The sequence below is a fragment of the Natrialba aegyptia DSM 13077 genome (genome assembly GCF_000337535.1).
Classification (GTDB): Archaea; Halobacteriota; Halobacteria; order Halobacteriales; family Natrialbaceae; genus Natrialba; species Natrialba aegyptia.
In genome coordinates this window covers 28,497-143,839 of the sequence record NZ_AOIP01000065.1, presented here as the reverse complement: position 1 = coordinate 143,839, position 115,343 = coordinate 28,497, and the positions used below count along the sequence as shown (strand labels likewise).

General features: G+C 61.7%; 93 protein-coding genes and 7 pseudogenes (2 of these 100 cut by a window edge). 50 read left to right on the top strand and 50 right to left on the bottom strand.

Annotated elements, in window-relative coordinates:
* Positions 1-414, bottom strand: the beginning of a protein-coding gene (locus C480_RS21850; protein ID WP_006667841.1) for a dihydrodipicolinate synthase family protein. It extends 525 nt beyond the left edge of the window; only the first 414 of its 939 coding nucleotides appear in the window; the start codon lies at positions 412-414; its stop codon lies beyond the left edge, outside the window.
* 120 nt (positions 415-534) lie between these two features.
* On the opposite strand from C480_RS21850, the gene C480_RS23390 reads away from it, so the two are divergent.
* Positions 535-696, top strand: coding sequence for a UxaA family hydrolase (locus tag C480_RS23390; RefSeq protein WP_006667840.1), 162 nt, complete (start codon positions 535-537; stop codon positions 694-696).
* A 162-nt stretch (positions 697-858) separates the two neighbouring features.
* On the opposite strand, the gene C480_RS21845 is transcribed toward C480_RS23390, so the two are convergent.
* The 6 genes and pseudogenes from C480_RS21845 to C480_RS21820 form a co-directional block, all read right to left on the bottom strand.
* On the bottom strand, positions 859-3,162 hold the full coding sequence (locus tag C480_RS21845) for an ABC transporter ATP-binding protein (protein WP_006667839.1): 2,304 nt from the start codon (positions 3,160-3,162) through the stop codon (positions 859-861).
* 1 nt (position 3,163) lies between these two features.
* Positions 3,164-4,306, bottom strand: coding sequence for an ABC transporter permease (locus tag C480_RS21840; protein ID WP_006667838.1), 1,143 nt, complete (start codon positions 4,304-4,306; stop codon positions 3,164-3,166).
* Positions 4,303-5,205, bottom strand: coding sequence for an ABC transporter permease (locus C480_RS21835; protein ID WP_006667837.1), 903 nt, complete (start codon positions 5,203-5,205; stop codon positions 4,303-4,305). Before C480_RS21835 ends, C480_RS21840 begins: the two co-directional genes overlap by 4 nt.
* Positions 5,206-5,423: 218 nt before the next feature.
* Complete coding sequence (locus C480_RS21830; protein WP_006107114.1) at positions 5,424-5,618, bottom strand: hypothetical protein; 195 nt, start codon at positions 5,616-5,618, stop codon at positions 5,424-5,426.
* Between the two features lie 88 nt (positions 5,619-5,706).
* Positions 5,707-7,607, bottom strand: a pseudogene (locus C480_RS21825) (ABC transporter substrate-binding protein).
* A 151-nt stretch (positions 7,608-7,758) separates the two neighbouring features.
* Positions 7,759-9,658, bottom strand: a pseudogene (locus C480_RS21820) (ABC transporter substrate-binding protein).
* Positions 9,659-9,780: 122 nt separating this feature from the next.
* On the opposite strand from C480_RS21820, the pseudogene C480_RS21815 reads away from it, so the two are divergent.
* A pseudogene (locus tag C480_RS21815) lies at positions 9,781-10,554 on the top strand (SDR family NAD(P)-dependent oxidoreductase).
* Between the two features lie 36 nt (positions 10,555-10,590).
* Here the strand turns inward: C480_RS21815 and C480_RS21810 are convergent.
* Positions 10,591-11,577, bottom strand: a complete 987-nt coding sequence (locus tag C480_RS21810) for an LLM class flavin-dependent oxidoreductase (protein WP_006107120.1) — start codon at positions 11,575-11,577, stop codon at positions 10,591-10,593.
* Positions 11,578-11,700: 123 nt separating this feature from the next.
* A complete protein-coding gene (locus tag C480_RS21805) occupies positions 11,701-13,047 on the bottom strand; it encodes a glycerate kinase type-2 family protein (protein ID WP_006667834.1) in 1,347 nt (448 codons plus the stop codon).
* A 165-nt stretch (positions 13,048-13,212) separates the two neighbouring features.
* Here C480_RS21805 and dgoD point away from each other — a divergent pair, with 165 nt between their 5' ends.
* Positions 13,213-14,388, top strand: coding sequence for a galactonate dehydratase (dgoD, locus tag C480_RS21800; protein WP_049904190.1), 1,176 nt, complete (start codon positions 13,213-13,215; stop codon positions 14,386-14,388).
* 111 nt (positions 14,389-14,499) lie between these two features.
* Here dgoD and C480_RS21795 read toward each other — a convergent pair whose 3' ends face one another.
* From C480_RS21795 to C480_RS21780, 4 genes are all read right to left on the bottom strand, one after another.
* On the bottom strand, positions 14,500-16,149 hold the full coding sequence (locus C480_RS21795) for an RICIN domain-containing protein (protein ID WP_006667832.1): 1,650 nt from the start codon (positions 16,147-16,149) through the stop codon (positions 14,500-14,502).
* Positions 16,150-16,366: 217 nt separating this feature from the next.
* Complete coding sequence (locus tag C480_RS21790; protein ID WP_006667831.1) at positions 16,367-17,089, bottom strand: ThuA domain-containing protein; 723 nt, start codon at positions 17,087-17,089, stop codon at positions 16,367-16,369.
* A 51-nt stretch (positions 17,090-17,140) separates the two neighbouring features.
* Positions 17,141-18,259, bottom strand: a complete 1,119-nt coding sequence (locus C480_RS21785) for a pectinesterase family protein (RefSeq protein ID WP_006667830.1) — start codon at positions 18,257-18,259, stop codon at positions 17,141-17,143.
* A 216-nt stretch (positions 18,260-18,475) separates the two neighbouring features.
* Positions 18,476-19,411, bottom strand: a complete 936-nt coding sequence (locus C480_RS21780) for a dihydrodipicolinate synthase family protein (protein WP_006667829.1) — start codon at positions 19,409-19,411, stop codon at positions 18,476-18,478.
* 615 nt (positions 19,412-20,026) lie between these two features.
* Here C480_RS21780 and C480_RS21775 point away from each other — a divergent pair.
* From C480_RS21775 to C480_RS21760, 4 genes are all read left to right on the top strand, one after another.
* Complete coding sequence (locus C480_RS21775; protein ID WP_006667828.1) at positions 20,027-21,277, top strand: mandelate racemase/muconate lactonizing enzyme family protein; 1,251 nt, start codon at positions 20,027-20,029, stop codon at positions 21,275-21,277.
* An 84-nt stretch (positions 21,278-21,361) separates the two neighbouring features.
* Positions 21,362-22,495 (top strand): mandelate racemase/muconate lactonizing enzyme family protein, encoded by a 1,134-nt coding sequence (locus C480_RS21770; RefSeq protein WP_006667827.1) that lies wholly within the window; start codon positions 21,362-21,364, stop codon positions 22,493-22,495.
* A 222-nt stretch (positions 22,496-22,717) separates the two neighbouring features.
* Positions 22,718-23,188, top strand: coding sequence for a universal stress protein (locus C480_RS21765; RefSeq protein ID WP_006667826.1), 471 nt, complete (start codon positions 22,718-22,720; stop codon positions 23,186-23,188).
* A gap of 83 nt (positions 23,189-23,271) precedes the next feature.
* A complete protein-coding gene (locus tag C480_RS21760; protein WP_006667825.1) occupies positions 23,272-24,132 on the top strand; it encodes an NAD-dependent epimerase/dehydratase family protein in 861 nt (286 codons plus the stop codon).
* Here the strand turns inward: C480_RS21760 and xacF (C480_RS21755) are convergent.
* Complete coding sequence (xacF, locus tag C480_RS21755) at positions 24,126-25,577, bottom strand: 2,5-dioxovalerate dehydrogenase (RefSeq protein ID WP_006667824.1); 1,452 nt, start codon at positions 25,575-25,577, stop codon at positions 24,126-24,128. The two genes, C480_RS21760 and xacF (C480_RS21755), sit on opposite strands and share 7 nt — an antisense overlap.
* A gap of 188 nt (positions 25,578-25,765) precedes the next feature.
* Between xacF (C480_RS21755) and C480_RS21750 the strand changes: the two genes are divergently transcribed.
* Positions 25,766-26,002, top strand: coding sequence for a hypothetical protein (locus C480_RS21750; protein WP_006107136.1), 237 nt, complete (start codon positions 25,766-25,768; stop codon positions 26,000-26,002).
* Positions 26,003-26,041: 39 nt separating this feature from the next.
* Here the strand turns inward: C480_RS21750 and C480_RS21745 are convergent, their stop codons facing one another.
* From C480_RS21745 to C480_RS21725, 5 genes are all read right to left on the bottom strand, one after another.
* Positions 26,042-26,476: a PPC domain-containing DNA-binding protein gene (locus C480_RS21745; RefSeq protein WP_006667823.1), complete on the bottom strand. Its 435-nt coding sequence runs from the start codon at positions 26,474-26,476 to the stop codon at positions 26,042-26,044.
* 122 nt (positions 26,477-26,598) lie between these two features.
* Positions 26,599-27,666, bottom strand: a complete 1,068-nt coding sequence (locus tag C480_RS21740) for a lactonase family protein (RefSeq protein WP_006667822.1) — start codon at positions 27,664-27,666, stop codon at positions 26,599-26,601.
* A gap of 11 nt (positions 27,667-27,677) precedes the next feature.
* Complete coding sequence (locus C480_RS21735; protein ID WP_006667821.1) at positions 27,678-28,745, bottom strand: Gfo/Idh/MocA family protein; 1,068 nt, start codon at positions 28,743-28,745, stop codon at positions 27,678-27,680.
* A gap of 144 nt (positions 28,746-28,889) precedes the next feature.
* Positions 28,890-30,458: a glycoside hydrolase family 28 protein gene (locus tag C480_RS21730; RefSeq protein ID WP_049904199.1), complete on the bottom strand. Its 1,569-nt coding sequence runs from the start codon at positions 30,456-30,458 to the stop codon at positions 28,890-28,892.
* A gap of 74 nt (positions 30,459-30,532) precedes the next feature.
* Positions 30,533-31,972, bottom strand: a complete 1,440-nt coding sequence (locus C480_RS21725) for a family 4 glycosyl hydrolase (protein WP_006667819.1) — start codon at positions 31,970-31,972, stop codon at positions 30,533-30,535.
* 847 nt (positions 31,973-32,819) lie between these two features.
* On the opposite strand from C480_RS21725, the gene C480_RS21715 reads away from it, so the two are divergent.
* The 4 genes from C480_RS21715 (at position 32,820) to C480_RS21700 (ending at position 38,414) form a co-directional block, all read left to right on the top strand.
* Entirely contained in the window at positions 32,820-33,593 is a 774-nt protein-coding gene (locus C480_RS21715; protein WP_006667817.1) for an IclR family transcriptional regulator, read from the top strand.
* A 134-nt stretch (positions 33,594-33,727) separates the two neighbouring features.
* Positions 33,728-35,926, top strand: coding sequence for a pectate lyase family protein (locus tag C480_RS21710; RefSeq protein ID WP_006667816.1), 2,199 nt, complete (start codon positions 33,728-33,730; stop codon positions 35,924-35,926).
* A 111-nt stretch (positions 35,927-36,037) separates the two neighbouring features.
* Positions 36,038-36,400, top strand: coding sequence for a hypothetical protein (locus C480_RS21705; protein WP_006667815.1), 363 nt, complete (start codon positions 36,038-36,040; stop codon positions 36,398-36,400).
* Positions 36,401-36,485: 85 nt separating this feature from the next.
* Positions 36,486-38,414 carry a hypothetical protein gene (locus C480_RS21700; protein ID WP_006667814.1) on the top strand — a complete coding sequence of 643 codons (1,929 nt, stop codon included), beginning with the start codon at positions 36,486-36,488 and terminating at the stop codon, positions 38,412-38,414.
* A 277-nt stretch (positions 38,415-38,691) separates the two neighbouring features.
* On the opposite strand, the gene C480_RS21695 is transcribed toward C480_RS21700, so the two are convergent.
* Complete coding sequence (locus C480_RS21695; RefSeq protein ID WP_006667813.1) at positions 38,692-40,188, bottom strand: MATE family efflux transporter; 1,497 nt, start codon at positions 40,186-40,188, stop codon at positions 38,692-38,694.
* Entirely contained in the window at positions 40,188-40,784 is a 597-nt protein-coding gene (locus C480_RS21690) for a TetR/AcrR family transcriptional regulator (protein ID WP_006667812.1), read from the bottom strand. Before C480_RS21690 ends, C480_RS21695 begins: the two co-directional genes overlap by 1 nt.
* Before the next feature lie 235 nt (positions 40,785-41,019).
* Between C480_RS21690 and C480_RS21685 the strand changes: the two genes are divergently transcribed.
* From C480_RS21685 to C480_RS21655, 7 genes and pseudogenes are all read left to right on the top strand, one after another.
* On the top strand, positions 41,020-43,455 hold the full coding sequence (locus C480_RS21685) for a heavy metal translocating P-type ATPase (RefSeq protein WP_006667811.1): 2,436 nt from the start codon (positions 41,020-41,022) through the stop codon (positions 43,453-43,455).
* Positions 43,456-43,566: 111 nt separating this feature from the next.
* Positions 43,567-44,720 (top strand): annotated as a pseudogene (locus tag C480_RS21680) (MBL fold metallo-hydrolase).
* Between the two features lie 59 nt (positions 44,721-44,779).
* A complete protein-coding gene (locus C480_RS21675) occupies positions 44,780-45,649 on the top strand; it encodes a universal stress protein (protein ID WP_006667810.1) in 870 nt (289 codons plus the stop codon).
* 303 nt (positions 45,650-45,952) lie between these two features.
* Complete coding sequence (locus C480_RS21670) at positions 45,953-46,966, top strand: thiamine pyrophosphate-dependent dehydrogenase E1 component subunit alpha (protein WP_006667809.1); 1,014 nt, start codon at positions 45,953-45,955, stop codon at positions 46,964-46,966.
* The gene (locus C480_RS21665) at positions 46,966-48,000 is read left to right on the top strand and encodes an alpha-ketoacid dehydrogenase subunit beta (RefSeq protein ID WP_006667808.1); all 1,035 of its coding nucleotides are present in this window, start codon (positions 46,966-46,968) and stop codon (positions 47,998-48,000) included. The genes C480_RS21670 and C480_RS21665 overlap by 1 nt, the downstream gene beginning before the upstream one ends.
* A complete protein-coding gene (locus C480_RS21660; RefSeq protein WP_006667807.1) occupies positions 47,997-48,260 on the top strand; it encodes a lipoyl domain-containing protein in 264 nt (87 codons plus the stop codon). Before C480_RS21665 ends, C480_RS21660 begins: the two co-directional genes overlap by 4 nt.
* 35 nt (positions 48,261-48,295) lie before the next feature.
* Complete coding sequence (locus C480_RS21655; protein WP_006667806.1) at positions 48,296-49,096, top strand: 2-oxo acid dehydrogenase subunit E2; 801 nt, start codon at positions 48,296-48,298, stop codon at positions 49,094-49,096.
* Between the two features lie 61 nt (positions 49,097-49,157).
* Here the strand turns inward: C480_RS21655 and C480_RS21650 are convergent, their stop codons facing one another.
* Both C480_RS21650 and C480_RS21645 read right to left on the bottom strand, forming a co-directional pair.
* A complete protein-coding gene (locus C480_RS21650) occupies positions 49,158-49,619 on the bottom strand; it encodes a YqaA family protein (protein ID WP_006667805.1) in 462 nt (153 codons plus the stop codon).
* Between the two features lie 278 nt (positions 49,620-49,897).
* Entirely contained in the window at positions 49,898-50,236 is a 339-nt protein-coding gene (locus C480_RS21645; protein WP_006667804.1) for a hypothetical protein, read from the bottom strand.
* A gap of 418 nt (positions 50,237-50,654) precedes the next feature.
* Here C480_RS21645 and C480_RS21640 point away from each other — a divergent pair, with 418 nt between their 5' ends.
* From C480_RS21640 to C480_RS21625, 4 genes are all read left to right on the top strand, one after another.
* A complete protein-coding gene (locus tag C480_RS21640; RefSeq protein ID WP_006667803.1) occupies positions 50,655-51,755 on the top strand; it encodes an MFS transporter in 1,101 nt (366 codons plus the stop codon).
* A gap of 103 nt (positions 51,756-51,858) precedes the next feature.
* Complete coding sequence (locus C480_RS21635; RefSeq protein ID WP_006667802.1) at positions 51,859-53,337, top strand: amidohydrolase family protein; 1,479 nt, start codon at positions 51,859-51,861, stop codon at positions 53,335-53,337.
* Between the two features lie 146 nt (positions 53,338-53,483).
* Positions 53,484-53,876 (top strand): hypothetical protein, encoded by a 393-nt coding sequence (locus C480_RS21630; protein ID WP_006667801.1) that lies wholly within the window; start codon positions 53,484-53,486, stop codon positions 53,874-53,876.
* A gap of 147 nt (positions 53,877-54,023) precedes the next feature.
* Positions 54,024-54,986: a winged helix-turn-helix domain-containing protein gene (locus C480_RS21625; protein ID WP_006667800.1), complete on the top strand. Its 963-nt coding sequence runs from the start codon at positions 54,024-54,026 to the stop codon at positions 54,984-54,986.
* A gap of 94 nt (positions 54,987-55,080) precedes the next feature.
* Here the strand turns inward: C480_RS21625 and sod are convergent, their stop codons facing one another.
* The 4 genes and pseudogenes from sod to C480_RS22815 form a co-directional block, all read right to left on the bottom strand.
* On the bottom strand, positions 55,081-55,683 hold the full coding sequence (gene sod, locus C480_RS21620) for a superoxide dismutase (protein WP_006667799.1): 603 nt from the start codon (positions 55,681-55,683) through the stop codon (positions 55,081-55,083).
* A 359-nt stretch (positions 55,684-56,042) separates the two neighbouring features.
* Positions 56,043-56,743 (bottom strand): annotated as a pseudogene (locus C480_RS24900) (DUF2270 domain-containing protein).
* A gap of 23 nt (positions 56,744-56,766) precedes the next feature.
* Positions 56,767-57,027 (bottom strand): annotated as a pseudogene (locus C480_RS24055) (DsrE/DsrF/DrsH-like family protein); the annotation flags it as partial.
* Positions 57,028-57,694: pseudogene (locus C480_RS22815) on the bottom strand (IS630 family transposase); the annotation flags it as partial.
* A 215-nt stretch (positions 57,695-57,909) separates the two neighbouring features.
* Between C480_RS22815 and C480_RS21595 the strand changes: the two are divergent.
* Complete coding sequence (locus C480_RS21595; protein ID WP_006667797.1) at positions 57,910-58,359, top strand: universal stress protein; 450 nt, start codon at positions 57,910-57,912, stop codon at positions 58,357-58,359.
* Positions 58,360-58,819: 460 nt separating this feature from the next.
* Positions 58,820-60,424 (top strand): acetolactate synthase large subunit, encoded by a 1,605-nt coding sequence (locus C480_RS21590; RefSeq protein WP_006667796.1) that lies wholly within the window; start codon positions 58,820-58,822, stop codon positions 60,422-60,424.
* 96 nt (positions 60,425-60,520) lie between these two features.
* On the opposite strand, the gene C480_RS24895 is transcribed toward C480_RS21590, so the two are convergent.
* Positions 60,521-60,637: an integrase core domain-containing protein gene (locus C480_RS24895; RefSeq protein WP_161607043.1), complete on the bottom strand. Its 117-nt coding sequence runs from the start codon at positions 60,635-60,637 to the stop codon at positions 60,521-60,523.
* Positions 60,638-61,349: 712 nt separating this feature from the next.
* Positions 61,350-61,595 carry a hypothetical protein gene (locus C480_RS21585; protein WP_006667795.1) on the bottom strand — a complete coding sequence of 82 codons (246 nt, stop codon included), beginning with the start codon at positions 61,593-61,595 and terminating at the stop codon, positions 61,350-61,352.
* Positions 61,596-61,894: 299 nt separating this feature from the next.
* Here C480_RS21585 and C480_RS21580 point away from each other — a divergent pair, with 299 nt between their 5' ends.
* The 5 genes from C480_RS21580 (at position 61,895) to C480_RS21560 (ending at position 66,385) form a co-directional block, all read left to right on the top strand.
* Positions 61,895-62,149 (top strand): glutathione S-transferase N-terminal domain-containing protein, encoded by a 255-nt coding sequence (locus tag C480_RS21580; protein WP_006667794.1) that lies wholly within the window; start codon positions 61,895-61,897, stop codon positions 62,147-62,149.
* A gap of 133 nt (positions 62,150-62,282) precedes the next feature.
* The gene (locus C480_RS21575) at positions 62,283-63,425 is read left to right on the top strand and encodes an extracellular solute-binding protein (RefSeq protein WP_006667793.1); all 1,143 of its coding nucleotides are present in this window, start codon (positions 62,283-62,285) and stop codon (positions 63,423-63,425) included.
* Between the two features lie 9 nt (positions 63,426-63,434).
* On the top strand, positions 63,435-64,358 hold the full coding sequence (locus C480_RS21570) for an ABC transporter permease (RefSeq protein ID WP_006667792.1): 924 nt from the start codon (positions 63,435-63,437) through the stop codon (positions 64,356-64,358).
* A gap of 1 nt (position 64,359) precedes the next feature.
* Positions 64,360-65,289, top strand: coding sequence for an ABC transporter permease (locus C480_RS21565; protein ID WP_006667791.1), 930 nt, complete (start codon positions 64,360-64,362; stop codon positions 65,287-65,289).
* A gap of 79 nt (positions 65,290-65,368) precedes the next feature.
* The gene (locus C480_RS21560; protein ID WP_006667790.1) at positions 65,369-66,385 is read left to right on the top strand and encodes an ABC transporter ATP-binding protein; all 1,017 of its coding nucleotides are present in this window, start codon (positions 65,369-65,371) and stop codon (positions 66,383-66,385) included.
* A 26-nt stretch (positions 66,386-66,411) separates the two neighbouring features.
* Here C480_RS21560 and C480_RS21555 read toward each other — a convergent pair whose 3' ends face one another.
* A complete protein-coding gene (locus C480_RS21555; protein WP_006667789.1) occupies positions 66,412-67,077 on the bottom strand; it encodes an HD domain-containing protein in 666 nt (221 codons plus the stop codon).
* Between the two features lie 136 nt (positions 67,078-67,213).
* A complete protein-coding gene (locus C480_RS21550; RefSeq protein WP_006667788.1) occupies positions 67,214-67,681 on the bottom strand; it encodes a universal stress protein in 468 nt (155 codons plus the stop codon).
* A 207-nt stretch (positions 67,682-67,888) separates the two neighbouring features.
* On the opposite strand from C480_RS21550, the gene C480_RS21545 reads away from it, so the two are divergent.
* Positions 67,889-68,710 (top strand): undecaprenyl-diphosphate phosphatase, encoded by an 822-nt coding sequence (locus C480_RS21545; RefSeq protein WP_006667787.1) that lies wholly within the window; start codon positions 67,889-67,891, stop codon positions 68,708-68,710.
* A gap of 943 nt (positions 68,711-69,653) precedes the next feature.
* Here C480_RS21545 and C480_RS21535 read toward each other — a convergent pair.
* Both C480_RS21535 and C480_RS21530 read right to left on the bottom strand, forming a co-directional pair.
* On the bottom strand, positions 69,654-71,225 hold the full coding sequence (locus tag C480_RS21535) for a family 43 glycosylhydrolase (protein ID WP_006667786.1): 1,572 nt from the start codon (positions 71,223-71,225) through the stop codon (positions 69,654-69,656).
* 57 nt (positions 71,226-71,282) lie between these two features.
* Positions 71,283-72,833, bottom strand: a complete 1,551-nt coding sequence (locus tag C480_RS21530) for a family 43 glycosylhydrolase (RefSeq protein WP_006667785.1) — start codon at positions 72,831-72,833, stop codon at positions 71,283-71,285.
* A gap of 697 nt (positions 72,834-73,530) precedes the next feature.
* On the opposite strand from C480_RS21530, the gene C480_RS21525 reads away from it, so the two are divergent.
* The 7 genes from C480_RS21525 to C480_RS21495 all read left to right on the top strand — a co-directional run bounded on the left by C480_RS21525 (position 73,531) and on the right by C480_RS21495 (position 81,918).
* Entirely contained in the window at positions 73,531-74,574 is a 1,044-nt protein-coding gene (locus tag C480_RS21525) for a zinc-dependent alcohol dehydrogenase (RefSeq protein WP_006667784.1), read from the top strand.
* Positions 74,575-74,707: 133 nt separating this feature from the next.
* The gene (locus C480_RS21520) at positions 74,708-75,937 is read left to right on the top strand and encodes a mandelate racemase/muconate lactonizing enzyme family protein (RefSeq protein WP_006667783.1); all 1,230 of its coding nucleotides are present in this window, start codon (positions 74,708-74,710) and stop codon (positions 75,935-75,937) included.
* Between the two features lie 372 nt (positions 75,938-76,309).
* Positions 76,310-77,593, top strand: coding sequence for an ABC transporter substrate-binding protein (locus tag C480_RS21515; RefSeq protein WP_006667782.1), 1,284 nt, complete (start codon positions 76,310-76,312; stop codon positions 77,591-77,593).
* Positions 77,594-77,692: 99 nt separating this feature from the next.
* Entirely contained in the window at positions 77,693-78,655 is a 963-nt protein-coding gene (locus C480_RS21510) for a carbohydrate ABC transporter permease (protein ID WP_006667781.1), read from the top strand.
* A 1-nt stretch (position 78,656) separates the two neighbouring features.
* Positions 78,657-79,589, top strand: a complete 933-nt coding sequence (locus C480_RS21505; protein ID WP_006667780.1) for a carbohydrate ABC transporter permease — start codon at positions 78,657-78,659, stop codon at positions 79,587-79,589.
* A 3-nt stretch (positions 79,590-79,592) separates the two neighbouring features.
* On the top strand, positions 79,593-80,753 hold the full coding sequence (locus C480_RS21500) for an ABC transporter ATP-binding protein (RefSeq protein WP_006667779.1): 1,161 nt from the start codon (positions 79,593-79,595) through the stop codon (positions 80,751-80,753).
* 7 nt (positions 80,754-80,760) lie between these two features.
* Positions 80,761-81,918 carry an ABC transporter ATP-binding protein gene (locus tag C480_RS21495; protein ID WP_006667778.1) on the top strand — a complete coding sequence of 386 codons (1,158 nt, stop codon included), beginning with the start codon at positions 80,761-80,763 and terminating at the stop codon, positions 81,916-81,918.
* 471 nt (positions 81,919-82,389) lie between these two features.
* Here the strand turns inward: C480_RS21495 and C480_RS21490 are convergent, their stop codons facing one another.
* Positions 82,390-83,256, bottom strand: coding sequence for a fumarylacetoacetate hydrolase family protein (locus tag C480_RS21490; protein ID WP_006667777.1), 867 nt, complete (start codon positions 83,254-83,256; stop codon positions 82,390-82,392).
* 112 nt (positions 83,257-83,368) lie between these two features.
* On the opposite strand from C480_RS21490, the gene xacF (C480_RS21485) reads away from it, so the two are divergent.
* The 3 genes from xacF (C480_RS21485) to C480_RS21475 all read left to right on the top strand — a co-directional run bounded on the left by xacF (C480_RS21485) (position 83,369) and on the right by C480_RS21475 (position 88,331).
* Positions 83,369-84,808 (top strand): 2,5-dioxovalerate dehydrogenase, encoded by a 1,440-nt coding sequence (gene xacF, locus C480_RS21485; protein WP_006667776.1) that lies wholly within the window; start codon positions 83,369-83,371, stop codon positions 84,806-84,808.
* 116 nt (positions 84,809-84,924) lie between these two features.
* Entirely contained in the window at positions 84,925-87,270 is a 2,346-nt protein-coding gene (locus tag C480_RS21480; RefSeq protein ID WP_006667775.1) for a glycoside hydrolase family 3 N-terminal domain-containing protein, read from the top strand.
* Between the two features lie 146 nt (positions 87,271-87,416).
* Positions 87,417-88,331, top strand: a complete 915-nt coding sequence (locus C480_RS21475) for a HEAT repeat domain-containing protein (RefSeq protein ID WP_006667774.1) — start codon at positions 87,417-87,419, stop codon at positions 88,329-88,331.
* 36 nt (positions 88,332-88,367) lie between these two features.
* Here C480_RS21475 and C480_RS21470 read toward each other — a convergent pair whose 3' ends face one another.
* Together C480_RS21470 and C480_RS21465 are read right to left on the bottom strand one after the other, a co-directional pair.
* The gene (locus C480_RS21470) at positions 88,368-88,601 is read right to left on the bottom strand and encodes a hypothetical protein (protein ID WP_006667773.1); all 234 of its coding nucleotides are present in this window, start codon (positions 88,599-88,601) and stop codon (positions 88,368-88,370) included.
* A gap of 125 nt (positions 88,602-88,726) precedes the next feature.
* Positions 88,727-90,796, bottom strand: coding sequence for an alpha-glucuronidase family glycosyl hydrolase (locus C480_RS21465; protein WP_006667772.1), 2,070 nt, complete (start codon positions 90,794-90,796; stop codon positions 88,727-88,729).
* A gap of 226 nt (positions 90,797-91,022) precedes the next feature.
* Here C480_RS21465 and C480_RS21460 point away from each other — a divergent pair, with 226 nt between their 5' ends.
* The 9 genes from C480_RS21460 to C480_RS21420 all read left to right on the top strand — a co-directional run bounded on the left by C480_RS21460 (position 91,023) and on the right by C480_RS21420 (position 103,060).
* Positions 91,023-92,696 (top strand): ABC transporter substrate-binding protein, encoded by a 1,674-nt coding sequence (locus tag C480_RS21460; RefSeq protein WP_049904186.1) that lies wholly within the window; start codon positions 91,023-91,025, stop codon positions 92,694-92,696.
* A gap of 43 nt (positions 92,697-92,739) precedes the next feature.
* Positions 92,740-93,738: an ABC transporter permease gene (locus C480_RS21455; protein ID WP_006667770.1), complete on the top strand. Its 999-nt coding sequence runs from the start codon at positions 92,740-92,742 to the stop codon at positions 93,736-93,738.
* Entirely contained in the window at positions 93,728-94,744 is a 1,017-nt protein-coding gene (locus tag C480_RS21450; RefSeq protein WP_241433909.1) for an ABC transporter permease, read from the top strand. Before C480_RS21455 ends, C480_RS21450 begins: the two co-directional genes overlap by 11 nt.
* A 1-nt stretch (position 94,745) precedes the next feature.
* Positions 94,746-96,968 carry an ABC transporter ATP-binding protein gene (locus tag C480_RS21445; RefSeq protein WP_006667768.1) on the top strand — a complete coding sequence of 741 codons (2,223 nt, stop codon included), beginning with the start codon at positions 94,746-94,748 and terminating at the stop codon, positions 96,966-96,968.
* Positions 96,969-97,342: 374 nt separating this feature from the next.
* Positions 97,343-98,761, top strand: coding sequence for a GntP family permease (locus tag C480_RS21440; protein ID WP_006667767.1), 1,419 nt, complete (start codon positions 97,343-97,345; stop codon positions 98,759-98,761).
* Positions 98,762-98,836: 75 nt separating this feature from the next.
* Positions 98,837-99,337 carry an adenine nucleotide alpha hydrolase family protein gene (locus C480_RS21435; RefSeq protein WP_006667766.1) on the top strand — a complete coding sequence of 167 codons (501 nt, stop codon included), beginning with the start codon at positions 98,837-98,839 and terminating at the stop codon, positions 99,335-99,337.
* A 63-nt stretch (positions 99,338-99,400) separates the two neighbouring features.
* On the top strand, positions 99,401-100,483 hold the full coding sequence (gene gfo6, locus C480_RS21430; RefSeq protein ID WP_006667765.1) for a D-xylose 1-dehydrogenase Gfo6: 1,083 nt from the start codon (positions 99,401-99,403) through the stop codon (positions 100,481-100,483).
* A gap of 844 nt (positions 100,484-101,327) precedes the next feature.
* Entirely contained in the window at positions 101,328-102,089 is a 762-nt protein-coding gene (locus C480_RS21425) for an IclR family transcriptional regulator (RefSeq protein ID WP_006667764.1), read from the top strand.
* 191 nt (positions 102,090-102,280) lie between these two features.
* Entirely contained in the window at positions 102,281-103,060 is a 780-nt protein-coding gene (locus C480_RS21420) for an SDR family NAD(P)-dependent oxidoreductase (RefSeq protein ID WP_193787821.1), read from the top strand.
* Positions 103,061-103,137: 77 nt separating this feature from the next.
* Here C480_RS21420 and C480_RS21415 read toward each other — a convergent pair whose 3' ends face one another.
* From C480_RS21415 to C480_RS21350, 14 genes are all read right to left on the bottom strand, one after another.
* A complete protein-coding gene (locus C480_RS21415; RefSeq protein ID WP_006667761.1) occupies positions 103,138-104,007 on the bottom strand; it encodes an SMP-30/gluconolactonase/LRE family protein in 870 nt (289 codons plus the stop codon).
* Positions 104,008-104,213: 206 nt separating this feature from the next.
* Positions 104,214-105,029 (bottom strand): alpha/beta fold hydrolase, encoded by an 816-nt coding sequence (locus C480_RS21410; protein ID WP_049904185.1) that lies wholly within the window; start codon positions 105,027-105,029, stop codon positions 104,214-104,216.
* Positions 105,030-105,210: 181 nt separating this feature from the next.
* Positions 105,211-105,660, bottom strand: a complete 450-nt coding sequence (locus C480_RS21405; protein WP_006667759.1) for a MaoC/PaaZ C-terminal domain-containing protein — start codon at positions 105,658-105,660, stop codon at positions 105,211-105,213.
* Positions 105,661-105,839: 179 nt separating this feature from the next.
* A complete protein-coding gene (locus C480_RS21400) occupies positions 105,840-106,709 on the bottom strand; it encodes a class 1 fructose-bisphosphatase (RefSeq protein WP_006667758.1) in 870 nt (289 codons plus the stop codon).
* A gap of 76 nt (positions 106,710-106,785) precedes the next feature.
* A complete protein-coding gene (locus tag C480_RS21395) occupies positions 106,786-107,253 on the bottom strand; it encodes a PTS fructose transporter subunit IIB (RefSeq protein ID WP_049904184.1) in 468 nt (155 codons plus the stop codon).
* 35 nt (positions 107,254-107,288) lie between these two features.
* Positions 107,289-108,974 (bottom strand): phosphoenolpyruvate--protein phosphotransferase, encoded by a 1,686-nt coding sequence (gene ptsP, locus C480_RS21390; RefSeq protein WP_006667756.1) that lies wholly within the window; start codon positions 108,972-108,974, stop codon positions 107,289-107,291.
* Between the two features lie 4 nt (positions 108,975-108,978).
* The gene (locus C480_RS21385) at positions 108,979-109,326 is read right to left on the bottom strand and encodes an HPr family phosphocarrier protein (RefSeq protein WP_006667755.1); all 348 of its coding nucleotides are present in this window, start codon (positions 109,324-109,326) and stop codon (positions 108,979-108,981) included.
* Entirely contained in the window at positions 109,323-109,799 is a 477-nt protein-coding gene (locus C480_RS21380) for a PTS sugar transporter subunit IIA (protein WP_006667754.1), read from the bottom strand. Before C480_RS21380 ends, C480_RS21385 begins: the two co-directional genes overlap by 4 nt.
* A 44-nt stretch (positions 109,800-109,843) precedes the next feature.
* A complete protein-coding gene (locus tag C480_RS21375; protein ID WP_006667752.1) occupies positions 109,844-111,022 on the bottom strand; it encodes a PTS fructose transporter subunit IIC in 1,179 nt (392 codons plus the stop codon).
* 238 nt (positions 111,023-111,260) lie between these two features.
* Positions 111,261-112,184 (bottom strand): 1-phosphofructokinase, encoded by a 924-nt coding sequence (gene pfkB, locus C480_RS21370; RefSeq protein WP_006667751.1) that lies wholly within the window; start codon positions 112,182-112,184, stop codon positions 111,261-111,263.
* Entirely contained in the window at positions 112,181-112,948 is a 768-nt protein-coding gene (gene glpR / locus C480_RS21365) for an HTH-type transcriptional regulator GlpR (protein WP_049904183.1), read from the bottom strand. The genes pfkB and glpR overlap by 4 nt, the downstream gene beginning before the upstream one ends.
* 162 nt (positions 112,949-113,110) lie before the next feature.
* The gene (locus C480_RS21360) at positions 113,111-113,899 is read right to left on the bottom strand and encodes a class I fructose-bisphosphate aldolase (protein ID WP_006667747.1); all 789 of its coding nucleotides are present in this window, start codon (positions 113,897-113,899) and stop codon (positions 113,111-113,113) included.
* A 295-nt stretch (positions 113,900-114,194) separates the two neighbouring features.
* On the bottom strand, positions 114,195-115,217 hold the full coding sequence (locus C480_RS21355; RefSeq protein ID WP_006667746.1) for an asparaginase: 1,023 nt from the start codon (positions 115,215-115,217) through the stop codon (positions 114,195-114,197).
* 38 nt (positions 115,218-115,255) lie between these two features.
* Positions 115,256-115,343, bottom strand: partial view of a Na+/H+ antiporter NhaC family protein gene (locus C480_RS21350; RefSeq protein ID WP_006667745.1) — the final stretch only. Its footprint extends 1,703 nt past the window's final position; 88 of the gene's 1,791 nt are visible here — the last part of the coding sequence; the start codon falls outside the window, past its right edge; the stop codon is at positions 115,256-115,258.

The window sequence follows — 115,343 nt, the reverse complement described above, 5'->3', positions numbered from 1 at the left end:
CGGCGTTTCCGTGACCGACGCGAGGTCGCGGTAGTACTCGAGCAGCCCCTGTTCGTGAAGATACGTGTGATCCGGCGGCATAACCATCAACGCGTCGACATCGACCGCGTCGTAGGCCCGGATCAGGTCCTGTGCCGCCGCCGTGCTGCCGCCGACGCCGGCGAGCACACAGGCATCGGACGGGAGCGCGTCGACGCTCGTCTCGGCGACCGAGACGCGTTCGCTCTCCGAGAGCGAATGGTACTCGCTGATGTTCGCAACTGAGAGAAACGTCCGAATCCCCTTCTGATAGAGATCTTGGGCGTTCTCCGCGAGCTTTTCGTGTTCAATTTCGAGATCGTCGTCGAACGGCGTCAGGAGTCCAACGGCAACGCCACGGAGGTGGCTCCGCACCTGCTGCGCTGACAATGACATAGCGTGTCGATGTATCGCGGATAGTATAAATCCATCGCCCGGCCGCCACGAGACGGTCGTTTCGATTATGTGTTCCGGCAAACCGGAACGGTGATTCCACGCCCTGTTGTACGACCGCCTATGCAGACGTTTGCCGGATACGGGCGTGACGATAGACAAATCGGCGTCCGCAATTGTATCGTCGTCCTGCCGACATCAGTCGCAACGAGTGCGGTCGCGGACGACATCGCAGCTGGCGAGACACCGGTCGAGACGCTGTCGGACAATATCATCTCTCGCTGAAGAGGACGACACTGGAAGCACTGCTGGCGACGCTCAGGACGCTCTCAACGGGGAGCAAACGTGCGCTGAAAACAGCGGTGTGACGACCTTCGCGATCACGCGCGTTGGATCGTCGATCCGGTAGCATCTCTTCTCCGGATTCGGTCGCCTACCGATCAGCCGTCACTCGTCCTGCGTAAGCGGCTTAGACGCGCCATCGTTCGTGTCGCCACCGCCGTCCGTCGCTGCCGGTTCTTCGGCCGTCGCTTTCGCGTCGCTTTCGTCGTCGGTGATCGACGCACTGGACCAGTATTCGTGGTCGTCCGTAACCCGGAAACACGCGGCGTTGTGGACCTCTTCGTCCGGGACGCTGAACGACTCCGGTTGCTGTGTTTTACAGACTTCGCGGGCGTTTGCACACCGGGTGTGATAGCGGCAGCCGCTCGGTGGATCGGTGGGATCCGGAATGTCGATCTTTCGAATCGGCGAGTCGGCCGCATCCGTGTCGACGCCGAGTTCGGGTGTGGCCCAGCAAAGGGCTTGCGTGTAGGGGTGTTGTGGGTTGTGGATAATCTGTTCCGGCGGGCCGATTTCGACGAGTTCACCGAGGTAGACGACGCCGATTCGGCCGCCGGTTTTCTCGGCGATGTACCGGGCGTTCGAGAGGTCGTGCGAGACGAACAGGTACGACGTGTCGAACGTTTGCTGGAGCTGGATCATGAGGTCCATCATTTCGACGCGCAGCGAGACGTCGAGTGCGCTGACCGGTTCGTCGGCCATGATGAGGTCGGGATTCATCAGCATCGCTCGAATGAGCGCGACGCGCTGTTGTTCGCCGCCGCTGAGTTGGTGGGGATAGCGCTCGATGTAGTCCTCGGGGGGCGTCATGCCCACGTGTTCGAGTAGGCTCAGAATCCGCTGTTTGCGGTCGTTGCCGTCGAGGTCGTCGTTCCACCGTTTGAGGGGGGCTTCGAGGCTCGCCTTGACGCGTCGGTGGGGGTTCAACGCGCTGCCGGGATCCTGATGGACGATCTGGAGCGATTGGCGGATTTCGCCCCAGGAGATGCCGTTCCCGTTGCCTGCCTTGACATCCCAGATGTCGTGGCCCCGGTACGTGATTGTTCCGCCGGTAGGCTCTTGCAGGCCGACCGTCGTTTTGCCGAGCGTCGTTTTGCCACAGCCCGACTCGCCGACGAGGACGACGACATCCTGTTCGTAGATATCCAGCGAGACGCCATCGACGGCCTCGACCACGTCGGGTTCGGAGAAAATGTCGAGAAAGCCCTGCTCTTTCTCGAAGTGAACTTCGACGTTGTCGAGCGAGACGACCGGTTCAGCCGCCGTTGATGCGGGAGTACCGGTCGACGGTGACGTTGTTGAGGCAGTCCGGGCGATCGTCTCGGGCGTCCCCGTCGCTGTTTGCTCATCGTCGAGTTCTGCGTCGTCGATCTCGTAACTCATCGGGATGTCTTCCCGCGCGTCTTCCCAGTGGTGACAGTGGACGTGATGGCTCGAATGGACCTCGTACGCCACGGGGTCCTCGGCGCGGCAGTGCTGATCGGCGAGCGGACAGCGGGTGTGGAACGAGCAGCCGGTGGGGACGTTTACCGGGTCCGGCGCGCTGCCTTCGACCGGTTGCATCGTCTCGATCGGCGCGTTGAGATTCGGTGTCGATTTCAAGAGCAACCGCGTGTACGGATGGGCCGCGTCTTCGAGGATTTCGTCGGTCGGCCCGAGTTCGACGAACTCGAAGGCGTACAACACGCCGATACGGTCCGCGATGTCGGCGACAAGCGGCAGGTCGTGGGTGATGAAGACGATCGTCAGATCGTACTCCGTCTTGATCTCCTGGATGAGCGAGATGATCGAGCGCTGCATCAGCAAGTCGAGCGCGGCGGTGGGTTCGTCCATCACCAGGACCTCCGGTTCGAGGACCAGACTGAGCGCGATCAGCGCGCGTTGTTTCATGCCGCCGGAGAGTTCGTGTGGATAGGAATCGAGGACGCGCTCGGGGTCGAGATAGAGGTCTTCGAGAATCGTCCACGTTCGGTCCATGCCTTCGTCGATGTCGTAGTCGTGGGCGTCGAGCGTCTCGACGAAGTGGGTGCGAAGCTTGCGGACGGGGTTGAACGAGCTCATTGCGCCCTGGAACACCATCGAAATCTCCTCCCAGCGGAGTTCCTTGAGTCCCTGTTTATCGAGGTCGAGGATGTTGATCGGGCCCCCGTCGGCGGGGTAGTACGTGATGTCTCCGTAGAGGACGCCGGGATCGACGATGGCGTCGAGGAGCGCGGAGGCGAGCATCGATTTGCCGCTGCCGCTCTCGCCGACGACGCCGAGGATTTCGTTTCGCTGGATGTCCAGGTCGACGTCGTCGAGGACGCGGGATTCTCCGCGGTCCATGTCGAAGGTGACTGACGCGTTCCGGATCTCCAGGATCGAATCGGTTTGGTCCAGGTCGTGGTGTGCAGTTTCTGAGACGGTCATGTTAGATACCTCCCATCATGTCGTTCGCGTTCGTTGTGTCGTCGGGTTCGCCCTCGGGGTCGGCCGGGGAAGTCGTCTTTTCGTGGCGGGCTCGAACGCGGGGGTTGAACACGCGGTCGAGTGACTGCCCGAGGAGGGTCAGCCCGACCGAAATGAAGACGATTGCGACCATGGGAACGAGGAACCAGTGCAGTGCGCCGGGCCGTGCGTGGGCGTTTTCTTGATAGGCGAGGTTCAGGGTGCTCCCCCAGTTCAGGTTCTCGAACGGCAGGATGCCCAGGTAGTACAGGGCGACGGCCTCGAAGATAACCCGTCGACCGGCGTTGGTGAGGTTGATCACGACGTAGGGCATCAGGTGGGGGATAATCTCCTTGAAGACGATCGTGTGGGTGCGCATTCCCATCGCCTGTGATGCTTCGACGAACGATTCTTCTCGGAGCGTGAGCATCTGGGATCTGATGGCGCGAGCGAGTCCGCCCCACGCCGCGACACTCAGCAGTACGCCGACTGCGTACGGATTGCCGAGGATGATGTCGTCGAACATGAGACCGAGGACCATCACGAGCGGGAAGCCGGGGATGTTGATGAAGACGTCCGTAATCGAACTCAGGACCGTATCGACCATGCCACCTTTGTACCCGGCGATAGCGCCAACGGTGGTCCCGATGCCGACGGTACAGACTGCCCCCGAGACGACCATCTTGAGGATCGTTGCTGTCGAGTGAACCGTCTGCGAGAGCAGGTCGCGACCGTGTCCGTCCGTTCCGAGGATGTACTCTGCGTTCTCGAACGGATTGATGAGCGCGGATCCTTCAGCGACGTTCGTCGGTTCGACGAGCACCGTTCCGACGGTTCCCATCAACAGGTACAGGACGACGATCGTCAATCCGATCCGCGCCCGCCAGTCGCGCCAGATGATCGAAACCGGCGCGTAGACGTAGGCATCGTACAGCTTTCGATAGCGATCACGGCGCGTTTCCTCGAACTCCGAGACGACTTCGAACGGCGAGTTCACGTTTCCGCCGTCGGTTTCGACGGGCCTGTCGGCTGCCCCGTTGCGTTCGGTTTCGGGCGTCGATTTGATATCGGTACCGAGTTCGTGTTCGTCTCTCGGGTCGGTTGGACTGGGTGATTCTCGTGTCATTGGGCCCTCCGTGCACGCGGATCGACGTAGCCGTAGGTCAGGTCGGCCAGCAGCAGTGCGGTAACGATTGCCAGCGTGATGACCATAAAGCCCCCCATCATGAGCGGGTAGTCGCGCTGGTGGGTGGCTGATAGCATGTACCAGCCGAGGCCGTGATACTGGAACACCTGTTCGAGAACGATCGAACCGCCGAACATTTCGCCGATGCTGATCAGCAGCGTCGTGTACATCGGCAACACGGCGTTGCGAGCGACGTACTGGGTCGAGATAGTGATATCGGAGAGACCGCGGAGGCGGGCGACGCGAAGGTAGTCCTCGCCGAGCACGCGGATGCTGTTTCCGCGCATGCCGAGGGAGGCGACGCCGGAGGCGACTAACATCGAGATGATCGGTAAGGCTGCGTGGTGGATGATCCCGCTGATGTATACCAGATTGAATCCCGGGTCGGCTCCGATCGGTTGGCGGCCGCCGTTTGGAAACAGTCCGTACCGGTACGACAGGAAGATCAGCAGGAGGATTGCAAGTACGTAGAACGGGATCGATCCCATCAAGACGGCATACGAGGTGAGTCCAACGTCCAATTTTCCACCTTCCCAGTAGGCCATCAGCGCGCCGACGCTGATACCGATGAAGAAACTGATGAAGACCGCCCAGCTTAGGACGAACAACGTCCACGGCAGTGCTCCCGCGAGCACATCCGTCACCGGCTCGCCGTAGTAGACGGACTGTCCAAGATCTCCCTGCAGCGTGTCCACAACATAGCTCCCGTAGGCCGTGAGGAGCGGCTCGTCCGGATCGATCGTCATGCGAAGCTCAACGAGTTCACGCGCGCGGCCCGGATTGATTCCCTGTTGGGTCATCCGCGTAATCATCGCGCCCATAATGTTTCCGGGCATCATCCGGATCAACACGAACGATAGTGTGAGAACTGCCCACACGGTGAAGGCTGCTTGCCCTAATCGTCTGACACGCCAGTCCACTGTTACCATGGCTGTATAGCTGTTCAAAACAATTCGTAATGAAGGTTTGCAATCGTATAATATATATTATTATTTCGGCCGAATTCGGCGGGGGGTCGGAGACGAACCGTCTCGAGGTCGGGAGCTATCGTCCGGCGTTAGAACGGCTCCCAGCCGGTATAGAGCACGGCGATGCTTCCCGCGAGCGAGAGGATAACTGGGATGAGAGCGAGTTGTGCGACGACGTACGGTCCCGTTCCCGGGTCGACGAAGGCGAGGGAGAATCCCAGGAGAAGGAGGAATACGAAGTTGACGCCGAGGACGATCTGTGAAATAGCCTGCAGGAATCCCATGCGAAACCGTTTGCATCGATGCTAATAAACGTTCGTCCAAGTCGAGACTGAACTCGAAACCGGCGGCAGCGTTCGACCGTCGCCGTCGTCACCCGTTGTACTCAATCGTCGCTCCCTCCATCTTCGGAATGAGATACAGCGCGTCCTCGGTGCCATCGATGACGCCCTCGGGCGCGTCGAGCGTCCAATTGGCTGCGTTGTACGCGCCGGCGTCGGGCTGGAACATCGCCTCCATCTGGGGGACCGTCTGGTTCCACCACCACATCAGTTCTTGGTGGTACTGGTCGTCGCCGGTGACCTGCCACTGACGGATGTGCTCCTCGACGTTGATCGACTTCGTCCCGTCCGCGCCGTCGGGGTCGCCAATCGGCATTGGGATTTCCGCGTCGGGATTGAAGTGCGAGATCGACTGGACCCAGGTCGGGACGAGATCGAGCGCCCAGAGCGCCCTGATCCCGTTCGCGGATGAGCCATCGGGCATGATGTCGTACTCGCCCGCCTGCCGACGTTCGTCGAACGTCGCGTCGTCGACCTGTTCCTGGTTCGTCCCGATGCCGAAGTTCTCCAGGTTCTCTTTGAGGACGCCGATATCCTTCCGCTTGGTCCCGTTCATGATGTCGACTTCGAACCGGTCTCCATCGGGCGTGAACCATTCGCCGTCGTCGCGTTGGTACCCCTCCGCTTCGAGGAGTTCGGTGGCGCGGTCGGTATCGTTCTGGCCGTACAGGGTGAAGTCCTCGACCCAGTCGGCGGCGTCGTGCGAGCCGTTATCGAGGACGTTCCCCGGAACGCGACAGGGGGGCCACTCGAACATGCGGTTGACGCCTTCGAGGAGTTGGACGACCTGTTGACGGTCGAAGACGTGACAGATTGCCTTGCGGACGTTCGCGCTCTCCAGGGGAGTGTCGTAGCTGACGTCGTACCCGCAGTTGAACGTGAAGAGTTTGTTCGTCGAGAAGCCCTCCTTGATGAGCGTGTGCTCTTCCGGTAACTGTTGCTTGACGTCGTCTTTGACCGGGAACTGCGTATGGGCGGCGTCGATCTCGCCGTTCGAATACGGCTGTGCCGGGTTGTTGTTATTATAGAGGTGTACCGAGTACTCGCTGAAATTAAGTTCGCCGGCGTTCGGATGGTCATCGTACCGTTCGAAGATCATGACGTTGTCCCCGATATCGGCGACCTGAAACGGCCCGTTCCCAACCGCATCCTCGAGCGACGGATACGATGTCGTCGTCATCTCCTCTAAGACTCCCTCCATCTCCCCGTCCTCGCTATTCCGGAGTTGTTCGTGCCAGTCGATCCACTGATCGTCGGTGTGTTTGGTGAATATCCCGCGACTCTCATCACCCACGAGGTCGGCGACGACGTTCTGGACTGCAGCCGTCGTCGACAGCGGATCGTGGAACGTAACCTGGGCCGTCCGTTCGTCGACCGCTTCCGCTGATTCGAGGAACTGGTGGGGCCGCTCGCCGTCTTCCGCCTGGTAGTCCAGAATCTCCAGCGCCATCTGGAGTTGCATCACCCAGTCGTCGGCGACGACCTGATCCCCATCGTGCCAGGTCCACTCGTCGCTGAAGGTGAACTCGAGCGTCGTGTCGTCGACCATCTCCCAGTCGGTTGCGATCAACGGGTACACCTCNGCCAGGTCCACTCGTCGCTGAAGGTGAACTCGAGCGTCGTGTCGTCGACCATCTCCCAGTCGGTTGCGATCAACGGGTACACCTCGTCCTCCGACGGGCTGTAGACGACGGGTCGGTCGTAGATGAGCGCCCCTGGATGCCACGTGCCGCGTTGCGTCGGATTCCATGGGTTGCAGTGACGCTGCGACGGCAGCGTCCCGCTGGTCTCTGCGTCGAACACACGGAATCGATCGGTACTACTCGAACCGCCGAGGCACCCCGCCATCAACGCCGTTCCGCCCGCAGCACTGTATTTGAGTACATCTCGCCGGTTCAATCCACTGCTCCGCCAGCTGTTACCCTCTGGCATACTCCCTAATGTTGGAAGGTAGTACATATAGTTAACTATAAAAAATACAATATTCGTCTCGGCGACCGACGACGCTACCGCCGAGGGTGAACTCGCTTTTGATCTCCGGCCGTCCGTCGCTTCCAGTTTGCTGTCGAGCAGTTAGCGTCCGTTATGGCCCGGTATATTCCATCGTGGCGTCTTCCATCTTCGGAATGAGATACAGCGCGTCCTCGGTGCCATCGATGATGCCCTCGGGCGCGTCGAGCGTCCAGTTGGCTGCGTTGTACGCGCCGGCGTCGGGCTGGAACATCGCCTCCATCTGGGGGACCGTCTGGTTCCACCACCACATCAGCTCCCGGTGGTACTCGCTATCATCGGTGACCTGCCACTGATTGATGTGTTCCTCGACGTTGATCGTCTTCGTCCCGTCCGCGCCGTCGGGATCGCCGACCGGCATCGGAATCTCCGCCTCGAGTTCGAAGTGAGCGATCGACTGGAGCCATCGGGGGACGAGGTCGAGACCCCAGAGGGGAACGACGCCGTTTGCGGAGGATCTGTCGGGCATCATGTCATACTCGCCGGCGTGGCGACGCTCGTCGAACGACGCGTCGTCGACCTGTTCCTGGTTCGTCCCGATGCCGAAGTTCTCCAGGTTCTCTCTGAGGACGCCGATATCCTTCCGGTCGGCTCCGTTCATGACGTCGATCTCGAATCGGTCGCCGTCAGACGTGAACCACTCGCCGTCGTCGCGTTGGTACCCCTCCGCTTCGAGGAGTTCGGTGGCGCGGTCAGTATCGTTCTGGCCGTACAGGGTGAAGTCCTTGACCCAGTCGGTGGCGTCGTGTGACCCCTCGTCCAGAACGCCCCCGGGACGCGACAGGGGGGCCACTCGAACATGCGGTTGACGCCCTCGAGCAGTTGGACGACCTGTTGGCGGTCGAAGACGTGACAGACCGCCTTGCGGACGTTCGCGCTCTCGAAGGGAGTGTCGTAGCTGACGCCGCTCCCGCAGTTGAACGTAAACAGCAGATTGGTCGATAAGTCCTCCCTGACGAGCGTGTGTTCCTCGGGCAGTTGAGATTTGACGTCGTCTTCGACCGGAAACTGGATGTGGGCAGCGTCGACTTCGCCGCTCGTGTACGGCTGCGTCGGATCGTCGTTTTCGAAGACGTGTACCGAACACGTCTCGAAGTTGAGATTGTCGGCGTTCGGATGGTCATCGTAGCGCTCGAAAACGACGACGTTGTCACCGACATCCGCGACTTCGAACGGGCCGTTGCCGACGACATCCTCGAGCAACGGATAGTTCGTCGTCGTGATCTCCTCGACGACGGTCTCCGCTTCCGCCTCGTCGCCCTCGTGGAGCCGCCGATGCCAGTCGGCCCACCGGTCGTCGGTGTGTTGCGTGAAGATCCCCCGGCTCTCGTCTCCCACGAGATCCGAGACCGCAGTTCGCACCGCGTAGGTCGATAGTAACGGGTCGTACAACGACACGCGGGCCGTCCGCTCGTCGACCGCTTCCGCCGACTCGATGAACTGGTGGGGTCGCTCGCCGTCTTCCGCCTGATACTCCATGATGCCAAGCGCTATCTGGAGTTGCATCACCCAGTCGTCGGCGACGACCTGCTCGCCGTCGTGCCAGGTCCACTCGTCGCTGAAGGTGAACTCGAGCGTCGTGTCGTCGACCATCTCCCAGTCGGTTGCGATCAACGGGTACACCTCNGCCAGGTCCACTCGTCGCTGAAGGTGAACTCGAGCGTCGTGTCGTCGACCATCTCCCAGTCGGTTGCGATCAACGGGTACACCTCGTCCGCAGCGGGGCTATAGACGACGGGCCGATCGTGAATGAGCGCCCCGGGGTGCCACGCCCCGCGCTGTGCGAAGTTCCACGGATTGCAGTGACGCTGGGACGGTAGTGCGCCGCTGGTCTCTGCATCGAACATGCGAAATCGATCGGTACTATTCGAACCGCCGAGGCACCCGGCGAGGACGGAAACCCCGCCCGCAGTTCCGTACTTAAGCACGTCGCGCCGACTCGGCTGTTGCCACTGTTTGTCACCGTCTGGCATAGTCTCTACTGCCAGACAGTCGCACTTAACTTTACCCGCACTCGGCCGGTGTCTCTCTCGACCGACTCGTCGCCCGGCTAATGCCGAAACGTTTTCCCACGGGACCGTCCACTCCTCTATCGATGGACGAGCGAACAGTCGTCGTTACCGGTTCGAGCAAAGGCATCGGCAAGGCACTCGCCAAACGCTTCGCCGCCGAGGGCGCAACCGTCGTCACGAACTCGCGGGACGGGTCGCGCGCCGAGCGCGTCGCCGAGGAAATTCGGGCTGACGGCGGCTGAGCGGTCGGAATCGAGGCCGACATCAGCGATCGCGACGCGGTCGAGCGGCTCATCGAGGGTGCCGTCGACGCGTTCGGATCCCTCGACATCGTGGTGAACAACGCCGGTACCACCGTCATCGATCCCGCCCTCGAGATGGACCCCGCGGACTGGCGGCGCGTGATCGAGGTCAATCTCACCGGTGTCTTCTTCGGGATGCAAGCGGCCGGCCAACAGTTCGTCGAGCAGGGAACCGGCGGCCAGATCATCACGATCAGCAGCATGATCGGCGAACGCGGCTTCGCACAGCGCGCACCCTACTGCGCCTCAAAGGCCGCCGTCAACAACCTCACCCGCGTCTTCGCGACTGAACTCGCCGAGCACGACGTCCACGTCAACGCGCTAGCCCTGGGGTTCGTCCGCACGGAAATCACCGATCAGACCCAGGAAGCCGCCGGCTACACCGATGCGGACGTCCGCGATCGAACGCCGCTCGACCGATTCGGCACGATAGAAGAAATCGCAAACTGTGTCAGTTTTCTCGCCGCCGGCGATCACTACATGACCGGCGAGGTCATCCGCGCCGACGGCGGCTGGCTCGCCGACGTCTGGGGTCCCGACGCAGAAGTCGATTGAGCGACGACGCTCTCGAACGGTGTCGCAGTCGATCGATCACTCGAACGCAGGGACAACCTCCTCGCCGAACAACCGAATCTGTTTCTCCACGAGTTCTTTCGGCATCCCGGAGTGGTGAAACCGGAGTGTGAGGTGATCGAGCGGGAAGCGCTCGCGGATCGATTCGATCTGCTCGACGATCTGTTCGGGCGTGCCGTAGATGAACCGGTCGTCGGCGAGCTCGTCGAAGTTTTCGACGGCGTCGGCGTTCATCAGCGGGTGGGAGAATTCGCCGCCGTACTCGTCGACGTAAGTGCGGTGGAGGTACTCCTTGCGCTCCATCACTTCCGCTTCGGTCTCGGCGATGACCGCCTCGCGCATCAGCGGGTGTTCAATCTCGTCCCACTCCTGGTCGCTGTCCTCGATGTGCTCGCGCTGGGCTTCCTTGCGGTCCTCGACGATTCCCAGGTCGGCGACGACGCCGGGTACCCAGGCGTCGCTGAACCGCACCGAGCGGGCGATCTGCTTGTCGCCCCAGCCGCCGACCCAGAGGTCGGGTCGGGGCTCCTGGACGGTTTCGGGCAGCGGCTGCCAGTCCTCGACCTCGAAGAACGGACACTCGAAGGAAATCGGCTCGTCCGAGGAGAGGAACTCGTCGAGGAATTGCAGTCCCTCGATCATGCGTCCCGCCCGTTCGTCCATCGGGACGTCGAACGCCTCGAACTCTTCCTCGACGTAGCCGAGGCCGACGCCGAGCGTGAGCCGTCCGTTCGAGATGTTATCGAGCATCGCCGCCCGCTGTGCGACGTGCAACGGGTGGTAGAGCGGGAGGATCAACACCGACGTGACGAGTTCGAGTTCCTCGGTTCCGGTGCCGATGCTGGTCAGTCGCGTCAGCGGCGAAGGCCAGTAGTTGTCGCCCTCGGTCGCCTGGTGGTCGTTGACCCAGCAGGACGAGAAGCCGACCCGTTCAGCGAGTTGACACTGTTCGACGACGCCGTCCCACGATTGTCCGCCTTCGACTGGGAAAATCCCGAATTTCATACGCTACGATGTGACAGTGCGAGCAGCACGTATTTACATTTTCTGTTGGTGGGTTGACCTCCATCGCGGAATCGGTGTTTACGCGACCGCCTCCGGTCTCGTGTCTCCGTCACCTGCGTATCGCTACTCGTCGTCGTAATCGTCCGGGTCGTCCACGACGAGAATCCGAAGGTCGTTGACATTCGTCCCCGTTGCACCGGTTCGGACGAGTTCGCCACGGCCCGCGAAGAAGCCACCGGCATCGTTTTCTCGCAGCACGGCCGTGGCGGCCCCGCGGTCGGTGACGGTCTCGCCGTCGACCACCGCACCCGCAACGTCGGTTCCCCCGTCGAAGCCGTCCGTGTCGACGCTGCCGAGAACGATCGGCGCGTCGGGGTCTAACTCCAGCGCCCCTTGCAAGCTGAACTCGAGGTTCGGACCGCCGTCGCCGTCGCCGCGGACCGTCACCGTCGTCTCGCCGCCGCTGAGCACGGCCGCCGGCGGCTCGACCGGGCGGCCGGTCGCGGCGATCTCCTCGGCGACGGCGACGTGGGTCGTTGCAGCGGCTCGGGCCTCGCCTCGAACGCGAGTCGAGAGGACCACCGGGTCGTACCCGCTGGCTGCGGCTTCCCGGGCGGCACCCTCGATCGCCGTGTCGGCGTTTGCGAGCACGTGGTTGTCGACGGTCCGAACGCGCGGATCGTCCGCGTCCGGCGTCTCCCCGTCGCCGTCGCAACCCCGTTCGAGGTGCGCCTCGACGCTCGAGGGGGGCGTCACGTCGTACTCTTCGAGGACGGCGATCGCGTCCGCGTATGTGGTCTGGTCCGGCGCCGTCGGACCGCTCGCGATGACGCCGAGCGGGTCGCCGATAACGTCGCTGAGGACGAGGCCGACCACGCGGGCCGGCCCCGCCCGTCCGGCCAACCGGCCGCCCTTTACCGCCGAGCAGTGCTTCCGGACGGCGTTTATCGATTCGATGTCGGCTCCGCGTTCGAGCAGCGCCTCGGTCACCTCCCGCAGGTCGGACAGCGCGACGTCCGCTGCGGGCGCGGCCAACAGCGCACTGGCGCCGCCCGTGACGACCGCGAGGACGAGGTCGTCGGCCCCCGCCGCGTCCGCGACCGCGAGCACGTCGCGCGTTCCGTCGACGTTCTCCGAACTCGGTAACGGGTGGGTCCCCTCGCGAATCGATACCCGATCCACGGCGACCGGATCGTCGGTCACGACCGCACCTCCGTCGAGTTCGTCGCCGAGGATCGATTCGAGCGCCGCGGCGACGTGCCCAGCGGCGTTGCCGCCGCCCGCGACGAGCACGTCGTCGATGGCCGCGAGATCGATCCGGGTGTCGTCGACGACGAGCGTCCGGCCCCGGTCGTCGAGCGTCACCGTTTCCTCGACGACGCGCCGGGGATGGGCGGCGTCGATTCCCGCGGTCAGACAGTCGACCGCCGCGGTTCGTCGGTCGGCGGTATCGTGGTGGCGTGATCCCATGTGTTCGTAGCCGGTGGTTCGCAGTACATCAGTTTCAAGGTATGGGACGGCTGTCCCCACGGGGTCCACGGTTCCGCGCTCGAAGCGAACTCGCCGCTTCGCCGGTCCGTTGCGGTTTTCTCGCCGTCGGAACGTTCAATACTCGCCCGCTCGCACCGCCACTGCATGCGCGTTACCGATTACGAACTCTACGCGGTGCCACCGCGGTGGCAGTTCCTCAAACTCGAAACCAGCGACGGCCGCGTCGGCTGGGGCGAGGTCTACACGAAGTGGCACTTCGCGGGCGACAGCGAACCGGCGACGAAGAACGCGGTCGATCAGTTGCTCCACCAGTACGTCCTCGGGGAGGATCCCAGTCGCATCGAGTACCTCTGGCAGGCGATGTACAGAAGCAGCTTCTACCGTGGCGGCCCGGTGCACATGAGCGCCATCGCCGGCATCGACGAGGCCCTCTGGGACCTGAAGGGAACGGCCGCCGGCATGTCCGTCGCCGAGTTGCTGGGCGGCCCAGCCCGCGACCGCATCCGGACCTATCGACACGTCAGAGCCCACGGCGAAGACGGCGTTTCGGATCCGGCGGCCGCTGCCGCCGCGGAGGCACGCGACGCCATCGAGGCCGGATACACCGCCGTGAAGCTGGTCCCGACGGGCGGACTCGAACCCATCGACATGCCGGCGACCGTCGAGCGCGCTCGCGACGTTGTCGGCGCGGTCCGCGAGGCGATCGGCCCGTCCGTCGACCTCGCGCTCGACTTCCACGGCCGCACTTCGAAGGCGATGGCCCGCCGGCTGGCGAGTTCACTCGAGGCGTTCGACCCGCTGTTTATCGAGGAGCCGGTAACGCCGGAACACGACCGCGAACTCGCTCGGCTCGCCGAGGGAACGACGGCCCCGATCGCGACGGGAGAGCGGCTCTACTCCCGATGGGAGTTCCGGCCCATTTTCGAGGCGGACGCGGTCGACATCGTCCAGCCGGACGTTTCGAGCGCGGGCGGCATCACCGAGACGAAGAAGATCGCGGACATGGCCGAAACCTACGACGCCTCGATCGCACCCCACTGTCCGATCGGGCCGCTGGCGCTCGCGGCGTCGCTCCAGATCGACGCGGTCGCACCGAACGCCCTGATTCAGGAGCAGGTTATCCTCGACGACGCGGCGGCGATGCGATACGTCGAAAACGACGGCGTGTTCGACCTGACCGACGGCTTCCTCGACGTTCCCGACGGCCCCGGACTCGGCATCGAAATTGACGAGGATCGCGTTCGTGAACTCGCGGGAACGAATCTGGGTTTCGATCGGTCGCCGGGACACCGCGACGACGGGAGTATCGGCGAGCGGTGAGTGGCGAACAGTGAGTAACGAGTGATGGGTACAGTGAGGTGAGAGATGAGGCCTACTGGCGAGCAGTGCGCGGTGAGTGGCGCGACCGCTCGGGATTACCCGACCGCGTGGTTATACCGACTCGAACGTCCAGCGCTGGTTCGCCCCACCGGTGTCCGGCCACTGGATAACGTTTGCGCCGTCGCTCGTCGATGCACCCTCAACATCCGCAAGGTTGCCGCTGTGGACGGCCTCGAGCGTGTACTCTCCGTTTCCGTCGTCGGTGATGTACCACCGCTGGCAGTCACAGTCGGTCGCCGCGTACTGGCGAACGTTCGCACCGTCGCCGGCCTCGCTGTTTGCGACTTCGAGGAGCTTGCCGCTGTTCTCGTTCTCCAGTCGATACTCCCCGTTCCCGACCGCTTCGACGTACCACTGCTGCGTCGGATGCTCGGTCGCGCCCCACTGCTGGACGTTCGCGCCGTCGGCGGTTTCGCCGTTTGCGACTTCGAGGAGTTTGCCGCTGTTGGCGTTCGCGATCTCGTAGGTTCCCGTCGGAATCGGGCCGCTGTCGCCGCCGTTACCGTCGTCGGGTGGCGACTGCCCGCCTTCGACGGATTGCGCCCAGCCCGCGAGCCACTCGCGCAGTCCGCTGTCGGGCACGCTGAGCGAGTGCGTGTTGACCGCGAGTTCGGGATAGCCACCGACCTCGTCCTGGTGGCCGACCCAGTACTCGTAGGGCGAATCGAGGCGGTCGTTTCCGGCGCGGTTCTGGATCTCCTGGACGATTCGATCGTCGTTGCCCGTTCGGTCGGCCGGTCGCGCGCCGGCGTTGGCGAGGTTGTGGTTCTCGACCTCCGAAGCGGCCAACTCGTCGAGGCCGCTCGGCCACAGCGGCGGTGAACTCTCGCTGTCGGTGCCGGCGAAGTCGGTGTCGTCGTCCTGGGGCGGGTCGGCGGTGTAGTTGTCCGCGTAGTAGGCCGTCGGACTGCCCTCGAGAATCTGGTCGCCGGTGTCCGTCAGTCCCGTGTAGGCGTTGCCGACGAAGCTCGTGACGGCCGAGCTGTCGGCGTTTGCCGATTCGTCGAAGAAGTACGCGAAATTGTTGACGATGACTGTTTCGGTGTCGTTTTTGAGTCGAGGTATTCGAGCGCGCGTCTTCGCCCAGACGTTGCCCGCGAACGTGACCTCCGACGCGCCGTCGCCGATGAGCGTCGAGTAGTTGTGGTCCGCCTCGTCGCCGTAGGGGTCCCACAGTCCCTCGTAGATGAGGCAGTTAGTGACCGTCGTCGACTGCGTATCGTAGCCGACCGAGAGACACTCGTCGACGCCCCACGAGGCGGTCACGTGGTCGAGGACGTTGTTCTGGGTATCGTCCTGGGTGTTGATCGCGTCGTTGCCCTGAATCGAGCCGTCGCCGGGGCCGATCCGCGACCGGACGTGCTGGACGACGCAGTTACTGGCGTCGACCTGCACCATGCCCTTGATGAACGTGATGCCCGGCGAGGGGGCCGTTTGCCCCGCGACCCAGCAGTTGTCTTCCGTAATCCGTAGCGTTTCGCCGCCGAGGTCGATCGTCCCGCTGGTTTCGAAGACCACCAGCCGCGGGCCGCTGGCGTGAAACGCCGCTTCAACGGCCGCGCGGGTCGGCTCGGTAATCGTGTAGATGTCGACATCGTCGTCGAACCACGACGTATCCGCGAAGCCGTCGTCGAGACCGAAGTGTGAACTCCCGCCGGACTGAGCCGTGGCCGACCCTGCGAGTCCGCCGAGCGCTCCCATGCTGATGAGTGCCGATGCTGCCGTTCCTTTCAGATAGGTTCGTCTCGTCTGTCTCATGGTACCGCACCCCGAGAAACAACACAACTCCATAAATAATTTCTCCTGAAAATAACCAACACCTACCAACTCTCGGACTCAGTTTACGTCGTTGCTTCGGTATCGAAGGGTGAACCAGCTGGACGGGTGTACCAGAACGGCGATCTGCGGCGGCGAACGATCAGTCTTTGAGCGGTTCGGCCGGTTCGACTTCGCCCCACACCGCCTCACTTCCGTCGGTCGAGGCGGCCCACTCGACGGCGTTATCGAGCACCGTTCGGATCTCGTCCTGGTAGAAGATGGGGTACTCCTCGTGTCCCGGCCGAAACGCGAAGATACGTCCGCGACCGCGACGATAACAGACGCCCGAACGGAACACCTCTCCGCCCTCAAACCACGAGATGAACACGGTTCGATCCGGTTCCGGAACGTCGTAGGGTTCGCCGTACATCTCCGTCGCGGGAATCTCGAACGACTCCGGGAGACCGTCGACGATCGGGTGGCCCGGATCAGCGACCCAGAGCCGTTCGGTCTCGCCGCCGTGTCGGTACTTGATGTTACAGGAAGTCCCCATCAAGCGCGTAAACGGCTTCGAGTTCTTCCCGGAGTGAATCGGGACGAAGCCCATGCCCTCGTGGACGCGATCGACGACGCGGTCCGCGACCTCGTCGGTGACCTCGTCGTTCGCGCAGTGAGACCACCACAGGAGGACGTCGGTGTCAGCGAGGACGGACTCGGTTAGCCCGTGGTCCGGCTCTTGAAGCGTGGCCGTGCGGACGGTTCGCTCGTCGCCGGCGACCGCATCCGCAATCGCGCCGTGAATTCCGTCCGGGTAGCGCTCGGCGACCACCTGTTCTTCCTGTTCGTGGACGTTCTCGTTCCAGACCGTGACCTGTACCGGCATGCCCACGGTGTTTCCGGCGATTCGGGATAAGTCCTCCGCCCCGCTGTACGGTTAGCGACCCGGACAGCGCCGCGGATCCCAGCCGTCGAGGACGGTTTCGACCGTATACGCCGCGGCCTCGTCCTCTCCGAGCTGGTGGCTCCAGTCCGCGCGCTGCTCCGGCGTGTACCCCGGCCCGTGGTTGTCGTACTCCGCGAAGTAGGCCGTCTCCCGTTTGTCGCCGTGTTCCGGTTCGTCCCACGGCTCCCACCCTACCGGACGAATGTGGTCGCCGAGTTCACAATCGATGTAAACCGTTTGTCCGTACGGTTCCCACGGCCGTCCGAGGTAGACGGACTGGCTCGGCGCGCCACCGCGGATGTCGCAGTCCTTGAACACGAACCCGTGTGCGACATCTTCCGGCTGGGCGGGCGCTGCGATGAACCCCTCGTCCGTACAGACGACGGTGCAGTCGTCGAAAAACGCCGTCGCGCGACCGAAGATGAAGTCCACGTCGCCTTCGATGTAGCAGTCCGTGAAGTACTGGCGCGTCCTTCGCCCGAAGTTGTAGAGGGTGTCTTGATTGCCGAGAAACCGGCAGTTATCGAAGGCGACCCGATCGGCGTCGATGCGGATCGCGACGGCCTGTGCCACGGGCTCGGCGGCGTTTTCGAAGGTAACGTTCCTCGCGCTGAACTCGTCTCCCCAGACGAAGAAACTCGAGGACCCGCTCGTGCCGATTTCGTCGCCGTTTTCGTCGCGTTTGTCGGCGTGATCGTCGTACGTAAGCACCGTGTCTTCGACGCGCTCGCCGACGAACGTCACGTTGATTCGATCCTCGGGGAGCTCCAGTTTCTCCTTGTAGCGACCCGTTTTGATGTACACCCGCGTCTCCTCGGACGAGTTCGGCTGCACCGCATTGATCGCGGCCTGAACGGTTTCGTAGTCGCCGCTGCCGTCCTGTGCGACGACGATATTGTAGTCATCACCATCGGGACGTCCGGTCGATTCGCTATCGTTCGCGGCAGCGATATCGCGGCCCCCATCGGTGGCGGCCGTCGCGTTCGCCCCGGGAGCCGATCCGCCGGTGGTGCTGTAGCCGGGCATCGCGCCGAGTACGCCGGCACCTGTGACGGCCAGCAGCCGTCTCCGTAGCACGCTCTGCTCACTATGGCTGTCGGTGTCTGCCATGGGACCGACCTCCACACAACTTGTATTAAATCTACTCATTTGGCGAGAAAGATATGTTTCGTCCTGCTCCACGCCCGTTGGGCAGCGCGGGACAGACTCCACCGACACGATGAACTCGAGCGGGTCACCGCGGCGTTCAGTCCTGCTCGAAACCTCTTCGGCCGAATCCGCCGTGCCCTCCGTTCTCGGAACGACGAGAAACCGACCGAACGACGGTTACAGACGATCGAGGTCGTCGAGAATCCGCCGGAGGTCCTCGCGTTCCTCGTGGTCGATCTGTTCTTGCGGGGGCAAGACGGTATCGTGCTCGAAGACGCCCTGCATCTGGAGGGCCGCTTTCGTGCGGGCGCGGTAGCGGCCCTCCGGCTCCCCGAAGATGTGGTTGGTCAGCGGCAACAGCCGCTTGCGAATCTCGCGGGCGCGCTCGATGTCGCCGTCGTGGACGGCGCGGATTTTCTCCACGTGGAGTTCGGGCACGAGGTTCGCGTACCCGATGAGCCCGGTTTCGGCCCCCAGTTCGTAGGCGTGCATGAGGAACGTATCGTTGCCCGTCATGATCGTGCAGTCGTCCCGAAGGTGATCGACCGCCCGAATCGTCCGGTCGTACCGAATCGGGTCGAACGAGGCCTCCTTGAACGCGATCACGTGCGGCAGCTTGCAAATTTCGACGTGGGCGCTGATCGGAAGCCCCGGACTCCCCCAGGTCGGGAACTGGAAGTTGATCAACGGCATATCGACCGCGTCGGCGACGTACTCGAAGTGATTGATCGCTTCCTGGGGAATCTGGTGGGCGTAGACGTCGAGGGGCAACAACATGACGCCGTCCGCACCGGCATCCTTGGCTGTCTGGGCCAGTTTCGCCGCCTCGATCGAACTCTCGCCGTAGACGCCGGCGAACACGGGCGTGTCGCCTGCCGCCTCGACGTGCGTCTCGATGACCCGCCGGTAGGTCTCCTCGTCTTGCATTTTCGTCTCGCCGGTGTGGGCGTTCGCGATGACCGCCTCGATCCCGTCGACGGACACGAGGGAATCGACGTGGCCCTTGAGATCGGCTTCTACAAGTTCGTACTCTGGCGTCCACGGATTCGCCGTCGCGGGAATGATGCCACCAGCTATCTGCTCTTTGAGCTCTCTGAACTCGTCTTTCAGCATACTCCTTCGGAGAGAGACCAGCATTCTGTAAAAGTGTTCGGTTCGCCAGTCCCCGCTTGCCGAACCCGCCTCACCGTCCGCGTAACAGCTGTCTGTTCCCTCCTGGGGAACATTACAGGAGTACAAACGTAATTGTCGCTGTGAGTCGCTGGAACGCCTCGCGAACGGACGAGGTTACGTCTGTCCGTTTTTGGAGCTACCGACCGCCACTCCCACTTTTTTCCCTCTAGCCGATCATACCGCCCTGAAACGATCGATTTGGAGCAGCAGAATCCGATTCGCGGTCGCGTTTGATTGTCGTCGTTGAACTCGTCGCTTCTGAACTCGCGAAACGCTATGAAACGAACTGTTAGCCGCTGTTAGGACGTGGTACTGTTTCACGATAATTTCTTTCTCGCATTACATATTGTTCCCCTCTCGAGAACAGTTTCTGTACGAAGAATGGAATGAACGCGGATCGATAGCAGTGTTCTCTGCCTCGTCGTCGGCACCGGACGAGTTCAGTTCGAGCGTCTCGTCACGCGACCGTGCTCTCGTAGCCGTTCTCGGCGCGGGAACGCGACGAGAGGGCAGCCACTCGGATGATTTATAGGCCAGGCGGTGAATGCGGTGTGTATGCACATCACTTCGGTGAGCGGGTACGCCCTCTCGTCGCCGATCGAACCGGTGCAGGAACGACCGTTCTTCGGTGGAACGCGCCGCCTTCGCAAACGAGATGTCGTCCTCGTCGTCGTCGAAACGAAAGCCGGGCATCAGGGAGTTGCGACGGCCGGGGCTAGTAGCTCCGCCATGCGCGAGTACTTCGAGGGCGACTCCCAGGGGACGTTTGCCGATGTCATCGAGACCGACGTCGCACCCGCACTCGAGGGCGAATCGATCGACGACATCCGTTCCGCCCGCGACCTGCTCGCGGCGACCAGCCTCCCGGCACACCTTCGTACCGAGGCGATTTCGGCGATCGACGTCGCCCTCTACGATATCCGCGGCAAGGAACTCGGCGCGCCGGTCTACGACCTCTTGGCTGAGGAGTACGAGACTGATCCGACGACGGAGATCCCTCTGTACGCAAGTGCGGGAATGTACATGGAGCCCGAGGAATACGCCGAACAGGCCGCCGCGATCGAATCGCTCGGCTTCTTCGGCTACAAGTACCGCCCCGGAATCGGCCCCGACGGCGACCGCCGCACGATCGACCTGCTCGCCGACGCACTCGACGAAACCGAGTTCATGCTCGACACCCACACCTGGTGGAAACTCGGGAACGGGTACGGTCGGGACACCGTTCGTGAACTCGTCGACCACGCGGCCGAGCAAGGTGCCTACTGGATCGAGGAGCCGGTCGAACCCGCCGATCACGACGGCTACGTCGAGCTAGCTGAAACCGGTGCGCCGCTAGCTGGCGGTGAGAGCGAATCCTCGCCCGCCGCGCTCACTGAACTCGGTCGGACCGGCGGCGTCGAGTTCTTGCAGGGAGACGCTCGCCATCACGAGGGCTTTACTGGCTGCCGGGACGCCATCGAGTTCTGCGCCGGCCGGGAGGTCGAGTTCGTTCCGCACAACTTCGGCACCTGGCTCGGGTTGCAGGCCAACGCCCATCTCGTGGCCGCGGCCCCGGAGGTTCGACTGCTCGAGTATCCGGTCTTCGAGGACGATCCGGCGCTCGGCGAGGCGGCGGTCGATTCGGGTATGTATCCGTTCGAGTTGGCGTTCGACATCATCGAGGGGCGGCCGGCCATCGAGGACGGCCGCCTGTCAGTCTCGGATGCGCCGGGGCTCGGCGTCGAGGTCGATCTCGACGTACTCGAGGAGTATCCGTTCGTCGAGGGTCCGTGGACGGAGTTTCACTACGAAGGCGAGACGGCGTAATCGAGACGATTCGGGCTGCCGTCGAGTACGTCTGGCGTTCCCGTCAACGCAAGCTATATTGTGTGGTAGTCTCTCGTATACGCCATGGAGATTACGGATATTCGCGCGATTCCACTCGCTCATTCGCTCCCCGAGGGTCACGGACTCGGCGATGCACGGGGGTTCGGAACCGATCGCGGAACGACGGTGGTGCGACTGGAGACCGACGACGGAACCGTCGGCTGGGGCGAGGCGTTCGCTCCCGGACCGATCGCGACGGCGACCATCGAGGAACTGTTCGCCGACGACGTGCTCGGGATGGACCCGTTCACCGTCGAGTCGCTCGCCGACCGCTCATACACCGATCCCTACCACTTCGGCGGTGACGTGTTCGTCCAGAGCGCGGTCAGTGCGATCGATGTCGCTTGCTGGGACATCATCGGAAAATCCGTCGGCCGACCGATTCACCGCCTGCTCGGCGGGACGCAGTGCTCGGAGTTGACGCCGTACGCGTCGACGATGTACTTCACCGAGGCGGACCGGCCGATCGAAGAGCCGATCCGCGAGGCCGTCGTGGAAGGATTTACCGCCGCAAAAATCAAGATCGGGTCCGGACTCGCGGACGATATCGAACGCGTCAGGACGGCGCGGGAGATCCTCGGCCCCGACGCCGACCTGATGGTCGACATGAACGGCAACTACCGCCCCCATCAGGCGCTCGAATCCGCGCGGGCCATCGCGGAGTACGACGTGACCTGGATCGAGGAACCGGTTCCCCCGGAGAACCGGTCGGGCTACCGCGAGCTCCGGTCCAAAATCGATACCCCTATCGCGGCCGGCGAAGCCCACTACGGCCGGTTCGCGTTCAAGGAACTGATCGACGACCGAACGGTCGACATCATCCAGCCGAATCTCGGTCGCTGTGGCGGGCTTTCCGAGGCGCGATTGATCGCCGGCATGGCGTCGACCGGGAACGTCGCCGTCAGACCCCACATCTGGAACAGCGCCGTCGGCATGGCCGCCGCAATCCAGTTCGCCGCCAGCATCTCGTCGTACCCCCACACGCGCCACGTTCCCGAACCGATGCTGATCGAGTTCGACCGCAGCGAGAACCCGCTGCGAAGCGACCTGCTCGAGACGCCGTTCGATCCGGCCGGTGGGACGATCACCGTTCCGCAGTCGCCAGGACTCGGGATCGACATCGACGAGGCGGCGCTCGAGCGATATCGCGCCGACTGAGACGGACTGCTGTCAGTCATTCCGGCGCACCCGCGACCGTCTGCGAGTGCGCCGAAAAATCGGTACACCAGACCGTCTGACCGGTCTCCGGGTCGAGTGCTGTATCCTGCAAATCCGAGGCTGAAACCGGCCGCCAGCCCATCTCGGTTCAACACCGATCCAGCGTCAGTCTATCCGCAGCCCGGAGGTACTTTTATCAGACCGCCCGCCCAGATGACGTGTATGCAACGTGCACTTGTCGTTATCGACGACACTGACGCGCACCGACGACTGCTCACCGAAGCCGGCCAGTTCGCTCGCAATGGCGCCGCTGAACTCGTCGTCTTCGCGTGGACGACTCCCGAGGCGGCCGAAGATGGCAACGATGCGATCGAGTGGGTCGAGGAGATGGAGGGGACCACGTTCGAGGATACCGACGCGACGGCCATGACGCGGCAGTTCGCCCGCGAGTTCAGCGAGGACGTGTTGTCGGAGGTCGACGCCGACATCGATGTCGATGTCGAGACCGAGGTCGTCATCACGCCGGACGACGAGCGCGACGATGCGATCCTCTCGGCGGCTGACCGCCAGGGGTGCGATCACGTCTTCCTCGTGGGGCAAAAGCGCTCGCCAACGGGTAAGGCGATTTTTGGGAACATCGCTCAGCGCGTACTGTTGAACTTCGACGGGCCGGTAACCGTCATGATGGAGTGAGGTTCGGCTGGATCGGTACCGCGATGGAGTGAACGGTTAGCCGGACCGGTATTTTGATGATGGCTCCGCGTGGGACTAGAGGCATGGACGTACTAGTGACCGGTTCGTACGGCCGCTGTGGAACCGCGATCATCGATCACCTGCACGACGACGATCGGTACGAGTTCACCTACTACAACCGATCCGGACGGGACGAAGACGATCCCTACGGCGGCTACGAGACCGTTATCGGCGACATTGCGGACTACGAGACGCTTCGGGAGGCCTGTACCGGCCAGGACGCGATCGTCCACCTCGCCGCCTATCCCTACACCGACGGCGACTGGAGCGACATCTTCGAACCGAACGTCATCGGGATGTACAACGTGCTCGAGGCCGCTCGCGAGGCCGAAGTCGACTCGGTCGTTTTCGGCTCGACCAACCACGTGATGGGACAGTACGAACAGGAGTTCGCCCCCGACATCTACGACCGCCAGCACGAACTCGTGCTCGACCACACGGACCCCGTGCGTCCGGATTCCTACTACGGAGCCTCCAAGAGTTTCGGCGAGGATCTGGGACGGTACTACGTCGAGGACTGTGCGTATCCGAACCGATTCTACGCGCTTCGGATCTGCAGCGTTCGGATGCCGGAGTACGACCATCCCTACGGCGACGCCGAGGCGGGCGTCGAAAACGGCGAGTGGGAACGCGGCAGTCCCGAGTACGAACGGGAAGTCGCGCGGATGAAAGCGACCTGGCAGTCACGCCGGGACTTCGCCCACCAGATCGAGTGCTGCCTGGCGGACGACCGCGTCGAGTTCGATATTTTCAGCGGCGTGAGCGACAACCGGCGGCGGTGGTTCGATCTCGAACACGCGCGTTCGGTTCTCGGCTACGACCCGCAGGATGACGGCGAGGAGTGGGACGCACCGCCGGAGTCCGTCGAACGGCCGTCTCAGTAGTTCATGTAGACGGTCTTCGTCGACGTGAAGAAGTCGAGGCCGGCGTCACCCTGCTCGCGGTAGGTATCCGTCGACGACTGTTTGTAGCCGCCGAAGGGAACGTGCAGTTCGAGTCCGGTCGTCTTCTCGTTGACCTTCGCGACGCCCGATTCGATCTCTTCGGTGAACTGGTGGGCCTCCGAAAGGTCCTGCGTGACGATACTCGCCGAGAGGCCGTACTCCACGTCGTTTGCCACGTCGACGCTCGCCTCGAAACTGTCGACCTTCAGCACTGCGAGTACCGGCCCAAACACCTCTTCCTGGGCGATCCGCATGTCGCTCGTGACACCCGATACGACGGCCGGTTCGACGTAGTGGCCGTCCTCGTAGGCCCTCCCTTCGGGCTGGTGGCCGCCGGTCTCGAGGTTCGCGCCGTCTTCGGTCGCGATATCGACGTACTCGAGCGTCGACTCGAGTTCACTCTGCGTCACGTGGGGGCCCATATCGGGATTCTCGAGGCCGGGTCCGATCTCGATCGACGCGGCGTAGTCGGCGATGCCGGCGACGAACTCGTCGTAGACGTCCTCGTGGACGATCGCCCGGGAGCAGGCGGTGCAGGCCTGTCCGGTGACGCCGAACGCGCCGGCCCCGACGATGTCGACCGCCTCGGCCACGTCGGCGCTCGGCATGACGACGGTGGGGTTCTTGCCGCCCATCTCGCACTGCACGCGGGTCAGGTCGTCGGCGGCGGCCTGCGCGACGACCGTTCCGACCGCCGTGCTGCCGGTGAACGAGACGCCGTCGACGGCCTCGTGTGACGCGAGCGTCCCCCCGACTTCGCTGCCCGAGCCGGTGACGTAGTTGGCGACGCCGTCCGGAAGGCCGGCCTCGTCGAGTGCCTCCAGCAATTTCCAGGCGACCGTCGGTGCGGCGGAAGCTGGCTTTAGCACCGCCGTGTTTCCGGCCGCGAGCGCCGGCGCGAGTTTCCAGGCCGGAATCGCGATGGGATAGTTCCAAGGGGTGATCAGCGCGACGGTTCCGAGCGGTTCGCGTTTGGTGTAGAGTTCGGTGTCCGTGCCGCTCGGCGATTTGACGGTGCCGCCGAGATCGCGGGCTTTCTCGGCGTAGTACCGGAAGATGTCGATCGCGCGCTGGACCTCGCCGCCGGCTTCATCGAGCGTCTTGCCCTCCTCGCGCGTGAGCGTCTCGGTTAGTTCGTCCCGCTGCTCTTCGAGAATCCGGGCCGTCTCCGCGAGCACGTCGCCCCGTTCCGGTCCCGGCGTCGTCGCCCATTCCGTCTGTGCATCGACCGCAGCTTCGACCGCCGCGTCGGTATCTGCGCTCGTCGAGGCCTGGAACTCCCCGACGATATCGTTCGTGTCGGCTGGATTCCGGACCTCGAAGGTCTCGCCGGAACGCGATTCGATCCACTCGCCGTCGACGTAGTTACGGTATGCTGTCGGCATTCGGATTAGTGATTTCGCGTTTCCCGACACGAACGTTGGTCTTCCGGCAAAACTCTCCTCGCGCGACAATCCGCTGTGTTCTCTCTTTTTCTCGGCCGTCTCCACGATGCTGACGGTGACGCGGTATCGCCGTCGGGTCGTCGACGAACCCGAATTACTTTATACGAGTATGCGTACCATTCGTGGTAATGGAGGTCACACAACAGACGGACGACTCGGAGTCGGTCGCACATCCCCGTGGAGTGCGACGCGGATCGCTTCGGAACTCGATCCTGTTGAAACTCGCACTGCTGGGCGGGCTGTTGATCGCACTCGGCGCGCTCATAAACGAAGGCGTCTGGGCCGCCGTTATCACCGTCTGGGGCGCTGGACTGGCACTTGTCGGCCTCGGCTTCTACGGGTTCATCTGGTGGCGACGCCGGTAATCGGTCCACCCGAGTTCAGCACGCGTCGGCGGTCGTTTCTCAGCGCCGCTTGAGCTGTAAAATCTGCCGGTCGTTCGGACGGCGCTCCAGTTCGAGGCCCGGTAGTTTTCTGATCGTTATCTCGCCGAGAACGTTGATCTCACAGCCTTGTTCCAGGTGCCCGCCGACGGTTCGGTCGCCGTCGAACGCGGTCACGTGGAGGTGGGGCTCGCCGTTCGCGATGACGCCGTTGATGTCGGTGACTTCCCAGGCACCCGTCAACTCCCGAGAGACGTTTCGATCGGTCTGCTCGTCGGGGAGATCGGTTCGATCCACGTAGTGGATGTTCAGGGTGCTGAAGGTACCGATCCCGGTGACGACAGCACCGGTATCGACCTCGTGTGTCGTACAGGCGCGCTCGATCGATTCGAGCGCCAGATCGCCGCGGTCGAGACGAACGATTACGTGCCCGTCGTCGGATTCGAACGAGTTCATCGTCTCACCGTGGACCGGCCGGGAGAATAAAGCTTGACGCCGCGGCAGCCGACGATCCGTCGGGACGGCGATCCGCGTTCGACGCCGGGCCCGGAAAGTTCGACGCGGGATCTGGACGCTCTCTATCGCGGATCGAGAACCGTCACGCAGACCGGCTTCGGCACCGCGAGTTCAGCACGCGCGTCGAGACGGCCGTCGCCGTCGATCGCGAAGACGACGAGCGAGTCGCCGTGCTGATTGGCCGCGAGCAGGACGTCGCCACCGGGCGAGAGCGCGATGTCTCGAGGCGTTTCCCCGCACGTCGACTCGTGACCGACGCGTTCGAGACTCCCGCTCGCCCGGTCGACCGCGAAGACGGCGATGCTGTCGTGGCCTCGGTTCGAGACGTACACCCGTCGGCCCGAGGGATGGACGCTAACGGCTGCGGGCGCGTTGTCGCCGTCCAACTCGGCTCCGGATGGCAGGGTACTCGTCCGACCGACCGCCGTGAGTGCACCGGACTCGGGGTCGCGCCTGAACTCGCTCACCGTCGATTCGAGTTCGTCGACGACGTAACAGACGGGGCCGGTCGGATGAAATGCGATCTGACGCGGTCCTGCCCCCGCACGGGCCGTTGCGGGCCCCATTTCGACCGCTTTCAGTTCGCCGGTGTCGGCGTCCGGGCGATAGATCGCGATGCCATCCGTTCCGAGGTCGGGCGCGTAGCAGAACCGGTTCCGCGGACCCGGTTCGATCGCGTGGGGATGCGGGGCTGACTGCCGGTCCTGATCCGGACCGGTCCCCTCGTGGTGGACGACATCGCTGGCCTCGCCCACCCGCCCGTCGGATTCGATTGGAAACGCGGCGACGGTTCCGCCTCCGTAGTTCGCCACGAACGCGTAGCGCCCGGTCGCATCGACGCTGACGTAACAGGGGGCGTCCCCCTCGCTCGAGCGGTCGTTGAGCCGCGACAGATCGCCGCAGCCGCCGTTCAGTCGGTAGGCAACCAGCCGCCCGCCCGCCGATCGCTCGACCGTGTAGAGACTCTTCCCGTCGGGGTGGACCGAGAGAAACGCCGGATTCGTCGCGTGAACTCGTGTGCGTTCGGTTACCGTTCCGTCGGCCGCCAATTCGATATCGACGATGCCGTCGCCGTCGCTCCCGGCCGAACAGACGAGTACGCGGATCGTCTCTCGTGTCCCTACGCTCATCACAACGGGTGTTAGCCCAGCAGCGCGTCGTCTCCGAACGCGTACCGATCGGCGAGTTCGATGCGGTCGCCGGTGCGGCCGGACTCGTACGCCGCCATCGTCACGACCAACGTTCGAAACGCGTCCCGCACCGAAATCGGCGGTTCCGTTCCTTCAAGCACCGATTCGGTGAACGCTTCGGCCTTGGTCCGTCGACCGTGGTAGTCGAGATACGGATCGTGCTCCGTTCCCTCCGCATCGATCGTGTAACCGGTGCGTTCGTCCCACTCGCGGCCCTCGAGATACACCGCGCCGTCGTCGTCCCAGATGTGGATGTGTTCCCGGGTGCACGCGACGATCCCCGTGTCCGAGACGGTGGCGAGCGCGCCGTTTGCGAACTCGATGGTGATCGACGACTGCGTGTCGAAGTACTGGTCGTCGTCGTGGAACTCTACGGTGGCGTCGACGCTGGTCGGTGTGAGGCCGGTTACCCAGAGAATAGCGTCGAGAACGTGTGAGCCGACGTTCAGGAGGTGACCGCCGCCGCTCAGTTCGGGGTCCATTCGCCAGTCGTCCATGGTCTCGTAGTACGAGCGCCAGTCGTGGGTGATCTCGGCCGTGATCGATGTCGGGTCGTTGTCGCCCGTCGCCAACCGTTCGCGGGCCATGATGAACGCGGGGTTCAGGTGACGCTGGTAGCCGAGCATCACCACTCGATCGGTCTCCTGCTCGCGTTGATAGAGTTCAGCCGCGTCGTCGACGGCCGTCGCCAGCGGCTTTTCACAGAGGACGTGCAGGTCGCGGTCGAGCGCGGCCAGGATCTGTTCGTAGTGCAGGCCGTTCGGGGTGGCGATTGCCGCCGCATCGAGGGTGGCCTCGTTGAGCATCGTTTCGTAGTCCGCGTATTGGGCCGACTGCGGAACGTCTAGTTCGCGGCCCGCATCGGCGAGGTTCGGTTCGTTGATGTCGGCCAAGGCGACCAGTTCGGCGTTCGGGGCGGTTTCGAACTGCCGGCCGAGTCGGACGCCGAGGCTGCCGAGTCCGACGAGTCCGACGCGAAGCGGCGATTCGGATGGGTCAACCATGTCGTAGTCACGCATACAGGTAAATAGCGTATAATTGTTTTGTTCGGTGGGTGTTTGCCGTCTCTCGTGGCGCGGTCTTGCCCTGCAGTCCTGCAGCCGGTTCGTCGTGGTCGGTGATCGCGGTGACCGGTGATGCCGGACTAGGGGAGCGCTCAGCGCTCAGTCCAGATCGAGCCGCACATCGCTCCCATCGTCGATTTCGATCGAGTCGGCCAGCGAACCGTGGTTGCCCGCCAGCGAAATCGTGTCGGTCTTCGGACCGCTCGCGCGCAGGAACTGTCCGTCCGACGGCGCGATACAGCCGCTCACGCGGGTGTGCTCGGCGTTCGAAAGTGAGAGAGCGGGTTCGTCGGATGAGGCGGATGAGTCCGCGGAGCGTTGCACATCGAGTCCGTCGATGGTTACGTCGTCGGTTTCTTCGACGCGCAGTGCAGGGCTGTCGGGCGTTCGGAGTTCGACGTTCCGAAACGAGATGTCGGTGATGGACTTGCAGAACAGGCCGTGGGTCTGCTCGTATCCGTCGGCCATCGCGGGATCGAGGTCCGTCGCATCGAGCGATCTGGTTGCGTCGATCCGCACGTCGCGAAACGAGATGCCCTCGAAGTACCGCTCGGGGAGTCCGGCGAAGAAGCCGGCGGTCTCGACGTTGCGGGCGGTAATATTGCTGAACGAGACGTTGCGGACCAGCGGCGTCCCCTCGTCGATCGGTTCGGGATCGCTGTCCAACGGGGTGAAATAGTAGCCGTTGATGACGAACGGACACGCGATGCGGCGCATGACGATCTGGTCGAATCGCAGGTCCTCGACGACGCCACCGCGGCCTCGCTGGGTCTTGATCCGGATCCCGCGGTCGGTGTCGGTGAACGTGCAGTTCGTCACCGTCACGTCCCGGACGTCGCCGGACATCTCGCTGCCGATGACGACGCCGCCGTGACCGGCCTCGACGGTGCAGTTCGTGACCGTGATCTGCGAGGCCGGTTCGCCGACCTCACGCCCCTCCGCGTCCTTCCCGGATTTGATGCAGATCGCGTCGTCGCCCGCGTTGATGTACGCATCGCTGATCCGGACGTACCGCGAGGAGTCGATGTCGATCCCGTCGCCGTTCGGCGCGTCGGCCGGGTTTTCGATGTTCACGTCGGTGATCGTCACGTTCTCCGAGTAGACGACGTGCGTGTTCCAGAACGGCGAGTTCCGTAGCGTCACGCCCGAGACGGTGACGTTCTCTGCGTCGAAAACCTGGAGCAGCGGCGGCCGGTGCGTGAAACTGCTCACGTCATCTTGCTTGTCGTTTTGCGCCTCGAACTCGGCCAGTCGGTCCTGCAGTCCGTCGGGAAGCGTCGATTCCGGTTCGCCGTAGAACTGCCACCAGTACTCGCCGTTCCCGTCGATCGTTCCCCGACCGGTAATCGAAACGGTGTCGGCTCCATCGACCAGCAGGCACGGGTGGAAGCCGACCTGATCCCACCCCTCCCAGCGACTCTTTACCGTCGGGAACGCCTCGTAGTCGCCGACGAATCGCAGCGTCGCTCCAGCCTCCAGCTGTAGCGTCGTCCGATCACCAACGCGAAGCGGGCCCGTCACGTACGTTCCCGGTGGAACGGACACCGTTCCACCGGTTCCGGCACACTCATCGAGCGCCGTCTGAATCGCCTCGGTATTGGAATCGTCGGACCCACTCTGTGCGCCGAACTCGCGGATGTCGTATCGACCCGTGTCAGGGACTGCCATCGTCTGCCTATTTCGCAGTACGAAAATAAACGTTGCGTCGTCGGCGATTCGTGACCGAGGTTTCATCGCTTCCCTTACAGACGCCGATCGGGTCCAGTCTCGAGAATCGTCGCGTTCTCTCCGTCCCATGCGTCGAGATACGGTCGTTCGCGCTCGACGAGTTCAGCGAACAGCGATTCGGCTGCTCCCCGATCGAGAGTTACGAAGGGGTCCGAGAGGAAGACCCGGAACGCCCGGTCGAGGTCGCCGTCGAAGCCGGCCTCGACGAGCGTTTCCTGATTGTGGACGTGCGTGAGGACGAGCGACCGAATCGGCCGGGGAAGCGAGCCCGCAGTCAGCGGCGTGACGGCGTCGCCGGTGAGCAACGCGTTCGTCTCGACGACGGCACCGTTCGGGAGGTTAGCGACCTGCCCTCGGTTGGGATAGTTCAAGTGTGTTTCCAGCGGTTCGAGCCCGAGCAACGCCCGGATGATGTCGACGGCTTCCTCGCCGGATTCGGTGAACTCGAACGTCTCCGCCCCCGAGAGATACCGCTCCGTCGGCGTCGGTCCATCGGCCGGCAGCCGCGCTTCGCTCGGCGTCAATCGGATTCCCCACCGGTGGAGGGCTTCGGGATCGTCGAGTTCGAGATACCACGGGACGAACTCGACGAGGTGGCGGTCGCCGGCCGCGGGGAAGCAGCCGAACCGGTCGTAGAGGTCGAACGCGACGCGGTAGTTGTTGACCCAGTAGGATGCGTCGGTCATCGAACCGGGATCGAAGTCGGCCAGCGGTTTTCGGGCCGCGAGTTCGGCGTCGAGGAACCGATAGAGGTCGCGGCCGCGCCAGCGCGCCTCGTCGATCCACGCGAAGTGATTGATTCCTTTGACGGTGACGTGAATCTCGTCCGAATCGACGGCGTCGACGCCGTCGAGATGCGTCGTCGCGAGGTCGGCGAACAACTCCTGCGTTTGGAAGACTTCGTGACAGAGGCCGATGGCCTTGATCTCGGGGAACTCTTCGTAGAGGGTGCGGGTGCAGACAGTCATCGGGTTCGTGTAGTTGAGCACCCACGCGTCGGGGCACTGTTCGCGGACCGTCGCCGCGATTTCTCGGTACTGGGGAATCGCCCGCATCGAGCGCAGGATGCCGCCGGGGCCGACGGTATCGGCGACCGGCTGGTGGATGCCGTACTGCTTGGGCAGATCGATGTCGTGGACGAACGTCTCCGCCGGCGGGTCCTGAATCGAGCAGATGACGATGTCAGCACCCGAGAGCGCGGCGGACAGGTCCCGAACCGCGTCGAACGTCCAGTCCCCGTCGGCGTCCGCGCGATCCGTTACCTGCGTTCCGAGTTCGGCGTTCTTTCTGGCGGCCTCGTAGTCGACATCGTACAGCGCAACGGTGCCGGCAATCTCCGTACACTGCGCGAGGTCGTTGATGAGAGTGTGCGCCCAGCCCTGGCTGCCGCCGCCGATGTAGCCGATTCGGATCTCTGGAATTGCGTCGCTCGACCGTCTGCCGAGGTGATGCATACGTCTCACCCGAGTGGAACGCAAAAAGCGTTGGTGTTCGGGGTCGAAACTGCCGGCTCTCCTGCTGGACAGCGGCGTTTGCAAGCCGCGTTCCCCTGCCGACATCACGCGCATCGGCAGCGACTGCAACGTCGGACTCCGGATCGACCACGTCGGCGAAAAGCGGCGTCTCCGTGTCGCCGTATTGATCACGACCGACCACAAGAACCGTGTCGACGTGTTGCTGAACGGTGTCGATCAGCTCCGCTGCTCTTGCGTTCACTACACTTGGTTCCCAGTCCAGCGGTCGGTACTCGTTCGTCCGGATGAAATCTCTCGTGCTGGTCTGTTCCGGCTATTACCACCGAGTACCTCTCTCGTTTCTCTCCCCGAGTTCAGTGAGTTCCCGCTCGCCGAATATTGACAAGCGTACTGTTGTAATGAATTTGTGGGAACATTACAATCGTATAATTGTAAATGGTCTCGGCCGCCCGTCACTCAGTAGTGCCGAATAGTAGCATAATTGCGCTTCTACGCGCTGAATACTCCGTTTTCTCGGTGGCAACCTCCGTTCGCGAGACGGGAATGACGACCGGTTCAGCAATACTGTGTCGGACGACCTGGTGGGTGCCGACCCNCTCCGTTTTCTCGGTGGCAACCTCCGTTCGCGAGACGGGAATGACGACCGGTTCAGCAATACTGTGTCGGACGACCTGGTGGGTGCCGACCCGCTGACGGGCGGTCCGCTAACAGGAGCGGACGATCGCACCCGGCGAGTAGTCAGTGTCGGATCGATCGCTCCAGACGACCCGTTTCAGTTCCCTTCTGGGGAACAGACTTATAATGCTGAACTATGATACCACTTTGTATGGCAAGCACCCCCAATAAACGCACGGGACGGCGCATTCGGTCGGTCGAAATCGCATTTACGATTCTCGACGCCATCCGTGCGAACGAGGCGACGAGCGTTACCGAACTGGCCGACGAGCTCGGTCACTCCAAAAGCACCATCCACAGCCACCTTCGAACCCTCGAAAGCCAGGAGATCATCGTTCGACAGGACGATGGCTACCGACTCAGTCTGCAACTCCTCGATATGGCAAACGACGTTCGAGAGCAGGTCGCAAACTACGAGGTCATCGTCGACGAAGTCGATAAACTGGCGTCCGAAACGGGCGAAATCGCCCACTTCGGGCTCGAAGAACACGGCAAAGTGGCCTACCTCTACAAGGCGATGGGTACGCAGGCCGTCGAAACGGTCTCGCGCCCCGGCGGCAAACAGCCGATGTATTCTACATCGCTCGGGAAGGCTATCCTTGCCTTCCTCCCGGCTGACCGACGCCGAGAGATCCTCGACCACGTCTCGTTCGCCCCGAAAACGCCGAAAACGATCACCGACCCCGAGCGCTTCGCTGATGAACTCGATGTCATCACCGACCAGAGGTACGCGATCGACGACGAGGAAAACATCGAGGGGCTCCGGTGTGTCGCCGCTCCCGTTAAAAACGAGAACACGGTCCTCGGCGCCGTCAGCGTCTCCGGTCCAGTGAGTCGCAGCACTGACGAGGTCCTCCACGGTGAACTCGCCGAAAGCGTGCAACGAACCGCCAACGTGATCGAACTCAATACGAAATTCTCCTGACGACAGCCGCCGTTCGGCGTCTCTCCGGCCAGTTCCCATTGTTGTCGCTGCACCCACCTCCTCTCGGATACCTGTACATTAGTTGAAGAAATATTTACCAGTTTCCGACTTGATTTCCTGGTTAATGTAGGATAATGATACACGATAGACGGACGTTTCTGCAGACGGTCGGTGCAGGGAGTCTCGGCCTCGCGACAGTACCGTTGTTCAGCGACACGGTTGCTGCAGCGACCCTCATCACGATCCGCGGCGGTGGCGCGGACATCTGGAGTACGGAGGACGCGTTTCACTACTCCCACGACGAGTTCAGCGGGGACATCGACGTTCGAGTGCGCAATACCGCGCTGGAACACACCGATCCGAACTCGAAGACCGGAATCATGATTCGGGAGTCGCTGGCTCCCGACGCGGCGAACGTGATGCTTCGCCGGACGCCGAACGGGGCGGTATCACTGCAGTGGCGTCCCGAGTCCGGAGCCGAGACGGTGAGTACGACCTCCGGCGGCGAGGACGAGAGCGAGGTCGACGGCGGCAGTCTCGAGGCCGAGTGGCTGCGACTGTGCAGGCGCGGCGACACCTTCGAAGCGTACGGGTCGTCCGACGGGGACGACTGGACGCTCCTCGCCGACATCGATACGGAGCAGGTCGCAATAAGCGACGAGGCGTCCGTCGGAATTCCGGTCACGAGCCACTCCGTCGGCGAGCGCTGTACCGCCGAACTGCGCGATCTAACGGGAGTATCGCCGACCAGGAATCAGGATATCGGCGACGTTGCTGTCTCCGGCGGCGTCGACGTCGAAACCGGTGTCCCGTTCGTCACGACCGGCGATGCCACGGACGTGACAGCGACCTCGGCGACGCTCCGCGGCGAGTTGACGGATCTCGGCGGTGCCGATTCGGCCGAGTGCTACGTCGAGTATCGGGTCGTCCCGAACGATTCCTGGACGGCGACCCAGGGACAGACCCTCGAGGAGCCGACCGCGTTCAGCGTGGACCTCAACGGGCTCACGAGCAGGCGCTACTACGAGTATCGAACGGTCGTCGAAACGAGCGATGGCGACGTGGCAGTCGGTTCGTCCGCGACGGTCGGAACGCCGAGTCGTTCGAACGTCACCCCTCCCGGCCGCGGCCCGCAAAGCGCATCGCAGATCGATCTCGCCGACGGATTCGCCGACCCGGCACCGTGGCTCGACGACGACACGCCGGTCATCCCGATCGCGGAGCCGACGCGACGCCAACTGACGGCCGCGCTTGAGGTCGACGGCCCTCGCCTGGTCGTCTTCGAAACCAGCGGCGTCATCGATCTCGAACAACAGCGTCTCACCGTCGCCACCGACGAACTCTACCTCGCCGGCCAGACGGCTCCCTCGCCGGGCATCACGCTCATCAAGGGCGACCTCTGGATCGATGCCAACGACTGCGTGATCCAACACCTCCGCGTTCGGCCGGGCGATGCCAACCTAACGAGCGAAAGCGACTGGGAGCCGGACGGCATTCGAACCGAAGACGGCACCGAGAACAACGTCATCGACCACTGTACGACGACCTGGGCGGTCGACGAGAACCTCTCCGTCGGCTACGACACCGCCGAAACGACCGTCTCGAACTGTCTGATCGCCGAACCGCTTCAGGACGCCACCCACCACAAGGGCGACCACGGCTACGGCTCGCTGATCGGCGACGACGCCGACGCCGTCACGCTCGCCGGGAACGTCTGGGCGCACAACTACGATCGGAATCCGCGACTCAAACAGGGAACGCACTCCGTCGTCGCGAATAACCTCGTCTACCACTACAACGACGGTATCTGGATGGACCCCGAAACGACGGCATGCATCGAGGGCAACGTCTTCCGACGCCCGGTCGCTGCCCAACCGGTCGTCTTCGGCGACGGCCACGCCGTCGTCGCCGATACCGTCCTCGACGACGCGTCGAATCCCATCGTCGGCGACGGGATCACCGAACTCGACTTCCGGCCGCTCTGGCCCGCTGCACTCGAGCCCCTCGAGTCGGCGGCCGTCGTCGATCACAACCGCGACAACGCCGGCGCGCGACCGGCCGACCGCACCGCCACCGACGAGCGTATCCTCGCACAACTCGACGCCGGCGACGGGACCTACATCGACAGCCAGTCGGAAGTCGGCGGCTATCCCGACCTCCCGGTCCGGACGTGTCCGCTCTCCGTTCCCCAGAGCGGGACGCGCCTGACTTCGGGCGAAAGCCTGCGCCGTCGAATAGTCACTACTCGACCCCGAAGAACCGACCGCCGATGGCAGACGCCCGCCGTCACTGAACTCGGGACCCGCTTGCCGCTGTTCTACCAGCTCGGGTGACCCGCTTTGCCGTCCTGCAATCGTGTGGTTTGCAGCTTCACAGTCTCGCGAGTTCGCGCCGGAGAGCACACCATTTATACGACCGTCGACCGTGTCCCAACGTATCACACAATGACGGCCCAACCGCGATACGAACCCCGGATCGAGGACGAAACGCTCTACCTGGACCACGATGGAGACCGCCTGGAAGTCGGTCCGATGGAGTACATCGTCGATCGAATCGGCGAGACCTACACGCTCGAGTACACCGAAGAGCAAAGCGCCGCCGCGTGGCTCCAGACCGACAGCGACAACACGATCACGTTCGACGTTCGCGAGGTCGTCGGTGAGATGACCCACACCCAAGAGTTCGTCGCGAACCTCGAAAACTGTCCGCTCGACGAGACGACTCCGGACGGGGAGCCGAAACGACCGGCGTTGTTCGTCGATCTCATCACCGAGATCTGGGATTCGAAGGGGAACGTAGACGGGTAGCGCCGGACTCGAATTTCTGAACTCCCGCGACTCGCCTCTCTCCTCGACCCAAATATTAATCATCCCGAACGACGCCACACGAGGTATGTTCGAGCTAGCGGCGCAGCACTCGATCGGCCGGCCGCCCGAGTGGGCGCTTTTGCAACGGGAACTGTTCGAGACGATGGCGGACGCCGTTGACCGCTTCGTCGACGAGTACGTCGACGAGAACGGCGAACCGTACTGGCCACCCAGGGGCTACACCGGCGTCGATGGGTTCGACGACGTGATCGAGGGATTCTACAACTGGCCGCTCGTCTACGCGCTGGGCGGCGACGAGCGATTCCTCGAACACGCCCGGGATGTCTATGCGGGTGCGCTTCGACGTGGAAGGAACGCTGAAACGCCGTTCGGTCATCCGATGGTCGTCGACGAGTTCGAGCAGTGTCGCGACTGGTTTCACCTGGGCGAGGGGAATCTCTTTACGTACAACATGGGCCTTGCAGCGCCGACTGACGATGCTGTCGTCGACCGCGCGGAACGGTTCGCCCGATTGTACTTCGATACCGACGACGAGGCGGACGCGGGGAACTACGACGGCGACCGGCGGCTCGTCCGCGGGCCGATGAACGGCAGTATGGGGCCGGATCACTGCGATTTTTCCGCGTACGAACACCACCCCTACGGGGCCGAGTACCGCTGGTCGAGTCACGGCCTGCCGTGGCGTGATCTCGAGTTCGACGAGGCGGCCGAGCTGTGCGACCCCGACAACGAGGAGCGACTGTTCGAGGTGCTCGACGAGCGGTGTTCGAAGGGGGATATCCCGCTCAATCTCAACGTGACGAGCCTGATGACGAACGCTTACCTCCACACCGGCGAGGACCGGTATCGGGAGTGGGTCGTCGATTATCTCGCGGCGTGGCGCGAGCGAACGGCCGAAAACGGCGGCATCATTCCGGACAACGTCGGCCGGTCGGGCGAGATCGGGGAGTACACCGACGGCTCGTGGTACGGCGGCTATTACGGCTGGTCGTGGGGCGGGTGGCACTACGTCGGTATCGGGCCGACGGTCGCCGCGGAGAACGCCGTGTTGCTCACCGGGGATCGGGAGCATCTGGCGTTTCCGCGGTCGCAACTCGACGTGTTGATCGAGAACGGGATCGAGGTCGCCGAGGATTCGGTCCACTCGACGCTGTACGTCCCGCACAAGTACGGCGGTCCCGGCGATTACCACTACGACGCCTCGGGCGTTCTGACCGAGGACGACGGGGCGGTGCTGTGGCGCGACGGGTGGTACGAGTTCAAGCCGCACCGGGATGATCCGTACGTCTTTCACCTCTGGTATCTGTCCCTGTCGGAAGCGGATCGGGAGCGGGTTGATCGACTTCGCGACTGGGGGTCACGGGACTGGACGCAGGTCGACTATCGGCCGTCGAACAAGCACGGTGCGGGCCAGGAGTACGCCTGGTTGGCGTACCTCGACGGGGAGTTTCCGGACTATCCCCAGCGGCGGCTGGAAGCGAGCCACGCCCACGTCCAGGAGCGCCTCGCGCTCATGCGCGAGGAGGGCGGGGTCCCGAACGATGTCGATGAAGATTACCTCCGCGACCGGAATCCGATCGTTCACCGCGGACTGCTCCAGTTGACGATGGGTGCCCCACAGCCGGTCTATTACGGCGGACTGGTGATGGCGCAGCTTCGCCACTTCGACCCCGAACGGGAGCGACCGGGACTGCCGCCCGGCGTCGCCGCGCTGGTTGAGGACGTGACCCGGGACGGCGTGAGGCTGACCCTGGTCAACGTCGGTGGACGGGATCGCGACGTGATCGTCCAGGCCGGCGCGTACGGCGAACACGAGTTCACGGCGATAGAACTCGACGACGAACGGGTACGTCCTGAGTCGACGTGCATTCGGGTGTCGATCCCGAGCGGAACGCGGCTCACGGTCGCGGCGTCACTCGATCGGTTCGTCACTGAACCGTCCTATGCGCTGCCATGGACCGGGTCACGTCGGTCGCGAGTTCGGGCTGAGTGATCGTCGGTAATGCGATCGTCGAAGTGAACTCGAATCGATGTCAGATGCTAGTTTAGTATCTGGTTTGGATTCACGCATACTAACTTGCTATCACTGAACTCGAATTTGACCGACGAATATCGGTTTGCATTATTCTATTCGAACGCGAATTATGTTCCTTTTAGAAATAGTATCCGGGAGAAGACGACAATTTGTATTCTCGATTCGGGTTTCGATCTGTATGCTCCGCTCCGTTACTTGTCTGACTTCGTCAAGAAAAGCAGTTCGAATACTGGTACTAGTCGTCGGATGGCGTCTCCGAGCCGGGAACGTCAGCGCCGATATCCGACCCGGTGAGCGACGTCTCCCGCCAGGTGCCGCGCTTGAACCAGAGATACGCGATGACGCCGCCGATGACGTTCGAGATCGGGAACGCGATCCAGAGGCCGGTCGCGCCGATCGCTTCCGCGCCGATCCAGGCGACGGGCAATCGCACTAGTCCGAGCGTTACGACGGAGATCACTGCGGCAAACAGCGTCTTCCCGGCACCGCGGAAGCCGCCCGTGTAGGCTCGCATGACCCCGATAAAGCCGAACGTGAGTGCGGTATATCGGAGGAACGATGCGCTCTCCGCGGCGACCGTCGGGTTGTCCGTGAAGATGGACGAAATCGGCCGTGCAGCCAGGATGGTGATGATTCCGAGACCGGTTAGCACGGCGAGCATCGCACGAGCACCGAAGTGGTTCGTCTCGGCGGCCCGATCGGGTTTTTCCGCGCCGATGTTCTGTCCGGTTATCGTTTCGATCCCCTGGGAGACCGCAAGCGCCGGCAAGAAGATGACCGAGAAGATTCGCGTCCCGATCCCGTAGGCGGCGCTGATTTCTTCGGGGAACATCGCTAGGACGAACAACAGGAGGGTGATCGACAGCGAGCGGGCCGTTCCCTCGATCGACGCCGGCAGACCGATGTCGATGACCTTCCGCCCGAACGAGAGATCGGGAATCATCTGTCCGAGCCGGATTCGGACGCCGCGGTTCCCGCGGAACATGATCGCCAGTCCGACGACGAACGCGAGCGCCCGCGAGAACACCGTCGCGATCGCGGCACCCGCGACTCCGGTACCAGTATAACCCGTCAGTTCGAACAGCGACGCTTCGAGGCCAGTGGCCCCGAGGTACCCGAACAGGGGATTGTTCTGGAAGCCGAAGATCATCACCGGATCGAGTACGACGTTGAGGACGACCGAGCCGCCCATCACGTACATCGGGGTAATCGTGTCGCCGTAGCCGCGCATGAGCGCCATGAACACGGCGAAGCCGAACACCCCGACGAGGCCGACCGAGTAGACCCGCATGTAGTCTGCGACCAGCGACGAGATCTCGGGCCCCGTCCCGAGGATCACGAGGAAATCGTCGACGAAGATGAACCCGATCGCACCGAGTACGATGGACGCCACGGCAGCGTAAGCCATCGTCTGGGAGGCCGCGTACTCGGCTTTCCGGTCGTTTCCGGCACCGATATGTTGGGCAACGAGGACGCTGCCGGCAACCGAGAGCCCGAGCGCGAGCGAGATCATCAGAAAGACCATCGGGAACGCGAACGTGATCGCCGACAATGACGCCGTACTATGTCTCCCTAGCCAGAACGTGTCCGCGAGGTTGTACGTGACCTGGAACAGGTTCTGAATGACGATCGGCAAGGAGAGGTAGAACAGCGGCTTGCCGATCCCGCCCTCGGTGAGGTTGAACTCGTCGGGTCCCTTGAAGAACTTGCTGACGAACTGTCGGACTCCCATCAGTGAGACACCTCCAGGGGTTCGGGCGAGAGGTGTTGCTCAACGTACGCTCGCACCGTCTCGTGGAGTCGATCCATCGAGTAGTCGACGGCGACGCGGCGCGTGTGCGCGCCGCTGATCATCGTCGTCAGAAACTCGGCCGCGAGATCGGGGTCGACGTGCTCGTTGAACTCCTCGCGCTCGATTCCCGCTTCGATGATCGAGTGCAATTCCTCGTACAGGAACTCGTCGAATTTGGTGAGTTGTTCCCGTATCCCGTCGTTGTACGGGCCTTGCGCTCGTATCTCCAACATCGCGGTCCGAAACTCCGTATCCGGACTGTCTTCTCCGTCTGCAAGCAAGACATCGAGCAGCGACAACAACCGCGCTTGCGGGGACGCTCCGGTGACCCCCGTTACCTTGTCGGTGTAGCGGCCGTACATGAACTCCAGAAAGGCCGTAAAGAGATCCTCTTTCGTGTCGTAGTAGTAGTGAATCGACGCCTTACTCTTGTCCGTCTCATCGGCGATATCCTGCAGTGTAAGCTCTGCATAACCGTGTTTACATAGGGCACGATATGTCCCATCTAGTATCTCATTTGCTGTATCGTCATCCATGTCGGTTGGTATAGGACTTACTAACTGGTCAGTCAAAAGGGTTCGGAAACCGGTACCGCAATGTCGTGTAACCCCATGACGAGGGCACGTGGCTGTGTCTCAGGGGAAACGAGTTCGTCCCGTTTCCCCGTCGTTCACTCGTCGTCTCGCTTGCAGCGAACTCGATCGCGCTGTGGCCAGCGCAAGCCGGAAACTTTCACCTGCGAGCGCGTAGCCGTACCGGTGAGGCTGTCGTATGGACGATCACAGCGATCAACCGGGTGACGGTGGTGCTATCGACTCCGATCCTCATTCGGACCCGGATCGTGCAGTTCGCGACGCTCGCGACGAGCGAGACACTCACGACCGGGCCGACGAACGCGCGGTACCTGCCGACGAGCGCGAGGAATCGAGCGTCGAACAGTCGATACTCGAATCCGAGACCGATGACGCCAGTGAGGGCCACCGGACGATCGACGAGCAGTACGACGGGCGATCAACTGGCGGCGACCGTGGCGGTCACGATGCTCGTGGCGAACACGGTGACCACGGCGGTGATTCCGGCATGCATGAGGGCCACGAACAGCTGTTCCGGCGGCGCTTTTTCGTCTCGACGCTGCTCTCGATCCCGGTGTTGCTCTACAGCGAGACGCTACAGGCGTGGCTCGGCTTCTCTGTCCCCGCGTTCCCCGGAAGCCAGTGGCTCACCCCCGTCTTCGCGGTAATCGTCTTCGCCTACGGCGGGGTGCCGTTCCTTCGAATGGCCGTCCCTGAACTCGCGGACCGAACGCCGGGAATGATGACGCTCATCTCGATGGCGATCACCGTCGCGTTCGTCTACAGCCTCGCGAGCGTCGTCTTTCCCACCACATCGGCGTTCTTCTGGGAACTCGTGACGCTCATCGATATCATGTTGCTCGGTCACTGGATCGAGATGCGCTCCGTTCGCAAAGCCTCCAGTGCGCTCGACGAACTGGCGAAACTGCTGCCGGATACGGCGGAACGGCTCACCGACGACGGCGATACTGAGGAAGTCCCCGTGAGCGATCTGTCTGCGGACGACCTCGTTCTCGTGCGACCCGGAGCGAGCGTGCCAGCCGACGGCGTCGTCGAGGAGGGGGATTCCGACGTGAACGAGTCGATGATCACCGGCGAATCGAAGCCGGTATCGAAGGAACCGGGTGACGAAGTAATCGGCGGCACGTTAAACGGCGACGGCAGTCTTCGCGTTCGAATCAGCGCGACGGGAGACGAGACGACGCTTGCAGGGATCATGCGCCTGGTCGAGGAGGCCCAGGAGAGCGAATCTCGAACGCAGCAACTCGCCGACCGCGCAGCGGGATGGCTGTTCTACGTCGCCCTGGCTGCGGCAATCGTCACTGCTATCGCGTGGACCGTCGCCGTCTCGTTCGACGCCGTCGTCATCGAACGAGTCGTAACCGTCCTGGTAATCGCCTGTCCGCACGCGCTCGGGCTCGCCATCCCCCTCGTCGTCGCGATCAACACGTCACTCGCCGCGCGAAACGGCATGCTGATTCGAGATCGGGTCGCCATGGAGCGAGCCCGCAGTCTGGATACGATCGTCTTCGACAAGACGGGTACTCTCACGAGGGGCGAACAGGGTGTCGTCGATATCGAAACCGTCGATAGCGTCACCGAAGACGATGCCCTCGCGCTCGCTGCTGCCGTCGAGAGCGATTCGGAACACATGATCGCTCAGGCGATCCGCGAGGCCGCCGACGAACGAGCCGTCACGGCGGAAACGGCGACGAACTTCGAGGCGCTCAAAGGCCGCGGCGTGCGGGCAACCGTCGGCAGTGACACGGTCTCTGTCGGCGGTCCCAACCTTCTCTCTGCACTCGATGTCGAAGCGCCGTCCGAGTTAACTGCGTTCGCGGAACGCGCCGGCGATAACGCACAGACCGTGGTCTATCTCGTGCGCGAGGGCACTCCCAGTCGTTCCTCGGACCGACCGAACGCGACACAACAGGCGACCGGCGAGGATGAGCGCAGCGAACCTGCGGCTCGAACGAGCGGCGATGCCGCGGGCACCGAAGCAACAGTGATCGCTGCGTTCGCACTCGCGGATGTCGTCCGCGAGGAGAGCTATCAGGTCGTCGACGCGCTTCACGAACTCGGTATCGAAGTCGCGATGCTCACCGGCGACAGCGAGGACGTCGCCACCGCGGTGGCCGACGACCTCGGTATCGACACGGTTTTCGCCGAAGTGCTGCCGGAGGACAAAGACGAGAACATAACCGCGCTTCAAGAACAGGGACGGTCCGTCGCGATGGTCGGCGACGGCGTCAACGACGCGCCCGCGCTGACGCGGGCTGACATCGGCATCGCTATCGGCTCCGGGACGGACGTGGCAGTCCAGTCAGCGGACATTATCCTCGTCCAGAACAATCCGATGGACGTCGTCCGCCTCGTCAAACTGAGCAAGGCAAGCTATCGAAAGATGCAGGAGAACCTCGTGTGGGCCGCCGGCTACAACGTGTTCGCACTCCCGCTCGCGGCGGGTATCCTCGCCCCGATCGGCATCCTCCTCTCGCCTGCAGTCGGCGCGTTACTCATGTCGCTCAGTACGGTCATCGTCGCGATCAACGCGCAGTTCCTTCGACGTACCGATCTGGACCGCCCGAGTCTTCCCGGCGTTTCCAGTTCCCGATCTCCGCAACCGGCGGATTGATCCGCGTCTCTCCCGCCGCTGTCGTCGCTATCCCGAACTAAGTAGTATTGTGCAATATTTGGTATTCCATACAAAATCTTATCTGTGTGCTGTCTGTAGTGGGGGACGACGATGACAGCTACTGGTGTCACCGACGCGATCGAATCGATCACGCCGACAGAACTGCACGCGCGGATCGACAGCGACGAGGACGTCTTCCTCCTCGATGTCCGCTCGGCGTCGGATTTCGACGCGTGGCACATCGACGGCCCACCGTCGAAGTCGTCCACTACCCCTACTTCCAACTCCTGGAGGGCATTCCTGACACGCTCCACGCGAAACTCTCTGACAACCGGCCTATCACGGGCGTCTGTGTGAAAGGCGATTCCAGCGAACTCGTCGCTGAACACCTCCAAGAGGTGGGCTATGATAGTTCCACCTCGAACGCGGAATGCGAGGCTGGGCGCGCGTCTACGAGTTCACCATGCTCGACACCGACAGTAATGCAACGATAGCACAGTATCGACGCCCCCTCGCGCGGCTGTCTGACGTCTCCCGTCGTTTCGGACGGCGAAGCCGCGGTTATCGATCCGCTACGGGCGTTTACCGACGAGTACCTGCGGGATGTGCGGGCGTTCGATGCCGAACTGACGTACGCGCTCGATACCCCACATCCACGCGGATCACCTCTCCGGCGTTCGTGAACTCGCCGGTCGGACTGGGGCGAGGGCAGTCGTACCTGAGGCTGCTGCAGCCCGCGGCGTCGATTACGCTGTGGCCTTCGATACCGTCGCAAACGGCGACACGCTCTCGGTTGGCACCGTCGACATCGATGTCATTCACGCGCCCGGGCACACGGCAGGAATGACCCCATACGAGGTCGAGAATGTGCTGTTCACCGGCGATGGACTCTTCACAGATAGCGTTGCCCGCCCCGACCTCGAAGACCCTGCGGCGGCCAGAAACGCAGCGCAGACCTTGTACGAGTCGCTGACCCGGACAGTATTGACACGGCTGGCCGAAACGATCGTCGCCCCAGCACACGGTAGCGATTCCGCGACGCCGACCGACGATGGGACGATCACCGCGACACTCGGCGAACTGACGGAAACGGTGGCTGCACTATCGATGGACGAAGCCGAGTTCATCGAGTTCGTCGCCGCGGATCTGTCCCCGCGACCGGCCAACTACGAGACGATTATTGCCGCCAACCCCGCGCGGAGTCGCTCGATGACGCGACGGCGTTTGAACTCGAACCCGGCCCGAATAACTGCGCGGCCAACTAGTCGAATCGATTTTGATACAAAGGTTGTAGAGATTCCGTCCCGTATCCCCACTCGTGAGCATGTACGAGGATATCCTCCTTCCGTTCGATGGCAGCGACGGGGCTGCAGAGGCGATCCATCACGCCGCCGAGGTCGCACACTGGGCCGATGCGACGCTCCACGTGTTGTTCGTTGCCGACACGACCCGGGATAGCGTCACCGTCGTCGACGGCCAGGTCGTCGACGCACTCGTTCGGAAAGGTGACGAGATCGTCGATGAAGCGGCGAAGACCCTGGATAGTCTCGGCGTTCCGTACGACACCGATGTCGTCCAGGGAAATCCAGCGCAGACGATCGTCGAGTACGCCGACCGCTACGAGCACGACCTGATCGTCCTGCCAACCCACGGCCGCGACGGGATTTCGAGATACCTGGCCGGGAGCGTCTCCGAGAAGGTCGTTCGTCTCGCTTCGCTTCCAGTGCTCACGATACGGATGCAACCCGACGAGCAGTTGACGTTCCCCTACGAGACTATCCTCATCCCGACGGACGGGAGCGCCGCCGCAGCGCACGCCGCCAACTACGGGCTCTCGCTCGCGAAGTCACTCGATGCAACCGTCCACGTCCTGTCCGTCGTCGATGAGACGCTCCTTGAACTGGGCCTTGGATCGACAGTCTCCGGGCTGGATAGCGAACAGGCCGCAACCGATGCGATCAACGACATCGTGTCGGAGGCGGAGGCACGCGGCATTTCCAACGTCGTCACGCACATCGAACGCGGCACGCCGATCGATGGGATTCTCGACACCATCGAGTCGACCGCTATCCACGCCGTCGTCATGGGAACGACGGGACAGCGCGGCACTGAACGAATACTGCTCGGAAGCGTCGCCGAAAAGACAGTCCGCTCTGCGCCAGTGCCAGTCATGACTGTCGCCAACCCGGACTGACCGCCTCCCTACCGGGAGCGTCGAATTGCGACGGCTCGGACACCAGCGGCCGCTCCTCTCAGCGCCCTGCCAGCGTTCTGAACTCGTTCAGATCCCCGTCTCTGTGGTACTATCGTTTCCGTCCTCCGTGTCAACTTTCGAGTTCTGCCTCTCAGTCGAATCGAGTATCGGAATTGCTGGGGAAGGTCCTGCTGCTGTAGAGAATCCGTTTTGTGAATTTGAACGACTACTTGGCATAGCTATTTGGCGAATCACGTCCTCAGTTGTAGCGGGACTATGTTGGGTGTTACCGAATTACAAGATATGTACGAAACGATGGTGATGGCGCGTCACTACGAAGAACGGCTGCAGGAGGAGTATCTCGAGGGAAAACAGCCCGCCTTCGATATTTCCGCTGGTCCGATTCCGGGTGAACTGCATCTCGCGGCAGGTCACGAGGCATCCGGCGTTGGCGTCTGTCATCACTTGCGAGCCGAGGATACGGTTACAGCACCCCATCGCCCGCATCACATCGCGATTGCAAAGGGCGTCGATTTGAAAGCGATGACCGCCGAAATATTCGGGCGAGAGACCGGTCTCAGCGGCGGCAAAGGTGGCCACATGCACCTCTTCGACCCCGACGTCAACTTCGCGTGTAGCGGGATCATCGCCGAGGGCTGTCCGCCGGCGGTCGGTGCCGGATTGGCCGCGAAAAAACGGAACACCGACAGCGTCGCAGTCGCGTTCCTCGGCGAGGGTGCGATCGACCAGGGCGCGTTTCTGGAATCGCTCAACCTGGCGAGCGTCCAGAACCTGCCCGTCGTGTTCGTCATCGAGGACAACGACTGGGCGATCAGTATGCCGAAAGAACGCGTCACCGATGTCACGAACGGGGCGCAACGGGCCGCCGGATTCGATCTTCCAGGAACTCGCGTCGACGCCGACGACGTGATCGCAATCTCTGACGCCGCTACTGACGCTATCGGACGCGCTCGCGACGGGAATGGCCCGTCGCTACTCGAGGTCCAGGTCCATCGGCGCATGGGTCACTTCATGGGTGACGCAGAAGGGTACCGCCCGGATGCGGACAGGGATGCGGCTACCCGGCGAGACTCGATCGAACGTCTCGAAACGAAACTGCGAGCCAACGATATCGATGACGAGACGCTCGATGAACTCCGCTCTCGCGCCCGCGAGCGCGTCGACGACGCCATCGAGTGGGCGAAAGAACAGCCCGAACCCGAGCCATCGGCGGCCTACGAGGACGTGTTCTCGTCGCCACCGTCCGAGGACCCGGAACGCGCTCCGTCCGTCGCGGACACGGGAGGTGAGGACTGATGGCGCAGCAAGAGGAGCACCGACAGACGGATCGCTCGCTGACGATGAGCCGGGCGATGGTCGAAGCGATCGCCCACGAAATGCGCGAGGACGATGCCGTCTTCTACATGGGCGAGGACGTCGCGGACTACGGCGGCATCTTCGATAGCACCGAGGGACTTCTCGACGAGTTCGGCCGCGACCGCATCATGGACGTGCCCATCAGCGAGACGGCGTACATCGGTGCTGCGGTCGGTGCTGCACAGAAGGGGATGCGGCCGATTGCCGAACTCATGTTCGTCGACTTCTTCGGCGTCGGCATGGACCAGATCTACAACCAAATGGCGAAGAACACCTACATGAGCGGTGGGACCCTCTCCGTTCCGATGGTCCTCACGGCCGCCGTCGGCGGGACGTACAACGACGCTGCACAGCACTCCCAGACGCTCTACGGAACGTTCGCTCACCTGCCGGGAATGAAGGTTGTGGTCCCGTCGACGGCCTACGATGCAAAGGGACTGCTACACACTGCGATCCGTGACGACGATCCGGTCGTCTACCTGTTTCACAAGCGGTTGATGGGTATCGGGTGGCTTCCCGCACCGGACGGCCCGAAAACGGGCGTTCCCGAGGAAGCGTACACGATCCCGTTCGGCCGTGCCGACATCAAACGCGAGGGTGCTGACGCGACCGTCGTCACACTCGGATTGCACGTCCACCGTGCGCTTGCGGCCGCCGACTCGCTTGCCGATGACGGGATCGATACCGAAGTCATCGATCTTCGGACGCTGGTTCCGCTCGATATCGAAACGATCCGCGAATCGGTAGCGAAGACCGGACGACTCGTCGTCGTCGACGAAGATTACCGTTCGTACGGTCTCACCGGCGAAATCATCGCAGGGGTGGCTGAAGCTGAACTCGCCGCTCTCGACGCCGTCGAACGGGTTGCACTTCCGGACGTCCCGATACCCTACGCGCGCCCGATGGAGGACGAGGTCATTCCGGATACCGACGATATCAAAGCGGCGATTCGACGCGTTCGATCGGACGAATGAGTTCGAACGCTCCCCGCGTCGCCGTCGAGACGGCCGACGTCTGGCCCGCGGATACCGACGAGAACGAGGGCGTCGTCGTCAACTGGTTCACAAGCGAGGGGACCCGCGTCGACGAGGGCGACCCCCTCTGTGAATTCCAGGTCGAAAAGGTGAGCGTCGACGTGCCGGCACCGGCGTCCGGCATCCTCGACGAAATCGCCCTCGACGAAGACGACGAGTTCGAAAAGGGCGAGACGATCGCCTGGGTTCGCCGTGAGTAGTTCCGTCGCTCGTCTAGAGCCCGTTTCCAGTGAGTATGACTGACACTGGTCCAGCCACTGACACCGATACCGACACCGACCCGGACCCAGATTCAGACCGGACTAATAACGCACCAGCGACGAATGCCAGCGAATCCGATCTCGGCCGGACGGTCTCCGAGGAGCGGTCACTGTCTCGAATGCGACAGACGATTGCGGACCATTTCCAGGAGAGTTCTCGGAACGCGGTTCATGTGACTATAAGCCGGGAGATAGATGCCGAGACACTTCTGCAGGCGACCGAGAGTGCAGCGACGACCCTCGATGCGGACATCTCCGTGTTCGACCTCGTACTCCGCGCAGTTTCTGCGACCCTTGGCGAACACCCGGCCGTTAACGCGACGTTCGAAGACGAGACGCACGTCCTGTACGAGGAGCACAATATCGGTATCGCCATCGATATCGAGGCGGGATTAGTGACCCCCGTCCTCCGCCATCTCGATTCGAAATCCCTCGCTGAACTCGCAACGGAACGGCGACGACTGACCGAACGAGTTCAGGAAGGCGAGTACTCGATGCGTGACCTTCGCGGTGGCACGTTCACCGTCTCGAATCTCGGCGTCTTTGGCGTCGACTCGCTCACGCCGATCAGTAATCCGCCGGAGATTGCGATTCTCGGCGTCAACCGGATCCGCGAGCGCGCACAGCGTGGGTCTGACGGCGTCGTGTTCCGCAACCAGTTGCCCGTCGACCTGAGTTTCGATCACCGGCTCGTCGACGGTGCAGACGCAGCTCGATTTCTCGAGACGTTTGCGGAGCACGTGGAAAACTCGGATCGATTCGTGCCTGCGGGCTGATCATCGGGTGATCGTATTCCTTCGAACGATGCTTGGGACGACCCGAGGTGAGGGGAGTACCTTAAAAAATTGTGATGAGCCATCCAATAATGCCGGCCGTGACGAGCAGCCGTCCGAGACTTCCCAGAAACGTCGCGATAGCAAACCGTACGTAATTCGTTTCGAGCGCGGCGAACGCGTATATCGATATCGTATCGGGAAAGAAAGGAACGGACAGCGCAATCGCGAGCCCGGCATACCCATACTGCTGTGCGAGCTGTACTGAGCGTTTCTCTGACCACTCTAGTATATTCCACCTGGATCGGCGTAACCACCGAATAAGCGGCCCGGCTTGTTTGGCTTCCTGTCCGATATGGAACGCGAAAACGCTTCCCGCAGCCTTTCCGGTCGCACTTACGATCATAATACTCCCGAGCTGTCCCCACGCGGGGAGACCGAGATCAAGTGGAACGCCGAGAACGACCTCGCTGGGGCCTGGAAGGGCAAATGCGATGAGAAACGAGTAGATGAAGATAATCCCCATTCCTGGCCAGCCTGTCACCGATTCAACGAATGCTTCGATACCACCACCGCTAAGAAAGAGGACCAATGGGACGGATACTGCCATTGCGAAATTCTTCAGTAGCAATCACTATGATCATTTTCATCTAGCGAGTATCCGCATATCGTCTCGTCTTCGTCGATCTACCGCAACTTTTCCTCCACGAAAACGAGACTGCTACCAGTACTCTCGGGCTTCTACGGGGCTGATCCCAGTTTCCAGACGAACGGTGGCTCCGTAAGCAAGCGCAGACAGTAGCGTCAGAAATCCTGTCGTTCAACCTCTATTGACCGAGGCTGGTTCGAGAACGGTAGCCGCGTCCAGACGGCACGTCCGATGATCGCGCCGATCGAGCTGATAATCAACAGCGAACAGAAGTACCACGGCTTGGCCTGGACCACCGTAAGCCCTCTCGTCGAAGCGGGAACGATACCCAGCGCCAGCAAATAGAACAGGGTGAGGAGACAAATCGAGGACTGGCGGTACCCGTGCCAATAGAGCACGCCGACGAGGACACCCGCGAGCAATCCGAGTTGACCCGAATGAAGTTCGGGAATAGTGCTGAAAATCGACGAGAGGACCGTTTCAACGGTTGCCATGAGTACGTTGCTCTAGTCGGGACCCGTTCTATGCGTTGACCTGCAATTCGACAGGCCATATAACGAGTCACGCTGGGCCGATATCAGCGGCCACCTGAAGTGCAGGAGACCGCAGTCAGCGGCTCGCTGACAGAACCCGGCTCTCGCTCTCTACGCGAGTGCTCGCCAGAGCCGAACTCGTGCCCACAGCGGTACCGGTCGTTGTTCCCCGATAACCGTGGAGTTAGTTCGTTGAGAAGAGGAAAGATGGGCGGCAGAAACCAGCTACTATGGCCTCTTGAGCGAGACTTCGCGTATACGCTCTTCAATGAATGTTCGGACTATCTTTAAACGAGAAGTGACGGCATTGTGGGATAACGGAAAAGGAATCTCGCTTGCCGGAGTTGCTGTCGGCTGGGGGCTCTTAAACGGGACGCGGATGGTCTACCCTATCATTATTCCTGATCTCGAGACCGCATACGGGCTGACCCTCGCGGTTTCCGGCCTGTTGGTGAGTGTTCTGTGGTTCTTTGCGGCGATCGGCCAGTTACCCGGGGGAATGTTCGCCGATAGATACAACGAGCGCGCACTCATGGCGACGAGTACGGTTATCGTCGCAGCGGCGCTCGGTCTCGTGATTACGTCCTCCTCAGCAGTGGTACTGTTTCTCGCCACTGCAATCTGGGGACTCGGTCACTCGCTGTACCCGATCGCCAGGATCACGTTTCTCTCGAACCTGTACTCCGGGCGGCTCGGAAGCGCCCTCGGTGTGACGATGGCGACCGGTGATATTGGACAAACGGTACTTCCACCGATTGCAAGCACGCTCGCTGCAGCGGTTGCCTGGCAGGCCGGGCTCGGGTTTGTGACACCGTTTCTTGTCCTCGCTGGAATTATCATCGCTACAACGTCTACTCCACAGTCGACACGAGTTCAGTCCTCTTCCTCACAATCGATTAGTGACACACTTGGTGTGTTCGCAGAGCTTCGAACACCGTCGATTGGGCTGATGACCGCAATTTTGTTTCTCTATATGTTCATCTGGCAGTCGTTTACTGCCTTCTATCCGACATATCTCATGCAGGTCAAGGGACTCCCTCAGTCAACTGCAAGCGTCCTCTTCGGATTCTTTTTCGCTGTCGGTGTGTTCGTCAAGCCAGCAGCAGGCGCAGCGTACGATCGCATCGGAATGCGAAAATCGCTCGTCGGCATCCTGCTGCCGGCAGTTGCGGGGTTCTTCCTCCTTCCGCTCCTCGATACCGTCTGGTTCCTCGTCGGAATCACCGCGCTCATCAGCACGATGCTCGGGACCGGCGCGGTGACCCAATCGTTTCTCGCAGATTCGTTCTCCGACGAAATGCAGGGGGCAGGACTCGGCGTCGTCCGAACGGTGTCAGCGTCGCTCGCTGCTAGCGGCCCGGTCATTTTTGGGATAATCGCCGATCACGGATACTTCGATCAGGGATATCTCGCCTTAGCCGTGATCATGGCGGTCGTCATCGGTCTGACGGTTTGGATGCCGGACGTAGCGCACTCATAGGGTCTAGTTTTCTCTTCGTAATCTATCGTGTTTTCGAGTTCATTTGAGATATCCCAACTGAACTACTATTCTGTCCGCGCCTGAACTCGAGTTCTGCAAGCCCATGAACAAGAAGAACGATACCGAACGCCCCGGCGTCTCGCGACGAAACTACCTCAAATTCGGGAGTGCAACGGCGCTTTCGATCGGCGCTATCGACAGCGCAACTGCGATAGCACGGCCGGAGAGTTCCGATCAGCACAAGGGGAACCCCGACCGGATCGTAATCAAAAACGGGACGCTCGTTACGGTCGATCCCGACCTCGGCATTCTCCGCGATACGGACCTCCTTATCGCGGACGGAGCGATCGAACGGATCGACGAGTCGATCGACGAGCCGAGCGCCGCCCACCTCGACGCCGAGGATGCAATCGTCCTTCCAGGATTCGTCAATTCGCACCTGCATACGTGGCAAGCGGGCGTTCGCGGAATCGCGGGGAACTGGTCGTTCTCCGAATACCTCGAAACGATGCTCGGAGAGATCAGTCGTCACTATCGACCCCCCGACGCGTACCTCGGGAACCTCTTCGGTGCCGTCGACCAACTCAACGCCGGCACGACGACGATCCTCGACTGGTTCCACATCGCGAACTCGCCGGCACACACCGATCGTGCGATAGACGGTCTCGAAGACGCCGGCATCCGCGCGGTCTTCGCTCACGGACCGCCCGGAGACGACAGTGCAACGTGGTGGGAAGACAGTACGGAATCGCATCCGGACGATATCCGCCGGCTTCATCGCGAGCGCTTTCCCTCGGCCGACGGACGACTCACGCTGGCGATGGGAATCCGCGGCCCGGATTACTCGACTGACGAAGTCGTCACGCACGACATCGAACTCGCCCGGGAACTCGGAATTCCCGCCTCGATGCACATCGGCTCGCTCGGCCCCGGCGGCGTCGCGACGCTCGACGAACTCGGACTCCTCGGCGACGACCTCAACTACGTTCACGCGAACCGGCTGACGCGAGCGGAGTTCGATCGCATCGGCGACTCCGGCGGTTCGGTATCGACGACCCCCGAGGTCGAAATGCAGATGGGCATGGGAATGCCGGTCCTTCGCGAGACCATCGATGGAGACGCGACACCTGCCGTCGGCGTCGACATCGTCTCGAACGTCAGCAGCGACCTGTTCACGCAGACGCGAACGGCGCTGCAGGTCCAGCGCGCCCTCGATGCCCAGCCGACCGTCGAGCAAAACGAACAGATCGAAACGGTCTCGCTGTCCGCCAGACGCGCGCTCGAACTCGCGACGATCGACGGCGCTCGCGCGCTCGGACTCGACGACACGATCGGCTCGCTGACGCCCGGCAAGCGAGCGGACATCACGCTCGTTCGGACGACCGATATCAATACGACGCCGGTCCACGATCCGGTCGAAACGGTCGTCTTTCAGGCGGGCGTTGCGAACATCGATACGGTCCTAGTTGACGGACGGATCGTCAAGAAAGACGGCGTCCTATACAACGATCCCGCGAGAAAACACCGCGATCAGCTCGTGCAGTCGGGACGACGGATCCTTCGAGAAAGTGATCTCTACTGAGGACTTTCGACCTGCCGAACTCGTCGGTAGGTGCCGACCCAGAGCGTCCATCGCTTCTCGCAGGGAATATTTCCTGTTAACCGGAGTAGCGGCAGTGGCTTCGGTAAGAGGGGAAGTTAACCCGGTAGCCTTCCTGAAGTCCGATAATGTCCGAGACCGACACGGCAGACACCGGGACACCGTCTCGATTCGGCCGACTCCTCTTTGCGGGTGGGCTCGCAATACTTGCGATTCGAAACCTGACCGACCTCGAGGGGCGTATCGCCTATGCGGATGCCAAGGGAGTCCCGTCTGCGGACAGACTCGTTCCAGCGGCGAGTGGACTCCTCCTGGGTGGCAGTCTAGGCATCGGCACCTGGAAATTCCCGAAACTTTCCGCGGGAAGCGTCGCGGCGTTCCTTGCAGGCGTGACACCGGTTATGCACGACTTCTGGGCGGTCGATTCGGAATCACGCGATGAGGAACTGACGTCCTTCCTCCAAAACCTAACACTGCTCGGTGCTGCTATCGTCTTCTTCAGACGAGCGAGCGAGAACTAACGGGACTCCGAACCGCCACACCAACAACCGGTTTTTACCGAGTAACATAACGAGTTCACACTCACACGTTCTCTCCGTACACCGGAACTCGTCTTTCTCTTCAGTATCTCCGACAGGTTTTATCGTTGGGTCGCCAATGTGACGCGTATGAGCCACTTCGACCGGACTGTCGATTCCAGTGCGGAATCAGGGACGGACGCTGACCGGAATCGCACACTCGAGTCAGCGTCCAGCGAACGAACTGAATCCCAACTGCTCCCTGCGGAAGTGTTCTCGATTCTCGGCAACGATACACGAGTTGCCATCCTTCGGGCGCTCCTCGAACTCGGCGCGGACGACGCTCCCGTCAGCTTCACGGCTCTCTTCGAAGAAGTCGATATGCAGGATAGTGCGAACTTCAGCTACCATCTCAACCAGCTCACCGGCCATTTCATCACGCAGAGCGACGGCGGATACGAGTTCCGCCATCCGGGGCGGAAAGTCGTCAGTTCGATCTTCAGCGGCACACTCACCGATCGTGCGAAGTTGGGCTTTTTCCCCGTTGATGGGTCGTGTTACGCCTGTGATGGGTCACTTCACGGCTGGTACGTCGATGATACGCTCACCATCGGCTGTACCGACTGCGGGACGATTCAGGTGCAGTATCCGTTCCCGACCGGCGGCCTCGACGACCGATCACCCGACGAGTTCCTCCAGGCGTTTCACCACTACGTCCGCCACCACTACTGCCTCGCCGCCGACGGTGTCTGTCCCGAGTGCACCGGCGCGGTCGAGACCAGTCTCGTTCGCGATCCGGAATCCGACGACCGCGAGGTCGCCGTCACCCACGTCTGTCAACGCTGTGGCTACCAACTCCAATCGACCGTCGGGCTCACCCTGCTCGACAACGCCGAGGTGCTCGTTTTCCATTCCAAGCGCGGCGTCGACCTGAACACCGACCCGTTCTGGCAATTCGACTGGTGCGTAAGCGACACGCAGACGACGATCGTTTCGGACGACCCGCTTCGCGTTCAACTGACCCTTCCCTGCGCGGGAGACGAACTCGTGGTACGGCTCGACGAGACGGTTTCGGTAATCGAAACGACTGTTGCTGAACAGTCTTCCCAGTGATGACTCTATCTATCGAGTAGCGTGTTGCAACGTAATTGCTGCTGAAAACTGAAAAACGAAGAAATAACGACCGGAACGATGCCCACGTACCGGCTTACTCGAATAGTTCGACAGCCTGCTCGTAGCGGGTCGATGGCTCGTCCCAGTCGACGACCTCGAAGAAGTTATCGACGAAGTCGCCGCGGTCAGGGCCGTAATCGTGGTAGTAGGAGTGCTCCCAGACGTCGAGGGCCAGAATCGGGTGGCTGCCCCAGAGTGCGCCCTGGTCGTGCTTGTCGACGACGATATTGCGCAGTTGGTTGCTAAAGGAGTCGTAGACGAGGAGCGCCCAGCCGCCTGCAGCGGAGGCAGCGGCCTCGAACTCTCCCTTCCAGGCGTCGTAGGAGCCGAAGTCTTCCTCGATGCGAGCCGCGAGGTCGCCCGTCGGCTCGGCACCGCCTTCCGGGCTCATCGACTGCCAGAAGAGGTCGTGGAGGACGTGCCCGGAGCCGTTGTGCGTTACGTTCCGGATCGCCCCCGCCGACGAGGAGAAGTCGCCCGCTTCGCGGTTTGCTTCGAGGGTTTCTTCGGCGCTGTTCCAGCCGTTGACGTAGCCCTGATGGTGCGTATCGTGATGCCAGTTCAGAACCTGTTCGCTGATGTGTGGTTCGAGTGCGTCGTAGTCGTACGGAAGCGGTGGTAGTTCGTAATTGCTCATGTTTCTCGCATACTCGACTATACGCGGAACGGATATGAATGTTCGCTGTACTGCATTCAAGTAACCTTCCTGTCATCTTCATCTGGGGCGGAAACACGATCATCTGCTCCGAAATCGGGAATAGATTGGGTATATATATATATATATATATATATCAGTAATATGGGGTTTGCTGTGTTTTGGATGCTTTCTATTGCCTTCAGTTATCTCTCTGCGGCGGAGCACGGCTGCTATACTTTTGAAGTCAATCATTGCTGGAGGGCTCCGTCGATTGGAGTAATGGCTTGCGAGAACAGCGTGCGATAGCCGGCGTCTCACCAGCGACAACCGAGTATCCACTGTGCTTGTCCTGAGTGGTCTCATCGCTTGCGAAGGTCTGTCGATCGGAGTTCACCTCTCGCGTGCCACGTTCGAGGGCGAAGTGCGATGACCGCCGCCCCGAGATAGAACACTGCAACGACCGCGATGACGACTCCGCCGGGTATCATCGCGATCGCTGCGCTGGTCGTCCACGGCCCGGAAGCGAACGCGGTAATTCGGACGAGCCAGGCAGCGAGCAATACGGTGAAAAGCGGCAGATACACCCGTCTGAGACGGTGCGCCATCGCTTCTTCCATCGTAATCTTGAGCGTTGGCGTCCGGTAGTCCTGGCTCAACTGTCGCCGCCAGGTCGGGTTTGACACTCCAGCGGACGGATCCAGTCCGTAGCAAAGACGTTCTTCTGGAGCGTTCTGACCCTGCTCCGTCAGATGTCGTATCCTCGGTACCGTCGCGCGTCGATCACCAGGAACACCGACAGTGTCGCAACACCGATGAGGAGTATGTACTGCGGGATATCCAGTCTGGAAAACGCCCACGTGAGAATTGCCGAAATCACGAGTACCGCCCAGTTTGTCGTTCGATCCAGGCGCTGTCGCCAGAATTTCATGCGATGGATCTCACCGCGATAGAGGTGGGCCATCGCTGAACTCGGGCCCATGTCCGCCTCCAGTAGCCCGGCTCCCAGTTCGCTGTGCGCTTCGTCCGTCGAGTCTTTCTCTCCGACTGATGACTCTGTCATTGTCCTGTCTGGATCTGGTCCGATTAGACCAACAGTTGAATGTCGGCGCCCGCCATGTCCCGAACCGCCGTCGCGGCACCGACGCCCACAGTGACACCTTCGTAGAAGTCCGCTTCGTCGTAACCCATGAGGTCCATCGTCATCTGACAGGCCTGGAACTCGACGTTCATCTCCAGTGCCGTCTCGATGAGCTCGTCAATGGTGGCGGTGTCGTTGTCTTCGATTCGCTTTTTCATCATTTTCGTGGTCATGCGATCCATTCCGGGAAGCGTAGCGATCACATCTCCATTCAGCACAATAATCAGATCATCTTCGAACTCTTGGCATAACGCAAGAATGAAATTTTTGCGTGGGCGGCGGTAACGTACTCTTCGAATCGAGCGAAAAAGCGATCACCGTCCTCGGTGATCACACCCAACAGACACGTCCAGTCGCGTTGCCCAGACAGTTCGACGGACGGCCGCGTGCCGCGTGGTTTCCGCGCGGCACGCGGCTCAACTTGGACGGATTTCTTGGTTTGATCGATACAGACTACTGTGGGGTCCATCTCCCGCCGCTTTTTTTTTGAGTCCCTCGCGGAACGTTTCTTGGTCCTCAGCATCTGATTTGGCGGCTGTAGGTCGTGGTTTTTGATAGCTCAATCCCGCTTCTTTGAGCAACCGCCGGCAGCTCGGGATTGAGTACTCGACATCGTAGGTCTCGTCGAGAGACTGCTGGACGAGCGCCGGCGCGTCTACCCCAACTTCTTCGGGAGATTCGTGGACAGTTTCTTCGAACGCTTGCTGCTCTTTTTCTGAGAGTTTTCTCTTTCTCCCAGATCGATGAGCATCAGTAACGGCCTGCTCAAGCGACTCGTCAGTGTCGAGTNAGCCGTTGTGTCGGCTTCTTTTCCTCGACCTTGTCGAGTGCGTCGTGAAGTTCTTCGACAGAGATCTCGTCGAGGTGGTCCATTAGAAACAGTAACAATCTATGGGCTGACAATTCTAATGGTTACTATAGGCACCAGCTACGTGTCAGTATATAGTTGAGCCAGTTTGAGACGTGAACGGGTCGTGCAGTCGCGTTGAAGTGATACCTGCAGACCTGCCGTGGCATCTCTCACGGATCGTGTCTGTTCACCTGTCCGTGAATAGGACGCTTTACCGCTGGTTCGCTATGAAAGACACATGTCAGCCACGATCCTCGTCGCGTTCGACGACTCGCCACAGGCAACCGCCGCCCTGCGCCACGCGCTCTCGACGTACGACGACGCAGTGATCCGCGTCCTGTACGTGAACGACCCTCGTCAGTGGGCCGGTTCGGACGGTATCGACGGCATCTTCTCCGTGGAAAAGGCCTTCGAACGATCACAAGAGGCTGCCAATGAGATTGTCGCGGTCGCGACGGAAATCGCCGCCGAATACGATGCGGAAATCACGACGGCGATCGAGGTTGGAACGGTCGCCGAGACGATCATCACCGACGCCGAGGACCACGATATCGATCACATCGTCCTCGGCAGCCACGGCCGACGCGGGCTCCGTCGGTTCCTGCTCGGAAGCGTCGCTCAACGGGTTGTCCGTCGGTCGCCTAGCTCAGTGACGGTCATTCGAGAAGGAACGCCGACTACCGACTAGATGCATGATGCATACGGTCCCGACTGGACGAACTCGGTCCACGTGCCGTTACGACCAATCGAGTTCGAAACGGCGGGTGATCATATCAGTTCCACCTGGTATCGTGGTGCTTGCTCGAGCTATTATAGCGTTCTGAGACGCAAGGCGTGCCGTATTGTACACCTATCNGATCATATCAGTTCCACCTGGTATCGTGGTGCTTGCTCGAGCTATTATAGCGTTCTGAGACGCAAGGCGTGCCGTATTGTACACCTATCGGGGCAGTATCGGGTGCGCTGCTCATCGAGACGGCTGTGACGGTTCATTCGCCGGGTGTGGCTCTTTGGCACTCGGAATAGACGGTATGGCAATGACGACTCGCACGTTGAGAACCGACGAAGGCACCATTGAGGCAACCAAGATGGGAACGAGAGACGACAAGCACACCAGGGACATCAGTCCCCCGTCGGAGTGAGCGATCGTGCCGACCGCAGCTGATCTCCTCGTCGCGTGCCTCGAAGCGGAGGGCGTCGAGTACGTTTACGGGCTGCCGGGCGAGGAAATCGAGGAGTTGCTGTTTTCGTTGCGGGAATCCTCCATCACGTTCGTGCCGACCCGTCACGAACAGGGAGCGGCGTTCATGGCGGATGTACACGGGCGGCTAACTGGCGAGGCGGGCGTCTGTCTCTCGACGCTCGGACCCGGTGCGACGAACCTCGTTACCGGCGTCGCTGACGCCCAACTCGACAAGAGCCCGGTCGTCGCGATCTCCGGTCAGGGCGGCCGCGAGCGCCTCCACAAGGAGAGTCACCAGGCGCTCGACGTGGTCGACATCTTCGAACCGATCGTCGAGTGGAACGCCCAGATCGCCGCGCCCGAGGTCGTCCCCGAGTCGATCCGCAAGGCGTTCAAACTCGCCGAGTACGAGAAGCCGGGGGCAACCCACCTCGAGTTCCCCGAGGACGTCGCCGCCGAGCCGATCGACGCGAGTCCGATCCCCGCACGTCAACAGGTGCGCCGCCCGGACCCGGATACCGAATCGGCGGTCCGAGCGGCGAACGTGATCGAAGACGCCGAGCGCCCGATCCTCCTCGCGGGCAACGGCGCGGTACGAACTCGCGCGTCGGATCGGCTGCGCGCGTTCGTCGACCGCCTGAATATCCCTGTCGTCGCCACGTACATGGGAAAGGGGGCGATCTCCGACCGCGAGTCCGCCTCGCTGATGACCCTCGATTCCGGGCCGGACGACGAAGCAGCGAGCGCGATCGAGGTGGCCGACTGCGTCGTCACCGTGGGCTACGATATCGCCGAACACGATCCGGCGGCGTGGAACCCCGATCTCGAGACAGCGATCGTCCACGTCGACCACGAACCCGCCGAGGTGTACCGCCACTATAATCCCGCCGTGGAAATCGTCGCGGACGTCGGCGCATCGCTCGAAGCGATCGGCGAACAGCTCTCGGCGGAGGCCTGTTCGCTGTGGTGTGCGGATCGCCACGACCGAATCTTCGAGGACGTTACCGCTCCCCCCGACTCGACCGATCCCGTTACCGTCACGAACGCGCTTCCACTGCTCCGCGAGGCGCTGGCCGACGAGGACGTGCTCGTCTCCGACGTGGGCCACCACAAACTCGCGATCGCACGGAACTACCCGACCTACGAACCCAATACGTGCGTGATCTCGAACGGATTGGCCAGCATGGGTATTGCCGTTCCCGGGGCGCTCGCCGCCGACCTCGCCGTCGATACGAACGTGGTCGCGGGGACCGGCGACGGCGGCTTCCTGATGAACGCCGCGGAGATCGAGACCGCAACCCGACTCGGCTGCGAGTTCACGATCGTCGTCTTCACCGACGACGACTACGGGCTCATCTCCGCCCAGCAGGTCGATCACCGCGGCGAGTACACGGGAACGTCGCTCACAAACCCCGATTTCGTGGCGTTTGCCGAGAGCTTCGGCATCGAAGCGCGTCGTCCCGAGACGTGGGACGAGGTCGAGCGCGCGTTCGCCGACGCGGTTCCGTCGGACGAGTTGACGCTGATCGAGTTACGCTTGGATGTCTCTCGTTCGGATTTGAGCGGCTGATCTCCGCTTTGGCTTACAAAGCGAAGTAGACGACTCCGGTATGCATTTTCGATATCGTATAGAGGAAATATCAGTACTATCCGCGTCCGGAACTGTCTAGTTCTGGCTCCCCTCGGTCGGCGTTTTTCCGTCGGGCGCTTGATGCGGTCTGTGATGGTTGTAGTAGTGCATAATGTTTTCAAGACCCTTGCGAGCGATCGTCCGACTGTCCACACACGAGTTCTGGAAGCGGCCGAGTCGCAGTTTGGGGGTGTGAAACCGATTTTGGTGCGGTTTCGGTCAGTGTCGTCGATCTGATCGCTTCGGCCGACCGAGAAAGGACAGTCCAATAGCCGAATTGATCGACGAGAGACTCAAAATCCCAAAGATCGTAGTTCTCGTGGAGTCAATACGGGAACGAAATTGATATACTACTGTTATATATGGGAACAATATGACATCACGTGGATCAACTTTGGCTCGATGTATATTGCAGAATACAAACAATAATACTTGCCGTTGACCGTGACAGCAGTCTCGTCACCTGCGACCCGCGACGGTGATGCCGTCCAAGATGTAACGCGTTCTGCTATCGAGACGAATCGCCGATTCATCGACCACTGGTGAACTCCGTTCTCCAAGAGGTTGCACGAGAGGTCTGCTCTCGTGAACGCTGGCGGATCGCGTCCGTTATCAGCCAGCCGATGTACCCGGTTCCAGACCGCACGCCGGATAGCGTCCCTGAGGCTCCGCCCGGTGCAGTGTCGCCCGCGTTCGAAACCTCGTTTCGAGTGATGAACTCGAGTTCACCTTGCGACGACAGAACTCGCGGGAAAAGGGCGTTCGAGCCGGAAATTGACGGGCAGAGTTGTCGGTGCTATCGCTCTAGAAGCGTCAGTGGGCGGCCGAGACCCGCGTCCTGTTTTTAGCGAGAAAGTGGGAGTTCCTATTCGTAGAGATTGCCGAGCAGGTAGGCGGTTGCGCCCGTTGCAATCACGATAGGGAGCCACGAGACGTACGCTGTAACCGTCTGGTTCGAATCGAGTATCGCGTTAAGAGTGAAGTGACTCCACCCGAGCAGCATGAAAACGGTCATTGCGGCAAGAGTCACTTGGATGATGAGGGCTGCGAAGGGAATCTCCGGCCGCTTTTCCTCCGTGTGAGATTGCACGTCCGGCTGGTTGGTAGCCATGGTTGTTTAAAAGAACGTGATATTGATATGCGTTGTCGTGTTGCAGGACGTATGAGAACAGCCGTAAGCGTTTCAGCCCCGTTCCGTGATCGTGATCGTCGTTCCGATCTTGCTCTCGAGATCGTTGTCCGGCCGCTCGTCCCGATCGATACGAAATGCAGTGGATTTCCATGCCGTCGAACCCGGCGTCGACCGCGTTCAGCCGCGGCCGCGAAGCCCGCGATAGCGTCACTTCTACCGGCCCACCTGATTCTTCCCGGCGTATCTTTTTCACCGGTTCGAGTGACTCACTACGTGCGATGCTCGAACTCTACCAAGCCGAGGACTGTCCGTATAGCGGGAACGTGCGCGAGAAACTGATGGAACTCGGTGTTTCGTACGTTACTCACAACCCGCGTACGTCGGGTGGGGAACTTCGCAATCAACAGACGCTGGACGAGATGGAGAACATCGGCGGAGAGGACCAAATCCCGTTTCTGGTCGATCATCGGCGGGGTATCGAAATATACGAGAGCGACGATATTATCGAATACCTCGACGAACACTACGACTAGCGAGCCGAACACGGGCGCATCTCCCGCCGAACTCAATATCCATACTATCCGTTCGGTATCAATATATCGTGCTATTGTGGTCACCGTTCTGAACATAGCAAATTGTTACTATTTTCTCGCGAGTGACCAGATAATGTCCGACGCAAACGGACCGGCACGGCGATCGATCCTCCAGACCGGAGTCGCGATGAGTTCGCTCGCGATGGCGGGGTGTCTGAGCAGCCTCGGCAATACCGGCGGGGAGCAATATACGGTCGGCTACGGCGAGTACGAGACGACCGTCGATTCGGCCGCGTTTCCCGGTGAACTCCAACTGTACTGCGTCCAAACCGGGTGGTCGAACTGGGATTCCGTCATGGAGGCTTTCGAGGACGAATACGGCGTTTCCCTCTACGACGCGCAGGGATCGTCCGGCGAAGCGCTCGACGATATGCGAGCGAACGCCCAGAACCCGACCCACTCGGCGTACAACGGCGGGTATTCGTTCGGTCTCGAAGCCATGAACGACGACTTGACGACGGATTACAAACCGGAGAACTGGGACTTGGTTCCCGACGATCTCAAGACCGACAACGGTCACGTGACCGCGACGCGACAGATGACGACCGCGGTAACCTACCGGACCGACGTGTACGAGGAGCGGGGGCTGGAACCGCCGGAGACGTGGGAGGATCTCAAGCACCCCGATATCGCCCAGGACCTCGCGTTCACGCCGCCACACACGGCGAACGGGCAGGCGTCGGCGCTGTCGGTCAACAGCGCGTACGGCGGCGACCTGGACGATCTTGACCCAGTGATCGAGTACCACGAGGCGATCGCCGACCACGGGGCCGATTTCCGCCGAAACGTCGAAGGGCCGGTGACCAGCGGCGAAATCTCGACGGTCGTCGAGTACGACTATACCGGCCTGAACCTGAAGTACAACAACGTCGAGTTCAACGAGGACCAACTCGACGTCGCGATCCTCACGGGACCGGACGGCGAGCCGGGCGCGATGAACGTTCCGTACGGGTACGCGCTGCTTCGCAACGCCCCCAACCCCGAGGCGGCGAAGCTGTTCATGGACTACGTGTTGACGCTCGACTGCCAGGAACTGTTCTTCGACGCCTACGTTCGGCCGATTCGAGCGGCCGAACTCGACCAGCCCGACGAGTTCCCTCCGCAGTCGGCCTACGAGGCGGCGCAGTTTACGGTCGATCAGGAAGAACTCGTCTCGAAGCAGGACGATATCCAGGCGGAACTGGTCGATCGAACGCCGCTGCAGGGGGCCCAGTGAGATCGCAGTATGTCCGTCCGCGAATCGACGGCGGCGTCGGTGCGTCGAGTCGCAGTTTTCGCGGCGACGACCGCCAGACCGACCACGGAGCGCGAGCGAGAGCGGCGGCGAATCGCGATCATGTGCCTGCCGTTCTTCGCGCTCGCGACCGTCGCGGGGTTCGTTCCGCTGGCGATGCTCGTTCGAATGAGCGTCGCGGCGGACGTGATCTGGATCGAGGGTTGGTCGCTCGACGCGTGGCGGACGCTGCTGACGGAGCCGACGTATCGGCGGGTTGCGTGGAACACGGTCTGGTTCGTCGGACTGGCAACGGTCGTCAGCGTCGTCCTCGGCGTCGCGGTCGCACACGTCCTCGAGAAATACGATCTCCCGTTCGAGCGTGTAGTCGTCGCAGCGGTGTCGTTTCCGATCGCACTGCCCGGGATTATCGTCGCGATCTTGGTCATCGCGATGCTCGGCCGACAGGGACTGGTAACGAACGCGATTGCGGCCGTCACCGGAACGAGCGCAATCGACCTCGCGAGTGCAACGGCCATTACGGGGCTGTTCCTCGGCTACGTCTACTCGCTCGTGCCGCGAGCAACGATGGTGTTGCGGGGGACCTATGCCGAGGTCAACACGCAAGCCGAGGAAGCCGCTCGATCGCTCGGCGCGAGCCGTTGGGAGACGTTCTACCGCGTGACGCTGCCCGAAATCCGCCCTGGGATCGCCGCCGCAACGATCCTGACGTTCCGCTCCGGACTGGCGATCTTCGGCACGGTGTTGCTCCTCCAGAGCCATTACGTCATCACGCTGCAGATCCAGCGCGAGATCAGCGTCGGGACGTACAGACCCGACGTGGCAGCCGCAATCGGCCTCGTCTACGTCGTCTTCATCGTCGCGTTCACGTTCGTCGGGCTCCGGTTCGTCAGGACCGACACGGTGACTCTCTAATATGAGCGACGACGCGGAGCCCCAACGCAGGTCGCGATCCGGCGTCGGCGTCGAGCCGAACTCGCGGACTGATGGCGGAAGCGTCGAGACGACAGTCGAAGCGTGGACACCGTCGCGACCAGCGCTTTCGACCCGACTCGGTCGCCCGCTCGTTCTCGGGATCGTCACACTCGTCGTCCTCGTTCTCAGCGTCCCGGTCGTCGTGACGTTCGTTTCCTCGTTCGCGGAGACGGCAACGGGAATCCTTCCGCGAGGATTTGTAACCTTCGAGCATTGGCGCGACGTACTCGGATTGGGAGACGATCAAATGGCCGTGATTCCGGGGCTCGCGTTCAGCCTCGCAATCGCGACTGGCGGGATGATACTGAACGTCGTCATCGGCGTCCCGATCGCGTACGCGCTCACGAGATACGAGTTCTACGCTCGAGACTGGCTCAACACGCTCGCGATTGTACCCCTCGTTCCGGGCGTGGTTCTCGGACTCGCCTTCGTGCAGACGTATCCGAACCACGGCCGCTCCGCCCTGGGCCTGATCGCCGGCTACTGCTTGCTCAAATCACCGTACATGGTGCTGACGGTGCAGAGTTCGTTTCAGTCGATGGACCTCGTTCGCTTAGAGGAAAGCGCCCGATCGCTCGGTGCCTCGTGGCCGCGGACGTTTCTCACGGTCGTCGTTCCGCACGCGAAGCGGGGCATCCTCGCGGGCTGTATCATCACCTGGACGCTCGCGGCCGCGGAGTTCAATTTCACGTTCATGGTGGTAAGCGGTAGTCCGGACCCGTTTGCGGTCTTCCTCTATCGTAATACCTCGAATGCGACGTATATGCAGCAGGCGGCGGCAGTGTCGGTGTACTTCCTGCTCGTCGTCTCCGCGATCGCCGTGCTTCAGCTAATCGGCAATCGAGGATTCACAACTATTCGAGACCAATGAGACACACGAATACCAGATATTTCAACCGAACCGTTCACCGACCGTTTTCGGAACCCGGCCGTGTCGGCGGTGATACCGTATGAGCGAGGTCACGCTCGAGTCGCTGACCAAACGGTACGGCGACGAGCTGGCCGTCGACGGCATCGACCTGACGATTCGTGACGGAGAGATCCTCGGGATCGTCGGCCCGTCGGGCTGCGGGAAGACGACGACGCTCCGGACCATCGCAGGCTTCGAGACGCCGACGCGCGGCCGAGTTCGTTTCGACGGCGTCGACGTCACGCACGTTCCGCCGGAAGAGCGACATGTCGGCCTCGTGTTCCAGTCGTACGCGCTCTTCGATACCATGACCGTTCGCGAAAACGTCGCGTTCGGACTGAAAATGCGAGACGTTCCCCAGCGCGAGCGCCGCGAGAGAGCGAGCGCGTTGCTCGAGATGCTCGACATCGCCGCGCTGGCTGATCGCCGGCCCACGACGCTCTCGGGCGGGCAACAGCAACGCGTCGGGCTCGCACGAGCGCTCGCGATCGAACCCCACGTCCTCTTGCTCGACGAACCGATGACCGGACTTGATGCAGCGCTCAAGGCCCGCCTTCGAACGGAGATCCGCGACCTCCTCGCCGACCTCGGCGTCACTGCAATCTACGTGACCCACGATCAGGAGGAAGCGATGGCGATGTGCGATCGAATCGCCGTGTTGAACGCGGGGACGGTCGAACAGGTCGGGACGCCGTCGGCGATCTACCGCCGCCCCGCAAACGCCTTCGTTGCAAACTTCATCGGGAACTCGACCCTGCTCACCGGGGTTGCCGAAGACGGCCGCGTCGATCTCGGATTCGCCGAACTCGAGGTCGCGGCCGCGACGAACGGTACAGTTACGGTCGCAGTACGGCCCGAAGCATTCGAGTTCGAGCGAGAGGGGTCGATCGACGCCGAGGTGACGAGCGCGACGTACCTCGGCGATCGGACGCAACTGACGGCGACGCTCCCCGACGACACGACGGTGGCGTTGCACGCTGATGCCGCCGAAACGTACCGGACCGGAGAGACGGTCTCGCTCTCGATCGACGATACCAGCGTTCACGTTCTCGAGTGACCTCGGGATCGGTTTCGTGGTTTCCCTTACGCTTCGCCCTCGATTCCCATCTCACGCTCGAACTGCGCGAAGAACTCGGTCATAAACTGCCAGCGGGACCGTCCGAGGGACCGGCCGGCCGACGTGTACAATCTATCCAGCCGTTCTCTTGCCCACTCCCGAAGGAGCGTTACGTCCGGACAATCTGGCCTCTCCAGTCCCGAAACCGACGCGTTCTCGATCACCGCGTATGTTTCGCCCGCTCTCCCCGATCTCTCCCCGACGATACAGGCCAACCGCACGAGACCGCGCGCGCCGGTCGCCTCCAACTTGTCCGCATCGAAGAGTAGTTTCGCTTCGATCGTCTCCGGCGTCGGTGAACTCGCTCGGATACTGTGGGTGCGGATACAGTGCGTGATCGCCTCGGTTCGTTCGGCCGAAACCGATTCGGACCCGAGAAGCGTCGCCGCCTCCGTCGCAGCCCACTCGTCGTGATCGTCGATCTCGCCCGTCCGTTCAAGCGGGCGACCGATGTCGTGAAACCACGCCGCCGCGGCGAGGACCGCCCTATCGACGGGCTCCTCGCACTCGTCTGCTAACCGCAGCGAAAGGGTCCGAACTCGATTGGCGTGGTACCGATCGTGCGCCGGCAGCGCCGATTCGTAGTAGGGCAGCGACAACTCGCGAGCGAGCGGGGCCAATTCCTGTCCCATAGCTTGCGTGAGTAGTCTCCGTCTAGATACTATAGTGATTATGGAGTGCTCAGATAACGGTTCGAACCGAGCTGAACTCGACGATGGATCGCTTCCGGAGACCGTCGCGACCGACGAGTTCTGTTCGCTCGAGAGTTCAGGTGTCGCGGACGAACGTGACGGGACACGGCGCGTTCAGCAGTACCGTCTGAACCGTACTCCCGAGGATGGCCTTGCTGGATGGCGACCGTCGGTGTCCGCCGACAACGACGCGGTCGGCGTCGACGTCTTCGGCGATCGCAACGATCCCGTCGCCCTTCTTCCGCGTTGCAGCCCGGGTCTCATACTGGATCTCGTCCGACAGTTGCTCTCTCATGTCACGAATCACGGTCATTTGGTCGGCCAGTTCGTTCGGATCGACGCGACCGGTCTCGTGATCGAGTACGTGTTCGACCGTCTCCTTGTAGGATTTCGTGTCGAAGATATGGACGAAGACGACGCGGGCGTCGGTCGGACGCGCCAGTTCTTCGACGGCGTCAACGAGCGTCTCGCTTCTGGACCTATCGGCTTCGCCAACTCCGAGAACGATGGTATCGAGGGTCGGATTCATCGACGCTGCACCCATTTGCCTAGCCAAGGGACAGTGGATGCAAATGCCTTTTCATATATTTACTCTATTTCGAGTATCTCTATCGTCGGTCGGTGCTGGATGGCGTACCGATACTGTTCTTCCGATACTGACAGTCCGGATCGGCACCACTAAGAGCACTGTTCCCCCTAGATCCGCACGAGAACAACCCGGACAGTCGGACGCTTTCGGAACTCGATCAGCATGAGGGAATTCATCGTCGCCATCGTTGCCGGTATCGTGCAGGGAATCGTCGAGTGGTTACCGGTTTCAAGTCAGGGAAACCTGGCGCTGGCCCTGACGCTCATGGATGTCAATCCTGAGAGGGCACTCCAACTCGCACTCTTCTTCCAGCTCGGGACGACGGTTTCCGCAGCCAGTTATTATCGTGACGATCTCGAAACTGCGTTTCACTCACTCTCGGGGTGGCGTCCCGACGCCGCCTACCGCGGGGACAATGCGATCACGTCCTATCTCGGTATCGCATGTCTGATGACTGGCATCGTCGGAATCCCGCTTTATCTCTTTGCCGTTGATCTCGCGGGCCAACTTACCGGCGGTGCCTTCATTACGATCATCGGTGTCCTTCTCCTCCTTACGGGGGGTATCCAGTACACTTCGGAGTCCGTCTCGATGGGAGTTCGCGAGACCCCGACGCTACGTGACTCGCTGCTGGTCGGTGCCGTTCAGGGCGTTGCTATCCTTCCCGGTATTTCCCGCTCCGGGGTGACGACCAGTGCCCTTCTGTTTCGACGCTACAACCCCCCGGACGCGTTTCGGCTTTCTTTTCTCCTTTCGATTCCGGCCACTCTCGGCGGGGCAGCACTCACCGTTGTCGGTGCCGGTGGTCTCCCGGGAATCAGTCCTGCCGCAGCGGCGACAGCGCTCCTCGTCAGCGCGGTCGTCGGATACGTCATGATCGATGCGCTCGTTCGCGTCGTCGATCGCATCTCCTTTTCGACCGTCTGCTTCGGATTGGGTGGACTCGCTATCGTCGGTGGCGGTGCCGTTTCGATACTCGTGTGACCTCCTATCCTCTCGCTCGTGCTCGCTCCTTGAGAGTAGCGTGAAACGAAGGTTTCACGGACCAGCGAACGGCAGTAAAACTGCCGTGAAAAGACGGGCTTCCTGCGTCCACGACGGTGTTTGATTGCGTCTGATAGCCCACCAGACGACATCCGGCGAACGCGCTTTGCAGGAACCGACGCGGTTCCTGTAGGGAGCGCAGTCTCCACAGGCGTTCGAGTCGCAACGGTGATTTTCGCAGTCGCTTGGAGAGTTCTGTTCTCCATGATCGGCGACGATGGATTCGCCCACCCGCAGAATCGGTCCTCCCGAGAGGGAACACTATTGTAAAATACTTTCAATACCGATTACGGTGGTGTGGAATTAGTATGGCTATTGGACTGATGGGATATCCGGAAGATAGCTCCTTTAGCGGGATAATTTGGGGGATAATGTCTGGTTTTATTTTCTCACAGCACCTAGGAGATCCCCGATACAAAACGAAGTTTCATTCCCTTAAATGGTTTTTTACCGCATAGTAATCGATATCAGCTCTCTATATTCACAGCTCTTCTCTCACCAGGAGACTTGCGTATATTGTACTTTTCCACTGGTGGTGAACCAGTCGATGGGCCCTCACTACGAGTTCGTCTTTCTCACCGAATCGAAGCCGAGTTCGGCGTTCGTGAACTCGTCCTGAAGTGTATCGTCTCCTCGGCTAGCAAGCAGTATGCTATGGTAGTCACTGCAAGTCAGTACACACCTGATCGAACGACGGCGATGCGATCAGTCTGTGAACAGTTTCAGTTGTTACTAGCGTGAAATCCGGTGGTCATGACTTGCCCCGATCAACGAACGGGGGGTCGCCATGACGGGTCGTGTGCACGTGCTTCTGTGTCCCTGGAACGTTCGATGGCTCCCTTCGTCGGAGAGCGATCGTCAGCGATGATACTCCTGTACCGACTTACCAGGGGCGGCCGTCGGCCGTCGGATCGATTGTCTCGATCAGCGACAGCGTCCAGCGTTGCTGATCCCCACCGTTCCACGACCACTGGATGATATCGGCCCCATCGGCCATCGATGCATCGGCGACGTCGAGGACGGCACCGCTGTTGTGGTTCTCGATTCGGACGGTCCCGTCGCCGTTTTCGATAAACCGCCATTTTTGCATCGTGCCGGTCCACCACGTCCACTGGGTAAGTCGCTCGCCATCGTCGAGCGATCCATCCGGCACGTCGAGGGCCTTCCAGCTGTTTTGGTTCATCAGGCGGTACTCTTCCCCGCCGACGTGCTCGACCCACCAGTGCTGGTGTGCCCCGCCGTCGTACGACGACTGCTCGACGGTGTCGCCATCGTCGGTGCCGGCAGCGGTGACTGCCATCGGTTTCCCACTGTTGACGTTCTCGATCCGGTAGATTCCGTTCGGGACTGCGCCCGTACCTACATCGCCAGCGTTCGGCAACGGCGACTGCAGACTCGGCGTCTTATCGCCACCGATGATCGGCCACCCATCATCGGTCCACTCGAGGCGGTCGAGGAAGAACTGTCGAGCGGGGACGCCGTCGATGAACTCGGCGTCGTCTCGGTCGTAGGCGTGGTAGACGAACCAGTAGTCGCCGGCATCGTCGACCGTCACGTCGCCGTGTCCCGGGGCGGGAAACCGATCGTTTCCGGTGAGTTGTGCGATGCCGGCATTGTGCTCGTCGTAGGTTCGCAGATCCGTTCCGGACGGATCGGTGTACGGACCGAAGAAATCCGGTGATCGACCGACTTCGACCTCGTAGGTGCTGTCGTACCCGCCACAGCACGTCCCCGTTGCGACGAACAGGTACCAGTAGCCGTCGCGATAGAACACGGTGGAGCCCTCGTAGGCCTCCCCAGCGACTTGCTGTCGCGTTGCTGGCTTCCAGTCCTGAAGGTCGGCCGTAAGCTCCGCCACGGAGATTCCCTGGAAGCTTCCCCAGAACAGGTACGGGATTCCACCGTACTCGACGAAGTAGCCGTCGATGGTGCCACCACCCGTCTCCTCGTCACCGAGAACCTGGCCGTAGTCAGTAAACGGCCCATCCGGTGTGTCGGACTTCGCGAGTCCGATCCCGAACTCGCCGCTCTCCCAGGGTCGTGGTTCCAGCGAGTAAAACAGCACCCACTCGCCGTCGTAGTAGTGGATGTCCGGGGCCCACACCGAACCGTACGTCCAACCGGGTCGCGAGTCGAAGGCCTCCCCGACGTACGTCCAGTCGTGAAGGTCGTCCGAGCGCAGTATCGGTACCAATAGCTCTTCCGAGTCATCCGCTCCGTCGTCGCGATCCATGTTCGTCCCGTAGGCCCACCACGTTCCGCTCTCGTCTCGATGGATCGTCGGATCGGGGAAGTGCTGCCCGTACAGTTCATTGTGATAGTGCGTCGAGCTATCCGGTGATGCCTCGACAGCGTCGCTCGCTCCGCTTACGCCGAGCGTAACGAGTGTACCGGCACCGAGCGTCTGCAGTACTGTTCGTCTCTTCGGATCGCTTCGATTGGTATTCTCAATCATCCGAGTCGGTAATCCAGAAAGATAGATAATAATCTTTCGCTGATGCTTCCGAGTCGCTTACCGATTCACGTCCGAGTTCACACCGGAAACCGTCCACCGCTGGCTATCGGCACCGGTCCACGGTCGCTGGAGCACGTTCGTTCCGTCGCCGTTCGATCCGTTCGCCGTGTCGGCAACCAGTCCGCTGTTGATGTTCTCCAGTCGATACGTACCGTCGCCGTTCTCGAGGAGGTGCCATCGCTGTGTCGGGTGGCCGTTCGACGGCCACTGTTGGATGTTGCCACCGTCTGTCGTACTCGCACCGGCGACCTCGAGCAGCTGGTCGCTATTGGCGTTCTCGAACGCGTACGCCTCGTTTCCCCAGTCGCGAACGCGCCACCGCTGGCACGCGTGTCCGGTGTCCGGATACAGCCGAACGTTCGCGCCGTCGCTCGTGCTGGCGTCTGCCACCTCCAGGAGCGAGCCGGTCTCGACGTTCGCGACGCGGTACGTTCCCTCCGCAAGCGGACCCGTTGTCGCACACTCGTCGCCGGATCGAGATCGCGGGTGCTGGGCGGTCGGCGTTCCGTAACACCCGAGTACCGGCCAACCGTCGTTGTCCCACCTGATTCGATCGGCCAGCATGATCCGGTTCCACGTCCCGTCGACGTACTCCGGCTCCCGTCGATCGTAGGCGTGGTACAGGAGCCACAGGTCGTCGGTATCGTCGCGGATCGCTGTGTTGTGGCCGGGGCCGGGGAACCGACTGTTGCCGCTTACGATGGCCACCCCGCTGTTGTGATCGTTCAGATTTCGCAGGTCGGTGCCGTTCTGGTTGGTGTACGGCCCGAGGGCGTTCGCCGATCGGCCGACCTCGATCTCGTAGGTGCTGTCATAGCCCTCACAGCAGTAGCCGGTCGAGTAAAACAGGTAGTAGTAGCCGTTCGCCTCGACGATCTTCGCCGCCTCGCGATTATCGCCCGCGAGGTGGACCGTCGTTCCGTTTACGTAATCCGTTCCGTCCGGCGTGAGTTCGACGCCGTATATTCCGTAGAAACTTCCCCAGACCATGTACGGCGTTCCGTCGACGACGAAAAAGTCCGAGTCGATGGCGTTCGTCATCGACAACTCGTCCTCTCGGAACACCGGCCCCTGATCGGTGAACGGACCCTCCGGTGTGTCCGCGGTCGCCAGGCCGATTCCCGGGTTATCGCTACTGCCCCACGTTGAGTAGGAGTAGTACAGGTAGTACTGGCCGTTGTAGTAGTTGATGTCGGGTGCCCACAGCGACGCATCGTCGTCGCGCCAGTCCGGATAACTTTCGAAGGCTTCCCCGACGTACGTCCAGTCGTGGAGATCCGCCGATTTCACGATCGGAACCATCTCCTCCTGATCCTCGCCGTCTTTCTCCATGTTCGATGCGTACGCGTAGTACATGTCGCCGACGCGGACCACGGTCGGGTCAGGAAACACGCGATCGGCATAGACCGGGTTGTGATAGTGCTCTCCGTCGTTGTCAGCCCTCGCTGTACGCGTTCCGCCGCCCGGATATCCGAGTGCGCCGACTGCTCCTGCACCGATTGCCGCGAGAACGTTCCGTCGCTTGTGGCTATTACTATTAAACACCATGCGATCGTCACTATTCCAACCATTTACATAAATATGTGCGTCCGTCAGGTTTCGCAGCCGTAATCGACCCGACGAACGACGCTACCATCGCCATCAGCGGTGCCGGCTCGCCATCGGTCGAGTTCAGTTGCGTTCGGTCGCCATCCGCCGGTGCACGATCGCTCGCTGCGCGGCGACGTATACCGAACGAGTTTCGGTATAACAGAATAGGATTCTCCAAAGCAGAATGCAGGGTGAGACGACGTATTGAACTCGGCCGCGACCAGTCACTCGCTCGTTCCGTGGGGCGGTTCGCCCGAGTTACCGAGTCTCGACACGGTAGTGTCGCGTTTCAGTTGCAGCGTCCGTGATCCAGAGTCGATGTTGCCGTCTCGTCCGGCCGCTGTAGATTACGAGTGTACTGTTGTAATCTCCCACTCTATTTCGGATGAACTCGCTGCGGATCCCGAGTTCCAGCCTCGCATAAGGACGGACCATCGTTCTTCATCCAGCTAGCTTTGTTCTGGAACATAGAATTCTGTTTTCGAAGAATGAACACAGATGTCGCCGTGCGTCGCTTCGGTTTTCGATTCCGACCTGACTTTCCGGGCCAGCTCCGAGCCGTCGTCGTGAGTGAGACGGCAACGCCCGGCGGCGAGTCGCATCCGAATCACGCAATTCCACAGAACTATAACGCCCGATGAACGTACTGGAAACTATGCGTGGACTAGCCAAAACCAGCCGACAGCAGGGAGCGATGGAACTCGTCGATCGCGAACGCCCTGCACCCGAACCGGACGAAGCACTGATCGAAGTCGACTACGCGGGGTTGTGCGGAAGCGATGCGGGAATTTACGAGTTCGAGTCGGCGTTCGAACGGATGGAGCTTCCGACCGTCATCGGACACGAGTACACCGGTCGGATTATCGAGACCGGCGACGACGTGACGAACTTTGCGGTCGGCGATCGGGTCGTCGAGCGCCCGATTCGGGGCTGCGGCGAGTGTTACCAGTGCCAGATCGGCGAGGAGAACGTCTGCCAAAACGCGGTTATCACGGGCGTCGACCACGACGGCGCGTACGCGGGCTACGTTTCCGTTCCCGAGACGGCGCTTCATCCCGTCCCTGACGACGTCGAACCGAAACACGCCGCGCTCGTCGAACCGACGAGCATCGGCGCGCGTGCGGTCATCGAGAACTCCCGCGTGAGCCCCGGCGACCGCGTTATGGTCGCCGGACCGGGTCCGATCGGGCAGCTCACGGCCCAGATCGCGCGGGCTCAGGGCGGCGAGGTCGTCCTCGCCGGCGTCGGCCAAGACGCCGAGTACCGTCTCCCGCTGGCCGAGGAACTCGGCTTCGAGACGATCAACATCGAGGCCGACGATCTCGAGGAGCGGCGGGACGAACTCACCGACGGCGTCGGCTACGACGTGGTCTTCGATACGACCGGCCACCCGTCTGGATTACCGATGGCGGTCGACGAAGTCCGCAAGGGCGGGCAGATCGTCCTCGTCGGCCAGACCGGCGAGACGACGATGCCGTACTCGCCGCTCGTCCGCGCGGAGATCGACCTGCAGTGCTCGTACGCGTCGATGTACGAGGACTTCGAGCGGTCGCTTCGACTGATCGCGTCCGGCGACGTCGACCACGCGACCTTCCTCGACGATCGGTTTAGCCTGCTCGAAGCCGACGAGGCGTTCGAAACGTTCCTCGCCGGCGGGACCTGCAAACCCGTCTTCGACGCGTCGGTACTGCGGGATTGATTGCGGCTCTCGGTACCCGTCTTCTCGCCGTTGTCCCGCCGCTTTTGCCCGGTTGCCAGCCATAGCGCCCCGCCGATTATCTCGGTGGACAGACGGAAGTTTTAGTAGCGGCTGTCGTAATTCACGAACGTCGATGGACTACAGACAGCTGTCAGACCCGAACGCAGAGTATACGATGCGCGACCTCTCCGCGGAGACGATGGGACTTTCCGCCTCCCGCGGGCCGCGCGACGTCGAGATCACCGATGTCCAGACGACGGTCGTCGAGGGGAACTACCCCTGGACGCTGGTCCGCGTCTACACCGACGCCGGACTCGTCGGGAACGGCGAATCCTACTGGGGAGCCGGCGAACAGGAAATCATCGAGCGCGTCGCCCCGTTTATCGAGGGGGAGAACCCGCTCGATATCGACCGGCTCTACGAGCACCTGGTCCAGAAGCTTTCCGGAGAGGGATCGATCTCCGGAAAAGCGATCTCGGCCATCTCCGGAATCGAACTCGCCTTGCACGACGTTTCCGGAAAGATCCTCGAGGTGCCGGCCTACCAGTTGCTCGGCGGCAAGTACCGCGACGAAATGCGGATCTACTGCGACTGCCACACCGAAGACGAGGCAGATCCCGATGCCTGCGCCGACGAAGCCGAGCGCGTCGTCGAGGAACTGGGCTACGACGCACTGAAGTTCGACCTCGACGTGCCAAGCGGTCACGAGAAGGACCGCGCGAACCGCCATCTCCGCGGCCCGGAGATCGAGCACAAGGCGGAAATCGTCGAGAAAGTCACCGAGCGGGTGGGCGACCGCGCCGACGCCGCGTTCGATTGTCACTGGTCGTTCAGCACCGGCAGCGCACACCGCCTGGCCGAACGACTCGAGGAGTACGACGTCTGGTGGCTCGAAGACCCGGTTCCGCCGGAGAACCACGACGTACAGCGCGAGGTCACCCAGCGGACGACGACGCCGATCACCGCCGGCGAGAACGTCTACCGCGATCACGGCAATCGCCGACTCCTCCAGGAGCAAGCCGTCGACATTATCGCCCCCGACGTTCCGCGCGTCGGCGGGATGCGCCAGTCGCGGAAGATCGCGGATCTGGCGGATCTCTACTACATCCCGGTCGCGATGCACAACGTCTCCTCGCCGATCGGCACGATGGCAAGCATCCACGTCGGTGCCGCCATCCCGAACGCGCTTGCCGTCGAATACCACTCCTACGAACTCGGCTGGTGGAGCGACCTCGTCGAGGAGGACATCATCCACGAGGGCTACGCCGAGGTGCCCGAGAAACCGGGGCTCGGCGTGACGCTCGACCTCGACGCCGTCTCCGATCACCTGGCGGAGGGCGAGACGCTGTTCGACGAGGCCTGACGGCCTCGCGACCCGAGAGCGGTATCCCGCGCGTTCCCGATCCGACTTCGCTCCGATGCAGACCCGACTCCGGCGCACCTGATACGGCCCGACCAGGCTGACCGACCCATAGCACGGGCAGTTCCGTCGGTAGTCTCTCGACCGAACCACAGACCGGTTCCGAGAGTCTCCGTCCCGCGTTCCCCGGACTCTCCCACTCCGAAACCCTTCTTCGATGCGCCCGTACGTACGCCGATATCCCTATCCCGATCCCCGACGCCACTTCGACTGACGGCCGTTCGTATTTGATATCTAACCCCTACCGTCAGTTTTATAATTGTGTACTATTATTCATCAGGTAGTATGGTTACCAATGCCAAGCGGGATACCGGTATGAAGCGACGAGCCTATCTCGCCGGGGCCGCTGCGAGCGCGACACTCGGTATTGCCGGCTGCGTCGGCGGTGGGAGTGGGAGCGATTCCGGTGAACTCGAGGTGCTTCACGGCTGGACCGGGGGGGACGGCGCGGACGCCGTCGACGCGCTTACCAGCGCGTTCGAGGAGGCGCATTCGGACGTCGAGACGAACTTCCAGCCGGTCGGCGGCGACGGGAACGTCGAGTTGAACACGAAGATTCTGCAACGATTGGTGAACTCGAATCCGATGAGTTCGTTCGCCAACTGGCCGGGGAACAACCTCGAGCGATACAGTGGGAGCCTGATGGACCTCGAAGAGGACGTCTGGGAGGCCGAAGGATACAAAGAGACCATGCAGGATCGGGTCGTTGACATCTGCACGTTTAACGACAAGATGCCGGCGGTTCCGATCGGATCTCACCGGATGAACAACCTCTTCTACAATACGGCTGCGTTCGATGAGGCCGGTATCGATGCCGAGAGCCTCAACAGTGTTCCGGACTTTCTCGATGCGCTCGAAACGATTGATTCGGAGACCGACTATATCCCGTTCGCCCACGGAATGCGTGCGCCGTTCCTCGGACTCCAGACGTGGGCCCAGATTCTGACGAGTCAAAGCGGCGTTGACGCGTACACGGACTTCATCAACGGCGACGGAGACAAGGATGCGATGATCGAAGCGTTAGAAACGCTTCAGGAGATCCAGGAGAACTACATTAACACTGATGCGTCTTCGATCGGCTACACGACGGCGGCACAGAAGATCATCGGCGACGAGGAGGAACCGAGCGAAGCCGCGTGTATCCACGGCGGCAACTGGCTGTACGGCATGTTCCGCTCCGACGACGAGTTCAACTACGGTGAGGAGTGGGATTGGGTGCCGTTCCCGGGGACCGAGGGAATTTACTTCTATCACGTTGATGCGTTCGTCACGCCGGCTGACAACCCGAGCCGGGAACAGACGATCACCTGGCAGAAGTTCGTCGGGACGAAGGAGGCACAGATCGCGTTCAATAATCTCAAGGGATCGGTCCCGCTGCGGACGGATATCGACCCTGCGGAGTTGTCGGACTTCCTGGCGATGAACTACGAGCACCTGACCGACTCCGAGGCGTACCCGCCGACGATCGCGCACGGACTCGCCGTCGAACCGGAGGCGATGAACGACTGCAAGAGTGCGATCGGAAACAACTTTTCTGGTCCGTACGACGCTGAGGCGGCGGCTGACGGGCTACTCGAGGCTGTCTCCGGTAACGAATAAATCGTCCGATGAAGCGTACTTCGAGGCGCTGGCGTGACCGCCATCGTCACACTGGAAGTAATAAATTTTTTATTATGATGGCCCAGAATGGTGAGTTAGATGGCAACGCGTGACACAACAGAACCGACAAACCAATCGGGAGTATCGACCGACGAGGTCGTCGATTGGAAGACGAAACTCCGATATTTCCTCAACAGCGATTTCGTCCGGTCGTCGCCGTACTGGGGGATTCCGTTCATCCTCATGGGAATCGCCGTGTACGGCGGCATCGGCTACAATATCGTAATTTCGTTTACGGATTACAGCGGCCTTCAGCCGCCGTCGTTCTCCGGTCTCGACCTCGAGATGTATCGAACCGCCCTCGCGAGCGGGGCGTTTCGCGAAGCCGCGGTCAACAACTTCGTGCTACTCGTCTCGTTCACGGTGATATCGTTAATACTCGGGCTCTTCCTCGCGATTTTGCTCGATCACGGTATCCGGTACAAAAACAAGGTACAGACGATTTACCTCCTGCCGATGGCGCTGTCGTTCGTCGTGACGGCACAGCTCTGGCTGTGGATGTTCAACCCCGACAGCGGGGTTCTGACGGTCATCGTGACGACGTTCGGCTTCGATCCGATCGACTGGCTCGGCAATCCGCGACTCGCGCTGCCGGCGGTTATCTTCGCGCTGGTCTGGCAGTTCAGCGGCTACGCGATGGTCGTCTACCTCGCCGGTCTCCAGTCGATCCCCGACGACCAATTCGAGGCCGCGAAGGTCGACGGGGCGAGCACGATTCGAACGTACCTCCGCATCATCGTCCCGCAACTCAAGGAATCGTCGGTCAGCGCGGCCGTCGTCTTGATGGTGTTCGCGCTCAAGGCCTTCACGTTCCTCTACTCGCTCGTCGGCCAGTACCGGCCGCCGAACGGAACCGACATCCTGGCGACGCTGATGGTCCGCCAGGCGTTCAAGTTCGGCAAGTGGGCTTACGGGGCTGCCATCGCGACGATGCTCCTGTTGCTCGCGCTCAGCGTCATCGCACCGTACCTGGCATACCAGTACCGACAGGGGAGTCTCTAACATGTCACAGTCAACCTCCAGATCACCCATCGACGTCGAATCGCTCGTCGAGAACTTCAACTACAGGCGGGTCGGGAAGTACGCGCTGGTCGTGCTCTTCCTGGGCTTTTTCCTCGTCCCGCTCGAGACGGGGATCATGACCGCCCTCAAGACGAACTCCGCTATCGCTCGCTCGCTGCCGTTCGCACCGCCGGCCGGCGAAGGGTTCACGCTGACGAACCTCGAGTACGCCTTCAGTCAATTGACGAACTCGTTCGTGAACTCGTTGTTGATGGCGGTGCCGGCGACGCTCCTCAACGTCCTGCTGGCCAGCATGGCCGCCTACGGACTGACGATGGTTTCCTGGCGAGGACAGATCGCCGTCTTCGCACTGTTCCTGGTCGGTGTGTTCGTTCCCTACCAGGCCGTACTGGTCCCCTTGTCGCAGTTCTGGAACAACATGTTCCCGCTGGCGCGGATGCTCGAGCCGCTGTTCGCGGCGATCCCGTTCTTACAAGGGGGCCACTCACGGCTCGTGCCGCTGACCATCACTCACGTCGCCTACGGGATTCCGATCTGTACGGTCCTCTTTCGATCGTACTACAAGAGCCTCCCCAACTCCCTGGTGGAGGCCGCGAAGATCGACGGCGCGAGCATCACGAAGATCTACCGCCGCATCGTCCTCCCGCTCTCGCTCCCGATGTTCGGCGTGGTGTTTATCTACCAGTTCACGCAGATTTACAACGAGTTCTTGTTCTCGTTTACCCTCATTACGGGGTCGAATCATCCGGCAGCGCCGGTGACGTTGATCCTGCCGGCGATCGGCTCCTCGACCGAGGGTATCGACTTCGGCATTCGGATGTCGGCGGCGTTCCTCGCGGCACTGCCGACGATCATCCTGTACGTCGCGTTCGCCGAACAGTTTGCAAAGGGGCTGCGCACGGAGAGTGGATAACCAATGGGACGAATTCAACTCGATCACCTGACGAAACGATTCGGAGAGACGGTCGCCGTCGAGGACGTGACCCTCGACACCGAGGACGGCGAGTTCCTCATACTCGTCGGTCCCTCGGGCTGTGGCAAGTCGACGACGCTGCGGATGATCGCCGGCCTGGAGCGGCCGACTGACGGGAACCTATACATCGACGGGGATCACATGAACTATCGCGTGCCCCAGAACCGGGATATCGCGATGGTCTTCCAGGACTACGCGCTGTACCCGCACATGACCGTTCGGGAGAACATCCGGTTCGGTCTCGAAGAGGAAGCCGGCTACACCGCTGCGGAGATGGACGAGCAGGTCGAAGCAACCGCTGCTGACCTCGGCATCGTCGATCTGCTCGACCGCAAGCCGGGCGAACTCTCGGGCGGCCAGCAACAACGAGTCGCGCTCGGCCGCGCAATCGTCCGCGATCCGGAGGTCTTCCTGATGGACGAACCGCTCGCCAACTTAGATGCCAAGCTTCGGTCCCAGATGCGAACCGAGCTCCAGCAACTCCAGGCGGATCTCGACGTGACGACCGTCTACGTTACGCACAACCAGACCGAGGCAATGACCATGGGCGACCGGCTTGCAGTGCTAAACGACGGCCGCCTCCAACAGGTCGGCGAACCCCTGACCCTCTACCACGAGCCCGCAAACCAGTTCGTTGCGGGCTTTATCGGCGAACCGATGATGAACTTCCTCCACGGGCACGCCGACGACGAGACGTTCACCGGCTCCGGACTCGAGTACCCGCTCGACGACCGCCTCGCCGATGCCGTCGGCGACACCGATGAACTCGTCCTCGGCGTTCGCCCGGAGGCGATCGACGTGCGCCGGGCCGACGAGGCCACAGGAGAGCGCGAGCCCGGACCCCACGAGTTCAGGATGCAGGTGGCGGTCAGCGAGACGCACGGCGACCAGAACGTGGTGTCGATGACGGTCGACGACGAGGAAACCGACCACGATGCCCTGCGAGCCGTGACCGACGGGATGCACGTCGTCACCCAGGGCGATTCGGTCGTCGTCACGATCGACCCGGAGACGGTCCACGTCTTCGACGGCGAGACCGGTGAGACGCTGTGCAACCGGCTGCTCGAAACGGACCCCGAACTCGCGGCGGTATCATCAAACTAGTCGTACTATGGCGCGCTTAGAACTCGACGACGTGACCAAGGTGTATCGGGGCGATGACGATGAGGCGGGTGTCGTTGCGGTCGACGACGTCTCGGTCGAGGTTCCGGACGGGGACTTCCTCGTCCTGGTCGGTCCCTCCGGCTGTGGCAAGTCGACGACGCTGCGGATGATCGCCGGTCTCGAAACCGTGACCGCGGGCGAGGTCACACTCGGCGACCGAACGATCAATGACGTCTCGGCGCAGGAGCGCGATATCGCGATGGTGTTCCAATCGTACGCGCTCTACCCGCACAAGACCGTTCGAGACAACATCGCCTTTGGACTCGAGGAATCGACGGACCTCTCCGACGGCGAAATCACTGAAACCGTCGAAGAAGCCACCGAATTGATGGGCATCGACGATCTGCTCGACCGCAAGCCGGGCGAACTCTCGGGCGGCCAGCAACAGCGGGTCGCACTCGGCCGCGCCATCGTTCGCGATCCCGATGCCTTCCTGATGGACGAACCGCTGTCGAATCTGGACGCGAAACTCCGCGCGGAGATGCGTACGGAACTCCAGCACCTCCAGGAGCAGTTGGGCGTGACCACCGTCTACGTCACCCACGATCAGACGGAAGCGATGACGATGGGCGACCGAATCGCCGTGCTCGATCAGGGGGAACTCCAGCAGGTCGGCACGCCGCTCGAGTGTTACCACCAGCCGAGTAACCTGTTCGTCGCCGGCTTCATTGGCGAGCCATCGATGAACGTCTTCGACGGTCACCTCCAGACAACTGAACTCGTGACGGATTCGTTCACCTACTCGTTCTCCGCCGAGTCAGTCAGCGATCTCGATCTCGAGGAGGAGAGTGAACTCGTCCTCGGAATCCGTCCGGAGGATATTGAACTCGGTGAACGCTCGACGGACGAGCACCGGTTCGAGGCCGAAGTGGTGGTCGTCGAACCGATGGGGAACGAGAATATCGTCCATCTACAGTTCGACGACACGCCGACTGACGACGAGTTCATCGCGACGACTGAGGGGATTCCGAGCGTGAGTAGCGGCGATCGCGTCGGCGTTGTATTCCCCGAAGCGGCGATTCATCTCTTCGATGCGGATACTGGTAAAGCGGTGAAGAACCGACGACTGTCGTTTACCGGGACGCCAGCAGAGATGTTGCAGTAGGCTTCAGTAGGCGAGCGGAGCTGTTTTTCGACCGGTCGTTGTCCAGCGTACGGGTACGATCTTGATTTTGGTGGGTGTGACGCGGTCGTGGTTCCTCCAATAGTGAGCGGTGCATATCGAGTATCGAGTATCGAGCGACAAGTAGTGAGTAGCGACTAGTGAGCGGTGGGTGTCGAACGGTGAACGGTGAGTAGTGAGGCCGCGACTGAGCGAGGAGCCGTGAGTTACGGTGAACGGGGGGTAGTGAGGTACTTGACGTGATGGCAGATCGGCTGGACGACTAGAACTCGGACGTGCGAAGGCACTCGCAGTACTCGGAGTGACAGCAGAACGATAAACGGCGACTCCACAATGTCATCCCGTCTATCTCACACGGACAACGGTGAGTCTCTCATACCGACGCGATTCATCCCGCCTTTCGATCACCGATCAACGTTGCTGGAGTACACATTGACGATCGGATTCGACGGGTTATACTTCGATAACCGGATTCGAGAGTTCGCCGATCTCGTCGATCGTAATACGGACTTCGTCGTCGGGCTGGAGCGTGAAACCGTCGTCGGGGACCAGCGAGGTGCCGGTGAGCAACACGCCGAGTTCGGGAATGGTATCGTGGTTTTGCCAGAACTCGGCCAGTTCGTCGCAGGTGCGGGCCATGTTCCCGGTCGAGGTTTCGCCCTCGTACCGGAGTTCGCCGTCGCGGCTGATTTCCATCGTCATTGTCAACTCGTGGGGGTCCGTGACGCTGTCGGCGGAGACGATTGCGGGACCGATCGAACAGCAGCGGTCGTAGGTCTTGGCCTGGGGCAGATAGAGCGGGTTTTCGCCTTCGATTTCGCGGCTACTCACGTCGTTGCCGATCGTGTAGCCGACGATCGAGCCGTCATAGAGGACGATCCCGAGTTCGGGTTCGGGAACGTCCCACGTCGAGTCCGCGCGGATACCGATCGCTTCGTTCGGACCGACCGTGCGGCTGGGCGTCGCTTTGAAGAAGATTTCGGGGCGGTCGGCCTCGTAGGCGTGCAGGTACATCTCCGGCATGCCGCTCTCGCTTTCGCGGGCTTCCTCGCTAATTTCGTAGGTGACCCCCGCCGCCCACACCTCGTCCGGGACGAGGGGGAGCGTGGCATCGGCGAGGGAGTCGCGCGCGATCGTCGGGGCATCGGCTGCGATATCGCTCGCAATTTCGTCGACGGAGGCGCCGGCGATGTCTGCGGTCGCTGCGAGGTCGCCAAAGCCGTTCAGACGGGGTTTGACGGCCGTAAGGTCGTAGGCCGTTCCCGAATCGACGGCGATGAGTCTGTACTGGTCGCCACTGGATAGGCGCTGATACCGCATGGTGAGTGCAACACTCTACCCCACTATAAATGTCCCGTCCGCGAACCGATCGAGCAAGCGAAAGCTGCCAAACGGCAAGAATTATGGGCGAACGGAACGTCCGAGAGAGTGTATGCCTGACCAGCGATTGAACTACGTGAGCGGCGAGTGGACTGCATCGAACACCGGTGAGACCTTCGAGACGACCGATCCGGCGAATCCGGACGAGGTCATCGCGACCTATCCCCAGTCCGACGCCGAGGATACCGAACGGGCGATCGAGGCGGCAAACGAGGCCAGCGACGAGTGGGCCGAGACGCCGGGCCCGGAACGCGGACGGATCCTCACCGCGGCCGGGTCGCTCCTCGATCAGCGAAAGGACGAGCTGACCGAACTGCTCGTCCGCGAGGAAGGCAAGACCCGTAGTGAGGCCGGCGGCGAGGTACAGCGGGCCATCGACATCTTCCACTACTTCGGCTCGAAGGCCAGCGATATCGGCGGCACGGTCAAGAGTTCGAGCGCCCGCGATACCAATCTCTACACGACGGTCGAGCCGCTCGGCGTCGCCGGGCTGATCACGCCGTGGAACTACCCCATCGCGATTCCGGCCTGGAAGATCGCGCCCGCACTCGCTGCGGGCAACACCGTCGTCATCAAGCCCGCGACGCTCGCACCGGGCGTCGTCCACGAGATGGCCGAGGCGCTCGACGAGGCCGGCCTTCCGGACGGCGTCCTCAACGTCGTCACCGGCCCCGGCAGCGAGGTCGGCAGTACGATCGCGGGCCACGAGGCCGTCGACGCCGTCTCCTTCACCGGGAGTACCGCAGTCGGTAACACCGTCTACGACACCGCAACCGAGGACGGCAAACGCGTCCAGCTCGAGATGGGCGGCAAGAACCCGACGATCGTCAGCGACAGCGCGGACGTCGAACAGGCGGCCGATATCGTCGCCGACGGTGCCTTCGGCGTTACCGGCCAGGCGTGCACCGCCGCCTCCCGCGCGATCGTCCACGAGGACGTCTACGACGAGTTCGTCGACGCCGTCGTCGACCGCGCCGCGGCGATCGACCACGGCCACGGCCTCGACGATCCGGGGATGGGCCCGCACGTCAGCGAATCCGAACTCGAGAGTACGCTCGAGTACGTCGAGATCGCCCAGGACGAGGGCGCGACCCTCGAGTACGGCGGCTCGGAACTCGATCGCGAAGGCTACTACGTCGAACCAGCGGTCTTCTCCGATGTCGACACCGAGATGCGAATCGCTCAGGAGGAGGTCTTCGGACCGGTGCTCGCGGTGATCCCCGTAAGCGACTTCGACGAAGCGCTCTACGTCGCAAACGACGTCGACTACGGGCTCTCGGCCAGCGTCGTCACCGACGACCACACCGAGGCGAACCGCTTCGTCGACGAGATCGAAGCCGGCGTCGTGAAGATCAACGAAAAGACGACCGGCCTCGAACTGCACGTTCCCTTCGGCGGGATGAAAGATTCCTCGAGCGAAACCTACCGCGAACAGGGCGACGCCGGACTCGACTTCTATACGATCAGCAAGACGGTCTACGACAACTACTGACTGTCTTCCCGCCGCTCGAGTCGGTTCGATTGACGCTATTTTTTGACCGCGATTCGACGAGACTCGATCACGTATCGGTCCGAATTATTAAGCGTCTCGGCGGTGAGGGATGGATAATGCAGCCGAGTTCAGACAGCGGCGTCAGCGAAGCGCCGGCCGAGCAGCGCATCGAGTCACGCGTCAACTCTCTCATCCAGGAACTGACACTCGCCGAGAAGGCGGCCCAACTCGGGTCCGTCAACGCCGACGAACTCCTGAACGAGTCCGGTGAACTCGACGAGGAAGCCGTCAGCGACCACCTCTCGAACGGTATCGGCCATCTGACCCGAATCGGCGGGGAGGGGAGTTTACCCCCGTCCGAGGCGGCCGAACGGACGAACGAACTGCAGACCTACCTCCGGGAGGAGACGCGCCTCGGTGTCCCGGCAATTCCCCACGAGGAGTGTCTGAGTGGATACATGGGTCCCGAGGGGACGACGTTTCCACAAATGATCGGGATGGCGAGCACGTGGTCGCCCGCCCTCCTCGAAACGGTCACCGAGACGATCCGCGCTCAGTTGGAAGCCATCGGGACCGCACACGCGCTGTCTCCCGTCCTTGACGTCGCCCGCGATCTCCGGTGGGGACGCGTCGAGGAGACCTTCGGCGAAGACCCCTATCTGGTCGCGGCGATGGCGTGCGGGTACGTCGACGGGCTCCAGGGTGACGGCGACGGCGTCGCCGCCACGCTCAAGCACTTCGCCGGCCACGCGGCCGGAACGGGCGGAAAGAATCGGAGTTCGGTCTCCCTCGGGCGGCGCGAACTCCGCGAAACCCACATGTTTCCCTTCGAAGCGGCCGTCCGCACGGCGAACGCCGAGTCGGTCATGAACGCCTATCACGATATCGACGGAATCCCGTGTGCCAGCGACGAGTGGCTGCTGACCGACGTCCTCCGGGGCGAGTGGGGGTTCGACGGAACGGTCGTCTCGGACTACTACAGCGTCGAATACCTCCGCAGCGAACACGGCGTCGCCGCAGACGAACGGGAAGCAGGCATCGCGGCCGTCGAAGCCGGCATCGACGTCGAACTCCCCGCTACGGACTGCTACGGCGATCACCTCGTCGACGCCGTCGACGCCGGTGAACTCGCCGAGGAGACGATCGACGAAGCCGTTCGTCGCGTCCTCCGCGCGAAGGCTCGGAAGGGGTTGCTCGACGATCCGACGGTGGACGCCGACGCGGCGACGGAACCGTTCGGTACCGACGAGGCGAGGGCACTCACCGAGCGCGCCGCCCGCGAATCGATGACGCTCCTGCAAAACGACGGCGACCTGCTCCCGCTCGTCGGCGAGGAAACGGACTCCGTCGCGGTCGTCGGTCCGAAAGCCGACGACGCCCAGGAACTGCTCGGCGATTACGCCTATCCCGCCCACTACCCCGAAGAGGAGATCGAGTTCGACGCGACGACGCCGCTCGATGCCGTCCGTGCGCGGGGGGAGGAGTACGGATTCGAAGTGCGACACGAGCGAGGCTGTACGACGACCGGACCCGACACGGAGGGGTTTGACGCGGCCGCAAACGCCGCCGCGGACGCCGACGTTGCCCTCGCGTTCGTCGGCGCGCGATCCGCCGTCGATTTCTCGGACTCGGACAGAGACCGGATCAACAAGCCGAGTGTCGCTACAAGCGGCGAAGGGTGTGACGTGGTCGACCTGGGACTGCCCGGCGTGCAGCATGAACTCGTCGAACGAGTTCACGAGACCGGGACGCCGGTCGCGGTCGTCGTCGTCAGCGGCCGCCCTCACGCGATGGAGCGGATCGCGGCGACCGTCCCGGCGGTCGTGCAGGCGTGGCTGCCCGGCGAACGCGGCGGCGAGGGGATCGCCGCCGTCCTGTTCGGCGAGCACAATCCCGCCGGCCACCTTCCCGTCTCCGTCCCGCGTACCGTCGGGCAACTGCCCGTTCACTACAACCGAAAACCGAACACCGCGACCGAGGAGTACGTCTACACGGAGAGCGACCCGCTCTATCCCTTCGGCCACGGGCTTTCCTACACCGAGTTCACCTATGGTGACCTCTCGCTGTCGACGGACTCCCTCCCCCCGGCTGGCACGATCGTCGCGGACGTGACCGTCGAAAACGCCGGCAACACCGCGGGAGACGATGTCGTCCAACTGTACGCGAGCGCCGAGAACCCCGATCTGGCCCGTCCGGTTCAGGAACTCGTCGGGTTCGAGCGTGTTTCCCTCGATCCGGGCGAGACGAAACGCGTTAGCTTCGCGGTCGACGCCTCGCAACTCGCCTATCACGACCGGGATTTCAACCTGGTCGTCGAGGAGGGCCCCTACGAGTTCCGCGTCGGCCACTCGGCCGCCGACGTGGTCGCGACCGCACCGTTCGAGGTAACCGGAACGAAGGAAGTCTCGCGGACCGGCCGAACGTATTTCACCGAGACGAACGTGACGGGCGGAGCCGAGTGAACGCTCCGGTCACGGTGTTGCTCGGCATCGCTCGAGGACATCGGGCGGCCGTCTTCGACGACGGTCGCCCACGGGCCGTGAGTGCGTACGACAAACGTGGCAAATAATCCCACACGTATTTACTTCTCGGTACGTATCACTCAGCCATGCCGACGGATTCATCGGAGCCTCTCGACGGTCTTTCCCTCGACTCGAAATCGGTATCGCTTGGCGAAATCGACGACGCGGAGATTCGTGCCGCCCTCTCGTCGTCGGAGCCGCTGGATCGGCAGCGGGGTATCGCGGCCTGTGAGGCCCGAGTCGAAGCGAACGTCGACGCTGTCCGACCGCTCCTCGATGCGGTCGCGTCGGCCGTTGCCGACGACAACGCCCCGGTTGCGCTGCGTGCGATTTCCGTCCTCGACGCCGTCGCCGAGAGCGATCCGGCGACGCTCGAGGGACGCACGGCGGCTCTCGTCGGTGCCGTCGACAGCGAGATCGCAGACGTGCAACTGACCGGCGCGACCCTCCTCGGAAAACTCGCCGTTTCCCGTCCCGCTCTCGTCGCACCGCATGTCCCGGCGGTGATCGACGCCGTTCGAACTACTGAACTCGATACGGAACCGCAGGATTTCGGCGACGTGGTCGCCGATGCGGTGACCCGGCGGACGCTCCGAGATCACGAGGAAGAGGAACGAAAACGGCGAATTGCTGGCCGCCACACTCTCGTTAACGTCGCGGTTGCGATCGCCGAGGCGAAGCCAGAATCGATGGTCGACACTGTCCCCGATCTCGTCACGCTGCTGGACGACGAGGATCCGACCATCGCCGGCGGTGCCGTCGACGCGCTAGCCGAACTAGCGGCGGCGAATCCGACTGCCGTTGCCCCCGCGACCGACCGCCTGGTCGATTGTCTCGACCGCGATAGCGCCGTCGTTCGTGCACGTACCGTTCGGGCGCTCGGACATCTCGGGGACGCCGCCACCGTCTCGCACCTTCGAACGGTGGCCGCGGACGACCCCGATGCGGACGTTCGCGAACTCGCGGCCGAGACTGCGAATTACGTCGCGGACACATCGTAATTCGCTTTTCGGCTTGCGAATCGACGCCGCCGAGAGTTAGTCCTCCATCGCACGTTTCGTGCAGTACCAGTACGTTGTGCTGAAGAAGCCAAGCGCCCCGACCACGAGAACGACATCGATAACGAGGATCGGAAACGCCCTGTCATCGGGTTCGACGAACGGAACTGAGAGCGCGAGGAGGAGCCCCGACGCGATCAATAGGGCGATAATGACCCGCATCTGCGCGCGTTGCGCAGCGACGAGATCGAGCAGCGTCGACGATTTCGACATGGTATGCGGGTACACAACACATGGTAAAAATCTACCGATGGTTCCGATCGCCGCGCCACTACTCTTTCGACGGAATCTGCAGTTGCGATTCGGCGGTCAGCAACGGAGTTCGTCGCGAACCGGGGCTAGTCACGGCGAACGCGACCTCGCTCATCCGGGATGCCGGAGTACTCGCGGAAGTACGACGTGAGAACGTCCCGCCACCGCTCGGCCTGTGCAATCTGTTCGTCGAACCGCTCGGCGACGTGGCGGTATCGCCGCTCGTCTATCCTTCCTTCGAGCGTGTGCCACCGGTCTCGAAGGCGCTCGACTTCCTCGACGCCGTCGAAGCAGTTATCGTAGAGCCGCTGGACGACGGTCGTCCCGTCGTCGAGTTCGTAGTCCCAGGGGAGGTGATGGAAGAAGAGCAGGAACTCTTCGGGGCACGTCTCGACGGACTCGTACCGCTCGGCGATCGGGTCCGGATACTGCGCGGTGTAGCCGCTGCCGCGGCCGGTCCGGTCGACGCCGATTCCGTCCTCGCTCGCGCCGTGGTAGCCGGGCCATTCCTCGGGTGACGGGTAGTAGTGGTTCTCGAGGAACTCCTCGCCGTTGTGCATCATGTGCACGAGCCCGAGGCCGCCGGTTTCGTAGTCGATGCACGCCTCCCACGAGTCGCGGAGGAGTTCGGCGATCGTCTCGACGACGACCTCGTCGGCACCGAAGGTCTGTCGGACCCACTCCTCGGTGATCGTTTCGACGGACAGGTCGGGATTCCAAGCCGCACGCCCGAACGCGTAGAGGTTTGCCTGGGACAGGTAGTGGCCCGTCCAGGTATCGTCTTCGCCGATGTTGGCGACACCGGCAACGCCCTGTCCCGCTCCTCGCAGGAGCGACTTCACCGGCGTCGCCTCGCCGTCGGCGCGCGTCTCGAACTCGAAGACCTCCTTCCACAGCGGGAGATGGTAGGTCGCGTGGACACCCTGTCCGGTGTACTCTTGGGTCAGTTGTACCTCCAATCCGAGGTCCGTCTCCGGCATCGCACCGAACAGCGTCGACACCGGCTCGCGGGGCTGGAAGTCGATCGGACCGTTCTTGATCTGCACGGTGACGTTGTCGCTGAACTCGCCGTCCAGGGGTTCGAACGTGTCGTAGGCCTGTACCGCCCGATCCTCGTGTGAGCCGTAGACGAAGGCTCGCCACCAGACGCGCCCGCCGTGGGGTTCGAGCGCCCGTGCGATCGCGTTCGCCCCGTCTACGTGATTCCGGTCGTAGTCGTAGGGTCCGGGTTGTCCCTCCGAGTCCGCCTTGATCAGGAATCCGCCGAGATCCGGTACGAGGCCGTAGATCTCGTCGGCTTTCTCTCGCCACCAGTCTCGGACGGTCTCATCGAGCGGGTCGGCGGTATCGAGATCGCCGACGAGCATCGGTGCTGCGAAGTTGACCGACAGGTACGGTCGGATCCCGTATCGGCGAAACAGCGACGCGAGCCCGGTGAAATCCTCGAGCCGTCGCGATTCGAGCAATTGCCAGCCCTCGAACGCGTCGACGGCGTCGTTTGCACTCTTTCGCGGCGGTTTCGTGGTGTTGACGTTGTTGAGAACGATCCCGTTGATCCCGACGGATGCCAATAGCCGCGCGTAATCCTCGTACCGCGGCCGGAGGTCGGGCAATCGTTCCCAGTCGAAGATCGACTCGCCGCCGTAGCCGCGCTCGACCGACCGGCGGAAGGGCGTATCCCACTGGTTGAGCAATCGATTCGCGTACGTCGGTTCCTCGCGAACCTCAAGTTCGTCGACAGACTTGCGGAGTTGGAGGAGACGAAGGAGGTGAAAGGTGCCGTACACCAGTCCTCGATCGGTGGGTGCGGTCACGACGAGACAGTCCGCTCCGTTCCAGGTGACCGCCCGGATGAGGAAGCCGCCGTCGTCGAGTTCGGCGACTTCGTCGACCGGGACCGACTCGGCGATCATCGCCATATCGTCCGGGGTACCGATGGCGAGGAATCCGTCGACAGTCGTCGGCGGGTGTTGCCAGAAGTGGGGTGGTGTCCCCAGTAGTTCGGGAAGCGCCCGCCGGAGTTCGTCTCGAATCGCGCTGCACTCCGGCGATTTTTCCGAGACGTACGCGTGTCTACACCGCCGGCGGTACGAGGCGCGTACGTCGTCCGCCGTGATGTGGTCGTACCGGAGCCAGCAATCGTCGTACGGGGTCATCGAGATACGGTAGTGCAGTCATTGGCGATCGGTAAAAATGGTACTGGTCGCCGCCACAGTCGGTTCGAGCGTCGATTGCACGTCACGGCTCATCCGTCCACTACTCCATCGCTGCATAGAGGAAATAATAATCATAATATTTATTACCGCCTATGTGGTGCCATACCAATACATGGGATCTGATAGCATCCCGAACGATTACAGCGATGTAATCAGTCGTCGGGATATGTTAACGATAGCTGGGGTGTCGGGTGCGGCCGCGCTCGCCGGTTGCGTTGGTGGCAGTGGGTCGGATAGCGGCACGTTCGTCAATGCGTACACCGGCAATCCGGCCGACCTCCATTTCAACACGTCGGCGATCCAGAATTACAGGTGGCCCGCGGGGCGGGCGGTGTTCGCCCCGTTTATGAAGTATTCGTTCACCGAGAACGAGTTCTTGCTCGGGGCGCTCGACGACCTGGAAATCGACGGCGAGGAAGTGACGCTCACCTTCCGCGACGACCTGGCGTGGGACGACGGCGACGAGTGGACGACCGAGGATCTCGACGTGCAACTGCAACTGGCGGAGAAAAGCGGGAGTTCGCTTTGGGGGTATCTCGACGACTACGAGATCGTCGACGACAAGACCGCCCGCCTCCTGCTCTCCGGGCCGACGAACCCGCAGATCGTCCGATTCGAACTCACGAACTTCCTCGTCGATACGAAAGCGGAAACCCACGAGCAGTGGTTGGATGCGGACGAGTCGGAGTTCCTTCGGTGGGAGTGGGAGGATCCCGTCGCCAGCGGGATGTTCTCGTTCGTGAGCAAGGATCGCCAGGCGTTCGAGTTCGAACCCAATCCCGAGTTCTACAACGCGGACAACGTCGATATCGACACGTTCCTGATCGATAGCTACGGCGGAAATACCGCGCAGCATCAGGCGTTGATGTCAGGGACGGAAGCCGATGCGGCGCTGAGTCTGTTCGCGCCGCCGGAGATCGTCGATCAGTTCCCGGATCACGTCGTCGAGATTCAGATCCCGGCCAAGTGGGGGTACGGAATCGTGTTTAATCACGACGATCCCCACTTCGGGCAGCGGGAAGTCCGGCAGGCGGTCGCACACGTTATCGATCGCGAGTCGATCGTCGAGAACGCGGGGCCGCGCTCGAAGTTCGTGACGCCGACTCCGTGCGGTATCGCGCCCCGCGATCAGGAGTACTGGCTGGACGACTGGTACGACGACTTCGAAACCTACGGTGCCGGTGCCAGTCAAACGGACCAAGCAGCCCAATTGCTCGAGGACGCCGGATACACTCGGGAAGGAGAGACGTGGGAGGATTCCGACGGGAACACGATCGGTGGGGAGTACTACTCGCCCGCGGGCTGGACGGACTGGACGACGATGTCCCAGACGGTCGTCAGTCAACTGAACGAGTTCGGGTTCGATTTCTCGGTCAGCACGAAGCCGACGAACGACTGGTTCAGCCAGTACTCCAACAGCAACTTTGCGATGGGGAGTCTCTACTGGCTGCCCGGCGGCTCGCGGTCGTCGTTCCCGTACTTCCCGCTGTACTACCAGTTGTGGGAGGAGGAGATCGGCGGCGGACACAACTACCGGGAGAAGGCGGACTCCGAACAGACGATTCCCGACAGGGACGGCGGCGAGATGACGCTCACTCCGCTCGAGGTAACCGAGGAAATCGCGCGACAATCCAGTGACGAGGAGGCGCGGCCGTACATCCAGCAGGCGGCGTGGCACAACCACATCGAACTGCCGTTCCTCGGTTTGGTGTCCAAGTACGAGCAGTCCTGGGTGACCGACGACGAGTGGACGGTCGCCGCCGAGGACAGCCCCAACCGCCAGGTCAAGTGGCCGCAGTTCTGGTGGGTCCACGAGGGAGAATTACAGCCTCGAACCTAACGGGAATTCACCGTCTACCACTCAGCTACACGGAAACCCAACCATGAACTACTACCTCAAACGGACGGCGCAAATCCCGCTGACGATCTTTGCAGTGGCGACGCTCACCTTCGGCCTGATCCGGCTGCTCCCCGGCGGTCCGTTCACGCAGCTCCGACTCGAACTGCTCCAGCAGGGGGTTCCCGCCGAACAGGTCGACGCACGCATCGAAGCGCTGCAGAATATCAGACCGGATGCACCGCTCTGGCAGCAGTACCTGGATTACATGGTCGGCGTCGCCCAGTTGGACCTCGGGCAGTCGATCTCCCTCAACGAACCCGTCATTGACGTTCTCGCTCGTTCGCTTCCCTGGACCGTCTTCCTCGTCGTGACGTCGACGATACTGATGTTCGTCGTCGGCGTGGTGATCGGCTCGCTGCAGGCGTACTGGGAGGGCTCTCGATTCGATCGGCTCACGTCCGGCGGGTCGATCTTTCTGATGTCGGTTCCGTACTACATCTTCGCGGTAATCTTCCTGTTTATCCTGGCGTTCCAGCTCCAGCTGTTTCCGACCGGGAACGCGGTCGACCGAGGCGTCGACGCCTCGCTCAGCCTCGCGTATTTCTCGAGCGTCCTCCACCACGCCGCCTTACCCATTCTCGCGTTTACTATCAGCGGCATCGGATCGACGGCGCTCAACATGCGCGGCAACGGGATCCAGGTGCTCGGCAAGGAGTACGTCGAGGTCGCCAGACTGCGGGGACTCTCCAACAATCGCATCGCCACCCGATACGTCGCCAGAAACGCCATCCTGCCGATGTACACGGGACTGCTTCTCCTCATCGGGTTCCGCCTCGGGGGCACCGTCGTGCTCGAAGAGATCTTCTCGTATCCCGGCCTCGGATACTACATGATCCAGGCGGTGAACGCGAACGATTACCCGCTCATGATGGGCTGTTTCCTCGTCATCACGGTCACGCTCGTCGTCGGCGTCTACATCGCCGACCTGACCTACGGGCTCATCGACCCGCGCATCTCAGCAGGTGATTCCGATGAGTACTGAACCGGACTCGGCCGCCGAAGGGATCGACTGGCGTTCGGAGGCCTCGAACGCCGAGATGAGTCGCCGCGACCGACTGAGCGAACTGTACGAGCAGAAGATCCGCGTTCCCGCCGTCGTCGCGTGGTCGGACGACCGAACTCGTCTGGGTCTCCTCATCATCAGCGTGTACCTCTTCATGGCACTTGTTGACATATTTGGTCTCTGGCGCGACTCGAGCCCCAATCAGGCAGACCGCTTCCTCAGGCCGTTCGAGAACATGCAGTATCCGCTCGGGACGACCAATTCGGGGCGCGATCTGCTCGCGCTGATCATCGACTCGACGCCGTTCATCCTGCTGATGGTGCTCGCCGGCGGCGTGTGGGCGACCACACTTGCAGTCGCTGTCGGCACTCTCTCGGGGTACAAGGGTGGTACGGTCGACACCGTCATCACGGCGATCTCGGACTTCTTCATGGCGATTCCGGGGCTGCCGCTCGTCATCGTGCTGGCGATCGCGCTCAGTCCCGAGAATCCGATCCTTCTCGGCGTCGTCCTGACGATCAACTACTGGGCGGGCCTGGGCCGCTCGATACGGTCACAGGTCCTCTCGATACGGGAAGCGAGCTACGTCGAGGCGTCCCGAACGATGGGAACGAGTACGCCCCGCATCATCATCAAGGACGTGCTGCCGAACATCATGCCGTACGTGATGGTCAACTTCGTGCTCGCCGCGCGCTACACGATCTTCGCGGCCGTCGGGCTGTACTTCATCGGCGTCCTGCCGTACTCGGGGCAGAACTGGGGCGTGACGCTGAGCAACGCGTACTATCAGGGCAGCCTGTTCTCGATGCAGGCGCTCCACTGGCTCCTCGTTCCGATTATCGCCATCGTCGGGCTCGCCTTCGGGCTCATCCTGCTGAGCCAGGGTATGGACCGCATCTTCAACCCGCGAGTTCGAACGCGGCTCACCGGCGAATCCGAGTCCGTCACGGAGGATACCGACACGTCGACAACGGAGATGATATAACATGGCTACCGATAGCTCAGTCAGCGATCGCGTCGTCTCGCGAGGAACCGTCGAAGATCCGATCTTCGAGATTACCGACACGAGCGTCACGTACGACGACGGCGACACGCGCGTCCTCGAGGACGTCACCGTCAGCATCGACCGACACGAGATCCTCGGCATCGTCGGCGAGAGCGGCAGCGGGAAGTCGATGTTCGCCTCCGCATTGCTCGACGCTATCCCCGATCCCGGCGTCCTGAGCGGCGATATCCGATACCATCCGTCGGACGGACCGCCGGTGGATCTCCTCGGGTTGACCGACGAGGAACTCCGACAGTTCCGCTGGGAGGAAGTGTCGATGGTGTTCCAGGGCGCGATGAGTTCGTTCAATCCGACGATGAAGATCGGTGCCCACTTCGAGGAGACGCTCAAGGCCCACGATAAGCACGTCTCGGAGGGACTCGAGTTCGCCCGCGAACTCCTCGAGAACCTCTATCTCGAACCCGAGCGGGTGCTCGATTCGTATCCGCACGAACTCTCGGGCGGGATGCAACAGCGGGCCTTGATCGCGCTGAGTATGGTCCTCGATCCGGCGGTGCTGGTGATGGACGAACCGACGGCCGCGCTCGATTTGCTGATGCAGCGATCGATCCTGACGCTGCTCGACCGCTTGCAGCGCACGTACGATTTGACGATCGTCTTCATCACCCACGACCTGCCGCTGGTCGCCTCGCTCGCCGATCGGATGGCCATCATCTACGCGTTCCAGTTCGCCGAGATCGGGCCGCGCGACGAGATCATCGGCGACGCCGCCCACCCGTACACCCGGGCGTTGTTGAACGCGACGCCGAACGTCGATGCGCCGTTAGAGGAGATGCAACCCATCGAGGGCGAGGGTCCGGCCCCGGTGAGCGTTCCGTCCGGGTGCCGGTTCGAACCGCGGTGTCCGCTCGCGACCGAGGAATGTCGGACGACCGATCCGCCGTTAGCCGCGGTCGATCAGGGCCGAACCAGCCACCGATCCGCGTGCCACCATCCGGCAACCGCCCGCGAGGAGATCCGCCTCAATTTCGACGAGGCGAACGACGAACTCGAGTCGGCTTCCCCCGTCGAGCCGTCGGTATCAGCAGTCGAAACGCGGGCCGAACGGACGAGCGAGACGCCGCTACTCTCGCTCGACGACGTTGCGGTCCATTTCACCGAGGAGCAGGGACTGATCGAACGGTTTACCGACGATCCGACGGTCGTCCGTGCGGTCGACGGCGTTTCGCTCGATATTCACGAGCAGGATCTCGTCTGTCTTCTCGGCGAGAGCGGCTGCGGCAAGACGACGCTGGGGAAGACGTTGATCGGACTTCAGCGACCGACCGACGGCTCGATCGAGTATCGCGGGCAGGATATCTGGGAGGCGAAAGACGGCGACGGTGAGATACCGTACGACGAAATACGGTCGGCGCTGCAGATCATCCACCAGGACCCGGGAAGCGCGCTCAATCCCAACCGACGTATCGCCGATATTCTCTCGGAGTCGCTCAGACACACTCATCCAAACATCGGTCGGAACGAGCGGCGGCGACGAATGCATTCGCTGCTCGAACGGATCGGTATGGCGCCGGCGGACGAGTTCCTCGATCGGTATCCCCACCAACTATCGGGCGGGGAGAAACAGCGCGTCGCGCTCGCTCGCGCCCTACTGATGAATCCGGATGCGATCCTCGCCGACGAGGCCATCAGTGCGGTCGATGTCTCGTTGCGCATCGAGATCATGGATCTGATGTTGGAACTTCAGTCGGAGTTCGAAACCTCGTTTCTGTTCGTCTCCCACGACCTCTCGAACGCACGCTACTTCGCCGAACACGGCGACGGCCGTATCGCCGTCATGTACCTCGGCGAGATCGTCGAGATCGGCTCCGCCGAGCGTCTCATCCACGATCCTCGGCACCCGTACACCGAAGTGCTCCGGTGGGCGACGCCGGATCTAGAACTCGATTCGATGGGTGCTGGTGACCCGCCGCTCAGGGAGGTCGACGTACCCGATCCGATCGATCCACCATCCGGCTGTCGGTTCCACACGAGATGTCCCGTCGCTCGCGAAGCGTGCCGTGAACAGCGTCCGAGTCTCCGGCGGATCGATGAGGGTGACGGGAAAGCTGCGTGCTTCCGGGAGGATCCGAATCACGAGTATTGGGACAGCGATCCACTCGACGGAGCCGTCGAGCAGCCAGAAGAGTTCGCGGGGGACTGAGACGCGAACTCGTCTGCTGGATGATCGCTTCGTGCGCCTGCGGCCCGACACGGGTCGATACTCGTCTATAGGGTGCTGGCAGCTAACCCGGTTCGGACTCTCCGTTTCCGTTTTCGTTTCCGTTTCCTTCTTCTCCTTCGGGTCGGCACGATCCTCGGGCGTTCCGTCGCCGGCCTACGGTCTCGAACGAGAGGCGTCCGATCGTTCATTGCTAGTGAACTGGAATCCGAGTTTGCTAAACGCCGTTCTCGTTTACCGAAAACGGGTGGACATTCGTCCGCTATTCCGTCGTTATGGGGAACAATCATGTTTGTGAGGCGAATAATCATAAACACATGGTTTTTTATGTCCGTCCTTGGTTGTGACGAATGCACATGGTAGCAACGGCACCACTGGTAGCCTTCGGTATTGGAATCGTCGCCGTCGTCCTGTTTCTGGTCGTCTGGGACGTCCCGACGTTCATCGGATTGACGCTCTCGGCACTGCTCGTTGGAACGGTTAATGCGATGCTCTTTCCGGGGATCACTGCCGGTGAAATCCCCGACTCTGTCGCGACGGCGTTCGGTGACAACATGGCCAGCGTTGGGATTCCGATCCTGATGGCAGCGGTAATCGGGAAGTCGATGACCGACTCCGGCGCGGCAAACCGCATCGTCCGAACTTTCCAGTCGTTCGTCAGCGATCGAAACGCCGACATTTCACTCTGGGTGAGCAGCTCGCTGCTTTCCATTCCGGTGTTTTTCGACAACGTATTCTATCTTATGGCCCCGCTAGCCCGTGCGATGCGCGCCCGCATTGGGGATAACTACACGCTGTACATCGTCGTCGTCGGTGGCGGCGGCGTCGCGATGCACGCGTTCGTCCCGCCGACCCCGGGTCCGCTTGCGGTCGCCCAGGAGATCACCCCCGACCAGACGAGTTCAATTCTCGGGCCAACGATACTTGTCGGGTTGGCGGTTGCGATTCCGGCCGCGCTCATCAGCGGAATTCTTTTCGGCCGGTTCATCAATCAGTACATCGATATCCCGCTTCGCGACGCGATGGGAACGACCGTCGAGGACCTCGAAGAACAGGTGGCAAAGTCGGATTCGAACCTGCCGTCGTTCGCGGAGTCGGTTCTGCCGGTCGTCGTCGCAGTCGCATTCATCGCCGCCAGCACCGCGGTCAACACGCTCACGGCGGCGTACTCGATCCCCGCGTTAGAAACCGTGCAACCGATCACCGACTACCTGGGCAACGTCAATCTCTCGCTGACCCTCGCTGCGGTCATCGCCGCGCTCACCTACCTGCGCATGGATGACTTCCCGCGGTCGGTCTGGGAGGACGAACTCACCGACGCCCTGCGAAACGGCGGCAACATCGCCGCGATCACCGCCGCGGGCGGCGCATTCGGTGCCATGCTCGCGGAAGCCGGTATCGGCGACGTGGTCGCATCGACGCTGCAGAACTTCGGTATCGGCATCCTCGTGACCGCCTGGCTCATCGCCGCGATCATTCGCGTCGCACAGGGGTCGGTCACGGTTGCGATGTTGACGACCGGGGGGATTATGGCACCGCAGGTCTCTTCGATGGGCGTTCATCCGGCGTATCTCGTGATGGCGATCGGCTCCGGAGCCGTCATCTGCTCGTGGTTCAACGATTCCGGCTTCTGGATCGTCAAAGAAATCGGCGGGCTGACGAAGGCGGAGACGTTGAAAACGTGGACGACGCTCACGACGGTGCTCTCGTTTTCGAGTCTCGTCATGATTCTCGTCTACTCGACGCTGCTCCCGGACCCGTTCGGGTTCGCGTAACCATCGGTTCCGTTTCCCGACCCAGCACCCGTTCTCGGGGCAGCTTATTTAATCCACCATCCAGTAAAGCGCCGTATGGAAACCGGACTTGTCGTCGTCGAAGACACTGCCAATCACGCCGCGCTGCTCAGCGAAGCCGCCCAGTCCGCCCGCGGTGGCGACGAGGAGACGACTCTGATCGTCCTGGCCTTTGCAACCCCCGAAGAGATCGGTCCAGGCGTTCACAAGCTCGACTCGATCGGCGAAATCGAGGGCGTCTCCGATAGCACCACCGACGAAGCAGCGATCATCGATGCCGCCGAAACTGAACTCGAACAGTTCGTCCAGCGAACGCTGGACGACCCCGGGATCGACTACACCGCAACCGTCCGCGTTCTCTCGCAGGGATACGGCATGGGAACGCTCAACGCCGCCGACGAGTTCGACTGCGATACGATCTTTATCGCCGGCCGCAAGCGCTCGCCGACCGGCAAGGCGATCTTCGGCGACTGGATTCAGCGCGTCCTTTTGAATTTCGACGGCCTCGTCACCGTCTCCCTCGACGAGGACACCGAGACAACAGCACAGCACTCGTAGTCCCTGTTATTGGGACACACTGTCATCGATCGTTTTTTATCAACTGCGGAGATAACACGCTGTATGCGCGAGTGGATCGATACCTACGACGAGCGAACCTGGCAAACGACCAACGAAGAATCGGGGACCGTTCGATACGCCCTGATCGGCCTCGGGTGGTGGACCATCGACGTTGCGCTGCCGGCGATCGAATCCTCGGACCTCGGCGAGGTTACCGTCCTGGTCAGCAGTTCGAGCGAGAAGGCGGACCGTCTGGCCGCCGAGAACGACGTTTCACGCGGACTCAGCTACGACGAGTTCCACGACGGCGACGCAGCCGACCGGTACGACGCCGTCTACATCGGCACGCCGAACGCCTACCACCTGGAGTACGCTGCAACCGCGGCCAGTCTGGACAAGGCGGTGCTCTGTGAAAAGCCGATGGAGGCCACCGTCGAACGCGCCACTGAACTCGTCGAGACCTGCGAGCGAGCCGACGTGCCGTTGATGGTCGCCTATCGGATGCACACCGAGCCGGCCGTCCAGCGAGCGCGGGAGTTGATCGAAGACGGCTTCATCGGCGAGCCGGTGTCAGTCTACGGTCACAACAGTCAGCCACTGCTCGAGATGATTCCCGATCCGGACCAGTGGCGACTCGATCCCGATCTGAGCGGGTACGGAACGTCGGTGATGGATCTGGGAATCTACTCGATCAATACGACGCGGTACCTCCTCCAGCGCGAACCCGTTTCCGTCCGCTCGAATATGATCTCGGCACACGAGGCGTTCGACGCGGTCCCGGACGAACGCGCCTCGTCGCTGTTCGTCTTCGAAGACGATATCCAGATGATCTCGACGGCCAGTCAGCACGCTCACGAGGACACCGAGCTCAAGATTACGGGAACGGAGGGCCAAATCACCCTCCAACCGGCGTTCCACGGAGAGTGTTCGATGGACCTCTCGCGGGGTGACGTCTCGGTTTCGGTCGAACACGAGACGTTCGACGCCGAAGCGGAGATGAGAGAGGAGTTCGATTACTTCGCCGACCGCCTTCTGGGTGAGCGCGAGATCTACCCGGATGGGCATCACGGACTGGGAGATATGCGGATCATCGAAGCGCTTCACGAATCCGCCGACCGCGGGGATGTGGTCACTCTCGATCTGTAACACCGAAGTAGTCCGCTCCCGCCCGGCGTCGAACGATCATCGCTTCGGCCCGTTTCACCCGACTGTCGGAGCGTATTCGATGGCATCCGGTCCCCCCGCGATTCTTTCCTGTCTCCTCTTGCCCGTCGACCGTCTCCGGTAGCCGCTGCGTCACTGCACACCCGATCGAACGACGACGGTGTGAGTGGTGTGAATCGTTGCAGTTGTTCCGATTGCACGTCATTGACCAACTGTCTTTCAGAACACCATTCTTTCATACAGAACTCTATTCTGTAATACTCGACTATTATCGACCGTCTCATTGACTGGCGACCTCCCGGACGGAACTGGCCGACTGGTGCCGCGTTTGTGAACGAACCGCGCGATACAACGGGCCAAACGCCCGTTCTCTGTTTACAGTTGTACACTCGTAAGGCTCTGCCAGTGGTACTTTCGAGACTCCCTGTCTTCGAACGCACATTTCTATCTTTGCTCGAAATCCGTCGATATGGGGGATGAAACCCCTCGATATCCAGTTTCTCTCGCCTCATCGCGGTTGGTACATTGTCACACAAGAGTTCTCTGTATGTCACTCTCTGTTCTCTATAACTGAGTACTATTCACCCCTACAGACCACTCCCCATCGAGAAAGAACAGTACCGTGTTCACGGTCGAACTCGAGAACGGAGGTTGGTGATTTGACGGCGTTCTCTCCACACCCGGGATCCGATCGTCTCGAGCGGGCGAAGACCTGCCGATCACACCCGGCTAACCGTTCTGTATCACTCTTTTTTCATTCTGTGCCTCGAAACCCCGTTTTGTGTATCAGAATAATTTATATGTGATCGCCGAGCATGTGACGCATATGGCGGACCCGAAATACCCCGTACGAACTGTCGGGCGGACGTTCGAAATCCTCGAGATCATTCAAGAACTCGACGGAGCCGGCGTCTCCGAGATCGCGGCCCGCGTCGACATCGGCAAGAGCGCCGTTCACAACCACCTGACGACGCTCGAGAACTACGAGTACGTCGACAAGGACGGCGACGACTACCACATCGGCCTCTCGTTTCTCGGCCTCGGCGCGTACGCCCGCAATCGGACGCCGATCTACGACACCGCCCAGTCGCAAGTCGACGAACTCGCCGACGAAACGGGAGAACTCGTCAACCTCCTCGTCGAAAAGAACGGCAAGGGTATCTACCTCTACCAGTCGAAAGGCGAAAACGCAGTCGAACTCGACACCCACGAGGGAAAACGCGTTCGCCTCCACTGTACGGGCCTCGGCAAAGCGATCCTCGCGTTCCGTTCCGACGAAACGGTCGACGAAATCATCGCCGACCAGGGCCTCCCCGAACTCACCCCGCAAACGATCACCGACCGCGACACGTTCGACGCTGAACTCGAAGAGATCCGCGACCAGCGATACGCGGTCGACCGAGAAGAGCGCCTCAACGGACTCCGCTGTATCGCCGCGCCGATCACCGACGATTCGGACCGCAGTATCGCCGCCATCAGCGTGGCCTGTCCGGTCCACCGCGTCGATGACGACCGATTCTACGAGGACCTGCCAGAGGCGGTACTCGGCGCTGCAAACGTGATCGAACTCGAGTACAATTACTCCTGACATCGTCTCTACCCTTCCCACTTTCTTCCTCACCCTCACCCTCACCCTCGCCTTCCCACCTTCTTCCTCACCCTTACCCTTGCCCTCCCCAGCCCACTCTCCCTGACCACCCTCGCCTCCGCGAGGTTTTGCGAGACCCTGCGATCGTACCGATGAAAACGTTCATGATTCGCGACGAGAGTTCCTTTCGTATGGAGGACTATTCGCACACTCCGGTTACCGTTTCGGGAAAGCGCGCCGTCGTCGTCGGCGGCACCAGCGGTATTGGACAGGCACTCGCCCTCGGATTTGCCGCCGACGGCGCCGATGTCATTGCAACCAGCCGAAGCGAGGACAAAGTCGACGAAACCGCGACCCTCCTCGAAGATCGTGGTGCCGAAACCGCCCGCATCACCTGCGACGTCACTGATCAAGACTCACTTGAACTCGTCCGTGAACGCGCCGAAGAACTGTTCGGCGGCATCGACATCGTCGTCGCATCGCAAGGCGCGATCTCCCGCGAGACCGTTCTCGGCGTCGACGACGACGACTGGGAGTTCGTCACCGACGTCGCGCTCGACGGCGTTCGGCGCGTGACACAGACGTTCGCCCCTGCGATGGCCGAAGACGGCGGCGGAAGCATCATCAACATCTCCTCGCTTTCGGCGCGGCTCTCGATGGCGAATCTGCCGGCCTACTCTGCCGCGAAGGGCGGCGTCGAGGCGTTCACCCGCGCCTCCGCAAAAGAACTCGCTCCCGACGTTCGCGTCAATGCGATTGCTCCCGGATTCTTCATCACACCGCAGAACGCGGACACCTACGCCGAAGGAACCGAGAAGCGAAACCGAATCGACGAGCGAACCCCGCTTAGTCGCGTCGGCGAGCGCGAGGAGTTGATCGGCGCGGCGATTTACCTCTCCAGCAACGCCGCCTCGTTCGTGACCGGCGAAGTGCTGACCGTCGACGGCGGCTTCGCGACGAGCGCCCTCTGAACACCGCGCCGAGACGAACTCGGGTCATACCGGTATCTCGCCCTTTCCCGGTTCCGGCCGCACATTACTGGTTCTGATTACTCGCTTGCGATCCGCGAGCGGAACTCGGGAACGCCACCGGTATCGATATCGGGAACGCGAAAGAGTGCTCCTGCCCCGTCGCCCTCGGTAGCGCGATCACCGTCGGTGAGCGCAGTCGTGAGATACAACTCGTCGTACGACGGACCGCCCAGAGTAACCGAGGATACTTTTCGCGCGGGAAGATCGAGTTCATCGACCGCGGCTCCGTCCGGCGCATATTTGATGATACGGCCGCCGTTCCACCGGGCGGACCAGATGTATCCGTCTTTGTCGACGGTCATGCCGTCCGGAATTCCATCATCCGGCGGTGTCTCGAGGAGGACGCGGCGGTTCGAGAGTTTGCCAGTCGCTCTGTCGTAGTCGAACGCGTAGATCCGCTGCGCTTCGGATTCGGTGAAGTAGAAGGTCTCCCCGTCGGGGGCGAATCCCATTCCGTTAGCGATATCGACGTTTTCGACGACGACGGCCGCTGTGCCGTCCGGATCGAGCCGGTAGAGCTCTCCGAGTCCGTTCTTTCCCGGCATCGTCCCGCAGAAGACGCGCCCTTCGGGGTCGGCGATAACGTCGTTGAATCGCGTTTCCGTTTCGAGTTCAGCGACCGTGGTTACGGCAGCGGTCGTCGGGTCGAATCGAAGAACGGTTCCGTGGGTAAACAAGAGCAACGCGCCGTCGGCTTCGACCGTGGTCCCGCCGAGCGGTCGCCCGGTCGTTTCGTAGACGAGTTCGTAGTCGCCGGCTGCCGGGTCGTATCCGTATAGCCGTCCAGCCGGAATGTCGACCCAGTAGAGCCGGCGCTCGTCGGGGTGCCAGATAGGGCCCTCGCCGGTGTGGGCGTGGATATCGACAATACGTTCTAGTCGTGCCATATGCTATGTTTGAACAATAGTACATTAAGTCTATGGTGAATACGTCCCTTTCATGTGCGGTCGTCCTACGAGTCGCTTCTATCGAGAGTATCATATTTTATATTTAATGTTTCAAGAATAGTCTGCTATATTAGCTATACTCTCTATGCACACTCTACCCAGTAGAGATGAAGCTCCGTCTGTACTGTCTAATCAAAATATAGGTACTATAATACGACTTCTGATAGGAACTCGCGAATAGCGTCGGTTACCTCGTCTGGTTGTTCCACCGGGGCGCTATGTCCCGCTGCAGATACTACCGTTTGGCGCGCGTCAGGAAGTGTATCTAGCATTGATTCCGTACGTTTCGGAGCAAGAACGGTGTTTTCTTTTCCGTGGATAGATAACACTGGAATCTCGATATTTGGGAGTTTATGCGTGTAATCGGATCGATCAATCCACGAGTGCATAGCGTGATACACTGACTCGGGAGGATAGGTCGCCCATCGCTTTTCCCAATGATCAACAATAGTATGGTTCTCTTCTAGTGTTGTCTCTCCGAACATTTTGGTCCGAGCGATGTGGCGGATGCGTTCGGATTGTACGCCTTCGTCGAGAACTCGTTTTGCAAGGGCGCTGTATTCTTCTCGTTCGGCCTCCGTATGCGGTTCGGCCATACTGTTGATGAGAACGAGGCCGTTTACTCGTTGCGGATAGTGTTCCGCAAAGCGTAGCGCCATAAATCCACCCATGGAAATCCCGGCTAATACAACCGACTCGATGTGTAGCGCGTCGAGTAATGCGTTGAGATCGGCGGCGAGATCCTCAAGGTTGTAGGATTCATTGTACCGGTCGGTTCGTGCTCGCAAGTCGTAGGAGATCGTTCGATAGTTATCCGATAACGCTGCGAGCTGAGGGTTGAATAACGTCCGATCCATTAGCATGCCGTGGGCAAATACGACCGGCGGGCCATCGCCAGCGTCCGTTATCACGGTAGATGCCCGTTCTCGATATCTCGATACTGTAGGACTCTCTTTTTTCATACGTATCATGTACAGAGTCAACATTGTAGTATATACCACTTCACCCAAACCTGCTAAATAGGGAATAAATATATGGGGTATACATTATTGAATTTTCTCCACTAGTGATTTACACCTCTGTTCTGAGCGTCTTGTCTATATTCTACGTTCTCTCATCGGTTTTCGATAGGAAAGCGTTCTCTCACTCTCGTTCTTCCCTTCTTTCGTATCTAACCAATCCAATTAGCGACGCGACTATCTCATCCGCTTGATTGTGTATCTCGATACTAACGCTGACAACTCCGAAGCCATCGTTCCAGATCTCCTTTTCAACTATCTCCGTCTTCATCGAAAGCGTATCTCCGGGTCTAACGGGATGTCGCCACCGCAAGTTATCGATACCAAGCGACCCCTTCGCACGAGTTCCATGAATGAAATTCTTGACGAGCATTCGCTGCCCGATTCCCACCGTGAGGAGTCCACTTGCGATTAGTCCGCCGAAGGCTGACTCTTCGGCGGCATCCTCGTCCGTATGAAACGGTTGGGGATCGTATTTCTCTCCATATTCGATGATCTCCTCTTTTTCGACGGTATAGTTACCGAACTCCTGCGTATCGCCGACGACAAAATCTTCGTAGAATTTTTCTTCCATATCCGATGGTTATCACCATGGGACATAAATCTATGGGGAAGTTTGACAGGTACCAGTTGAGCCCTTCTTTTTCAGAAAACGGTAGCTGCAACAGCATGTAAAATACTGCTCCTCCACCCATTTCCATCGGGAAGTTACGATCGGCGGATGGGTGTTCGTCTCCTGTCCTCGGCAGTATCTCATTCTGCCGTTTGGTTGGTACTCTCGATATGTGCCTCCAACGCGTCTATCGTGGCTGGTGTCCCGAAGTACGCCGGAACGTGCTGGTGCAGGCCGTCGGGCTGGATATCGAGTGGAGACCCACGACCGGTCGACGACCGTCCGCCGGCGGTTTCGACGAGGTGGGCGATCGGATTCACCTCGTACTGGAGTCGAAGATCCCCGTTCGGACTGACTGTTCGCTCGGGATATCCGAGCAGCCCGCCGTCGACGAGGAGGTGCGCGATATCGCCGACCATCGCGCCGGTGTACCGCAGTTTGCACTCGTCGTTCAGCTCCCGCCAGAACGACCGGACCGGTGCCGCCCACTCGCTCGTCGTTCCGGCGAATCCACACACCTGCTTCGCATCGGGAACAGTCACCGAACTGGAATCGACGATATCGCCGCAGTCGATCGTATACCGCGTTACAGTTCCGTCGACGGCGGCCGTCATCGTCGTTATCGGTCCGTACAGGAGGACGGCGCTGGCGATCAGATTCCGTCCGCTGGCCGGAAGCGGTGCGTCGTATACGCCGATGACCGTTCCGACAGTATTGTTCGACTGCAGATTCGACGATCCGTCGAGCGGATCGATGGCGACGCTGTATCTCTCGCCGGTTTCTTCGACGCTCTCACACTCTTCGCTGGCGAACGCACCGACGGCGTTGAGCGGGCTCAGTCGTTCGCGAAACAGGCGGTTGATGGCCAGATCCGCGACCGATTGGTCGTCGCCGCTCGAGTTCTCCGTCGCTGTTTTCCCCTGGTTGGCGGCCGATTGTAACTCCGTCCTGACGGCGGGCGTGATCGCCGCGAGTTCATCGAGGAGTGTGCGTACGTCGGTCAGTGTCATCGATTTCGTCGGGTGTTCTCGGGAGATGTGGTTGTGGTGTCCGTGCCCCTCGTCGGATCGAGTCGAGCCCGTCCCATTAGGAGAATAACCGCTTGAGGCGGGCGAAGAGGCCTTTGGAGGGATCACCGCCGAGCTGTTCCGTGGATTCGGCGGTTGCCGAGGTAGCACTTTCCTGTCCGGTTTCGGATTCGGTGGTCGCTCCGCCCTCGGACCCGACAGCGGTAACGCCTGTTTCGCCGGCTTCGGCTTGTTGCACCGCTTGATCGATGAGTCCGCCAGCGTCGTTGACGGCTTCTTTGACGGTGCTTTTGATCAGCACCATGTCCGTAAAGCGGTCCTGGCTGACCGCCGTATCTGCGGCGATGATCGCTGCGTCAGCGGTCTGGATGTCGGTCTCGGTCAGTTCGTTTTCGGCACCCATTGCGCCCTGGACCTCGACTTTGATATCGTGGCCGCGGTCTTCGGCGGTCGTTTCGAGGTTTTCCGCTGCCATCTGGCTGTGTGCGATACCGGTTGGACATGACGTGACTGCGATGAGTTTCATGGCTGTTGTGGTGTTGTGTGGCTGCAGTAGCCGAGTTACTCGTTGCGCTGTGTGCGTACCTGCTCTCTGGTGGCTGCGTCGAGTGCGCGCGTTGCGTGCGCGGACGCCTCGTCGGTGTGACTCGACTGGACGGCTGCTTTCACGTCCGGAACGGTGACGGCGCTCATGCTCAGTTCGTCGAATCCCAGTCCGACGAGGAGTTCGGTTAGTTCGGGGTCGCCGGCCATTTCGCCGCACATGCCGACCCACGCATCGTTCTCGTGGGCCGCCTCGACGGTTCGTGCGATGGCGCGCAGAACGGCCGGCTGCGTCGGGTCTCTGAGCGCTTCGACGTTTTCGTTGCCGCGTGCGGCGGCCATCGTGTACTGGGTGAGATCGTTCGTACCGACGCTGAGGAAGTCGACTCGCTCGGCGAGTTCGGGCGCGGCGAATACGGCGCTCGGGGTTTCGATCATCACGCCGAGTTCGGGGACGGCGTGGGCGACGTTTTCCGCGTCCAGTTGCGTTGCAACTGCGTCTACGGTTTCGAGTGCGGCGTCGAGTTCGTCGACCGTCGCGACGAGCGGGAACATGACGGCGAGGTCTCCGTCGCCGTCGGCGGCTGCGCGGAGCAGCGCGCGCAGTTGGGTTTCGAAGAGTTCGGTGTCGGAGTCGAGCGAGCGACGGATCCCGCGTTCGCCGAGGAACGGGTTCTCTTCGTCTGGCAGGTCGAGGTAGGGGATTGGCTTGTCGCCGCCGATGTCGAGCGTGCGGACGATCACGCGACCGTCCGGGAACGTATCGAGCGCGGTCGTGTACGCCTCGTACTGCTCGTCCTCGTCGGGCGGCGATTGGCGGTCGAGGAACAGAAACTCCGTGCGGTAGAGGCCGATTCCGTCCGCGCCCTGCGCTCGGACGCCGTCGAGTTCGGCGGGTTGGCCGACGTTTGCGGCGACTTCGATGGAACGGCCGTCGGCCGTGCTTACGGGGTCGGTTCGAACGTCGACCTCGCTGGCGGCCGCCGCCTCTTCGCGGCGTTCATCGGTCGGATCGAGACAGAGTTCGCCGGTCTCCCCGTCGACGACGACGGTCGCATCTTCCTCGACCTCGCGTAGTTCGTCGCCGATGCCGACGACGGCCGGGAGTGCCAGCGATCGAGCGAATATCGCCGCGTGGGAGGTTCGGCCGCCGGTAACGGTCGCGAATCCGGCAACCTGGTCCGGATCGAGTTGTGCCGTATCGCTGGGGGTCAGTCGCTCGGCGAGGACGACTGCCCCTTCCGGAAGGTCGCCGAGATCGACCCGTTCGCTGCCGGTGAGCAGTCGGATCAACCGGTCGCGAACGTCGCGGAGGTCGTCGGCCCGCTCGGCCATCCGGCCGTCCATATCCTGGAACTGCTCGATCGGGTCCGCAAAGGCTCGTTTGACGGCGTGTTCGGCTGGCAGATCGTTCTCGACGGCGCTTGCGACGCCGGATTCGATCTGCGGGTCGTCGAGGAACTGCAGGTGCGCGTCGAACACGCCGGCCTCCTGCTCGCCGACCCGCTCGGCGGTGCGCTCGCGCTCGGCTTCGAGTTCAGCGCGGGCGGCTTCGCGCGCGTTTTCGAATCGTTCGAGTTCAGTTTGCGGATCAACGCTCGTCTCGTCGGGGTCTTCGAGGTCGCTGTCTCGGTCGTACCAGACGACCGTGCCGACGGCAGCACGTGGCGTCACACCGGTGCCGGTGAGCGTTCGGCGGGACATCTGCTCAGGCATTCGTGTCTGTGGTCGCGTCTGTGTCTGTGGCTGTTGCGTTCTCTTCGCCGAGTTCATCTTCCGGTGTCGTAAGCACGCGTTCGAGTTCGTCGAGCGTCGCCGCCGCATCCGGGCCGTCGGCAACGATCCGAATCTCTTCGCCGTGTTCGACGCCGAGGCTCGTGACGGCGATCATGCTGGCTGCGGGCGTGAGGTCGGTATCGTCATCGTCGTCGGTCGCGTGCGCGATTCGGACGTCGGAGTCTGCGTCGGTGACCGTTTCGACGAACGTGGCGGCGGGACGAGCGTGCAGGCCCGCTTCGGGAACGACTGTAACGACCCGTTCGAGTTCGGAACTCATGCTACCGCCTCCTTGAGAACCGCCTGCACGTCGGCGGGCGTTTCCGCATCGTACAGCTCCTCGCGGACCTCGTCGTGCATGAGCGCACGCGACAGCGTACTCAGGATCGCGAGGTGGTCGTCGGCTCCTGACTCGGGGACGAGAATCATAAAGAGGAGCCGCGCAGGCTCGTCGTCCATCGCCCCGAAGTCGACGCCGTCGTCCGAGCGGGTAAACGCCACCGACGGTTCGGTTACCGCGTCGGTCTGGGCGTGGGGAATCCCGATACCTATGCCGACACCGGTCGTCGTCTCCTCCTCCCGTGCGAGCAATGCCTGCAGCGCGGTTTCACGGTCGTCGACACGCCCTGCGTCGACGAGCAGATCCAGGAGGAATTCGATGTAGCCCCGCTTGTCGGTGGTCGGCGGTTCGAGTGAGATGTGTTCGGTCGGCGCAAGCGTCTCGATTCGATTTTGAGTGAGTGTGTCGGTCATCGGTTGTAATCCGTGAGTATAGAGCGGTCGGTAACAAGCTTGTCTTAATCGTTCGTTTGTGCCGCCGGCTGTGAACTCGTTCCCCCGGTATTCGTTTCGACGTCGGCGACCGTCCGTTCGAAGTCCGGTTTGATCGCCGTCGCGACGGCCGCGGTCACCGCGGTTCCGAGCGCGATACAGCCGAGGAACGCGAGCGCGCTATTCGAGAGGATGATCACGAAGACGCCGCCGTGCGGGGCCGGCATCGTCACGCCGAGCCACATCGCCGTCGCTGCGGCCGTCGAACTCCCAATCACGGCGCTCGGGATAACCCGAAGCGGATCGGCCGCTGCGTAGGGGATCGCACCCTCAGTGATGAACGCCAGCCCGAGCGGGATCGCGGCCTTGGCGTTTTCATACATTTCGGCGGAGTACTTCTGGGGAGCGATGAAGTTCGAGAGTGCCAATCCGAGCGGCGGCGTCATACCCGCGATCATCACGGCGGCCATCGGTCCGTAGATCTGGTCGCCGACGAGCGCGACCGCGAAGACGTACGCAACCTTGTTGACGGGTCCGCCCACGTCCAGAGCCATCATCGCGCCGAGGATCGCGCCCAGGAGCAGGGCGTTTGCGCCCTCCATGTTCTGGAGGAACGTCGTCAGCGCGTCGTCGACGATGGCGATCGGAACGCCGAGCCCGACGATCACGAGCGGGGCCAGCAGCGCCGTCGTGAAGACGGGGATGATCAATACCGGCATCATCGGCTTGATGAAGGACGGAACCGTCCATCCTTTCATCCACCGCGCGACGTAGCCGGCGAGCAGACCGGCTACGAGCGCGCCGAGGAATCCGGCGACGGCACCGTCGGCCTGGAAGCCGACGATCGTCCCCGCAGCCTCGATGATCTGCTCTTGCTGGATCGTCCACGAGAGGATGAACCCCGGAGCCAATCCGGGTTTGTCCGCGATACCGTAGCTGATGTACGCCCCCAGAACGGGGATCATAATCGTCAGTCCCAGGTTACCGATCTCGGCCAGGTACCAGGCGAGCGTCCCGGTCGCTTCGAACACGTTCTCGGTGTTACCGGCGGTAAACGGGAGCTCGGCGACCATGTACGCCACTGCAAGGAAGATCCCCCCGATCGTGACGAACGGAATCATGAACGACACGCCGGTCATCACGTCCTCCTTTACGGACGTAACGTGCGACCGGAGCGCGTTCTCCGCACTGTCTGTCAATGCCATGCTTCGCTCTGTAGTTCCTACCTATTATTCAAAAGAATTTTCGAGTATGATCGTTACTGCATCTATCCGACGAAATAAAAATCCAACCACGCAGGATGACCTCGTAAATCGACTCGAATTCGCTAGCTGTTGCTGATCTGAGGTCCGACTGATCCCCGTCCGCCGTATCGGACAGTGATCGTGCAGGAACGAATATAGAGAGATGAATGGGTCCCGAAGCAGTCAGACGTAGTCACTCTCACTGTGAGAAGGGCTCTGGCGACGAGACGGGGACGGATCCGAGTCGCGTTGGTACGTCGTCGAGCGGTGGGACGGTCGTCCCCGGTACCGAGACAACCTGTGCGGCAACCGCGACGCCCGACCGAAGCGCCTCTTCGTCCGTTGCACCGCGCTCGAGCGCGGCCAGTACCCCTGCGAGCAATGAGTCGCCAGCTCCGACCGTGTCGACGACAGTCGTCTCCAGCGCCGCTGCATGCAACAGACCGTCCGGTGTTGCCATGATTGCACCGTCGGCTCCAAGCGATGCAACAACGCGGTCGTAGCCCATCGTTTGCAGCCGTTCGACTGCGTCGTAACAGTCCTCGAGCGAGTCGATCGAGCAGTCCGTCGCTACTGCGAGTTCTTCTCGGTTCGGTTTACAGAGCGTATAGGAGGCGTCCAAGTCGCGGAGTACATCTCCACCGACATCGACGGCCGTTTGCCAGTCGCCCGCTCGAGCGATTCGGTCGATAGCGTCGGGACCAAGTCCGGGCGGGAGACTGCCGCCGACGACGACGGTGTCCGGGTCGTTGCGCTCGATAGTTTCGAGGAGCGTTTCGATCGCGTGGCCGTTGACCGCGGGTCCGTCGTGATTGATCTTGTACTCCGAATCCGCGGTCAAAATCGTGGTATTGAGCCGCGTCCGACCCTCGATGTCGACGAAGTCGCTATCGATCCCTTTTTCGGTCAAACTGTCTCGAACGAACTGGCCGAGAAAGTCACCGGTGATTCCGGTTGCGGTCGTTTCGGTGTCGAGTTCGACGAGGTACTTCGAGACGTTGATGCCCTTTCCGCCGGGGTCGACGCGCGCGTCGTCGGTGCGTGCGATTTCGCCGTCCTCGGGAAGGTCGGGAATCGCGAGCGTGTGGTCGACTGCGGGGTTGAGCGTGACGGTGACGATCACTGGCCGACCCCCTCGATGAGTTCGACGCCGGCGGCGTCAAACGGCTCGCGCTGACGCTCAGAGAGCGTTACGTCGGTGATGAACACGTCCACGTCTTCCACGGACGCGAATTTGACGAAGCTCTGCTTGTCTAGCTTGGTCCCATCGGAAACGAGGACGACGCGCGCTGCGTTTTCGATCATGAGCGATTTCAGGCGGGCCTCGTCTTCGTTCGGCGTCATGAGCCCTTCTGACGGATCAATTGCGTTCGTCCCGAGAAACAGCAAGTCGAAGTTCGTTCGCTCCATGAACCGCTCTGCGCTCGGCCCGGTGAGCGCTCGCGTCTCGTGACGAAGCGTGCCGCCGGTCAGTTTCACATCGTTGTCTTTCTCTCCGAGTTCTATCGCTACTACCGGCGAGTTCGTCACTGACAGGAACGATCGGTCGGTCGGGACGTTCTTGGCGACTTGCATCGTCGTGGAGCCCGAGTCGAAGAAGACGACTTGATTCTCGGCGATTTCCTCGACCGCTCGCTCGGCGATGACCATCTTGCTGTTGAGGTTTTGTACCTCCTTTTGGCCGTAGGTCTGTTCGCTTCCGACGGTCGTCGCCGGGACGGCACCGCCGTGTGACCGCTCGATCAACTGTCGTTCCTCGAGATCGCTGAGGTCCCGACGGATCGTCGCCTTCGAGCAGTCCATCTCTTCGGCGAGTTCGGCGACGGAACACTCGCCACGCTCGGAGACCACCTCGACGATATCGCGCTTTCGCATTGCCGGTAACATAGCTGTGTGTTCGACGGATACTTGCACGGTGGCATTCATATTTGTATCTGGTATTGATTTTTTCTGCACGAAACTCATGTACTAATCACCGGAGGCGGCAGGTCGATTGCATTCCGTCGCTGTCGCGTGCCGACCGCGTCGAGACCCGGGTCCCGAGGATCGTTACTCGGGGAGCGCCTCGTCTGCGGTTGCGCCGTCGAAAACGACCGCTTCGAGTGCGTCGAGAATTCGTTCGGGATTGTCGCGTTGCCACACGTTTCGACCGACGGCCAGCCCACTCGCACCGGCGTTCATCGCTGTCTCGACTAGCGAGAGGAACTCGTAGTCCGAGGTTTTCGAGCCGCCGCTGAGCACGACGTTTACGTCACCCGCCGCGTCCACCGCCGTGGCCATTGCTTCGCCGCTGCGGGGATACTTTACCTTCGCAATGTCCGCGCCGAGTTCGAGCGCGATTCGGGTCGCATACGAAATCACGTCGGGCTTGCGGTGTTCTTTCAGCGCCTGCCCGCGCGGATACGACCACATCGCGACCGGAACGTCTTGCTTGCGTGCCTGCTCTTGTACGGTTCGGAACTCTTCGAACATCTCCGGTTCGCGGTTGGTGCCGGGGTATACCGTGTAGCCGACGGCGTCGGCACCGAGTTCGAGCGCGTACTCGACCGAGCACGTCTGGGGCGAGTACGGTTCACCCATCCAGAGGCTGCTGGTGCCGTTGAGTTTCGCCAGCAGGTTCACGTCGTCTTCGTAGGAGGGATAGTATGTTTCTGCGAGCCCTTTCTGTACCGCGAATCCGGTTACGGCGTCGTGGGTTGCCATCTCGAAGACAGTCTCCGGATCGAGTCGTTCCGGCACTTCGGAGAAGGCGGTCGGTCCGTGTTCCAACCCGTGATCGTGCGCGAGAATGATCGATTTGCCGTCTCGAACGAGGGGTGTCTCGGATAGTGATCGCATTCCATCAGAAGTACTCACGTATGGGAACTAAGTAGTACTGAACGTGTTTGTTTTCCACTACAATATGGTGATATCATCCCGTATACGACACGGGATCAGTACTGGTGTTGTGATCACTATAGACCAACAGCTACAGCCCAAGAGATACCGATCCCTGGTACTATTGGTTTCGGACCCGCTAATATTTTCCTCGGACGCGAATCGAAGCGGTCAGGAGACACGAGTTCAACCTCGCGTTCGAGGGTTTGCTTCCGTCGCGCCGGCGGGACGATCGACGGGTAGTCGACGGCTGGGATTAACGGGAATCGCCGCAGCCAGTGGTCGAACGGACGTATCCGTGCCCGTCGTATCGAGCGGCGTCGAACAGCGGTCGGATCGGTCGGTCCGGTCGGGCCGACAGCGCAGCGAGGAGTTTGATGCGGGCCTTTTGTGCGGAGAGGTTCGACGCGAATATCGCACCAGCCTCCTCGAGCACTGCAGCACCGCCGTCGGCTCCGTACACCGGCGAGACGATCCCATCGCGACAGCGTGTCGTGGTAACCACGTCAACTCCGTCGCCGATTGCAGTACGAATTGCGTCGGCGACGGCGCCGGGAACGTTTCCGAGTCCGAGTCCGTCGACGACGAGTCCATCGACGCCGCGATCGACGGCAGCAACGATCTGTGATCCGGTCGTGTCCGTCGATGTCGCGACGATTTCGACGGTCGCCGTCACGTCTCGGACGGGAATCGTCGCTGACAGACTCTCGGGGCGGCGATAGAACCAGAGTCCCTCCGGCGTCCGTTCGGCCACCGGGCCGTAGTTACCCGAGTCGTACGCCGCGAGATTGCTGCTGTGGCGCTTGGTCACCGGCCGCGCCGCGTGCAGTCGATCGTTAAAGAAAACGTAACTCCCTGATTTGATGTGCTCGTGGCTCGCCGCGTCGAGCGCGCCGCGAACGTTCGCCGGGCCGTCGGGACTGATCGCGTCGTGTGGCCGCTGTGCACCGGTACAGACGACCGGCGAGTTCACGTCGAGGACGAGGTCCAGATAATAGGCGGTCTCTTCGATCGTATCGGTTCCGTGGAGGATTACGACGCCGTCGACGTCGGAAGCGACGGCGCGAACGCGTGCGGCCAGTTCCACTAAGTGATCGAACGCCAGTTCCGAACTCGGCGTCTGCGTGAGTTGCTCGAGTTCGATATCGACGTCGACGCGCTCGACGCTCTCGGGATACGCCTCCAGCAGGTCGCGTCCGGATTCGGTCGGTACCGTGCCGGTCTCACTCGTCGTTCCCGCAATCGTCCCACCGGTCGCTATGACGTGGACCGTTGCCATACGTCGTACTGGACGAACGGACCGTATAGTAGTTGTGATCAGTCGCTCGTCCCAGCCCCACGTTCGATACCGATGGCTCGTCTCTCGTCGGCTACTGAAACTGAACTCTGTCTCTTATACACATCT

Excerpts from the sequence above, each read along its gene's own strand:
- C480_RS23390 (WP_006667840.1), top strand. The coding sequence starts at position 535 with ATGCAGACGTTTGCCGGATACGGGCGTGACGATAGACAAATCGGCGTC.
- C480_RS21845 (WP_006667839.1), bottom strand. The coding sequence starts at position 3,162 with ATGACCGTCTCAGAAACTGCACACCACGACCTGGACCAAACCGATTCG.
- C480_RS21840 (WP_006667838.1), bottom strand. The coding sequence starts at position 4,306 with ATGACACGAGAATCACCCAGTCCAACCGACCCGAGAGACGAACACGAA.
- C480_RS21835 (WP_006667837.1), bottom strand. The coding sequence starts at position 5,205 with ATGATGCCCGGAAACATTATGGGCGCGATGATTACGCGGATGACCCAA.
- C480_RS21830 (WP_006107114.1), bottom strand. The coding sequence starts at position 5,618 with ATGGGATTCCTGCAGGCTATTTCACAGATCGTCCTCGGCGTCAACTTC.
- C480_RS21810 (WP_006107120.1), bottom strand. The coding sequence starts at position 11,577 with ATGAAATTCGGGATTTTCCCAGTCGAAGGCGGACAATCGTGGGACGGC.
- C480_RS21805 (WP_006667834.1), bottom strand. The coding sequence starts at position 13,047 with ATGGGATCACGCCACCACGATACCGCCGACCGACGAACCGCGGCGGTC.
- dgoD (WP_049904190.1), top strand. The coding sequence starts at position 13,213 with ATGCGCGTTACCGATTACGAACTCTACGCGGTGCCACCGCGGTGGCAG.
- C480_RS21795 (WP_006667832.1), bottom strand. The coding sequence starts at position 16,149 with ATGGGAGCGCTCGGCGGACTCGCAGGGTCGGCCACGGCTCAGTCCGGC.
- C480_RS21790 (WP_006667831.1), bottom strand. The coding sequence starts at position 17,089 with ATGCCGGTACAGGTCACGGTCTGGAACGAGAACGTCCACGAACAGGAA.
- C480_RS21785 (WP_006667830.1), bottom strand. The coding sequence starts at position 18,259 with ATGGCAGACACCGACAGCCATAGTGAGCAGAGCGTGCTACGGAGACGG.
- C480_RS21780 (WP_006667829.1), bottom strand. The coding sequence starts at position 19,411 with ATGCTGAAAGACGAGTTCAGAGAGCTCAAAGAGCAGATAGCTGGTGGC.
- C480_RS21775 (WP_006667828.1), top strand. The coding sequence starts at position 20,027 with ATGCACATCACTTCGGTGAGCGGGTACGCCCTCTCGTCGCCGATCGAA.
- C480_RS21770 (WP_006667827.1), top strand. The coding sequence starts at position 21,362 with ATGGAGATTACGGATATTCGCGCGATTCCACTCGCTCATTCGCTCCCC.
- C480_RS21765 (WP_006667826.1), top strand. The coding sequence starts at position 22,718 with ATGCAACGTGCACTTGTCGTTATCGACGACACTGACGCGCACCGACGA.
- C480_RS21760 (WP_006667825.1), top strand. The coding sequence starts at position 23,272 with ATGGACGTACTAGTGACCGGTTCGTACGGCCGCTGTGGAACCGCGATC.
- xacF (WP_006667824.1), bottom strand. The coding sequence starts at position 25,577 with ATGCCGACAGCATACCGTAACTACGTCGACGGCGAGTGGATCGAATCG.
- C480_RS21750 (WP_006107136.1), top strand. The coding sequence starts at position 25,766 with ATGGAGGTCACACAACAGACGGACGACTCGGAGTCGGTCGCACATCCC.
- C480_RS21745 (WP_006667823.1), bottom strand. The coding sequence starts at position 26,476 with ATGAACTCGTTCGAATCCGACGACGGGCACGTAATCGTTCGTCTCGAC.
- C480_RS21740 (WP_006667822.1), bottom strand. The coding sequence starts at position 27,666 with ATGAGCGTAGGGACACGAGAGACGATCCGCGTACTCGTCTGTTCGGCC.
- C480_RS21735 (WP_006667821.1), bottom strand. The coding sequence starts at position 28,745 with ATGCGTGACTACGACATGGTTGACCCATCCGAATCGCCGCTTCGCGTC.
- C480_RS21730 (WP_049904199.1), bottom strand. The coding sequence starts at position 30,458 with ATGGCAGTCCCTGACACGGGTCGATACGACATCCGCGAGTTCGGCGCA.
- C480_RS21725 (WP_006667819.1), bottom strand. The coding sequence starts at position 31,972 with ATGCATCACCTCGGCAGACGGTCGAGCGACGCAATTCCAGAGATCCGA.
- C480_RS21715 (WP_006667817.1), top strand. The coding sequence starts at position 32,820 with ATGGCAAGCACCCCCAATAAACGCACGGGACGGCGCATTCGGTCGGTC.
- C480_RS21710 (WP_006667816.1), top strand. The coding sequence starts at position 33,728 with ATGATACACGATAGACGGACGTTTCTGCAGACGGTCGGTGCAGGGAGT.
- C480_RS21705 (WP_006667815.1), top strand. The coding sequence starts at position 36,038 with ATGACGGCCCAACCGCGATACGAACCCCGGATCGAGGACGAAACGCTC.
- C480_RS21700 (WP_006667814.1), top strand. The coding sequence starts at position 36,486 with ATGTTCGAGCTAGCGGCGCAGCACTCGATCGGCCGGCCGCCCGAGTGG.
- C480_RS21695 (WP_006667813.1), bottom strand. The coding sequence starts at position 40,188 with ATGGGAGTCCGACAGTTCGTCAGCAAGTTCTTCAAGGGACCCGACGAG.
- C480_RS21690 (WP_006667812.1), bottom strand. The coding sequence starts at position 40,784 with ATGGATGACGATACAGCAAATGAGATACTAGATGGGACATATCGTGCC.
- C480_RS21685 (WP_006667811.1), top strand. The coding sequence starts at position 41,020 with ATGGACGATCACAGCGATCAACCGGGTGACGGTGGTGCTATCGACTCC.
- C480_RS21675 (WP_006667810.1), top strand. The coding sequence starts at position 44,780 with ATGTACGAGGATATCCTCCTTCCGTTCGATGGCAGCGACGGGGCTGCA.
- C480_RS21670 (WP_006667809.1), top strand. The coding sequence starts at position 45,953 with ATGTACGAAACGATGGTGATGGCGCGTCACTACGAAGAACGGCTGCAG.
- C480_RS21665 (WP_006667808.1), top strand. The coding sequence starts at position 46,966 with ATGGCGCAGCAAGAGGAGCACCGACAGACGGATCGCTCGCTGACGATG.
- C480_RS21660 (WP_006667807.1), top strand. The coding sequence starts at position 47,997 with ATGAGTTCGAACGCTCCCCGCGTCGCCGTCGAGACGGCCGACGTCTGG.
- C480_RS21655 (WP_006667806.1), top strand. The coding sequence starts at position 48,296 with ATGACTGACACTGGTCCAGCCACTGACACCGATACCGACACCGACCCG.
- C480_RS21650 (WP_006667805.1), bottom strand. The coding sequence starts at position 49,619 with ATGGGGATTATCTTCATCTACTCGTTTCTCATCGCATTTGCCCTTCCA.
- C480_RS21645 (WP_006667804.1), bottom strand. The coding sequence starts at position 50,236 with ATGGCAACCGTTGAAACGGTCCTCTCGTCGATTTTCAGCACTATTCCC.
- C480_RS21640 (WP_006667803.1), top strand. The coding sequence starts at position 50,655 with ATGGTCTACCCTATCATTATTCCTGATCTCGAGACCGCATACGGGCTG.
- C480_RS21635 (WP_006667802.1), top strand. The coding sequence starts at position 51,859 with ATGAACAAGAAGAACGATACCGAACGCCCCGGCGTCTCGCGACGAAAC.
- C480_RS21630 (WP_006667801.1), top strand. The coding sequence starts at position 53,484 with ATGTCCGAGACCGACACGGCAGACACCGGGACACCGTCTCGATTCGGC.
- C480_RS21625 (WP_006667800.1), top strand. The coding sequence starts at position 54,024 with ATGAGCCACTTCGACCGGACTGTCGATTCCAGTGCGGAATCAGGGACG.
- sod (WP_006667799.1), bottom strand. The coding sequence starts at position 55,683 with ATGAGCAATTACGAACTACCACCGCTTCCGTACGACTACGACGCACTC.
- C480_RS21595 (WP_006667797.1), top strand. The coding sequence starts at position 57,910 with ATGTCAGCCACGATCCTCGTCGCGTTCGACGACTCGCCACAGGCAACC.
- C480_RS21585 (WP_006667795.1), bottom strand. The coding sequence starts at position 61,595 with ATGGCTACCAACCAGCCGGACGTGCAATCTCACACGGAGGAAAAGCGG.
- C480_RS21580 (WP_006667794.1), top strand. The coding sequence starts at position 61,895 with ATGCTCGAACTCTACCAAGCCGAGGACTGTCCGTATAGCGGGAACGTG.
- C480_RS21575 (WP_006667793.1), top strand. The coding sequence starts at position 62,283 with ATGTCCGACGCAAACGGACCGGCACGGCGATCGATCCTCCAGACCGGA.
- C480_RS21570 (WP_006667792.1), top strand. The coding sequence starts at position 63,435 with ATGTCCGTCCGCGAATCGACGGCGGCGTCGGTGCGTCGAGTCGCAGTT.
- C480_RS21565 (WP_006667791.1), top strand. The coding sequence starts at position 64,360 with ATGAGCGACGACGCGGAGCCCCAACGCAGGTCGCGATCCGGCGTCGGC.
- C480_RS21560 (WP_006667790.1), top strand. The coding sequence starts at position 65,369 with ATGAGCGAGGTCACGCTCGAGTCGCTGACCAAACGGTACGGCGACGAG.
- C480_RS21555 (WP_006667789.1), bottom strand. The coding sequence starts at position 67,077 with ATGGGACAGGAATTGGCCCCGCTCGCTCGCGAGTTGTCGCTGCCCTAC.
- C480_RS21550 (WP_006667788.1), bottom strand. The coding sequence starts at position 67,681 with ATGGGTGCAGCGTCGATGAATCCGACCCTCGATACCATCGTTCTCGGA.
- C480_RS21545 (WP_006667787.1), top strand. The coding sequence starts at position 67,889 with ATGAGGGAATTCATCGTCGCCATCGTTGCCGGTATCGTGCAGGGAATC.
- C480_RS21535 (WP_006667786.1), bottom strand. The coding sequence starts at position 71,225 with ATGATTGAGAATACCAATCGAAGCGATCCGAAGAGACGAACAGTACTG.
- C480_RS21530 (WP_006667785.1), bottom strand. The coding sequence starts at position 72,833 with ATGGTGTTTAATAGTAATAGCCACAAGCGACGGAACGTTCTCGCGGCA.
- C480_RS21525 (WP_006667784.1), top strand. The coding sequence starts at position 73,531 with ATGCGTGGACTAGCCAAAACCAGCCGACAGCAGGGAGCGATGGAACTC.
- C480_RS21520 (WP_006667783.1), top strand. The coding sequence starts at position 74,708 with ATGGACTACAGACAGCTGTCAGACCCGAACGCAGAGTATACGATGCGC.
- C480_RS21515 (WP_006667782.1), top strand. The coding sequence starts at position 76,310 with ATGAAGCGACGAGCCTATCTCGCCGGGGCCGCTGCGAGCGCGACACTC.
- C480_RS21510 (WP_006667781.1), top strand. The coding sequence starts at position 77,693 with ATGGCAACGCGTGACACAACAGAACCGACAAACCAATCGGGAGTATCG.
- C480_RS21505 (WP_006667780.1), top strand. The coding sequence starts at position 78,657 with ATGTCACAGTCAACCTCCAGATCACCCATCGACGTCGAATCGCTCGTC.
- C480_RS21500 (WP_006667779.1), top strand. The coding sequence starts at position 79,593 with ATGGGACGAATTCAACTCGATCACCTGACGAAACGATTCGGAGAGACG.
- C480_RS21495 (WP_006667778.1), top strand. The coding sequence starts at position 80,761 with ATGGCGCGCTTAGAACTCGACGACGTGACCAAGGTGTATCGGGGCGAT.
- C480_RS21490 (WP_006667777.1), bottom strand. The coding sequence starts at position 83,256 with ATGCGGTATCAGCGCCTATCCAGTGGCGACCAGTACAGACTCATCGCC.
- xacF (WP_006667776.1), top strand. The coding sequence starts at position 83,369 with ATGCCTGACCAGCGATTGAACTACGTGAGCGGCGAGTGGACTGCATCG.
- C480_RS21480 (WP_006667775.1), top strand. The coding sequence starts at position 84,925 with ATGCAGCCGAGTTCAGACAGCGGCGTCAGCGAAGCGCCGGCCGAGCAG.
- C480_RS21475 (WP_006667774.1), top strand. The coding sequence starts at position 87,417 with ATGCCGACGGATTCATCGGAGCCTCTCGACGGTCTTTCCCTCGACTCG.
- C480_RS21470 (WP_006667773.1), bottom strand. The coding sequence starts at position 88,601 with ATGTCGAAATCGTCGACGCTGCTCGATCTCGTCGCTGCGCAACGCGCG.
- C480_RS21465 (WP_006667772.1), bottom strand. The coding sequence starts at position 90,796 with ATGACCCCGTACGACGATTGCTGGCTCCGGTACGACCACATCACGGCG.
- C480_RS21460 (WP_049904186.1), top strand. The coding sequence starts at position 91,023 with ATGTTAACGATAGCTGGGGTGTCGGGTGCGGCCGCGCTCGCCGGTTGC.
- C480_RS21455 (WP_006667770.1), top strand. The coding sequence starts at position 92,740 with ATGAACTACTACCTCAAACGGACGGCGCAAATCCCGCTGACGATCTTT.
- C480_RS21450 (WP_241433909.1), top strand. The coding sequence starts at position 93,728 with ATGAGTACTGAACCGGACTCGGCCGCCGAAGGGATCGACTGGCGTTCG.
- C480_RS21445 (WP_006667768.1), top strand. The coding sequence starts at position 94,746 with ATGGCTACCGATAGCTCAGTCAGCGATCGCGTCGTCTCGCGAGGAACC.
- C480_RS21440 (WP_006667767.1), top strand. The coding sequence starts at position 97,343 with ATGGTAGCAACGGCACCACTGGTAGCCTTCGGTATTGGAATCGTCGCC.
- C480_RS21435 (WP_006667766.1), top strand. The coding sequence starts at position 98,837 with ATGGAAACCGGACTTGTCGTCGTCGAAGACACTGCCAATCACGCCGCG.
- gfo6 (WP_006667765.1), top strand. The coding sequence starts at position 99,401 with ATGCGCGAGTGGATCGATACCTACGACGAGCGAACCTGGCAAACGACC.
- C480_RS21425 (WP_006667764.1), top strand. The coding sequence starts at position 101,328 with ATGGCGGACCCGAAATACCCCGTACGAACTGTCGGGCGGACGTTCGAA.
- C480_RS21420 (WP_193787821.1), top strand. The coding sequence starts at position 102,281 with ATGGAGGACTATTCGCACACTCCGGTTACCGTTTCGGGAAAGCGCGCC.
- C480_RS21415 (WP_006667761.1), bottom strand. The coding sequence starts at position 104,007 with ATGGCACGACTAGAACGTATTGTCGATATCCACGCCCACACCGGCGAG.
- C480_RS21410 (WP_049904185.1), bottom strand. The coding sequence starts at position 105,029 with ATGAAAAAAGAGAGTCCTACAGTATCGAGATATCGAGAACGGGCATCT.
- C480_RS21405 (WP_006667759.1), bottom strand. The coding sequence starts at position 105,660 with ATGGAAGAAAAATTCTACGAAGATTTTGTCGTCGGCGATACGCAGGAG.
- C480_RS21400 (WP_006667758.1), bottom strand. The coding sequence starts at position 106,709 with ATGACACTGACCGACGTACGCACACTCCTCGATGAACTCGCGGCGATC.
- C480_RS21395 (WP_049904184.1), bottom strand. The coding sequence starts at position 107,253 with ATGAAACTCATCGCAGTCACGTCATGTCCAACCGGTATCGCACACAGC.
- ptsP (WP_006667756.1), bottom strand. The coding sequence starts at position 108,974 with ATGTCCCGCCGAACGCTCACCGGCACCGGTGTGACGCCACGTGCTGCC.
- C480_RS21385 (WP_006667755.1), bottom strand. The coding sequence starts at position 109,326 with ATGAGTTCCGAACTCGAACGGGTCGTTACAGTCGTTCCCGAAGCGGGC.
- C480_RS21380 (WP_006667754.1), bottom strand. The coding sequence starts at position 109,799 with ATGACCGACACACTCACTCAAAATCGAATCGAGACGCTTGCGCCGACC.
- C480_RS21375 (WP_006667752.1), bottom strand. The coding sequence starts at position 111,022 with ATGGCATTGACAGACAGTGCGGAGAACGCGCTCCGGTCGCACGTTACG.
- glpR (WP_049904183.1), bottom strand. The coding sequence starts at position 112,948 with ATGTTACCGGCAATGCGAAAGCGCGATATCGTCGAGGTGGTCTCCGAG.
- C480_RS21360 (WP_006667747.1), bottom strand. The coding sequence starts at position 113,899 with ATGCGATCACTATCCGAGACACCCCTCGTTCGAGACGGCAAATCGATC.
- C480_RS21355 (WP_006667746.1), bottom strand. The coding sequence starts at position 115,217 with ATGGCAACGGTCCACGTCATAGCGACCGGTGGGACGATTGCGGGAACG.